General features: G+C 32.1%; 102 protein-coding genes and 1 tRNA gene (2 of these 103 only partly in view). 26 read left to right on the top strand and 77 right to left on the bottom strand.

Features of this window, described 5'->3' with window-relative positions:
- The 14 genes from HSX10_RS02120 to HSX10_RS02055 all read right to left on the bottom strand — a co-directional run.
- Nucleotides 1-151: the 5' portion of a GIY-YIG nuclease family protein gene (locus tag HSX10_RS02120; RefSeq protein ID WP_173586550.1), read on the bottom strand. 137 nt of this gene lie to the left of the window's left edge; the window shows 151 of its 288 coding nt (coding positions 1-151); it begins with the start codon at nt 149-151; its stop codon lies beyond the left edge, outside the window.
- Nucleotides 152-242: 91 nt separating this feature from the next.
- Nucleotides 243-2744 (bottom strand): phenylacetic acid degradation bifunctional protein PaaZ, encoded by a 2502-nt coding sequence (paaZ, locus tag HSX10_RS02115; protein ID WP_173586549.1) that lies wholly within the window; start codon nt 2742-2744, stop codon nt 243-245.
- 430 nt (nt 2745-3174) lie between these two features.
- On the bottom strand, nt 3175-4386 hold the full coding sequence (gene pcaF / locus HSX10_RS02110) for a 3-oxoadipyl-CoA thiolase (protein WP_173586548.1): 1212 nt from the start codon (nt 4384-4386) through the stop codon (nt 3175-3177).
- Between the two features lie 334 nt (nt 4387-4720).
- A complete protein-coding gene (gene ypfJ / locus HSX10_RS02105) occupies nt 4721-5584 on the bottom strand; it encodes a KPN_02809 family neutral zinc metallopeptidase (protein ID WP_173586547.1) in 864 nt (287 codons plus the stop codon).
- A 20-nt stretch (nt 5585-5604) separates the two neighbouring features.
- Nucleotides 5605-6009 (bottom strand): hotdog fold thioesterase, encoded by a 405-nt coding sequence (locus HSX10_RS02100; RefSeq protein ID WP_173586546.1) that lies wholly within the window; start codon nt 6007-6009, stop codon nt 5605-5607.
- Between the two features lie 118 nt (nt 6010-6127).
- The gene (locus HSX10_RS02095; protein WP_173586545.1) at nt 6128-7315 is read right to left on the bottom strand and encodes a 3-hydroxyacyl-CoA dehydrogenase NAD-binding domain-containing protein; all 1188 of its coding nucleotides are present in this window, start codon (nt 7313-7315) and stop codon (nt 6128-6130) included.
- Nucleotides 7316-7408: 93 nt separating this feature from the next.
- Complete coding sequence (locus HSX10_RS02090) at nt 7409-8344, bottom strand: pyridoxal-phosphate dependent enzyme (protein ID WP_173586544.1); 936 nt, start codon at nt 8342-8344, stop codon at nt 7409-7411.
- 54 nt (nt 8345-8398) lie between these two features.
- Entirely contained in the window at nt 8399-9181 is a 783-nt protein-coding gene (locus tag HSX10_RS02085) for an enoyl-CoA hydratase-related protein (protein ID WP_173586543.1), read from the bottom strand.
- A gap of 107 nt (nt 9182-9288) precedes the next feature.
- A complete protein-coding gene (gene paaD, locus HSX10_RS02080; protein ID WP_173586542.1) occupies nt 9289-9786 on the bottom strand; it encodes a 1,2-phenylacetyl-CoA epoxidase subunit PaaD in 498 nt (165 codons plus the stop codon).
- Nucleotides 9787-9960: 174 nt separating this feature from the next.
- A complete protein-coding gene (gene paaC / locus HSX10_RS02075; protein WP_173586541.1) occupies nt 9961-10713 on the bottom strand; it encodes a 1,2-phenylacetyl-CoA epoxidase subunit PaaC in 753 nt (250 codons plus the stop codon).
- A gap of 186 nt (nt 10714-10899) precedes the next feature.
- Nucleotides 10900-11190, bottom strand: coding sequence for a 1,2-phenylacetyl-CoA epoxidase subunit PaaB (paaB, locus tag HSX10_RS02070; protein WP_173586540.1), 291 nt, complete (start codon nt 11188-11190; stop codon nt 10900-10902).
- Between the two features lie 96 nt (nt 11191-11286).
- Nucleotides 11287-12243 carry a 1,2-phenylacetyl-CoA epoxidase subunit PaaA gene (gene paaA / locus HSX10_RS02065; protein ID WP_173586539.1) on the bottom strand — a complete coding sequence of 319 codons (957 nt, stop codon included), beginning with the start codon at nt 12241-12243 and terminating at the stop codon, nt 11287-11289.
- 96 nt (nt 12244-12339) lie between these two features.
- Nucleotides 12340-13413, bottom strand: a complete 1074-nt coding sequence (locus tag HSX10_RS02060) for a 2Fe-2S iron-sulfur cluster-binding protein (protein WP_173586538.1) — start codon at nt 13411-13413, stop codon at nt 12340-12342.
- A gap of 69 nt (nt 13414-13482) precedes the next feature.
- Nucleotides 13483-14052, bottom strand: a complete 570-nt coding sequence (locus HSX10_RS02055) for a TetR/AcrR family transcriptional regulator (RefSeq protein ID WP_173586537.1) — start codon at nt 14050-14052, stop codon at nt 13483-13485.
- Between the two features lie 113 nt (nt 14053-14165).
- On the opposite strand from HSX10_RS02055, the gene HSX10_RS02050 reads away from it, so the two are divergent.
- Complete coding sequence (locus HSX10_RS02050) at nt 14166-14474, top strand: rhodanese-like domain-containing protein (RefSeq protein WP_173586536.1); 309 nt, start codon at nt 14166-14168, stop codon at nt 14472-14474.
- A 3-nt stretch (nt 14475-14477) separates the two neighbouring features.
- On the opposite strand, the gene HSX10_RS02045 is transcribed toward HSX10_RS02050, so the two are convergent.
- The gene (locus HSX10_RS02045; protein WP_173586535.1) at nt 14478-15101 is read right to left on the bottom strand and encodes a DUF4230 domain-containing protein; all 624 of its coding nucleotides are present in this window, start codon (nt 15099-15101) and stop codon (nt 14478-14480) included.
- Nucleotides 15102-15328: 227 nt separating this feature from the next.
- On the opposite strand from HSX10_RS02045, the gene HSX10_RS02040 reads away from it, so the two are divergent.
- Nucleotides 15329-16090: a hypothetical protein gene (locus HSX10_RS02040; RefSeq protein ID WP_173586534.1), complete on the top strand. Its 762-nt coding sequence runs from the start codon at nt 15329-15331 to the stop codon at nt 16088-16090.
- A gap of 215 nt (nt 16091-16305) precedes the next feature.
- Entirely contained in the window at nt 16306-17178 is an 873-nt protein-coding gene (locus HSX10_RS02035; RefSeq protein WP_173586533.1) for a hypothetical protein, read from the top strand.
- Between the two features lie 15 nt (nt 17179-17193).
- Here the strand turns inward: HSX10_RS02035 and gldC are convergent, their stop codons facing one another.
- Nucleotides 17194-17529 (bottom strand): gliding motility protein GldC, encoded by a 336-nt coding sequence (gene gldC, locus HSX10_RS02030; protein WP_173586532.1) that lies wholly within the window; start codon nt 17527-17529, stop codon nt 17194-17196.
- The gene (gene gldB / locus HSX10_RS02025) at nt 17529-18488 is read right to left on the bottom strand and encodes a gliding motility lipoprotein GldB (protein ID WP_173586531.1); all 960 of its coding nucleotides are present in this window, start codon (nt 18486-18488) and stop codon (nt 17529-17531) included. Before gldB ends, gldC begins: the two co-directional genes overlap by 1 nt.
- A gap of 85 nt (nt 18489-18573) precedes the next feature.
- Here gldB and nadE point away from each other — a divergent pair, with 85 nt between their 5' ends.
- The gene (gene nadE, locus HSX10_RS02020) at nt 18574-19362 is read left to right on the top strand and encodes an NAD(+) synthase (protein WP_173586530.1); all 789 of its coding nucleotides are present in this window, start codon (nt 18574-18576) and stop codon (nt 19360-19362) included.
- 120 nt (nt 19363-19482) lie between these two features.
- On the top strand, nt 19483-20112 hold the full coding sequence (locus HSX10_RS02015; protein WP_173586529.1) for a response regulator: 630 nt from the start codon (nt 19483-19485) through the stop codon (nt 20110-20112).
- A gap of 4 nt (nt 20113-20116) precedes the next feature.
- Here HSX10_RS02015 and dnaG read toward each other — a convergent pair whose 3' ends face one another.
- Nucleotides 20117-22111, bottom strand: coding sequence for a DNA primase (gene dnaG / locus HSX10_RS02010; protein ID WP_173586528.1), 1995 nt, complete (start codon nt 22109-22111; stop codon nt 20117-20119).
- 214 nt (nt 22112-22325) lie between these two features.
- Between dnaG and HSX10_RS02005 the strand changes: the two genes are divergently transcribed.
- Nucleotides 22326-22652: a DMT family transporter gene (locus tag HSX10_RS02005; RefSeq protein ID WP_173586527.1), complete on the top strand. Its 327-nt coding sequence runs from the start codon at nt 22326-22328 to the stop codon at nt 22650-22652.
- A 107-nt stretch (nt 22653-22759) separates the two neighbouring features.
- Here the strand turns inward: HSX10_RS02005 and HSX10_RS02000 are convergent, their stop codons facing one another.
- From HSX10_RS02000 to HSX10_RS01980, 5 genes are all read right to left on the bottom strand, one after another.
- A complete protein-coding gene (locus tag HSX10_RS02000) occupies nt 22760-23860 on the bottom strand; it encodes a porin family protein (protein WP_173586526.1) in 1101 nt (366 codons plus the stop codon).
- A gap of 74 nt (nt 23861-23934) precedes the next feature.
- Entirely contained in the window at nt 23935-24687 is a 753-nt protein-coding gene (locus HSX10_RS01995; protein WP_173586525.1) for a hypothetical protein, read from the bottom strand.
- The gene (locus HSX10_RS01990) at nt 24674-25237 is read right to left on the bottom strand and encodes an RNA polymerase sigma factor (protein WP_173586524.1); all 564 of its coding nucleotides are present in this window, start codon (nt 25235-25237) and stop codon (nt 24674-24676) included. Before HSX10_RS01990 ends, HSX10_RS01995 begins: the two co-directional genes overlap by 14 nt.
- Nucleotides 25238-25354: 117 nt before the next feature.
- Complete coding sequence (locus tag HSX10_RS01985) at nt 25355-26143, bottom strand: hypothetical protein (protein ID WP_173586523.1); 789 nt, start codon at nt 26141-26143, stop codon at nt 25355-25357.
- Nucleotides 26144-26223: 80 nt separating this feature from the next.
- On the bottom strand, nt 26224-27201 hold the full coding sequence (locus tag HSX10_RS01980; protein WP_173586522.1) for a polyprenyl synthetase family protein: 978 nt from the start codon (nt 27199-27201) through the stop codon (nt 26224-26226).
- Nucleotides 27202-27561: 360 nt separating this feature from the next.
- On the opposite strand from HSX10_RS01980, the gene HSX10_RS01975 reads away from it, so the two are divergent.
- Nucleotides 27562-28887: a T9SS type A sorting domain-containing protein gene (locus HSX10_RS01975; protein WP_173586521.1), complete on the top strand. Its 1326-nt coding sequence runs from the start codon at nt 27562-27564 to the stop codon at nt 28885-28887.
- Nucleotides 28888-28970: 83 nt separating this feature from the next.
- On the opposite strand, the gene rlmN is transcribed toward HSX10_RS01975, so the two are convergent.
- The 13 genes from rlmN to HSX10_RS01910 all read right to left on the bottom strand — a co-directional run bounded on the left by rlmN (nt 28971) and on the right by HSX10_RS01910 (nt 44554).
- Nucleotides 28971-30011, bottom strand: coding sequence for a dual-specificity RNA methyltransferase RlmN (gene rlmN / locus HSX10_RS01970; RefSeq protein ID WP_173586520.1), 1041 nt, complete (start codon nt 30009-30011; stop codon nt 28971-28973).
- 412 nt (nt 30012-30423) lie between these two features.
- The gene (queA, locus tag HSX10_RS01965; protein WP_173586519.1) at nt 30424-31473 is read right to left on the bottom strand and encodes a tRNA preQ1(34) S-adenosylmethionine ribosyltransferase-isomerase QueA; all 1050 of its coding nucleotides are present in this window, start codon (nt 31471-31473) and stop codon (nt 30424-30426) included.
- A gap of 233 nt (nt 31474-31706) precedes the next feature.
- The gene (locus tag HSX10_RS01960; protein WP_173586518.1) at nt 31707-32936 is read right to left on the bottom strand and encodes a 3-phosphoshikimate 1-carboxyvinyltransferase; all 1230 of its coding nucleotides are present in this window, start codon (nt 32934-32936) and stop codon (nt 31707-31709) included.
- Nucleotides 32937-32969: 33 nt separating this feature from the next.
- Nucleotides 32970-33296 carry a nucleotide pyrophosphohydrolase gene (locus tag HSX10_RS01955; RefSeq protein WP_173586517.1) on the bottom strand — a complete coding sequence of 109 codons (327 nt, stop codon included), beginning with the start codon at nt 33294-33296 and terminating at the stop codon, nt 32970-32972.
- Nucleotide 33297: 1 nt separating this feature from the next.
- Nucleotides 33298-35253 carry a DUF3858 domain-containing protein gene (locus tag HSX10_RS01950; RefSeq protein ID WP_173586516.1) on the bottom strand — a complete coding sequence of 652 codons (1956 nt, stop codon included), beginning with the start codon at nt 35251-35253 and terminating at the stop codon, nt 33298-33300.
- Between the two features lie 63 nt (nt 35254-35316).
- A complete protein-coding gene (locus tag HSX10_RS01945; RefSeq protein WP_173586515.1) occupies nt 35317-37233 on the bottom strand; it encodes a DUF3858 domain-containing protein in 1917 nt (638 codons plus the stop codon).
- A 578-nt stretch (nt 37234-37811) separates the two neighbouring features.
- Nucleotides 37812-38786 (bottom strand): hypothetical protein, encoded by a 975-nt coding sequence (locus HSX10_RS01940; RefSeq protein WP_173586514.1) that lies wholly within the window; start codon nt 38784-38786, stop codon nt 37812-37814.
- A gap of 253 nt (nt 38787-39039) precedes the next feature.
- Nucleotides 39040-39492 carry a D-aminoacyl-tRNA deacylase gene (dtd, locus tag HSX10_RS01935; RefSeq protein ID WP_173586513.1) on the bottom strand — a complete coding sequence of 151 codons (453 nt, stop codon included), beginning with the start codon at nt 39490-39492 and terminating at the stop codon, nt 39040-39042.
- Between the two features lie 44 nt (nt 39493-39536).
- Nucleotides 39537-40490: a ribosome small subunit-dependent GTPase A gene (gene rsgA, locus HSX10_RS01930; protein ID WP_173586512.1), complete on the bottom strand. Its 954-nt coding sequence runs from the start codon at nt 40488-40490 to the stop codon at nt 39537-39539.
- 88 nt (nt 40491-40578) lie between these two features.
- Nucleotides 40579-41661: a bifunctional 3-deoxy-7-phosphoheptulonate synthase/chorismate mutase type II gene (locus HSX10_RS01925; RefSeq protein ID WP_173586511.1), complete on the bottom strand. Its 1083-nt coding sequence runs from the start codon at nt 41659-41661 to the stop codon at nt 40579-40581.
- A 24-nt stretch (nt 41662-41685) separates the two neighbouring features.
- Entirely contained in the window at nt 41686-42537 is an 852-nt protein-coding gene (locus tag HSX10_RS01920) for a prephenate dehydrogenase (RefSeq protein WP_173586510.1), read from the bottom strand.
- 50 nt (nt 42538-42587) lie between these two features.
- Nucleotides 42588-43730, bottom strand: a complete 1143-nt coding sequence (locus tag HSX10_RS01915) for a pyridoxal phosphate-dependent aminotransferase (RefSeq protein WP_173586509.1) — start codon at nt 43728-43730, stop codon at nt 42588-42590.
- Nucleotides 43727-44554, bottom strand: coding sequence for a prephenate dehydratase (locus HSX10_RS01910; protein WP_173586508.1), 828 nt, complete (start codon nt 44552-44554; stop codon nt 43727-43729). The genes HSX10_RS01915 and HSX10_RS01910 overlap by 4 nt, the downstream gene beginning before the upstream one ends.
- A gap of 327 nt (nt 44555-44881) precedes the next feature.
- Here HSX10_RS01910 and gldA point away from each other — a divergent pair, with 327 nt between their 5' ends.
- The 3 genes from gldA to HSX10_RS01895 all read left to right on the top strand — a co-directional run bounded on the left by gldA (nt 44882) and on the right by HSX10_RS01895 (nt 49243).
- A complete protein-coding gene (gldA, locus tag HSX10_RS01905) occupies nt 44882-45775 on the top strand; it encodes a gliding motility-associated ABC transporter ATP-binding subunit GldA (RefSeq protein ID WP_173586507.1) in 894 nt (297 codons plus the stop codon).
- A gap of 186 nt (nt 45776-45961) precedes the next feature.
- The gene (gene pta / locus HSX10_RS01900) at nt 45962-48052 is read left to right on the top strand and encodes a phosphate acetyltransferase (RefSeq protein WP_173586506.1); all 2091 of its coding nucleotides are present in this window, start codon (nt 45962-45964) and stop codon (nt 48050-48052) included.
- Between the two features lie 3 nt (nt 48053-48055).
- Nucleotides 48056-49243: an acetate/propionate family kinase gene (locus HSX10_RS01895; RefSeq protein WP_173586505.1), complete on the top strand. Its 1188-nt coding sequence runs from the start codon at nt 48056-48058 to the stop codon at nt 49241-49243.
- Here HSX10_RS01895 and HSX10_RS01890 read toward each other — a convergent pair.
- The 9 genes from HSX10_RS01890 to HSX10_RS01850 form a co-directional block, all read right to left on the bottom strand.
- Nucleotides 49229-49972 carry a head GIN domain-containing protein gene (locus HSX10_RS01890; RefSeq protein ID WP_173586504.1) on the bottom strand — a complete coding sequence of 248 codons (744 nt, stop codon included), beginning with the start codon at nt 49970-49972 and terminating at the stop codon, nt 49229-49231. The two genes, HSX10_RS01895 and HSX10_RS01890, sit on opposite strands and share 15 nt — an antisense overlap.
- Nucleotides 49969-51060, bottom strand: a complete 1092-nt coding sequence (locus HSX10_RS01885; RefSeq protein ID WP_173586503.1) for an acyloxyacyl hydrolase — start codon at nt 51058-51060, stop codon at nt 49969-49971. Before HSX10_RS01885 ends, HSX10_RS01890 begins: the two co-directional genes overlap by 4 nt.
- Nucleotides 51061-51424: 364 nt before the next feature.
- A complete protein-coding gene (locus HSX10_RS01880; RefSeq protein ID WP_173586502.1) occupies nt 51425-52474 on the bottom strand; it encodes an NAD(P)/FAD-dependent oxidoreductase in 1050 nt (349 codons plus the stop codon).
- A 3-nt stretch (nt 52475-52477) separates the two neighbouring features.
- The gene (locus tag HSX10_RS01875) at nt 52478-53056 is read right to left on the bottom strand and encodes a precorrin-2 dehydrogenase/sirohydrochlorin ferrochelatase family protein (RefSeq protein ID WP_173586501.1); all 579 of its coding nucleotides are present in this window, start codon (nt 53054-53056) and stop codon (nt 52478-52480) included.
- A 2-nt stretch (nt 53057-53058) separates the two neighbouring features.
- Nucleotides 53059-53826, bottom strand: a complete 768-nt coding sequence (gene cobA, locus HSX10_RS01870) for a uroporphyrinogen-III C-methyltransferase (protein ID WP_173586500.1) — start codon at nt 53824-53826, stop codon at nt 53059-53061.
- A gap of 4 nt (nt 53827-53830) precedes the next feature.
- Nucleotides 53831-55924, bottom strand: coding sequence for a ferredoxin-like domain-containing protein (locus HSX10_RS01865; protein WP_173586499.1), 2094 nt, complete (start codon nt 55922-55924; stop codon nt 53831-53833).
- A gap of 86 nt (nt 55925-56010) precedes the next feature.
- Nucleotides 56011-56631 (bottom strand): phosphoadenosine phosphosulfate reductase domain-containing protein, encoded by a 621-nt coding sequence (locus HSX10_RS01860; RefSeq protein ID WP_173586498.1) that lies wholly within the window; start codon nt 56629-56631, stop codon nt 56011-56013.
- Nucleotides 56628-56888 (bottom strand): DUF2061 domain-containing protein, encoded by a 261-nt coding sequence (locus tag HSX10_RS01855; RefSeq protein ID WP_173586497.1) that lies wholly within the window; start codon nt 56886-56888, stop codon nt 56628-56630. Before HSX10_RS01855 ends, HSX10_RS01860 begins: the two co-directional genes overlap by 4 nt.
- Nucleotides 56889-57050: 162 nt before the next feature.
- The gene (locus HSX10_RS01850; RefSeq protein ID WP_173586496.1) at nt 57051-57476 is read right to left on the bottom strand and encodes an RrF2 family transcriptional regulator; all 426 of its coding nucleotides are present in this window, start codon (nt 57474-57476) and stop codon (nt 57051-57053) included.
- Between the two features lie 315 nt (nt 57477-57791).
- On the opposite strand from HSX10_RS01850, the gene metK reads away from it, so the two are divergent.
- Nucleotides 57792-59045, top strand: a complete 1254-nt coding sequence (gene metK / locus HSX10_RS01845; RefSeq protein WP_173586495.1) for a methionine adenosyltransferase — start codon at nt 57792-57794, stop codon at nt 59043-59045.
- Nucleotides 59046-59130: 85 nt separating this feature from the next.
- Here metK and HSX10_RS01840 read toward each other — a convergent pair whose 3' ends face one another.
- Nucleotides 59131-60066 carry a dihydrofolate reductase gene (locus tag HSX10_RS01840; RefSeq protein WP_173586494.1) on the bottom strand — a complete coding sequence of 312 codons (936 nt, stop codon included), beginning with the start codon at nt 60064-60066 and terminating at the stop codon, nt 59131-59133.
- A gap of 291 nt (nt 60067-60357) precedes the next feature.
- Between HSX10_RS01840 and HSX10_RS01835 the strand changes: the two genes are divergently transcribed.
- On the top strand, nt 60358-60657 hold the full coding sequence (locus HSX10_RS01835) for an isoamylase early set domain-containing protein (protein WP_173586493.1): 300 nt from the start codon (nt 60358-60360) through the stop codon (nt 60655-60657).
- Nucleotides 60658-60713: 56 nt separating this feature from the next.
- On the opposite strand, the gene HSX10_RS01830 is transcribed toward HSX10_RS01835, so the two are convergent.
- The 6 genes from HSX10_RS01830 to HSX10_RS01805 form a co-directional block, all read right to left on the bottom strand.
- Nucleotides 60714-61559: an energy transducer TonB gene (locus HSX10_RS01830; RefSeq protein WP_173586492.1), complete on the bottom strand. Its 846-nt coding sequence runs from the start codon at nt 61557-61559 to the stop codon at nt 60714-60716.
- A 9-nt stretch (nt 61560-61568) separates the two neighbouring features.
- Complete coding sequence (locus HSX10_RS01825) at nt 61569-62393, bottom strand: thymidylate synthase (RefSeq protein ID WP_173586491.1); 825 nt, start codon at nt 62391-62393, stop codon at nt 61569-61571.
- A 166-nt stretch (nt 62394-62559) separates the two neighbouring features.
- Nucleotides 62560-64272, bottom strand: coding sequence for a NupC/NupG family nucleoside CNT transporter (locus tag HSX10_RS01820; protein WP_173586490.1), 1713 nt, complete (start codon nt 64270-64272; stop codon nt 62560-62562).
- A 17-nt stretch (nt 64273-64289) separates the two neighbouring features.
- The gene (locus tag HSX10_RS01815; RefSeq protein ID WP_173586489.1) at nt 64290-64907 is read right to left on the bottom strand and encodes a bifunctional nuclease family protein; all 618 of its coding nucleotides are present in this window, start codon (nt 64905-64907) and stop codon (nt 64290-64292) included.
- 184 nt (nt 64908-65091) lie between these two features.
- A complete protein-coding gene (locus HSX10_RS01810; protein WP_173586488.1) occupies nt 65092-66054 on the bottom strand; it encodes an electron transfer flavoprotein subunit alpha/FixB family protein in 963 nt (320 codons plus the stop codon).
- Between the two features lie 110 nt (nt 66055-66164).
- Complete coding sequence (locus tag HSX10_RS01805) at nt 66165-66911, bottom strand: electron transfer flavoprotein subunit beta/FixA family protein (RefSeq protein WP_173586487.1); 747 nt, start codon at nt 66909-66911, stop codon at nt 66165-66167.
- Nucleotides 66912-67583: 672 nt separating this feature from the next.
- Between HSX10_RS01805 and HSX10_RS01800 the strand changes: the two genes are divergently transcribed.
- Both HSX10_RS01800 and HSX10_RS01795 read left to right on the top strand, forming a co-directional pair.
- Complete coding sequence (locus tag HSX10_RS01800) at nt 67584-68561, top strand: pyruvate dehydrogenase complex E1 component subunit beta (protein ID WP_173586486.1); 978 nt, start codon at nt 67584-67586, stop codon at nt 68559-68561.
- Between the two features lie 88 nt (nt 68562-68649).
- Entirely contained in the window at nt 68650-71160 is a 2511-nt protein-coding gene (locus HSX10_RS01795) for a DUF5686 and carboxypeptidase-like regulatory domain-containing protein (protein ID WP_173586485.1), read from the top strand.
- A 57-nt stretch (nt 71161-71217) separates the two neighbouring features.
- On the opposite strand, the gene cysM is transcribed toward HSX10_RS01795, so the two are convergent.
- Complete coding sequence (gene cysM, locus HSX10_RS01790; protein WP_173586484.1) at nt 71218-72096, bottom strand: cysteine synthase CysM; 879 nt, start codon at nt 72094-72096, stop codon at nt 71218-71220.
- A 1-nt stretch (nt 72097) separates the two neighbouring features.
- The gene (gene epsC / locus HSX10_RS01785) at nt 72098-72886 is read right to left on the bottom strand and encodes a serine O-acetyltransferase EpsC (protein ID WP_173586483.1); all 789 of its coding nucleotides are present in this window, start codon (nt 72884-72886) and stop codon (nt 72098-72100) included.
- A gap of 349 nt (nt 72887-73235) precedes the next feature.
- On the opposite strand from epsC, the gene HSX10_RS01780 reads away from it, so the two are divergent.
- On the top strand, nt 73236-73766 hold the full coding sequence (locus HSX10_RS01780) for an inorganic diphosphatase (RefSeq protein WP_173586482.1): 531 nt from the start codon (nt 73236-73238) through the stop codon (nt 73764-73766).
- A gap of 153 nt (nt 73767-73919) precedes the next feature.
- Nucleotides 73920-76322 (top strand): sodium-translocating pyrophosphatase, encoded by a 2403-nt coding sequence (locus HSX10_RS01775; protein ID WP_173586481.1) that lies wholly within the window; start codon nt 73920-73922, stop codon nt 76320-76322.
- Nucleotides 76323-76484: 162 nt separating this feature from the next.
- Here the strand turns inward: HSX10_RS01775 and HSX10_RS01770 are convergent, their stop codons facing one another.
- From HSX10_RS01770 to HSX10_RS01745, 6 genes are all read right to left on the bottom strand, one after another.
- Entirely contained in the window at nt 76485-79625 is a 3141-nt protein-coding gene (locus tag HSX10_RS01770) for a T9SS type B sorting domain-containing protein (RefSeq protein ID WP_173586480.1), read from the bottom strand.
- 855 nt (nt 79626-80480) lie between these two features.
- Nucleotides 80481-83066 carry a T9SS type B sorting domain-containing protein gene (locus tag HSX10_RS01765; protein ID WP_173586479.1) on the bottom strand — a complete coding sequence of 862 codons (2586 nt, stop codon included), beginning with the start codon at nt 83064-83066 and terminating at the stop codon, nt 80481-80483.
- Nucleotides 83067-83580: 514 nt separating this feature from the next.
- Nucleotides 83581-86310 (bottom strand): TonB-dependent receptor, encoded by a 2730-nt coding sequence (locus HSX10_RS01760; protein ID WP_173586478.1) that lies wholly within the window; start codon nt 86308-86310, stop codon nt 83581-83583.
- Nucleotides 86311-86383: 73 nt separating this feature from the next.
- A complete protein-coding gene (locus tag HSX10_RS01755; protein ID WP_173586477.1) occupies nt 86384-87247 on the bottom strand; it encodes a GLPGLI family protein in 864 nt (287 codons plus the stop codon).
- 110 nt (nt 87248-87357) lie between these two features.
- On the bottom strand, nt 87358-88206 hold the full coding sequence (locus HSX10_RS01750) for a GLPGLI family protein (RefSeq protein ID WP_173586476.1): 849 nt from the start codon (nt 88204-88206) through the stop codon (nt 87358-87360).
- The gene (locus tag HSX10_RS01745) at nt 88206-88598 is read right to left on the bottom strand and encodes a hypothetical protein (protein ID WP_173586475.1); all 393 of its coding nucleotides are present in this window, start codon (nt 88596-88598) and stop codon (nt 88206-88208) included. The genes HSX10_RS01750 and HSX10_RS01745 overlap by 1 nt, the downstream gene beginning before the upstream one ends.
- Before the next feature lie 124 nt (nt 88599-88722).
- On the opposite strand from HSX10_RS01745, the gene HSX10_RS01740 reads away from it, so the two are divergent.
- The 4 genes from HSX10_RS01740 to HSX10_RS01725 all read left to right on the top strand — a co-directional run bounded on the left by HSX10_RS01740 (nt 88723) and on the right by HSX10_RS01725 (nt 92412).
- On the top strand, nt 88723-90261 hold the full coding sequence (locus tag HSX10_RS01740) for a sensor histidine kinase (RefSeq protein ID WP_173586474.1): 1539 nt from the start codon (nt 88723-88725) through the stop codon (nt 90259-90261).
- Nucleotides 90254-90937, top strand: coding sequence for a response regulator transcription factor (locus HSX10_RS01735; protein WP_173586473.1), 684 nt, complete (start codon nt 90254-90256; stop codon nt 90935-90937). Before HSX10_RS01740 ends, HSX10_RS01735 begins: the two co-directional genes overlap by 8 nt.
- A gap of 62 nt (nt 90938-90999) precedes the next feature.
- Complete coding sequence (locus tag HSX10_RS01730) at nt 91000-91794, top strand: hypothetical protein (RefSeq protein WP_173586472.1); 795 nt, start codon at nt 91000-91002, stop codon at nt 91792-91794.
- A gap of 3 nt (nt 91795-91797) precedes the next feature.
- Nucleotides 91798-92412 (top strand): deoxynucleoside kinase, encoded by a 615-nt coding sequence (locus HSX10_RS01725; protein WP_173586471.1) that lies wholly within the window; start codon nt 91798-91800, stop codon nt 92410-92412.
- Nucleotides 92413-92524: 112 nt separating this feature from the next.
- Here HSX10_RS01725 and HSX10_RS01720 read toward each other — a convergent pair whose 3' ends face one another.
- On the bottom strand, nt 92525-92965 hold the full coding sequence (locus tag HSX10_RS01720; RefSeq protein WP_173586470.1) for a PepSY-like domain-containing protein: 441 nt from the start codon (nt 92963-92965) through the stop codon (nt 92525-92527).
- 218 nt (nt 92966-93183) lie between these two features.
- On the opposite strand from HSX10_RS01720, the gene HSX10_RS01715 reads away from it, so the two are divergent.
- From HSX10_RS01715 to HSX10_RS01700, 4 genes are all read left to right on the top strand, one after another.
- Nucleotides 93184-93855, top strand: a complete 672-nt coding sequence (locus HSX10_RS01715) for a response regulator transcription factor (RefSeq protein WP_173586469.1) — start codon at nt 93184-93186, stop codon at nt 93853-93855.
- Entirely contained in the window at nt 93855-95117 is a 1263-nt protein-coding gene (locus HSX10_RS01710; protein WP_173586468.1) for a sensor histidine kinase, read from the top strand. The genes HSX10_RS01715 and HSX10_RS01710 overlap by 1 nt, the downstream gene beginning before the upstream one ends.
- Nucleotides 95118-95224: 107 nt before the next feature.
- Nucleotides 95225-95680, top strand: coding sequence for a PepSY-like domain-containing protein (locus tag HSX10_RS01705; RefSeq protein ID WP_173586467.1), 456 nt, complete (start codon nt 95225-95227; stop codon nt 95678-95680).
- A 50-nt stretch (nt 95681-95730) separates the two neighbouring features.
- Nucleotides 95731-96615, top strand: a complete 885-nt coding sequence (locus HSX10_RS01700) for an SdiA-regulated domain-containing protein (protein ID WP_173586466.1) — start codon at nt 95731-95733, stop codon at nt 96613-96615.
- Between the two features lie 138 nt (nt 96616-96753).
- Here the strand turns inward: HSX10_RS01700 and HSX10_RS01695 are convergent.
- From HSX10_RS01695 to mraZ, 15 genes are all read right to left on the bottom strand, one after another.
- Nucleotides 96754-96827 (bottom strand) — tRNA-Arg (locus tag HSX10_RS01695).
- 41 nt (nt 96828-96868) lie between these two features.
- Nucleotides 96869-97318, bottom strand: coding sequence for a GatB/YqeY domain-containing protein (locus HSX10_RS01690; RefSeq protein ID WP_173586465.1), 450 nt, complete (start codon nt 97316-97318; stop codon nt 96869-96871).
- A 152-nt stretch (nt 97319-97470) separates the two neighbouring features.
- Nucleotides 97471-99417 (bottom strand): cell division protein FtsZ, encoded by a 1947-nt coding sequence (gene ftsZ / locus HSX10_RS01685; RefSeq protein ID WP_173586464.1) that lies wholly within the window; start codon nt 99415-99417, stop codon nt 97471-97473.
- A gap of 110 nt (nt 99418-99527) precedes the next feature.
- Nucleotides 99528-100871 (bottom strand): cell division protein FtsA, encoded by a 1344-nt coding sequence (gene ftsA / locus HSX10_RS01680; protein ID WP_173586463.1) that lies wholly within the window; start codon nt 100869-100871, stop codon nt 99528-99530.
- A 3-nt stretch (nt 100872-100874) separates the two neighbouring features.
- Nucleotides 100875-101597, bottom strand: a complete 723-nt coding sequence (locus HSX10_RS01675; protein WP_173586462.1) for a cell division protein FtsQ/DivIB — start codon at nt 101595-101597, stop codon at nt 100875-100877.
- Nucleotides 101584-102936: a UDP-N-acetylmuramate--L-alanine ligase gene (gene murC, locus HSX10_RS01670; RefSeq protein ID WP_173586461.1), complete on the bottom strand. Its 1353-nt coding sequence runs from the start codon at nt 102934-102936 to the stop codon at nt 101584-101586. The genes HSX10_RS01675 and murC overlap by 14 nt, the downstream gene beginning before the upstream one ends.
- Entirely contained in the window at nt 102936-104039 is a 1104-nt protein-coding gene (gene murG, locus HSX10_RS01665; protein WP_173586460.1) for an undecaprenyldiphospho-muramoylpentapeptide beta-N-acetylglucosaminyltransferase, read from the bottom strand. The genes murC and murG overlap by 1 nt, the downstream gene beginning before the upstream one ends.
- Nucleotides 104040-104070: 31 nt before the next feature.
- On the bottom strand, nt 104071-105261 hold the full coding sequence (locus HSX10_RS01660; RefSeq protein ID WP_173586459.1) for an FtsW/RodA/SpoVE family cell cycle protein: 1191 nt from the start codon (nt 105259-105261) through the stop codon (nt 104071-104073).
- A gap of 84 nt (nt 105262-105345) precedes the next feature.
- Nucleotides 105346-106677: a UDP-N-acetylmuramoyl-L-alanine--D-glutamate ligase gene (gene murD, locus HSX10_RS01655; RefSeq protein WP_173586458.1), complete on the bottom strand. Its 1332-nt coding sequence runs from the start codon at nt 106675-106677 to the stop codon at nt 105346-105348.
- Nucleotides 106677-107918 carry a phospho-N-acetylmuramoyl-pentapeptide-transferase gene (gene mraY, locus HSX10_RS01650; protein ID WP_173586457.1) on the bottom strand — a complete coding sequence of 414 codons (1242 nt, stop codon included), beginning with the start codon at nt 107916-107918 and terminating at the stop codon, nt 106677-106679. The genes murD and mraY overlap by 1 nt, the downstream gene beginning before the upstream one ends.
- Before the next feature lie 21 nt (nt 107919-107939).
- Nucleotides 107940-109403: a UDP-N-acetylmuramoyl-L-alanyl-D-glutamate--2,6-diaminopimelate ligase gene (locus tag HSX10_RS01645; protein WP_173586456.1), complete on the bottom strand. Its 1464-nt coding sequence runs from the start codon at nt 109401-109403 to the stop codon at nt 107940-107942.
- Nucleotides 109400-111364 carry a penicillin-binding protein gene (locus HSX10_RS01640; protein WP_173586598.1) on the bottom strand — a complete coding sequence of 655 codons (1965 nt, stop codon included), beginning with the start codon at nt 111362-111364 and terminating at the stop codon, nt 109400-109402. Before HSX10_RS01640 ends, HSX10_RS01645 begins: the two co-directional genes overlap by 4 nt.
- Nucleotides 111365-111421: 57 nt before the next feature.
- Complete coding sequence (locus tag HSX10_RS01635) at nt 111422-111742, bottom strand: FtsL-like putative cell division protein (RefSeq protein WP_173586455.1); 321 nt, start codon at nt 111740-111742, stop codon at nt 111422-111424.
- Nucleotides 111739-112635 carry a 16S rRNA (cytosine(1402)-N(4))-methyltransferase RsmH gene (rsmH, locus tag HSX10_RS01630; protein WP_173586454.1) on the bottom strand — a complete coding sequence of 299 codons (897 nt, stop codon included), beginning with the start codon at nt 112633-112635 and terminating at the stop codon, nt 111739-111741. The genes HSX10_RS01635 and rsmH overlap by 4 nt, the downstream gene beginning before the upstream one ends.
- Complete coding sequence (gene mraZ / locus HSX10_RS01625; protein ID WP_173586453.1) at nt 112622-113092, bottom strand: division/cell wall cluster transcriptional repressor MraZ; 471 nt, start codon at nt 113090-113092, stop codon at nt 112622-112624. The genes rsmH and mraZ overlap by 14 nt, the downstream gene beginning before the upstream one ends.
- A 286-nt stretch (nt 113093-113378) precedes the next feature.
- Here mraZ and HSX10_RS01620 point away from each other — a divergent pair, with 286 nt between their 5' ends.
- Nucleotides 113379-114143, top strand: a complete 765-nt coding sequence (locus tag HSX10_RS01620; protein WP_173586452.1) for an alpha/beta fold hydrolase — start codon at nt 113379-113381, stop codon at nt 114141-114143.
- Between the two features lie 144 nt (nt 114144-114287).
- Complete coding sequence (yihA, locus tag HSX10_RS01615) at nt 114288-114905, top strand: ribosome biogenesis GTP-binding protein YihA/YsxC (protein WP_173586451.1); 618 nt, start codon at nt 114288-114290, stop codon at nt 114903-114905.
- Between the two features lie 2 nt (nt 114906-114907).
- Here yihA and HSX10_RS01610 read toward each other — a convergent pair whose 3' ends face one another.
- On the bottom strand, nt 114908-115343 hold the 3' portion of the coding sequence (locus HSX10_RS01610) for an ABC transporter permease (RefSeq protein WP_173586450.1). Its footprint extends 659 nt past the window's final position; the window shows 436 of its 1095 coding nt (coding positions 660-1095); its start codon lies off the right edge, out of view; its stop codon occupies nt 114908-114910.

The following is a 115343-nucleotide window of genomic DNA, read 5'->3' as shown; positions in this document are numbered from 1 at the left end:
AAACAAGTTTATCTAAATTATACCTTGCAGAAAATGTAGTTGGATGGACTTTATTTTTATGCTGATAAATTCTTTTCTTTAAATTTTTTGTCTCTCCAATATACAAAACACCATCCTTGTTATTTGTTATTATGTAGATGTAGTGTTTCATAGTTATTTGCTTTGAAAACTGGAATATTTCAACTTATTGCCTTTATTTACAAGACACCCGATTTCTCGGGTGCTTCGAGCAATTCAATTTGCTACAACAAATTGAATTGCTCGAAATGATGATTTAAATGTTTTCTTTCTAACAAATACGATTCGTATTTATTCAATTCTCCGAATACTAAATTCTTTAGTTTAGCTTCAGGATTTTCTTTAAAATACTCTAAATATTTTTCGCGTTGTGCTTTAAACTTATCTATAGCTGTAGCTAAATCGGAATGCTTTAATGTATCTAAAGTGTCTTTTTCTAACTGAGGAAATTGAGAGTTCTTTGGGAATTTATCAAAGTTCCATAAACTATTATGGACTTTATCTAAAATCTTTTCTGGTGTTGCTATTTCAAAATCTTGAATTTCACCTGAAGCGATTTTATAGGTATATTCTAAATGCTCGATCATGTGCTGTGGCGTCATAATTCCCCATTCTGGTTTCATATCTTCTTTTAATGCAGAAAGACATGCATTGATTTTATCTTCCGTCATTTCGGTTAAAACTTCTTGCTTTTTCTGAACCATAGTTAAAACTGTTGCGAATGCTACTTTCTCATCGGTATTAGCATCGAAAATTTCTGCATACCATTTTACAATTCCGCTTGGATGCTCTGCAGAAGCCACATCTCTATCTACTTTTTGTTTACACGTTAGGCGTACGTAAATGGTATCGTTGTGATATAATGGACGTAAGAATCTGCATTCTTCTAATCCGTAATTTGCTGAAACTGGTCCTTTATTTGGGTAGACGAATAATCCTGCCGCAGCTGAAATAATAAAATAACCATGCGCTGTTCTTTGTTCGAAAATACTTCCGTCTAAAGATGTAATATCTGTATGTGCATAGAAATGATCCCAAGTAACATTTGCAAAATTAATAATGTCTGTATCTGTAAATGTACGTCTGTGGGTTTTCATTGACATTCCTGGTTGAATATCTTCCCAATGGTATTTAAATGGATGTTGTGGAGCTTCCTTATATTTTGCGTTTTGCTGGTAAATACCAGTGATTTCTGTAATTGTTGTTGGTGAACCTTGAATTGCTGTACGCTGTAAGTAATGTTTAATACCTCGCATTCCTCCCATTTCTTCTCCTCCTCCAGCACGACCTGGACCTCCATGCACTAAGTATGGTAATGGTGAACCATGACCTGTACTTTCTTTAGCCATATCACGATTAACTACCATAATACGACCGTGATGAGATGCAGCATTAATTACATACTCTTTAGCAATCTTGTCATCATTAGTTGCAATTGAAGACACTAATGAACCTTTACCCATTTGTGCTAAAGTAATTGCTTCGTCTAGGTTTTTATATGGCATAATGGTACTTACTGGACCAAATGCTTCACGTTCGTGAATGATTGTATTTTCAAAAGGGTGATCAGAACGTAATAAAATAGGACTAATAAAAGCACCTTTTTTAGCATCTGCTCCAATGGTATTTATTTCATCTAAACTTCCATAAACAATTTGTGCTTCTTTAGATAAATCATTTACTGAATCTCTAACTGCTTGCACTTGTTGATGGCTTACCAAAGATCCCATTCTCACTTCTTTTAGCCTTGGATCTCCAATAGTGACTTTATCTAATTGTTTAGATAATGCAGTTTGCACATCTTCCACTAAATTTTGCGGAACAATAATTCTACGTATTGCAGTACATTTTTGTCCTGCTTTAACTGTCATTTCTTTTCTAACCTCTTTAATAAATAAGTCGAATTCTTGTGTTCCCGGAACTGCGTCTTCTCCTAAAATCGAAGCGTTTAAAGAATCGGCTTCCATCGTAAATGGCACAGATTCTTGAATTAATTGCGGATGCGCTTTTAATAAGCGTCCTACTTTTGCTGAACCTGTAAATGTCACGACATCCTGAGACTCTACAGTATCTAGAATTGTTTTTACGGTTCCGTTTATAATTTGTAATGCGCCTTCGGGTAAAATACCTGAAGCTATTATTTCTTTTGCTACAGCTTCGGCTAAATAAGAAGTTGAAGGTGCTGGTAAAACCACAGCAGGAACTCCTGCCATCCAGTTTACGGCACATTTCTCTAACATTCCCCAAACTGGGAAGTTGAATGCATTAATATGGACTGCAACTCCTTTTTTAGGTACCATAATATGATGCGCCATAAAACGTCCGCCACGAGATAAATCAATAGCATCCCCTTCTACGTGATATGGTTGGTTTGGAAACAGTTTTCTAAGGGAAGCATTAGCGAATAAGTTTCCGAAACCTCCTTCGATGTCAATCCAACTATCTACTTTAGTTGCTCCTGTTCTGTAACTTAAATCGTAAAACGAATTTTTTCTTTTAGTAAGGTATAATGCTAATTTTTTAAGCATGTTTCCACGTTCTTGGAAAGTCATTTTACGAAGAACTTCTCCTCCTTTGGTTCTTCCGTAGTTAAGAATTTCTGGAATGTCTAATCCTTCTATAGCAATGCTTGTAAAAGCTTCTCCTGTTACTGCATCTAGAATTGGTGTTCCTTCTTCTTTACCTGTTGTCCATTGACCTTGAACGTAGTGTTGAATTTTATTCATATCAAATGCCTGCGCAGGCAGGTATCTTATTAATTATTACTTTTTTTCTGGCGTTACCTACAAGTCAGGCTTTCCGTTATATCTTTTTTACTTGTTCTCGATACAAAATTGCAAAAAAGCAATTTCACTCGAACTGACGTAAAAAAGGATGCCACTTCAATTGTGAAACACTCACGAATTCCTATTTAATAAAATAGAATAAATGAGTAATCCTTAACGCACTTACTTGCTATGCTTTTTTCTTAACCAAAGTATATTTCCTTTTTGTTAAGAGATTCCTGCTTTCGCAGAAATGACAAATCTTTAATTAACCAATAACCTTAGTTGGTATGCGCGTTAGCGATTGAGGCATTTGTTGAAGCTCTTTTTTGTTCTTCTCAAAAAAAGCGACTGCCGAAAGCGCGACCCTTGTGGTAACGCCCAAATTATTTTACAAATTCACATTTTCGATAATTGCAGCATACCCTTGTCCGACGCCAATACACATGGTAATTAACGCATATTTTTTGTTCTGTTCCTGCAACTCTAAAGCTGCTGAATACGCAACTCTCGCGCCTGTTACACCAAGCGGATGACCAATGGCAATAGCACCACCATTTGGATTTATTCTTGGGTCGTTATCTGCCAATCCCCAAGCACGAATACAAGCCAAAGCCTGTGCAGCAAAGGCTTCGTTAAGCTCGATAATATCCATATCGTCCATGGTCAATCCTGCTTTTGCTAAGGCTTTATTGGAAGCTTGCACAGGACCAATGCCCATAATTCTAGGTTCGACACCAACCACTGCAGAACTCACGATTCTTGCTAATGGTTTTAAATTGTATTTTTTTACTGCGTCTTCTGATGCAATAATGGTTGCCGCTGCTCCGTCGTTTAATCCTGAAGAGTTTCCTGCGGTTACGCTTCCGCCTTCTTTTTTAAAGGCTGCTCTTAGTTTTCCTAAAACTTCTAAAGATGATGTTGGTTTTATGAACTCATCTTTTGAAAATTGTATAGGATCTTTTTTACGTTGTGGAATTTCTACAGTAACTATTTCTTTTGCTAGTCGACCATTTTCTTGTGCTTTGGTTGCTTTTTGCTGGCTCCAAAGCGCGAATTTATCTTGGTCTTCGCGAGAGATATTATATTTCTCGACTAGGTTTTCGGCAGTCATTCCCATGCCATCTGTACCGTATAATTTTTGCATTTTAGGGTTGATAAAACGCCATCCGAAAGTGGAATCGTACATTTTAGAATCACCTCCAAATGCGGTTGATGGTTTTGCCATTACGTATGGTCCTCGCGTCATGTTCTCGACGCCTCCTGAAATAAAAACGTCTCCATCTCCTGCTTTTATAGCTCTGTTTGCGTGAATGATTGCGGATAATCCTGAGCTACATAAACGGTTTACGGTTTCACCAGGAACTGTGAATGGTAATCCTGCTAAAAGTGATGACATACGCGCTACATTACGATTGTCTTCTCCTGCTTGATTGGCGCATCCCATGATAACATCGTCGTAAGCTTCCTTAGGAATGTTTGGATTACGTTTTACGATTTCTGAAATTACAATTGCTCCTAAATCGTCTGTTCTCACAGCAGATAATGTGCCTTTGTAATTTCCTATTGGTGTTCTGATTCCGTCTATTATGTATGCTTCCATGTTTGAAATTGAAATTGAAATTGAAGTCGAAAATAGAAGCTTCTATTTCAAATTAATATTATTTTTTTGGCGTTCCCTAAAGGTCGGGCTTTCCGTTATATCTTTTTTTCTTGTTCTCGATACAAAATTGCAGAAAAAGCAATTTCACTCGAACTGACGTAAAAAAGGATGCCACTTCAATTGTGAAACACTCACGAATTCCTATTTAATAAAATAGAATAAATGAGTAATCCCTAACGCACTTACTTGTTACTTTTATTACTAATCAAATTTTATTTTTTATTTGCTAAGAAATTCGCTTCGGTAGACCTAAAGGTTTGTGCTATTCATGTATTTAATTTATAAGTGCAGCAAACGTATCTCCGTTTCTAATATCGCCTGTATTATAACCTTTCATAAACCACTCCATACGCTGTTCTGATGTCCCATGAGTGAAACTATCTGTGTTTACACTTCCTGTACTTCTTTTTTGTATAGCATCGTCTCCTACAGCATTGGCAGCACTCATCGCTTCCTCAATGTCTCCCGCTTGTAAATATTGTTTATTATGATGCGTCCAAACCCCTGCATAAAAATCGGCTTGCAACTCTTGTGCTACAGATAATTTATTAGCTCCGGTTTGATTGGTTTGACTTTGCAGTTGTCTTACTTTGTTAGAAGTTCCTAATAAAGTCTGAATGTGATGTCCTACTTCATGTGCTGTTACATAAGCAATTGCAAAATCACCTCCTTTAGCTCCGAAACGTGTTTTTAGTTCATCGAAGAAAGCTAAATCCATATATAATTTTTGATCTCCAGGACAATAAAACGGACCAGAAGCAGAAGTTGCACTTCCACATGCAGTATTAACAGCATCTGTGAATAATACCATTTTTGGCTCTTTATAATTACCGAGATTGTATTCTGAAAAAATTTGATTCCAAACATCTTCCGTATCTGCTAAAACGGTAGCCATAAAATTACCCATTTCAACTTCTTGACTCGTTAGATCTCTTTGTTCCACTTGCTGTGTTGAGGTTTGACTATTTGCTACCTGCTCTATAATTGGCGCTAATTGTTGCCCTGTTTCACCTCCAAAAAGTTGCAATAAAATTACAACTACGGCAATAACTCCACCACCAGCTGCTACTTTACCTTTAGTTCCCATGCCGCGTTTGTCTTCAAGATTCCCGCTTTGTCGTCTACCTTTCCATTTCATAATTTTATATTTTTACTATTTTACTCCCAATCTTTTTGTGTTCTGTAAGCAACACCTTTAAAAAGTGCTACTAACTCATTTCCTCTTTTGACTTCGATAATATTAAAACCTAATCTATTTTTCACATTTTCAATAACAGATTCTGCGGTAATATAATCGCCTTCTTCTAATGCTTCAATATGATTAATACTGGTTTCTATAGAAACTGCATATTTACCATGTGTGTTTGCTGCAAATCCGAAAGCTGTATCTGCTAAAGAATAACTAATTCCTCCATGCGCTTTACCCATACTGTTTAGCATTTCTTTTCTAATAGTCATTGCTACTTTGCAACGTCCTAGTTCACTTTCAAGGATTTCTATTCCTAGCCACGTGCTGTAGGCATCTTGTGATAGCATTTTATGTGGAATTTGTTCTGGTTTCATATTTATTATTTCGTCACTTCGAATGATTCCGATTTTTCATCGGAATTGTATCGAGAAGCCTCACTTGTTCTCGATATAAAATTGCAGAAAAAGCAATTTCACTCGAACTGACGTTATATTAAAAAAACGTTTTATTTTCTTTATTCATGTTACGTAATAATGGACTACAACGGTATCTATCTTCGTGATATTCGTTATATAATTCGTCCATTTTTTGCACACACCAATCGATTCCTTTTTCGTCTGCCCAGGCTAATAATCCTTTTGGATAATTAACTCCTTTTGTCATGGCAATATCTATATCTTCTGCCGATGCGATGTTTAAAAATAAGGCATCTGCGGCTTCGTTGATTAGCATAACTAAAACACGATTAAAAATTTGATTTTTCAAAGACTCTTCGTCTTCATAAGTTTCAAAAGTCTTTGTGTTTGCGTGATTTGCCTCAATTATTTTGCCGCTTTTATCATAATCATAAAAACCTTTTCCAGATTTACGTCCTAAGTAACCTGCTTCAGCAAAACGTTTTTGAGTAAATGAAGGCTTATATCTTGGGTCGAAATAGAAGGCGGTAAATACGGTTTCGGTTACGGTGTAATTGACATCGTTTCCTATGAAATCCATTAATTCAAATGGTCCCATTCTGAAATCACCTAAAGATTTTAGACTATGATCAATGGTTGCAAAGTCTGCTAACCCTTCTTCGTATATTCTTAAGGCTTCACCATAAAATGGTCTTGCGACTCTGTTGACTATAAACCCTGGCGTGTCTTTGGCAACTGCTACTATTTTTTTCCAATCGGAAATTGTTTGAATCGCTTTTTCAAGTACTGCTTTAGATGTTTGAATGGCTGGAATGACCTCAACCAACTTCATTAAAGGTGCTGGATTGAAAAAGTGAATACCTACACAACGCTCTGGTTTATTAAGTGATGCTGCAATTGATGCTATTGATAAACTTGACGTATTTGATGCAATAATACAATCGTCAGACACATAAGTTTCTAATTCTGAAAATACTTTTTTCTTAATATCTAGGTTTTCAATAATCGCTTCGATAGTTAGATTAGAATCTGCTAAATCTATTAATGTATCTACATAAGAAATATTAGATTCTATTCTCTTTTTTTCAGCAGTATCTATTCTTCCTTTTTCAATTAAACGATTCAATATTTTTTCTAATGAAGCTTTTGCTTTATCTAAAGCTCCTTGATTGGTGTCGTACAATTTTACTTGACAACCAGAAGTTGCTGCTACTTGTGCGATGCCGCTTCCCATGGTTCCTGAACCTATAATTCCTATGTTCATGTTTTTACTTTTATTGTGGATTCCTGCCTACGCAGGAATGACAAATTATTTTTTTTATTGATACCCTTCGACTGCGCTCAGGGTGACAGTTATCTAAAATGGCAGATTTTTCACATCTACATTACCACCAGAAATAATAATTCCGATGTTTTTAGTTGCAAATTCTTCTTTGTTATTTAATACAGCTGCAAAAGCTACTGCACTTGATGGTTCTACAATAATCTTCATACGTTCCCAAATCAACTGCATGGCATTGATAATTTCCTCTTCCTCTACACATATTATTTTCTCTACATGTTTTTGAATAATTGGAAAATTACGATCGCCTAAATTTGTTCGAAGTCCATCTGCAATGGTATTAAAACTTAGATTCGTTTCTATTTGACCCGAAATTAATGATCGATATGCATCATCAACAGCTTTAGGCTCGGCACCAATTACATTACATTTTTCAGAGAAATAATGTGTTGCCAAAGCAGTTCCTGCAATAAGACCTCCTCCACCAACAGGTGCTAGGATAATATCTAAATCTGGTTGCTCTTCTAATAATTCAATTGCTGCTGTACTATTACCATAAATAACCTCATCTTGATTAGATGGGTGTAAAAATGATGTTCCCTTTTCCTCTTTAACTTTATTAGCTGTTGCTTCTCTTGCTTGAGGTGTCGATTCACATTCTATGATTTCACCCTCATAAGTTTTAACTGCATCTTTTTTGACTTGTGGTGCATTTTCTGGCATTACAATGTATGCCTTCACATGTAACTTTTGAGCTGCTAATGAAACTGCTTGGGCAAAATTACCTGAGGAATGTGTTACCACACCACGTTCTCTTTCCGCATCAGAAAGTGAAAGAATTGCATTTGCTGCTCCTCGCATTTTAAAGGCTCCCATTTTTTGAAAGTTCTCACATTTGAAAAATAGATTACAGCCTGCCTCTTTATTTAGCAATTCTGAGGTTAGCACTGGTGTTTGGTGAATAAAAGGTTTTATTCGGTTGTGCGCTTCTATGAGTGTTTGTTTGTTCATATTGTTCTCGATACAAAATTGCAAAAAAAGCAATTTCACTCGAACTGACGTTAATTAATTTCCTTTAAAATTTGGTTTTCTCTTTTCAATAAATGCTGCGACTCCTTCTTTATAATCTTCACTTTGTGCGGCTTCAATTTGTAACTTAGACTCCAACGCTAATTGAGATTCTAAATCATTGGTCATCGATTTATTGAATAATTCTTTAATCATACCCAATGCTTTTGTAGGCATGTTTGCCAGTTTCAAAGCTAACTTATTGACATCTTCTTCAAAACTTTCTAATGGAATCATTTTATAAATCATTCCCATTTTCTCTGCTTCTTCTGCTGAAATTTTATCGCCTAACATGGCTAATGCTAATGCTTTTTGAAATCCGATTAATCTTGGTAAAAAGAATGTTCCGGCACTATCTGGAACCAGACCTATTAAACTAAACGCTTGAATGAAACTTACTTTTTCATGTGCAACAACAATATCACAAGCTAAAGCAATATTTGCTCCTGCTCCTGCTGCAACTCCGTTTACAGCTGCAATTACTGGTTTTTTAATATTTCTAATTCTAGTAATTATTGGATTATAATGCTCTTCTAATATTTTTTTGAATCCAGGATTTAAATCTGGATCCGTAACTTCTTTTAAATCTTGTCCTGCACAAAATGCTTTTCCATTTCCAGTAAGAACAATTGCTCTAACCTCATCATTTGTTTCACAAGCATCTAAAGTATCGTGAAGCAAAAATGCCATTTCACGGTTAAAACTGTTGAACACTTCTGGTCTGTTTAGCGTGATGTACGCTATTTTATTTTCTATTTTTAAAAGAATGCTTTTATTCATATGTTTTTCTTTTATTGTGGATTCCTGCCTTCGCAGGAATGACAAAACTTTTATATATTCTCAATACAAAATTGCTAAAAAACAATTTTACTCGAATTGAAGTTCCTTTACTTTAGACATTTAAAATAATCAAATGGTTCTTGGCAATCGTCACATTGAAACTGTGCTTTACATGCTGTGGAACCAAACTGACTTACTAATCTTGTGTTTTGTGAACCACAATTGGTGCACTTCACTATCCTTTTATCATTAAGCAATACATCTTTATCTGCTTCTGCGTTTAAAGGTGCTGCTATGCCATAATCTTCTAATGCTTTTCTTCCTCTTGGTGTAATCCAATCGGTGGTCCAAGCTGGTGCAAGAATTAATTCTATCTCAGAGTGGTATCCTGCCACTTTTAATGCGGCTTTAATATCGTCTCCAATAACATCCATCGCTGGACAACCACTATACGTTGGTGTAATTTCTACTTTTACAATATTATTTTCTATGACTGCAGTACGTACCACTCCCATATCCATGATAGATAATACTGGGATTTCAGGATCTGAAACCTGTTCCAGAATTGGAATTAAGATTTGGTCTATGTTTTGTTCTGTTGTCATATTCATTTCCCGTGAAAACGGGAATTTTGCTTTATTACTTCTCGATACCATTCCGATAAAAAAATCGGAATCACTCGAAGTGACGTCATGTTTAACCGACTAACTTTTACTTTTTCGATTATGAGATTAGCTTTGCTGAACCTAAAGGTTTATCTGCCTTCTGAGGAATTTGTGTTACCATTCCATATTAGGATACGCACGTTGCATATATTGAAGCTCTGCTAATAAATACCCTAAATGTTCGGTGTGAACGCCTTCTTTTCCACCTTTTTGAAACCATTTTGATTCCGGGATTTCGAGTGTTGCTTCTTCTAAAATTTCATTTACCTTTTTATAATAGGTCTCTTTAAGTTTTGTTACATCAACACCAATTCCTTCTGCAACCATTGCTTTATCTGCTTCGGTTTGATGAAATAACTCATCAGTATAGGTCCACAAACCATCAATAGCATCTTGCATTTTTGTTTTACTTTCCTCTGTACCATCTCCTAAACGTTTTATCCAGTCTCCTGAAAAACGTTCATGATAACTCACTTCTTTAATTGATTTTGTTGCAATAGCAGATAAAGTTAAATCTTTACTTTTTTCTAATTTCTGTAAAAATAATAAATGATATATATCGAATAAGAACTGACGTGCCATGGTATATGCAAAATCTCTATTGGGTTGTTCTACCAACAATACATTTACATATTCTCGTTCTTTACGAAGCATTGCTATATCATCTTCAGTTCTGTTATCTCCTGCAATTTTTGCTGCGTATTGAAAATAGCTTCGTACTTGTCCGAATAAATCTAATGAGATATTGGTGCAAGCGATATCTGTTTCTAGGCTTGGTCCATGTCCTGTGAGCTCTCCTAGTCTTTGTCCTAGGATTAGACTGTTGTCTGCGATTCCTAATATATAGTTGTATAGGTTTTGTTTCATTTTAAGTGCCCATAAAAATGGGTATCTATTTAATTACTTCTCGATACGATTTGCTCGTTCCTCACAAATCACTCGAAGTGACGTTCTTATTAATAATGAGATTCTTCACTTTGCTCTGAATGAGATTTAGATTCAATTGATCAGTTTCCCACTTTCGTGGGAATTGTAATTCGAGCTTTGCTCCAATTACATATGTTTTACTTCGTCCGGTAAATCATAAAATGTTGGGTGACGATAGACTTTATCTTGAGCAGGCTCAAACATTTCACCATTGTGTTCTGGATTTGATGCTGTGATATTTTTAGATTCTACGACCCAAATACTCACTCCTTCATTTCGTCTTGTGTACACATCTCTTGCATTTTCTAATGCCATTTCTGCATCTGCTGCATGAAGACTTCCAAAATGACGATGTTCTAATCCATTTTTACTTCTTACAAAGATTTCCCAAAGTGGCCAGTTTTTTTTATCAGACATAATTATATGTTTTGTTTCATCTTATTCTCGATATAATTTTCTTTGATTTCGACTGCGCATAAACTGACAGAAAATCTCTCGAATTGACGATAAAATTTAAATTGCTTGTTTTTGTTTTCTTGCTTGCTTCTTTTCGGCATGTGCCATAGCCGCATCTCTAACCCATTCTCCTTCTTCCCATGCACCAACTCTAGCTTTCATGCGTTCTTTATTCATTGGTCCATGGCCTTTTACGACTTGCCAGAACTCGTCCCAATTAATTTCACCGAAATCATAGCTTTGGCGTTCCTCGTTCCATTTTAAATCTGGATCAGGAATTGTAAGTCCGATTAATTCGGCTTGAGGAACCGTTTGATCTATAAATTGCTGACGTAAATCGTCATTAGATTTTCGTTTTAACTTCCATTTCATGGATTGTTCCGTGTGAATAGATTCTGCATCTGTAGGACCTAACATCATTAAACTTGGCCACCACCAACGATTTAAAGCATCTTGTGCTAATTCTTTTTGCTCAGGTGCTCCGTTTGCCAACTTCATCATGATTTCGTAACCTTGACGTTGGTGAAAACTTTCCTCCTTACATACACGAACCATTGCTCTTGCGTATGGTCCATAAGAAGTGTTACATAATGGCACTTGATTGATAATTGCAGCGCCATCGACTAACCAACCTACAGCTCCCATATCTGCCCAAGTTACTGTTGGGTAATTAAAGATGGAAGAGTATTTTGCTTTACCTGAATGCAATTGATCGTATAACTCATCGCGAGAAATCCCTAAGGTTTCACATGCCGAATAGAGATATAAACCGTGACCAGCTTCGTCTTGAACTTTTGCTAAAAGTGCTACTTTACGTCGCAAAGAAGGTGCTCTTGTAATCCAATTTCCTTCGGGAAGCATCCCTACAATTTCGGAATGTGCGTGTTGCGACATTTGCCTAATATGCGTTTTACGGTATTTTTCTGGCATCCAATCTTTTGGTTCGATTTTCTCGTCTCTTGCGATACGTGCTTCGAATTGTACTTCTAGATTTTTTATTTGTTCTTCACTCATCTTGTTTGTTGTTAGTGAATTGTTATTAGTTTATAGTGGATTCCTATTTACACAGGAATGACAAATTATAGAGATATTTTTCTACAAAAGGATTTATTATACATCAAAATCTACAATTACCTTTTCTGTTGTTGGTACTGCTTGGCAACTTAAGACTAGGTTTTGTGAGACTTCTTTATCGCTTAATGCGTAATTTATTTTCATTTCGACTGCGCCTTCTTTCACTTCGCATTTGCAGGTGCTACAAACACCACCTTTGCAGGCGAATGGCAAATCTGCTCCTGCGCCTAAGGCTGCGTCGAGGATATTATCGTATTCTTTAGTCATGGTGAAGGTGAATTCTTTTCCCCCATCGACGATAACCACTTCGGTTCCTTCTACATTTTGTTTTGCTAGACGTTCTGCTCGCTTAATGTCTTCATCTGAAAGTCCGGTTACAAACAACTCAGAATGTATCAGTTCTTTTGGTAATCCTTTATTTATTAAATACGCGCTTACGTAGTTTACCATTTTTTCTGGACCACATAAAAATACTTCACTTGTATCTGGAATATCGATAAACGTATTGGTAAGAATCTTCATCTTTTCATCATCGAATCTTCCGTTTAATAATTCAATATCTCTACGTTCTTTGGTTAAGAAATAATAAATTTCAAATCTTCCGAAATAAGTGTTTCTTAATTGTTCTAGTTCTTCTTTAAAGATAATGGATTTTGCGGTTTTATTAACGTAAAATAATTTACATGTAGAATTTGGTTCTGCTTGCAAATGTGCTTTAACCATAGACAAAACTGGTGTAATGCCACTTCCTGCTGCGAAAAACAAGTAGTTTTTGGGATTTGATGCGTTGACTTCTACACCAAATGTACCGCTTGGTGCCATCACTTCTAATTGGTCACCCGTTTTTAGCGTTTCGTTTATATAAGTTGAGAATTTCCCACCAGGAATGAGCTTTACAGCAACTTTCCATTGACTATCTAATGGACTTGAACAAAGTGAATACGAACGACGCACATCTTCTCCGTTAATGTCTGCTTTTAGAGTTAAATGCTGACCTTGACGAAATTTGAATGTATTTTGTAATTCTATAGGAACATAAAAGGTTATAACAGAAGTATCTTCGTTTTCCTTGTATATATCTTGAATTTTAAGCTTATAAAACTGTGCCATATGTATTTTTAAAAACACTTAACTAACACTTGTTAGTTTGTTTGACAAAGTTAGTAAATAAATTTAAATCTATTTTATGACTCCTTTTATAAGAATTTCATTGAGGTTACTAGATAGTTCTTGAAGATTTACATCTTCCTTTTTCGGTATCCATAAATAAAGCGAACGTAAGGTTGTTAAGATTGAAAACATCATTACATCTGGTTTTATGTCTGAAATTTCACCAGCTTTTATACCTTCAATAAGAATATTTCTGAAATCATTTTCGTAATCGCTACGCAACTTTTTGTAGTAATTTAATCGAGCTTCTAAATGCATCCAATCGTGATTTAAAGCAGCCATACCATAAATATTGGTACTAGATACTTCTACATGCAACGCTATAATTTCTTTTAACTTTTCGATGCAAGTAGCATTGCTTTCTCTTACAGAAGACATGCCTTCTGTAAACTGTTCTGCAATAGAAATGATAATACTTTCTAATATATCTTGTTTAGAATTGATGTGATTGTAAAGACTTGCTGCTTTTATATTCATAGCCGTTGCCAAATCTCGCATGGTGACCGCACTGTAACCTTTTTCTTTGAAGAGTTTAGCAGCTACTCTAATAATTTCTTGTTGACGTGTCTCTGGTTTCATAGTGAGGTAAAATACTAAATTTACAAGATTTTTAAGTAGAACGCAATTATAATGTAACTTTGGTTACGAATGGTTTTCTAAACTTTTCGGAAATTTGTTCAAAAATAAATACAATGGGAATATTTAATGCTTTATTTGGAAAATCGACTAACAACGTTGCAGAATACTTAGAAAAAGGAGCTGTTATTTTAGATGTTAGAACACCTAGTGAATACCAAGGCGGACATATCAAAAATGCGATTCACATTCCAGTTCAAGAACTAGGAAACAGAATTAACGAGATTAAAAGACTAAACAAACCTGTAATTGCCCATTGTGCTAGTGGCATGCGCTCTGCAAATGCTGCAAGTATTTTAAAATCTAATGGAATTGATGCCATAAATGGTGGCGGAATGGCAAGCTTACAACGAAAATTGGCTTAAATTTTAATCTAATATATTTTTAAGGTTATTAAGCTCTCTTAATTCTAAAATTGGACTTTGGTTGTATTCTAAAGTCCAACCAAGAGAATTAGTTAACATAAAGAATTTAGACAATTCGCTAATCAATCGGTTTTGCGCATTAGATTTTAGCTCTGATGCTTCAACTTTTTTCATTAGCGACTTTTTTACGGTCGTTTTTATACTATTGTAATCTTTGGCTTCAAATGGATTGAGGTAATCTGCTTGCATATCGTAATATTCAAAATCTGGACTGATTTTAATCTCTTCTTTCGGAATGCTTAAGATTTTAAGTGTTTTTGTTTCTTCATCTATTTGATATTCAATTTTACTTAAATCGTACCCTATAGTTACATCTGCATTGACAATAACTATGGCTTTTTTTTCAGCAGAAATTAAATCTCCAAAAACATCTTTAGAATTTTTATAAGTGAACACTTCACTAAAATGCCCTTCGGTAACAACGAGTTTACCAACGTTTTTAATTTGTTCTTGAATTAAAGCTGTACTCTCTTTAAGTACAATTTTATCTTCTTGTTTATCACTACAATATTTAAAGGTGAATAGTACAACTAATGTAATTATGACACCAAATAAGATTTTTCGCATAAGCTAATTTAAAAAATTAGAAGCTAAAACAACTTTAATCTTCAATATTTAAATCTTCTTTATTTGCTATACATCGTATCTTAGAGTAAATCAGCTAGAAAAAGGGTTACTTATCCTAAAAACAAGGAAATTAATTATCAATTTCATAAATTATACTATAAACTAATAAACAATAATGTTTTAAAACAACATTCTCTAAGAAATCTCTAATCTTAAAAGTGAATATTATGACTAAAAACATAAGCACACTACTCGTCCTACTTCTTACTTTATTTAGCCACAGTCAGAATACAATTTTAATTCAAAACAAAAATCCAAAAGCTAAAGAACTAAAACACCGTTTAAATTCTACAAAAGATAGTTTATTACTTTATTCTGAATCCAAAATCTTACAAATTGAAATATTTAACGAAGATTTTGAAAAAAAAGTTAATATTGAAGCTTTTGAAACTCTAATTTCATTAGAAGATGTTCCTATTGGTAACTTTGTTGTTGAAGTAAAACTAACCGATAAAATTATACTTATAGATTTAATAAAGAACAATAAATTTAATTATAATATTTCATCAGACATAAAAGAGACCTTAGGAGGAAAAGGTATGATGCTAGACGAAAACTTGAATATCGTTAATAGCGTTCCAAACGAAAGTATAGAATTCATACTAACTAGAGTAAACACTAAAAAACAACTTTCTAATAATCAAAAATATTTTTGGACAGAAAGTAAAATTATTAATAAAAGTGGATCTTGTAAAACTATGCGATTAGCGAATAAAGAGATCGTAGATAAAATGATTTTAAAACATCAGTTAGAAATAGAAAGCAATGCTGGAAAATCTAATAAACTGACTATTTGGGAAGTTTACAACACTAAAAAATTCATGGAAAATCAGCTCGCAAACCCAGATTTTGTCTATTCAATATCAGCCGAAATATTTAATAGTAACCCATATTATTCAACTCAAGTTAACACTCAAAATTTACAATAAAATTAATAGTATATAATCACTTGTATGTTCAAAAAAATAGCTCGTCACACGATATAACAGACATTTAAGACACATCAACAAAAAAATACGCTATACACCTATAATATAACAGCTTAGTATGTAAAAAGAGTAACTTTGAAGCAAATAACAATCACATCACTCAAAATGAAGCGATTGATGTTAAAAATTGTTTCCCAAAGACAAGAAACCTACTTATGAGACCACTATACATCATCGTATTCATGCTCTTGACCTCATTAGTTTATGGTCAAAAATCTGTACTACTTAAAAACAGAAATTTAAGAGCAAAAGAACTTAAGCATTATTTAAATGAATCTCAAGATAGTATCATTTTTAAAGGTGAACGTACTATTTATGAAATCATGATTTACAATAGTGATTTTGAACGTGTAGTAAAAGTTAAAACACCTGAGGCTAAAATTATAATTTCAGATATCCCAATTGGGAGATATGCTGTTGAAGCTGTATTAAGAGATAAGTTAATTATTGTTACTTTATTAAGAACAGAAAATTTCAATTTAATACAATCATCATATATTGTAGATAATGATAGGCCAGAAAGAAAATCGCTAGAAGATCTAAATATACCCCTTGTAAGTAAAGCTAAAACAATAGAGACTCCTAATGAAGAACTTATCAATACTTTAGTAACTCAAAAAAGTGAGTCATTAAATTCTGAAAACACATTGTATCAAACAAATTTAGGACTATCTGGAAAAAGGGTTTCACCTGCTAAAAAAGAAGTCAAAGTAAAAAGCATAACAAAAAAAGCAAGTACTACATCCAAGACTACAACATCTAAATATTGGGTATCTTACAAAATAAATAGTGGTACAAGTTCTGAAAAGACATTAAAAATGGCTGATCAAGCAACTGTAGATCGTATAATTCGAAAAATAAAAATTGATATGCGCACTACAACAGGTCGGTTAAATGAGCTTACTGTATGGGAAGTCTTTAACCCTAGTGATTTTGCAAAGCATAAAAGAAAACATAAAAAAAACTATATGAATATAGATTCAAATAGTTTTAATAAAGTTCCCTATTTTAAAGTAGACCATGAATAAACGCTAATAAAGTGCTTATTTTTTTAGCTCTAATTTTTCTGCAAAATAATCACAAAAATCTTTCATAGTATCTGTCATTTTTTGATCTTGAGTTGCTCTAAAAAATGAATCACTCATAGTTACCAAGGTTTGATGAAAAAAGAGTTTCATTTCATCTACAGGCATATCTTTAGTCCACAAGTCTATTTTTAAAGTTTCTTGTTCCTTACTGTCCCAAACAGATAACAATACAGCTTTAGCTTCTTTATTATCAATACCACCATCTTGAGCTGACCAATTTAATTTTTCTGGCACTCTATTCTCATCAAGTTCTACGTTTAGTACTATTTTAGATTTTATAACTTTAGACATTATTTTTTTGGTTTAAATTTAGATTTATTAAATATTTCTTCAGGCTCTAATTGCATAATTTTCAAAACATCATCACCTGTTGTACCTGCGTAAGCTTTTACAATTTGCCATCCTAGGTATTGACCTAAACGCCCTGGAGATTGATTGTCTAATTCTAGATAAAATTTAGAAAACGGAGCTTCTGCAATAAAGCGACCTGGTAATTTAGAATCCGTACTGTATAATAATTCTTTTTCAATAAAGTAACTCCAAATCTGACTTTCATTAGCTTCAGCCCACTTTATCTGCGCTTCAGTATAACCAATCTTCTCGGCATCTGTTTTAAACGGAATCATAACATCTTTAAAGTATAACAACTTTCCGTAGTATATCATTTCATCTAGCAACCTTTTTCTACTTGTCTGAAATAAGTATTTTGTTGCATAACCGTTTGCTACATCAGGAACAATTTGGTTTTCTTGCATGTTAGCAGCAATATACATGGGTATATTTTGATAAAATCTATGATCTTCACCTAAATAATTATCTAATGCAATAAGTACAAGAGAATCATTTACAAACGTTTTATCTCTGTATGCCACATCATTAGTTAGTGTAATTACTCTCGGTACAGAAAAAGATTTATCATAATATTTTAAGTGTTGAAATAAGCTTTTTAAATCTTTTTTTGAAGTATCGAAATCAGGGTATTTATCTTGTACATCATTTAATAATTCAGACTGCAAGGTATCTCCCATTTTTTCAATCCAAAAAGCATCTGGATCACTAGAAAAGAAAAACGGGTAGTCTTTTTTTAACCTTGGTAAATCTTCTGGTTTTGATTCAAAAAAGGCTTTATCAAAACGCTCAACGTTAAAATTCACCTCTATTTTTGCGATTTCTTGCTCTACTTTAGATTCTTCATCACAAGACATAAAAGTAAAGCTGATACATAAAATAATGAAAATTCTTATTTTCATTTGGTAAAACATTTTTAAACTTAACACGTTTCTGCTATTTTTGTTACGCAAAGGTACACTTCTTTGTTTTAAAAATTAAAAAATTATGAATACAGAAAAGGTTGTAGAACATATAGTAGGTTGGCTAAAAGAATATGCAAATAAAGCCAATATGAATGGATTTGTAATTGGTGTCTCTGGAGGTATAGACTCTGCCGTAACATCAACTTTATGTGCTATGACAGGACTAGATTTACTTTGTCTAGAAATGCCTATTCACCAAGCACCTAACCAGGTAAGCAGAGCTCTTAACCACATTAATTGGTTAAAAGGCAATTACGAAAAAGTAAGTACAAAACAAGTTAATCTTACAACTGTATTTGATCAATTAATAGCTGAATTACCTGCTGTAGATGATGAAGAAAGTCGTTTTATGGCTTTAGCAAATACAAGAGCGAGATTAAGAATGACTTCTTTATATTATTTTGCTGCTTTAGAAAAATACCTGGTTGCAGGCACAGGAAATAAAGTTGAAGATTTTGGCGTTGGCTTCTATACTAAATATGGTGATGGCGGGGTAGATCTTAGCCCTATTGCAGACTTACTAAAAAGTGAAGTTTACGAAATAGCCAAATATTTAGGGGTTAATGAAGAAATAATAGCAGCAGCACCAACAGATGGTTTATGGGGAGACGACAGAACTGATGAAGATCAAATTGGAGCTTCATACCCAGAATTAGAATGGGCAATGCAAATGAAGGAAGAAGGAAAAAATGAAACGGACTTTGAAGGAAGACAACGTACTGTTTTTGAGATTTTCAAAAACTATAATACAGCAAATAAACATAAAATGGTTGCTATACCCGTTTGCGAAATCCCTAATAATTTGAAATAAATTTTTAAATTACATAAATAAAAGGTTAATTTTATTCGATTTTTTCACTATTTTTATACTTATCCCCTAGGTTGTATTTAGTTTACAAACTCTAAGCATTAAAAATAAAATACAATTACCATGATAAACATTTTGATCGTTGATAGCCACCCCATTGTCAGAACAGGATTAGAGCTTTTTTTAAACAATAAACCCGACTTAAAAGTTATCGGCAGTTTAACTAGTGGAATTGAAATATTTGAATTTGTACGCCGTAATAATGTCGATATTATAATATCTGAAATCGATTTACCAGAGCTTAATGGGATTACAGCACTTAGAGCTATTAAAAAAGAAAACAAAGCTGTAAAAGTTTTAATGTTTAGTCATCAACCCGAAGAAATATATGCCATAAGCACTATAAAAGCAGGCGCTTCGGGTTACTTAAACAAAGGTGTAGATATCGAGGAGATAGAAACTGCTATTAGAAAAATTAATACTGGTGAAATTTCACTTAGCGAAAAAATGGATAAACATTTTCGTTATGAAGATACTAGAAAAAGCAGAAGCCGTATGTTTAAAAAACTTTCTACTAGAGAAGTCGAAGTTTTAAAACTACTTTCTATTGGTCGTAAAAATAAAGAAATAGCTGAAGAATTAGATATTAATGAAAAAACAGTCAGCACGTACAAATCTAGATTGTTTAAGAAATTAAATGTAACAAATATTGTAGATTTAATTCACCAAGCTAAGCACCACAACCTTACATAACTCACTAACTCACAACCTTACCTAGTTTTCTAGATAATAACATTTTAAGACCAACATAATCTTTTACATCCTCTATTATAGAACGTGTATCTGCATTTTCTTTTAAGGTTTCATTTTTATATTCAATAACCTTTTTGTCAATTAAATGACATCTTAAACTTAATATGGTCTGACTCACTAATAGAGCAACAGAGTCTTTTTTCTCTTTTGGGATAATTAAATTCCGCTCCCAATCATGAAGATTATAACGTTCATCTTCCATTAAAATACTTGTAACGGTACCTGCCGTTTCTTGATCTAATTGATTGATGAAATTCTTTGTAGAAAAATTTTCATCTTGATTTAATTTATCAATAAGAGAATAATAAAGTGTTTTAAACTGTGGATTAGAAAAATGCATTTCGTCTTCTTGTAAGTCTAAATATATTTTTTCGAACACGCGAGTTTCTTGCTTCATGGGTTTAGAAACTAAATCTCCTGTAGCTTCATCAACTTCTAAAACAACATCTTCAAACTCTTCAGTTTTATCACCATAAAGCATTAATATTTCAATAATCTTTCGTTCTAATTCATATTGAACATCGATTTTTGGCTTACTACTAGGAGGCTCTTCATTTCTATAAACTTCAAATGGTGGTTCATTTGGATCAGAAGAAGTAGGTGGCGCATAAGACTTGGGTTTACTATTACTCTGAGCTCCTTTATTATTAATTTGTGCTAAAGTTGTAAAAAGAACATTCTCGCTGATATCCATAATACGCGCACATTCTTGAATATAAATTTCGCGTTTTATCTGATCTGGAATTTTAGCTATACTATTTACAATCTCTCGGATTGTTTCTGCTTTTTTAATTGGATCATTATTTGCTTCTTTTACTAATAATGAAGCTTTAAACTGAATAAAATCTTTAGCATTATCATTAAGATATTCCTTTAGTTCTTCTAGAGTATTAGATTTTGAAAAACTATCTGGATCTTCACCATCAGGAAATGTACAAATCTTAACATTAACACCTTGTTCTAGAATTAAATCGATACCACGAATAGATGCTCTTATACCAGCTGCATCACCATCAAAAAGAACCGTAATATTATTTGTTAATCGGTTAATTAAGCGTATTTGATCTGGTGATAAAGCCGTACCAGAAGAAGACACAACATTTGTAATACCTGTTTGACATAACTGAATAACATCTGTATAACCTTCAACTAGGTAGCAATTATCTTCTTTTGCAATACTTTGCTTAGCATGATACAAACCATACAAAATTTTACTCTTGTGATAGATTTCGCTTTCAGGTGAATTTAAATATTTAGCCGCTTTCTTATCGTTAGTTAAAATACGTCCACCAAAACCAAGAACACGCCCACTCATACTATGAATAGGAAACATAACACGGCCTTTAAAACGATCAAAACGCTTTTCGCCTTTTACAATTGTTAAACCTGTTTGTTCTAAAAAATTAATTTTATAACCTTTACCTAAAGCATCGTCTGTAAAACCTTGCCATTCATCTAAAGAATACCCAAGATCAAATTTCTTAATGGTTTCTTCTGTAAATCCACGCTCTTTAAAATAACTTAAACCAATGGCTTTACCTGGATTTGTTTTATGCAGTACATTTTGAAAATAGCTACTCGCATATTCACTCACTAAATATAAACTTTCTCTATTGTCTGCCTGTGCTTTTTCTTCGTCTGTACGTTCTGTTTCTTCTATTTCAATATTATACTTTTTAGCTAAATACTTTATCGCTTCGGGATAAGTAAAATGCTCATGCTCCATTAAAAATGTTACAGCATTCCCTCCTTTTCCACTTGAAAAATCTTTCCAAATCTGCTTAACAGGAGACACTACAAAACTCGGTGAACGCTCTTCACTAAAAGGGCTTAAACCTTTGTAATTAGTACCCGCTTTTTTAAGCTGTACAAAATCGCCAATAACCTCTTCTACTCGAGCGGTTTCAAAAACTTTTGCAATGGAATTTTGTGAGATCATGCTTTAGATTATTCTTGTAAAAACAGAAATATTTTATATTAAAGATTATAGAGTTTCGAAGATTCTTGATGAAATAAGAATAACAAGTTGACAAATTTAAGACAAAGTAAGTATATTAAAAATTATAGTTTGATTAAACTTAAGTTTCTGATTTAAAAGAATGAATTTGGATAAATTACACCTTAACTTGATACCTTATAAATTTTAGTATTACATGAATTGGATTTTATTAATTATTGCTGGATTATTTGAAGTTGCTTTCGCGGCTTGCCTTGGAAAGGCTAAAGAAACCACAGGAATAGAAACAACCTATTGGTATATTGGTTTCCTTGCCTGCTTAACCATGAGCATGCTATTACTTATCAAAGCTACAGAGGAATTACCCATTGGCACTGCTTATGCTGTTTGGACAGGGATTGGTGCTGTAGGAACGGTACTTGTTGGTGTTTTTGTATTTAAAGAACCCGCTACATTTTGGCGCTTGTTTTTTATTTCAACATTAATCATCTCAATAGTAGGCTTAAAAGTGGTCTCTCATTAATACAAAATAAAAAACCTTAATCTAAAATAGACTAAGGCTTTTTAACACTCAAAAATTGATTGATTGATTGATTGATTGATTGATTGATTGATTGATTGATTGATGAATTAATCCATATCGAAACGTAATCCTACAGAAATATTGTTTTGATCTACAAGTTGATCTTTAAACAATGGATTAAGATCGTACTTAACATATAACGCAACATCTCCTAAAGAAACATAGCCACTTAGACCGTAAACAAACTCACTTACTTCAAACTCATCTCTTTGCTTGTCTTTCTCTCTATCTCCATCCAGTTTATACTTTATTTTTTGCATGTTACCTAAGTTAACACCTGCATATCCACCTAATCCTATTTTAAATTTCTTGTGAGTAGAATATCTAAAATAGTCCTCTTTTTCTATCTTTTTAGAAGGACCAAATTCTAGGTGCATAGGAAATACTAAATTAGTAGTTCTAAATTTCACTTTATTAACATCTGAAGGAAATTCTTGTAACGAAATAGCTCCATCAGTGTTTACTAAATATTGATTATTTTTAATATTTAATTTATTCCATTGAAAAGAGAAACCGTATTTTAGTCTCCAAAAATTAGTATTATCGAAGATTCTTGTTTTCCAAGCATACCCTAATTCTATAAAACCAGAACCTCCTATTTTATAAGGTGAATCGTCTATCTGTTCTCCTTCAATTAAAGCGTTATTAAACCCAAAAGCAAAAACGATATCTGTAGATGTACGTCTGTCGTATTTTCTTTTTTTATCACCAGATGATTTTCCTAAATAAATAAAACTATCACTAATCTCTTCATTCCCTCCAATACTTAATGTAAATCCCACTTCTGTATCACCTATTGACGTATCTGAACTGTAACCATTACGTTTTAATAATGCTATTTTTTTATCTAAGATATCTTTACGGTTTTCAATATTTAATACCGCTACTTTAGCTGCTTCTTTTTTTAATTCTTCTGCTTCTTCTGCTGTAATCTCTTTATTGTCTAATTGAGAATTTATTTTTGAGATTTTTGATTTTAAAAGACCTCTTTCTTCACTTTCAATTTCTGTCTTGCTCTTTTCTAAAAGGATAATTTTAGAATCTACCTCAACCTTTCTAATAGAATCTGATGCTTTTGTTTGTGCCTGTAAACTCGAAAAAATCGCAGTTAATACCAAGCAGACTACTAATCTTGTAATTGTGTTCATAATTGTTCGTTTTTTGATTGATGATTATTGATGATTTATTTTTGATTTGACATCCTTTTTTTCAAAGGAGTTTTTTAATTATTGCGATCTACAACAGCTGTTTTCACAGTATCATAACTATCCTTTAAAGCTTCAAAAACCTTAGTTCTAAAGGATTGTCCCATTTCGTCTTCTACACTTTCTAACAACTTTGTTGCATCTACAGTTTGAAATGTATCGTTTTCTAAATTTTCTTTAAAAATTTCTTTACTGGCAATATTTAATAAAGAATCTATTTCGTTATCTGCAACTGTTGTATTCTCTATTTTTAGAGTTTTCATAGCATCTGCAACTGCCAATTTTAATTGTGCTCCTCTTAAAAGTTCTTCTGCTTCATTATAAGCTAGCTCATCTTGAGTTAGAGAATCGTTATTTACAGTTGCTAATTCTGTTTTAGCTCCTTTTTTATAATCAATAATTTGAGAGTCCTTTGTTGTTGATAAAGACTTATTTTCTTCCTCTTCTTCATTTTCTTTTTCAACAAACTGAATAGTTTCTTTAGGTTTAGAATCTGATTTTTGATTCTCAATAGTCTCTTTAATTAAACCTTCTTCAACCACAATAGGTGAAACTTGATTTGAATCTTCTTGACTAAAAAACTGTACAGAAACGGCAACCATAACAAGTAAACCTGCAGCTATACTTAACCACCAAAACACTGATTTTTTAGACTTATTTTCTTCTGCATCTAAACGATCAGATAATTTAGACCAAGCTTCAGTTGAAGGACTCAATGTGCGTTCTTCGAGCTTATTTTTTATGTTTTCTTCAAACTTAATTGGTGCCATAACTACTGTTATTTAATTCTTTTAACTTTTTTTGAAGCATTTGTCTTGCTTTAAATAATTGCGATTTAGAAGTTCCTTCAGAAATCTTTAAAAGCTCTGCAATTTCTTGATGTTTATAGCCTTCTATCGCATACATTACAAAAACCATTCGGTAACCTTCTGGCAAACTATCTATGAGTTGTTGTATTTCTGCAACTTCAATATTTGTATTAATGTTATTAGATGAATCTCTATCTAAATATTCGTCTTCAACAGAAAACTCAATCTTCTTCTGTTGTCTTAAATATGAAATAGATTCTCTAACCATTATACGTCTTACCCAACCTTCAAAACTTCCTTCACTTTTAAATGATTTTAAGTTTTTAAAAACTTTAAAAAAGCCATTCAGCATCACTTCTTCTGCCTGATGTACATCTTTAATATAATAACGACAAACACTTAACATTTTTGGCGCATGCAATTCATACAACACATGCTGTGCTTCGCGATTATTCTTCGCTGCTCTTTGTATAAGTTTCGTTTCGTTTTTATGAAGTTGAATAACTTTCATTATAATCTTTACGGTTACGCTTCTATTTATAAAGACGCAATTATAGAAGTAATGGTTGCTTGATAAGTGCAAAAAAAATAAAATAAACAATAAAACACTGATTATCAGATGTAAATATTATTTTTTATTTTCCCAATCACCTGTCCATTTCCCAGGACTAACTTGTTTCATTTTAGGTTCTCCTTTTAAAAACATCATTTTAAGATAACCAAATGTTGCCAGTGTAAGCATAAACACAAAGAAGATTAACAACAGGGTTACCCAAAACGGAACTGTGTTACCAAAGAAGATTCCATAAATCAGTAATAGATTAAAACCAATCATTAAAAATGGAACAAAAAAATAAAAACCTATTTTAGAAACTAAGGCTGTATAAGCTTTCATATCTCTATTAAATGCATACATAATGATCCCTACAAATAGGAATGAAAAAATAAAACAGAAGATAAATGCTCCTACTAATTTTATTGCTAAAGTAAAGCCAAGAACTATTACCTTATCTGTTTCTGCATTATAATTAACCTTATAACTATCACCTACATCCATACTAGAAGTAGAAAAATCTAACTCTCGCACAATAATTCTATTATCCTTAGTTATAAACCTAACTGTTGGCGTGTACATTATATATGAACTACCATCATCTGAATCGTGGTGTACTTCTGAAGTAAAACTTATTACAGTTGAAGTATAATTTTCGCCAGAAGTTATTACCGAGTATATATCATGACTGGCGCTATACATAAAAAACATTGAACCTATAGCCATACTATTAATACAGACTATCAATAGAGCTACATAACCATACGTCATGCAACCGCTTTTCCCCATTCTTTTTATAATAAAATATGTGAGTACTAAGGATACCGCAAGACCAAATAATAAATAAATAGAATTAGCATTCATGCAGTTCATTTTTTTAACAGCCCTAACTCTAAGTACAAGTTTGAGCTATGTAGGTTATTTAAAGACTTAGGAACAAAGAATTATTTTTTTCTATCAATCACATAATCTACCATAAGATTAAGTGACGCTTTATATTCTGATTCTGGGTAAGGCTCTAAAATGGCTAATGCTTCTTCTTGAAAAGCTTTCATTTTAGAAACCGCATATTCTAATCCTCCTTTAGACTTTACGAAAGTAATGACCTCTTTTACGCGTTTCTTATCCATGTTATGGTTTTTAACAGAATTAATTAACCAAGACTTTTCTTTTTTTGAACAGTTATTAAGGACATAAATAAGTGGCAAGGTCATTTTTTGTTCTTTAATATCTATCCCTGTCGGTTTTCCGATAGCGTCATCTCCATAGTCAAACAAGTCATCCTTAATTTGAAATGCCATACCAATCAATTCGCCAAACTTTCTCATGGTTTCAACCTCGGGTGAGTTTGGTTTTACAGAAGCAGCACCCAAACTACAGCATGCAGCAATTAAAGTGGCTGTTTTTTGGCGAATAATTTCGTAATAAATAGCTTCTGTAATATCTAATTGCCTTGCTTTTTCAATTTGAAGTAATTCGCCTTCACTCATTTCGCGCACGGCAACAGAGATAATTTTTAATAAATCGAAATCATTATTATCTATAGAAAGCAATAAACCTTTTGATAATAAAAAATCACCGATAAGAACCGCAATTTTATTTTTCCAAAGTGCATTAATTGAAAAGAAACCACGTCTTCGGTTACTGTCATCAACCACATCATCATGAACCAAAGTTGCTGTATGAATAAGTTCAATAACCGAAGCTCCTCTATAAGTACGCTCGCACACTTCACCATTATTCATCATTTTAGCTACTAAAAACACAAACATTGGTCGCATTTGCTTTCCTTTTCGGTTTACGATATAATGTGTAATACGATTTAGTAACGCCACTTTACTAGCCATAGAAAGTTGAAACTTTTGTTCAAAAAGATCCATCTCGTAGGCTATGGGTTGTTTTATTTGTTCGGTTATTTTCATCTATGACTATATACACTCTTCATTTGCAATATTACAAATAATCATTTTTGTTTATTACTAATAAAAAAAATAATACAATTATAGTCTTAAATTCAAAAAAAATGTAACAAGCAAGAATTAAAACAAAAAAATCTAAATCTGCGAAACCTTTTAATTCAGAAATTATATTGATTTTATATCAGTAGAAGTTCAGCTACAAAAAACTCAGCTTTCCTATAAGTTGAAAATACGCTTACAAACACAACAAATCTTTATAAGATAGTTGTTCTTATTGTTAAAAAACGAATAATTTAATTTTAACATTTTTCTTCAAACTAATATTTGTAGCTTTATGGCTAACTAATTTAAAAATCAAAACACATGAAAAAAATTACTTTATTGGTATTAGCTTTAATAGCTTTTCAATTTAATTATGCTCAAGATACTTGTGAAACAGCTGTAGCTGTGAGCGCAGGTACGACAACTGTAGGAACTTTAAACGGGACTACCCCTGACGGTTCTTGTTTTACAGGTCTAGCAACTGTTGGTGAATGGTACAGCTATACACCCACTGCTAATTATGCAGTAACAATATCTTCAAATTTAACTGTAAATGACGGTGTTACGAATAGTGATGATACTAGACTTAGTATTTTTACAGGTAGCTGTGCAGCATTAACATGTTATGCAAGTGCAGATGATGTAGATAGTACAAACTATCTTTCTGAAGTATCATTTTTCGCTGAAAGCGGTCAAACTTACTATATCTTATGGGATGACTTTTGGAGTGCTCAAGGCTTTGATTTTGAATTAACAGAAACTGCATGTACAGCTACAGCTGCTCCAAATGCCGTAACATCTCCTACTCCTGCAGATACTGCAACGGATGTTGCTATTGAACTTGGTGATGGTGTTGCTTTTTCTTGGATAGAAGACACTACCGGAGATGCAGCCGATAGCTTTACTATAAGTATTGGTTTAACAGCTACTGGTGACGACATAGGGTCTTTAGCAGATGTTACTAACGGTGGTATTATTACTTTTGGTGCTACCAGTAATACAACCTATTATTGGAAAATTGATGCCGTAAACTGTTTTGGATCTACATCTAGTGCTGTTTGGAGTTTTACCACGGCAGAATGTTTAGAAACAACAGTACCAACTTCAACTGCAACCTCACCAATACCTGCTGATGGAGCTACAGCTGTTGCAGTACAATCACCTGATGGTGGTTTAGCTTTTGCCTGGACAGCACCAGACTTAGATGGTGAATCTTATAATTTAAATATAGGAACAGCGAATCCTCCGACACAAACACTAGAAGGTGTTGAGAGCAATGGAATAATTACTGGTTTAGCTGCAAGCACTACCTACTATTGGAGTATTGATGTTGTTAACTGTTTTGGAGCAACAACAACTACAACAGTATGGAGTTTTACTACTGATTCAACATTAGGTATAGAAGATAATTCTTTTACTGCTTTTAGTGTTTACCCTAACCCAACTAGTGATATCTTAAACATTAAATCAGCTCAAGATGTTGATAGTGTTACAGTATATAACTTGTTAGGTCAAAATGTAGCTAGTTTCACTAAAAATGAAATTACAAATTCTTCTATTAACTTATCTGAGTTATCTGAAGGTCTTTATTTAGTAAGAATTACTTCTGGTGATAAAACAGAAACTCTTAGAGTTACAAAAAAATAATATTCATTAAATATTATATACAAGAAAAGCGGCAATTGCCGCTTTTTTTTATGTCTTAAAACTTAAATACATTTTCTAAATACCTAACTTTTATTAGCCAACTGTCCACAAGCCGCATCAATATCTTTACCTCTACTGCGTCTAACAGTAACCGTAATATTATTAGCTTCTAAAATACTAACATACATATCTATTGCTTGAGATTGCGCTTGCTGAAATTCGCCATCATCAATAGGGTTGTATTCTATAATATTTACTTTACTGGGTGCAAATTTGCAGAACTCAACTAAAGCTTCTGCGTCTTTACGCTTATCATTAATACCATCCCATACCACATATTCGTAAGTAATTCTGTTACTAGTCGCTGCATACCAATATTGTAAAGCTTCTCTTAAATCACTTAAAGGAAATGTAGCATTAAAAGGCATAATAGACGTACGAATCTCATCTATAGCAGAATGTAATGAAACCGCTAATTTAAATTTTACGTTATCATCTGCCATCTTCTTAATCATTTTTGGCACTCCAGAGGTTGATACCACAATACGTTTTGGTGACATTCCTAAACCTTCTGGTGATGTAATTTTATCGATAGCTTTGAGTACATTGTTATAGTTCATTAAAGGCTCTCCCATACCCATAAACACAATATTACTTAAAGGTCTATTATGGTATAATCTACTTTCATTATCTATAGCAACAACTTGATCGTATATTTCATCTGGATTTAGATTTCGCATACGTTTTAATCGCGATGTGGCACAAAAACGACAATCTAAACTACAACCGACTTGAGACGACACGCAAGCCGTGGTTCTTGTATTCGTTGGAATAAGAACAGACTCTACAATTAAATCATCATGAAGCCTTACAGCGTTCTTTATAGTACCATCAGAGCTACGTTGCATCTGATCTACTTTAATATGATTAATTACAAAGTTAGCCTCTAACATTTGTCTTGTTTCTAGAGATACGTTTGTCATATCCTCAAAACTATAGGCCGCCTTTTGCCACAACCATTCGTAAACCTGATTTCCTCTAAAGGCTTTATCTCCTTGTTTTACAAAGAATTCTCTCAGCTGTTCTTTAGTTAAGGCTCGTATGTCTTTCTTTTTTGCTTCCATCTTTTGCAAAAGTAGTGAATTGTATTGTGATACTTAAATTGAAAATTATTTTACACACGAATTGAAGTAATCCTCACTCATATAGCTGTTCAAAATTTTAAATTATGCAATTATGCAAAGATACGCTGAGTTTACGCAGAAGATTCACAGAGAAAAAGCAAATATAGATTTTACTAATACAATCTATTCAAATTGGTCGTTAAGAGTTAGATTAACATTCTCGTCATTAATATAACTTAAAAATCGCGTTAAGGATGGCAGTGGAAAGCCCACAGTAATTTTGATTTTTTATCAAAATTGCGAGGACTTGTAACGGACAGCCTGACCCTAACTTTTTTTGTTAGGGTAACGCCCAAAAAGTCATAAAAAAAGCCTCAATGAAGAGGCTTTAAATTATATGTTGAAATCTTAATTAGATGATTAACATCGCATCACCATAAGAATAGAATTTATATTTTTCTTTAACTGCTTCTTCGTAAGCTTTCTTCATAAAATCATGACCTGCAAATGCTGATGTCATCATTAATAAAGTAGATTTTGGTGTATGAAAATTTGTAATCATACAATTTGCAATACTAAAATCGTAAGGAGGGAAAATAAATTTATTTGTCCAACCTTCAAATTCATTTAATCTACCATTAGAAGACACAGAACTTTCAATTGTACGCATAGATGTTGTACCTACAGCACACACACGCTTTTTCTTATTAATGGCATCATTAACAATATCTGCAGATTCTTTTTTAATGTTAATTTCTTCACTATCCATTTTGTGCTTAGATAAATCTTCAACCTCAACAGGGTTAAATGTACCTAAACCAACATGTAAAGTTACGGGAGCTGTTTTTACTCCTTTAATTTCTAAACGCTTTAATAAATGCTTAGAGAAGTGCATTCCTGCAGTTGGTGCGGCTACAGCTCCTTCGTTTTTAGCATATATAGTTTGGTAACGCTCTTCATCTTCTGGCTCAACCTCTCTATTAATGTATTTAGGTAAAGGTGTTTCACCTAATTCTGTTAATTTTGTTCTGAAATCGGTGTAAGAACCATCATACAAGAAACGTAAAGTTCTACCCCTAGAGGTTGTGTTATCAATAACCTCAGCAACTAATGTTTCGTCATCACCAAAATATAATTTATTTCCGATTCTTATTTTACGAGCCGGATCTACTAAAACATCCCAAAGGCGTTGTTCTTGATTTAATTCACGTAATAAAAATACTTCAATACGTGCTCCTGTTTTTTCTTTGTTACCAAATAAGCGTGCAGGAAACACTTTTGTATCGTTCATGATCATCACATCACCTTCATCAAAATAATCGATAATATCTTTAAATTGCTTATGCTCAATAGTCTGCTCAGCTCTATTTAATACCATCAATCTTGCTTCATCTCTATGTTCTGCAGGATGTTCTGCTAATAATTCGTCTGGAAGTTCAAAATTAAAATGTGATAATTTCATGTATGAGTTTTAGTTAATTATGTGAATAATGTGAAACTATTTTGTAGCCGCTTACTTAAAGTTAGTTTGCATGCTCTAAATGTCTCAGTCCTTTATTTTTATTCGAATTGCAAATATACAATCTCAACATAGGCCTTGTCAAGTAAATGAAGGTTTATTTTACTACAATCGTCTATAATACTATACATTTAGATGAATAATGCAAACTTAAAATGATAAAATATAATTCTATTCTATTTTGAAATATTAAAACCTATAGATTTAAAATCTTCCCAAAATTGAGGATAAGATTTACTTACTACATCTGCATCTTCAATAGTAATAGGTACTTTTAAGCCTAAAGGCGCAAAAGCCATTGCCATTCTGTGATCGTTGTACGTTGGTATTTTAATATGACTATTTATAGAATTTGAAGCTTTTAAATGTAAAGATTTATCAGTTATTATAACTTCAGTTCCTAACTTTTCTAATTCAGTTTTAAGAGCAACTAAACGATCAGTTTCTTTAATTTTAAGGGTATGTAACCCTATCATATTACATTCTAGACCTAAACCAAAGGCAGAAACAGCTATGGTTTGCGCTATATCTGGCGCATTTTTTAAATCGAGATCAATTATAGTTGTCGAATTGACTTTATCTGTTTTTTGAAGTGTTATTGCTTCGTCTTTAAATAATGTTGAAACACCAAAGCTTTTATAAATCTCCGCTAAAACAGAATCTCCTTGTAAGCTTTTTTGCTTATAAGATGCAATAGTAATCTCTGTACCAACTTCACTTAATGCAATAACGCTATAGAAATAAGAAGCAGAAGACCAATCAGACTCAACAGTTAAAATTTGTGGTATTAATACTGAAACACTTGGCTTAACGGTAATGGTTTGATCTATAAAACTCGTTTCTATCCCAATACTATTTAAAAGACTTAAAGTCATATTAATATAGGGAACTGATGTTATTTTACCTTCTAATGTTAATTCTAAACCATTTTCTAATTTTGAAGCAATTAGCATTAATGCAGAAATATACTGACTACTTACGTTAGCTTCTAAAGTCACTTTATTTTTAGTAAGCTCTTTGCCTTTAATTTTTAAAGGAGGAACACCTTCATTTTCTAAATATGTGATATCAGCACCTAAAGCAATTAAAGCATCAACCAATATTTTAATTGGTCGCTCTTTCATTCTTTGAGAACCGGTAATAATTGTTTCTCTCCCTTTTTGAATTGAAAAATAGGCTGTTAAAAAACGCATTGCCGTACCCGCATGATGGATATCAATTAACTCGTCTTCTGACCTCAAAGCTTTTTGCATAACTTCTGAATCATCTGAGTTAGATAAATTATCGATACTAATTTGAGGATACAACGCCTGTATTAATAACAAGCGGTTAGACTCGCTTTTAGATCCTGTAATTTGAACGGTTTGATGATTCTTAAGCTTTGATTTTTGGATATTGATCTCCATATAGAATTTATAAAATAAAATGAAGTTACAAAACTACTTTAATTTCTCATTATTATGATGTCTATTATGATCACGTTTGGTTTTTAAATCTAATTTTTTATCAAAAGCATCTTGTAAATCAATACCTGTTTGATTTGCTAAACAAATCACCACAAATAAAACATCAGATAATTCTTCACCCAAATCCTTATTTTTATCACTTTCTTTTTCGCTTTGCTCACCGTAACGCCTCGCTATAATTCTGGCAACTTCACCAACCTCTTCTGTTAATTGAGCCATATTGGTGAGTTCATTAAAGTATCTTACTCCATGTTCTTTAATCCAATTATCTACTTCTTTTTGTGCGTTTTTAATATCCATTTTAAGTCCTAGTTAATACAATTTGTTCTGTTTGCTTCTCTACTATTTTACTATAAAAAGCTTTAAATTCTTTATAGTCTGTCGGTAAAATTAAAGGATTCAAAATATCTAACTTCGCTTTTAACTGTAGATATTTTCCACCTCCTCTAATAATGTAAGAAAATGATACATTTTCATCTTTAAAATTTAAAATCTCTGATGCTGGTAAAGACTCTGCTTTATAACCTTCTGGCAACATAATATTAACTATATATTCATCAGAATAAGGAATTACAAAATCTATAGGATAATCTCTCTCTTCTAACTTAAATGGATTTTCTTTAGTCGCTAAAAACAATAGTGGTGAAAAATAAAGTTTATCTCCAACCTCATCAACTCCATCAGACAACTCATATTCGTAATTTAAATCAACAGGCAGAAAAGCATTCTTTATATTTTCTATACTAAGAGAGCTTATCTCTATATCTCCTTTATCTTTTTCAAGCGATTTAATATGATCTTCTGTTGTTACGCCAGCGTATTTATTTCTATAAAAATAAGCCGTATAATCTGTAAAATGTTTGGTTACTTTTCCAGACAATGAAAAATCATCATTGATAGTAACACTTAGTATTGAAGACTCTAATGATTTTTTATTTGGCTGAATAGAAATCCATCGTGATACTTTATTATCTATAATCAATCTCCCTTTCCAATTTAATACACGTTGCGGTAAAACATTATTAGTACTGTATTGTTCCGTTGCATCTATTAATAAATACATATCATCTTTTTCAACACTACAAATCACATAATTAAATCCTTCTCGTGTCGGAAAAAGAGGAATTCCATTATCCCTTGTACTCACTAAAACAGGATTTGCATTAACACCCTGAGAACGCAACATAGAAATTAGCATCAAATTAATATCAGCATCATTACCTTTACCCTCTTTATATGCCGATCTAATTCCGTTTTCGGCATATTTACCATATCTACCGTTCCACTTTACTTTAGATTTTACTAATCCTTCTACTACAAATGCTTTTTCAAAATCATCAGTAATACCATCTAATGCTGATTCTAGATCGTCTTTATAAATACTAAATGCTCTTAATTGCCCACCAAAATCTTCACTTTCATAGATTGTTTTTGAAACAACTTCCCAATTTGTAGAATAGGTCTTATCAACAAGTTTCATACTATTTAAAGTGGCAGTGAGCTCCATAGCCATTTTACTGATGTAATTGTTTATACTACCAGAATATGCTTCAGCCCGTATGGCTGGAATATTTTCTTCATTAACGCTAATTACATTAATTTTATAATTAAATGGAGTTGTAGTATTCTTAATTGTTTCGGTTATATTGGGTGAAAATTTCGCTTTAAAATTAGACTGCTTATTATAAACATAATACTCAGGGGTCTCAATACTAACATCTAGTTTGTTTACAGGAATACTGAATTGAAAAATAATGTCATCTATACTAACTCTAGCAGATGTAATTGTATATTGATATTCTATTACTGTTCCTTCTTTAACGCTTGGTAAGGTGAATGAATGGATTCTTGTGTACTCACTATAATCCTCATCAAATTTACCATCACTTTTTAGTTTATCCTTTTCTATTTTACCATCAACAAGATTGTATGAAAACCCCTTTAGACCACTAATTCTTTCTGCATACTTATTAAGTCCTTGATATAGGTAGATTTTTTTCGTTGCCCAATCAAAACCATCTTTATTATATATTTTTATGCGCTCATGTATTTTACGTCTTTGTACAAATCCTTTCTCAGAAGAATAAAAGAAACTTATATCCTCGTTACGATATAATATAGCTGCAGAAGTTGCAGAATCTTTTGGATGGTATTTTTCTTGAAGCTCTTCCTTTGATATTTTTCCGAACTTATAATTCTGACTACTTGAAAAACTAAAGCTTAAAATAAAAATGATGCTAAGTAATAATTGTTTCATTAAGTGATTGATTGATTGATTGATTGATTGATTAGATTCTTAATTTTCTGTTGATATTAATAATTACAAAGCTGTCGTTAAAACAATCTTGCTTTTATCGTGTTTTACAATTTGTTTTCTAAAATCTCTAAAGGCCTTATAGTCTTCTTTTTGATAATTACCCTTAAGCAATACGTAAGTCCTGGTATATTTAAGTTTATTATCTTCTAACTTTTCTAACTTAAAACTATAGGTTCCGAATTTTGTTTCTATTTTTTTAGATTCCGTCATAGCTTCAACCTTTAAGTCATTGGGAATTTGAATAATAAATTCATCAATATCTTTAAAAGAACGATCTATTTCAAATTCTAAATTTCGCTCTGAATATCTTGAAGGGATAGAAGTCACTTTGTTAAAAAAATTGGGCTGAAAAATAAGACGCTTTCCACTTCTTGAAGCATAATTTGCAGCGGATATTTTTATATTTTCATGATAAATAACATTTTCCTTATCATTTGTAATACTAATATTATCTATAGAAATATTATTAATATTATCCCAATATTCTTTATAGTAACTATTTTGGTCTCGGGTAGATTTCCCTCCAACACTTTCATGAAGACCATACTGATAACCTCTAGTTTCAATATTTACACTTGCGGTAAAACCACCATTAGGATCTAGACTAATATTAGCACTCGTTTTTTGAATACTTTCATCTGCGCTATAAATCTTAGTATGTACTATTTCACCCCCTTCAGGCTTTACTAGCAATACATCTCTATCATCTGTAAAACCGGCTGTAAATCCAAATGGATTAGTTTGATTTGTACATTCTAAAAATATATTATTGTCACCATCGGGAACGCAAAGAATAGCATGATTACCTTGTGCTGAAGAAAATTCACTATCTATATTTAAAATATTACGACCACCGAATACTAGAGTATAATAAGCCGGAACATCAACAGCTTCTAATAAAGCTTTAGTATAGTTTGTTAGTCCTTTACAATCCCCATACCCTAGCTCATTTACATCAGTTGCTATCATGGGTTTCCACCCCCCTATTCCAATTTGCACACTAATATATCGAGTTCGATCTTGCATGTATTTGTAAACTAATTTAGCACGCTCAATTTTATCTTCTACACCATTAGTTAAAGCTTTTACATCATTGATTGTTTCTTGTGGTAATTCTGCTGTACCAGTTAACAACTCTGCATAAACCCACTTCCCAAAATCTTTCCAATTATTATTTACACCTTCTACACCATTCATATTAAACTTAGTTAATGCTGGTTTTAAACCAGGAGTAAATGTGAACAAAGAAGGACTGTAAGCTTCGTAATCTATACCGGGTAAGTTTTCGATTTTAAAATGAAAATCAGAGATCTCGACTACTTTATTATTTTCTATATTATCTTTTTTTAATCTCAGTGGAATCCCTGAGTTATTCTCAATTTTATATTCGGCATATTCAATCCCTAAATAATAACCATTAACTGGTCTCCATTGCGGAATAAAAGCAGTAGAGTTATACTTAACTTCAGAAACATACTCAATAGTATAAGGATAATTCATTGGTGTATAATCATAATATTTAACGCGGCTATCTGAGTATAACGTCCCTCCACTTACAGCACTGTTATCTGTAAAATCTTTCTTTTTAATCTTTTTTATTTCCTCACCAAAACCATCATAAATTCTAGCTTCTATTGTTTTAATTGAAGAGTTATCGCTGTAGAATTCTACTGTATTTGCATGTTTGTCCCCATACTTATTAAAAACTGTAATAATACGCTTAGTGTGTACCACCATATCATTAATAGCATTAATTTCTATCCTTTGATTATCATACCTAACGATAGCGTTAACGTTAGATTGCAATTCTATTGGAGCAAGTATTGCATTATAGACATCTGAGGATTGTGAAAAGCTAAAAAAAGAAATAAAAAAAAGGAGTGTTGAAATTTGATTTTTATTAATGAAAAGTATTGACATTGAGTGATTTTGATTGATTTGGCACTAAATATAATAAGGAAAATATAAGTATCAAATAAATCTAAAAGTAATTTATAAAAACGCCACTTATCTAAAGAGAATCCAAATTATATCAATAGATGAGATAGAAACCTAATCGTTCGTTTTTTTTCTTATACCCTTTTTATTCAAAAAAATATAAGTATTAAAAACACCTATAACCCTTGAAATGATTACACACTATTTTTAAAATCTATAATTATGTTTACTGTCATTATTAACCAAATACACTTTCATATCTGTACCAAATTCTCTAGTTTAAAGTGTTTTTATAAAAGCTTCATATAAAGGGAATAGCAACACATGGTTTTACTCCTTTAATGCAACTTGTTAGATTCCCTTTTTTAATGTTAGCATTGGCTTGTTTAAGTTTTAAATATATAAAAACTGCAATTCTAGAATTAATTAGAAACCTGCTAATTTATTAAGAGCATTTTATGACTTGCTAATTTGGGTTAATTAATTGTAGAGCATGTGTTATAAAAAAAAGACCAGAAAAGTTTATTTCCTGGTCTTTTTATAAATCTTATTGAGATTTTTTAATCTAAAATAGATAAAGCATCAAGAATTTCTTGTGTTGATTTTAATTCAAAGTTTAGAGTTAACTCTTCTTCGTCCGAAATAATAACCTCTTCCATAGCTAAGTATTGTTGGTTGTTTTCTACTGTAATTGCAACATATGTTACGGTTAAACCCTCTGGAAGCATATCTATATAACTCTGTATCCCATTAGCATAAGGTGTTGTAAATTTTACAACAGCTGGTAAATTATTTTCTTCAAAGATTAAAAATATTGCTGTTTCAGCGGCATTAGGACTATTTATTAAATTAATATAGTTGGTTGTTTGTACTCCAGGATAATTGTAAAATTTATCGCAATTAGACCATCCAGTATTAAAAACATCGTAGATATAAGATGCGGGAGCGGTTACGTATTCCATTCCACTACCACCTACACCGACATCACCATTAGGAGTCCATACAATACCTTCTTCATCAGAAGTTGTTCCGCTAAAAGGAAGCATTTCATAGTCTAAACCACCAGCAGATGGCACAGAAACTTGGTAATTAATACCATTTGCGAGGTGTAAACTATTTCCGTTTTGAGAAATCCTCACCTCTGTTTCTCCTTCAGATAAAAGAAAAGTATTTTCATTCGAAAAACTTAAAGCGTTTGTTGGTTTGTTAGACAAAATCATTTCACTAGGTGTAAATATTTCTTTTAAAGCTACATCTACTATTCCGGTTATAGGATTGTCATTTTCGTCTACAAAAGCATTAGCAGGAAAAGTAACAATAGTGCCATTTTCACCAATTACACTTCCACCTGTAACAGCATTTAACGTATAATCTTGGTCTTGTATGCCATTAACCTCATAAAAACCCTGAATACTATTGTATTCTAAAACCTCTAAAATATCAATTGATTCACCGTCATCATCAGGATCACAACTTGTGAATAAGGTTAACGATGCGATAAATAAACTTGCAAATACTGTTTTTAAATTTCTCATAATTTCTGATGCTTTAATTGTTTATACATCTTTATATAAACCGACTCACAATTTTGTTACCTAGTATTTAAATATTTTATAAGACAAGTATTGGGCTAAACACATCTTTGGATTGTGAAAAGCTATAAAAAGAAAGAGTGCTAATATTTAATATTGATTAGTAAGAAGTATTGATATTAATTGATTTTGATTGACTTACCACCTAATACAAAAGAAAAATATAAGTATTCAACACCTATAACCCTAGAAACAATTACACTCTATTTTTAGAATCTATAATTATAGTTACAGGCCCGTCATTAACCAAATGCACTTTCATATCTGCACCAAACTCTCCTGTTTGAATCGGTTTTTCTAAGTTAATTTGAAGTGTTTCAATAAAAGCTTCATATAAAGGAATAGCAACATCGGGTTTTGCTGCTTTAATGTAGCTTGGTCGGTTCCCTTTTTTAGTACTAGCGTGAAGTGTGAACTGACTTACCAAAATCACCTCACCATTTGCGTCTTTTAAAGACGTGTTCATAACATCTTCCTGATCAGGAAAAATGCGAAGATTTGTTATTTTATTACACAACCAATTAATATCATCTTGGGTATCTTCATATTCAATACCTAATAAAATTAATAATCCTTTTTGTATGGCTGCTACTTCAGAACCTTCAATAACTACTGATGCTTCTAAAACTCTTTGTATAACTATTTTCATAAATGAAAAAACTTATTTAAATATTCAACCTACTTAAAGGTTAATTACTGAACCTCATCCCAATTATCTGTTCTGTAATGTTCATCTTCACCTTCTAAAATTTGAAGATAACTACGATATCTAGAATAAGAAACATCATCCGCTTCTAAGGCATCTTTTACAGCACATTTAGGTTCGTTAAGATGAATACAGTTGTTAAACTTACAGTCTTGTTTCAATGCAAAAAACTCAGGAAAATAATCACCGACTTCTTCTTTTTCCATATCTACAACTCCAAAACCTTTAATACCTGGTGTATCTATAATTTTAGCATCAAAACCTAAATCAAACATTTCTGCAAATGTTGTGGTGTGTTGCCCTTGCTTGTGTTGCTCTGAAATCGCTTTTGTTTTTAAATCTAAAGTAGGTTCTATAGCATTAACTAAAGTAGATTTACCAACACCAGAATGTCCCGCAAACATACTAACCTTACCTTCCATTAAGGTTTTTACTTTATCAATATTTACACCTGTTGCGGCAGAAATCTCAATACACTCATAGCCTATAGCACGATAAATACTTTCTAAATATTTCACGTCGAATATAGTCTCTTCAGAATAGGTATCTATTTTATTAAAAAGTAATACCGTTTTAATAGAATATGCTTCTGCGGTTACAAGAAAACGATCTATAAAACTCGTTGATGTCGGCGGACTATCTATTGTGATTAATAAAAATACTTGATCAATATTTGAAGCAATAATATGAGTTTGTTTAGAAAGATTAACCGATTTACGCACAATATAATTCTTACGTTCTTCTATACGGTTTATGACTCCTGTCTCAGTATTATTTTTTGCTTCTAACTCAAATTCTACTTTATCGCCAACAGCGATAGGGTTGGTACTTTTAATACCTGCCAATCTAAAACGGCCTTTAATTCTACATTCATAGAATTTACCATTTAGTGTTTTTACAGTGTACCAACTACCTGTAGATTTATATACTGTTCCTGTCATTAATACAAAGATGAATAATATTGCGTTAATATCGTAAAAAAAAGGTTCGCAAAATTCACGAACCTTTTTTTAATAATTTAACTTCTATCTATTTATTAACGATTTTCTCTTGATGATTAATCGATTCTTGATGAATAGCTTTAAACATACGTAAAACAAATTCTTCACTCAACCCTCTTGTTTCTCCTTCTAAAACCATATTCCCTAAGATTTCGTTCCATCGTCTGTTTTGTAAAACAGCAACATTCTTTTCCTTTTTAAGTTTGCCAATACCATCAGCAGCTTTCATACGTTTTCCTAATAAATCAATAATCTGATTATCTACAATATCGATGTTAGCTCTTAAGTTATTTAACTCTGAATTGTATTCTGCTTCCGGATCTGACTCTTTTCTAATTTTTAAGTCATTCATAATCTGCACTAATCGATCTGGAGTAACTTGTTGAGCGGCATCACTCCAAGCATTATCTGGATCGAAATGCGTTTCAATCATAAAACCGTCAAAATTAAGATCTAAAGCTGTTTGCGATACATCAAAAATCATATCTCTTTTTCCAGTAATATGTGATGGATCATTAATTAAAGGTAAATCTGGAAATTTATTCTGAAATTCAATAGCCAACTGCCATTCTGGAATATTTCTATATTTTGATTTTTCGTAAGTTGAAAAACCTCTATGGATTGCTCCTAAATTTTTAATACCAGCTGTATGTAATCTTTCAATACCGCCTAACCATAAGGCTAAATCTGGGTTTACTGGATTTTTAACCAATACAATTTTATCTGTTCCTTTTAAAGCATCAGCAATTTCTTGCATAATAAAAGGACTTACTGTAGAACGTGCACCAATCCATAATAAATCTACATCGTGTTCTAAAGCTAATTCTACATGGTTTCTATTCGCTACTTCCGTTGCTGTTTTTAAACCTGTTTCTGCCTTTACTTTTTGTAACCATTTTAAACCTAATGCACCAACACCTTCAAAGTTTCCTGGACGCGTTCTTGGCTTCCAAATACCTGCTCTATAGTAATTAACATCTGTATCTTTTAGCTGGTGTGCTATTTTTAATACTTGCTCTTCTGTTTCGGCACTGCATGGTCCTGCAATAACTAATGGATGGTCTAGTTTCATATCATCCAACCATGTTCTCATTTCTTTCGTGTTTTCCATTTTTGCTTTTTTTAATCTTAATTACTATTGAATTCCTTTTAATATCTCTTTTATATAATTTGTTTGCTCCATTTCATTGAAAACGGCATTAAAATCTTCGTCTTTCATAAGCTGTTTAAAATGCTTTAGATTTTCTATATATTCATCTAAAGCTTCTATGACATTTGCTTTATTGTGATTAAATATTGGCGTCCACATTGCTGGTGAACTTTTTGCTAAACGCACAGTACTTGCAAATCCACTGCCTGCCATATCAAAAATATCGCGCTCGTTACGCTCTTTATCTATTACTGTTTTACCTAACATAAATGCACTAATATGTGATAAATGTGATACGTAAGCAATATGTTTATCATGTGCTTTAGGATTCATATAACGAATACGCATCCCTAAATCGGCAAACAACTTTAACGCTTTTTCTTGAAGTTTGAAGGCTGTTTCTTCAACTTCACAAATAATATTAGTCTTGTTTTTATACAAACCTCTAATTGCAGCTTTAGGTCCTGAATGCTCTGTACCGGCAATAGGGTGTACAGCTAAATAATTACGACGTTTGGTATGGTTTTTTACAACCTCACAAATATTTTCTTTAGTTGACCCAGCATCAAACACAATAGCATCATCAGATATATAATCTAACACCTGTGGCAAAACTTTTAGAGTTGCATCTACAGGGATTGCTATAATAACCACATCTGCTTTACTTAAATCTTCTAAATTGGCTTTTTCATCAATGACTCCTAATTCTAAAGCTTCATCAAGATGTGCTTCAGTTGTATCAATACCAAAAACCTTACAGTCTGGATGTAATGCTTTTATATCTAAAGCAAAACTACCGCCTATTAATCCTGTTCCTATGATAAAAATATTATTCACTTTACTTTTTTTCTCTTTTAACAATCATTGCAAAATGCAAATAAGTATTCTTATACTCTTGCAATTGCTTCTTCTATAATTCCTTCTTCCGCACATAACGAAAATCTAACATAACCTTCTCCATTACTACCAAAAACAGTTCCTGGTGTTATAAAGATGGAATGTTCTTTTAATACTAAATCTGTAAATTCTTCAGATTTTATATGTGGTGGCAATTTTGCCCAAATAAACAATCCTGTGGCATCTTCATCGTAGGTACAATTAAGGGCTTCAGCTAATTTCCACACTAACGCTCTTCGTCTTTGATAAACACTATTTAAGCTTTTAAACCACATATCAGAACATTTTAAAGCTTCAATGGCTCCTTTTTGTATGCCATAAAACATACCCGAATCCATATTACTTTTCACACGTAAAACGGCCGAAACAAAATCGTAATTACCGACTAACATACCAACACGCCAGCCTGCCATATTAAAAGTTTTACTTAATGAATTTAACTCTAAACAGACATCTTTAGCATCCTTATATCTTAAAATACTATTAGGTTTATCGTTTAAAATGAAACTGTATGGATTATCATTTACAATTAATATATCGTGACGTTTACCAAAGGCAATCACATCATCATAAAACTTATTTGTTGCGTTAGCTCCCGTTGGCATGTGCGGATAATTGATCCACATAATTTTTACACGACTTAAATCTAAACGCTCTAAGGCACTAAAGTCTGGCTCCCAATTTGTATCCGCTTTTAAATCATAAAAAACAGGTTTAGCTTCTAAAAGTTTAGTTACAGCAGCATACGTAGGGTAACCTGGATTTGGTATTAAAACTTTATCACCTTTATTTAAAAAAGCCATAGAGATATGCATAATCCCCTCTTTGCTTCCCATTAATGGCAACACTTCTGTCTGCGAACTTAAATTAACTTGAAAGTGCGTTTTATAAAAATCAGCAATCCCTTCTCTTAACTCTGGCAAGCCTTGATAACTTTGATATTTATGTGCTTCTGGCTCTACTAAACAATCTTGAAGAGACATAGAAGCCTTAAAAGGCGGTTCTAAATCTGGACTCCCTATTCCTAAATTAATAATAGGTTTCCCCTGCGATTTTAAAAAAGCAACTTCTCTTAGTTTTTTTGAAAAATAATATTCTTCAACTTTTTGCAAACGTTTTGCAACCTCTATCATAATCTTGCATTTTTATATTCTCCTAATACTTTAAAATTCTCAGCCATAATAGCCATTATGGACTTCGCTTTTTTGTAATTCTCATACTTATCAAAAGTAACATCAACAAAAAACGCATATTTCCATGGGGTCTCTATTTTAGGTAAAGATTGAATCTTAGTTAAATTCAATTTACAATCACTCAACACATTTAAAATAGTCGCTAAACTTCCTCGTTTATGATCTAATTCGAACTTTAAAGAAGCTTTATTAATTTCATTTTCATCTGCATGATCCATTTCTCGCTTCACAAAAACAAAACGTGTTTCATTTTCTTTTATCGTTTGGATGCTTTCTGCTAAAATATTTAGACCGTATAATTGTGCAGCAGATTTACTAGCAATCGCTGCTATTCCTTTAATCTTTTGTTCTGAAATTTGCTTTGCAACATCTGCAGTATCTTTAGCTTCTACCAATTTTATATGCGGAAAATCTCTAAAAAACACTTTACACTGTAATAATGCCATAGGATGTGAATGCACCTCATTTATATCTGCTATAGACTGATTTTCTAAGGCCATTAATTGATGTTGTATATCTAAATAATACTCTCCAACAATGCTTAATTGATTATTATCTATCAGTGCATAATTTGGTATAATAGAACCTGCAATAGAATTTTCTAGCGCCATTACAATTTCATCTGTCTGCTCCTCTAATAAAGTATTTACTTCACTATCAAAAGTCATACACTCTACCACATCTATCTGATTATCAAAATAATTCAGAACAACTTCATGATGAAATGATCCTTTAATTCCTTGTATTGCAATTGGTTTTTTCACAATTTATTTTTCTAGTTGTAAATCCTTTAAACAAAAAAAAGTCTCGATTACATCGAGACTTTAAATACTATATTTTAAATAAAACATACTCAGTCTCGTTCCTTTAGCTAAAAAAGAAATAAAACCAGTTATAATATGCTCTAGATATGTTCATACTTGTTTTCCACATATGTGGATCATTTTAATATATAGCTAATGTAATTATTATTTTTACAAATCAAAATTGTTACATAGTTTTTTTTCATAAAAATTGAAAAAACTTAAAGAATTAACAATAAATGCAATACAATATTCGGAAATAACTATTTTTGAATAAATTCTACAAGTATGTCTATTGAAGTTAAAAACATCACTAAATTATATAAGGATCAAAAGGCACTTAACAACGTCTCTTTTAAGGTAAAAGATGCTGAAATTGTTGGATTCCTAGGCCCAAACGGTGCAGGAAAATCGACGATGATGAAAATCTTAACCACTTATATAAAAGCTGATGAAGGTTCTGCTAGTGTAAATAATTTTGATGTAGACACAGAAAAAAAAGGAGTTCAAACTAGTGTTGGGTATTTACCAGAACACAATCCACTATACACAGATTTATACGTAAAGGAATATTTAAACTTTAATGCGAACGTATATGGAACTCCTAAATCTCGTATAGAAGAAGTTATTGAGCTTACAGGTTTAAAACCTGAAGCTCATAAAAAAATAAGTCAACTTTCTAAAGGTTACAGACAACGTGTTGGTTTAGCCAATGCATTATTACACAACCCTGAAGTTTTAATTTTAGATGAACCTACAACCGGCTTAGACCCTAATCAGCTTATTGATATTAGAAATTTAATTAAGTCTATTGGTAAAGAAAAAACGGTTTTTCTTTCAACACATATTATGCAAGAAGTTGAAGCGATGTGCGACCGTGTTATTATTATTAATAAAGGAGAAGTTGTAGCCGATAAATATTTAAAAGATTTACGCGACGGACAAGAACAAATTGTTATTGTTGAGTTTGACTATAGAATTGAAAATGCCTTTTTATCAAAATTACCCAAAGTAAAATCTGTAAAAAACACTTATGGATTTGTTTACGAAATTACCTTTTCTACAAAAGAAGATATGCGCTCTCACGTGTTTGACTTCGCACACGATAATGAGTTAAAAATTCTACAATTAAATCAGAAAAACGCGAGTTTAGAAAGTTTATTTCAAGAATTAACAAAATAATTGACAATTATCATAATACCTTAAAATTGGTCAACCAATTTTACCATTTCTTTTAAACCATGATAAAAATCATCTTTAAAAGCGCATACCCATGTTAAATTTGTAAAAAAATTTAACTTAAAATTGAAGAACACATCCTATTTATAAATCCATAAATAAGTGTTTTTCAATACAAAAAAGGTATAAATGAGCAAAGGTATTTATGTAGCAACGATTGAGGCTAATAGTGGTAAGTCTATCGTTGTTTTGGGTTTAATGAGAATGCTATTAGGTAAGACTGCAAAAGTAGGATACTTTAGACCCATTATAGAAGACACTAAAAATGGTGAGCCAGATAACCACATCAACACTGTTTTATCACATTTTGAATTAGATATAAATTACAAAAATACATTTGCTTTTACCAGAAGTGAAATACTTGATTTATACAACAAAGGCAAATCTGGAAAAGTAATTGATGAGATTATAAAAAAGTATAAATATCTAGAAGAACGTTTTGATTTTATACTTGTTGAAGGGACCGATTTCTCTAACGAAAATACTAATTTAGAGTTAGATATTAATATTCTTATTTCTAAAAACCTTGGACTTCCTGTAATTATAGTAGCTAATGGCTATAAGAAGACACTTGAAAATATAGCAGAAAACATTCAATATGCTTACAACACTTTTAAAGAAGAAGTTGAAGTTCTTTCTATTATAACAAATAGAATTGACACAAAAGAAGTTGAAATATTAAAACCACTTCTAGAAGAGCGTATTAAAAGAGAAACCAATGTATCTGTTATACCTAATGTAAAAAGTTTATCGTCTCCAACAATTAAAGAAATTACAAAAGCTTTAAAAGGAAATATTCTTTTTGGAGAAGACATGATTAATAATCAAACGGATCACTTTGGGGTTGGTGCTATGCAATTAGCAAACTACTTAACCCATTTAAAGGAAAACACTTTAGTAATAACACCAGGAGATAGAGCAGATATTATTTTAGGTGCGCTACAAGCTAACATTTCAAAAAATTACCCTAAAATATCTGGTATAATTCTTACAGGTGGTTTAGTCCCAGAAGAACCAATATTAAAACTTATAGAAGGGCTATCGAGTATTACACCAATAGTTAGCGTAAAAGAAGGAACTTTTAGTGTTACAAATGCTATAGGTAAAATTAAATCTAAAATTTACGCTGAAAACATTGAGAAAATAGAAACCTCAATAGCGACTTTTGAAAAACATGTAGATACAGATAAACTTGCTGATGATTTAATTACGTTTAAATCTGATGGGTTTACACCAAGAATGTTTCAGTATAATTTATTACAAAAAGCATTAAAAGATAAAAAACACATTGTACTTCCTGAAGGTTCCGACGAGCGTGTATTAAGAGCAGCCGCTAGGTTAATTGATGCCCAAGTTGTTAATCTAACCTTAATTGGAGATGAAGACAAAATATTAGAACGTATTAAAACATTAGATATCCCTTTAGATACTAAACAACTTAATATCGTTTCACCTCAAAAATCTGAACATTTTGACGACTATGTAAACACTTTCTACGAATTACGTAAACATAAAAACATCAATTTAGACATGGCAAAAGACGCTATGTCTGATGTCTCTTACTTTGCTACAATGATGATCTACAAAGGTCATGCCGATGGTATGGTTTCAGGAGCTGCGCATACAACAGCACACACATTACGCCCTGCTTTACAATTTATAAAAACAAAACCAGGAGTAAATATTGTATCCTCTGTCTTTTTTATGTGCTTAGAAGATCGAATTTCCATATTTGGTGATTGTGCCATAAATCCTAATCCTAATGCAGAACAACTAGCAGAAATAGCAATATCCTCAGCAAAAACAGCTCAAGATTTTGGAATAACACCAAAAGTCGCTATGCTTTCTTATTCGTCTGGAGCTTCTGGAAAAGGAGAAGATGTAGATAAAGTTAGAAAGGCTACACAAATTGCAAAAGAAAAAGATCCTTCTATAAAAATTGAAGGTCCTATACAATACGATGCTGCTGTAGACATGCGTATTGGAAAAAGTAAATTACCTGATTCTGAAGTTGCAGGACAAGCAAGCGTTTTAATATTCCCTGATCTAAACACAGGAAACAACACTTACAAAGCAGTACAAAGAGAAACAGGCGCATTAGCCATTGGCCCAATGTTACAAGGGTTAAACAAACCAGTAAATGATTTAAGTAGAGGCTGTACAACAGATGACATTTATAGTACAGTAATTATAACCGCTATCCAAGCTCAAGAATTTTAGACTATGCAACAAATATTAGTATTAAACTCAGGAAGTTCTTCTTTAAAATTTCAATTATTCACTATGCCAGAGGAAACCGTTTTATGTTCTGGTTTAATTGAACGTATAGGCTCTGAAGATGCCAAATTTAAATATAAAACAAACAGAGAAAAAATTAGAGTTGTCACTCCTATTCCTAATCATAAAGTAGCATTAGAAATATTAGCTAAGCAATTATTAGATCCAGAAACAGGAAGTATAAAATCTCCAGAAGATATTGATGTCGTTGCACACAGAGTTGTACATGGTGGAAAAGAATTTAGTGAAACAATTGAAATCACTAAAAACGTTAAAGATAAAATTAAAGCTTTATCTCCTTTAGCACCATTACATAACCCAGCAAATTTAGAAGGGATTAATATTGCAGAAACTATTTTCAAAAAAGCAAAACAAGTTGCCGTTTTTGATACTGCTTTTCATCAAACAATACCAGAGCATGTTTATAAGTATGCCTTACCAAATAAATTTTCAGACAAAATAAGACTTTACGGATTTCATGGTACAAGTCATAAATATGTAAGTGAAAAAGCGATTGGTTTATTAGGTGAAAAAGAATCTAAAATAATTACCATTCACTTAGGAAATGGATGTAGTATGTCTGCAATAAAAAATGGAGTATGTATTGACCACTCATTAGGTTTTTCTCCAAATGCAGGATTAATTATGGGAACGCGTTCTGGTGATTTAGATCCGACAATAATTTTTTACTTAGCTGAAAAATTTAACTTAAACTTGAAAGAATTAAACACGCTGCTTCAAAAAGAAAGTGGTATGCTAGGATTAACTGGCCATGGAGATTTAAGAGAAATTGAAGAATTAGCTAAGGAAGGTGATAAAGCTTGCCAATTAGCAATTAAAATGAACACCTATCGTATAAAAAAATATATAGGAAGTTATACTGCTGCTTTAAACGGCTTAGATGCCATTGTATTTACTGCTGGTATTGGAGAAAACTCCACTATAATGAGAGAGTTAATTTGTGAAGATTTAGACTTTTTAGGAATTAAATTAGACATTGTTAAAAATAATGAAAGACTAAAAACCATTAGAACAATTAGCACCCCAGATTCTAAAATAAAAGTATTTGTAATACCAACTAATGAAGAATTAGAAATTGCAAAAGAGACTTATGATTTATTAGTTAAAGAATAATTGACCTGTATATAAACGTTCAATATCAACATCTGGTGGCTCATTAACTGAAAATAAATTCCCAGTACTTTTGAGCTCACCAGATAATGATTGTTGCGGATTTACAATCATATCATTACTACTTCGGTGAAAAACATTAACATTCTCTGCTATTAAGTTTTCACCTTCAAAACGGCCTGCTCCTGCATAAAAGCCAACAAACAAATCCTCTACATTACCATCTATATAAAAGAACGATAAGTTATTGGATGTTATATTTAATCTTTCTGAATTAATAGTAAGCCTAAAATCACCAATGGTAAAGTCATTATCCGTATTAAAACTCTCAGAATACAATGTTAAATTATCATAGTTTAAAACTCCATCTGATGAAATATCATATTGAGTAGATGTACTTATCTCTGTAAGATTTGGTGTTTCAACAAAAACTTTAGTAATGCCATAATCTCTAACAAAGTTGCAAGAATTATTATCTATAAGTATCAACTGATTACCTACAACCTCAACTATAACATCATTAATTAAGTTTTCACCAGACTCAACTACGACCTTATATTCTGCTGCTTCTTTTATTATTAATTCTACATCTCTGTTAACTAAAATACGTTCAAAACTAGATACTATAACTTCTTGTTGAATTAAATCTCCTGATGTTTGAAAACAATCATTTGCATCTTCACTATTACAAGAAAGAAACAATAAAACAAATAAGTACGTTAGTTTTTTCATAATCTTACTCCTATTCCTAATTCTACAGCTTCAGCTTTAGCTCCATGAGATTTTAAGGTTAATGCTCCAAAAAAGTTATCTCCAAAATAACGTTTTAAACCTATCCTTAAATAGGTTCGACCTTCAAAATCATAAGGATAATACACATAATAACCTACTTGAGTTTCTACAGATAGTTTATTAACAAACAATTCATGCCCTACAAAAAGTCCTACTCGTTTGTAATCTTCGTCTCCACTTATATTTTCTTCAGGAAATGAAACGGACTTGTAATAAATCAATTCTTTTAAAAATTTTGAAAAGAATACATCAGCTCCAAATTGAATTGCACTAACATGACTTAAGCGTTTATCTGCATAAGCTGATATAACATAAAATGGAAATTGACCACTACCAATAATGTCACTTTGATTAATACCTGATCTAAAGACTAGGTTGTATTTTATTTTTTCTGTGAATTTTTCATCACTTAAATTACTGATAAACTCAGAATCTTCTGTATCTAAATCATAGGTTAAACCTACATTAAGCGCAATTGTATTTACACTTGTATTTGGTGCTTTTACATTTGCATTTGAATAATGAATTAAAGACAACCCCGCCTGAAGACCAAAACGATTAAATAAGCGATCCTTCTTGTAATTAATCATCAGATAAGTAGAACTCAATATCTCAGAACCAAAAGCTATATTCTTAGGATTATCAATTTTATCATAAGGATTAGTATTGTATGCTAAACCTTGTGCAATACGCAACATAATATTACGCTTAAAGAAATAAAAATTATAGTGCGCATACAACCCGTAGCTATCACCTAATTTGCTATTCTTAAAATCTTGATACATGAAAGACGCCCCATAATCTGGATAATTATAGCGTTGTTGCCATGCTTTATCTCCAAAAGTTTTTTTGTTCCAACTGAAAAAAAAACCTTCAGGGTGACCTGTAATTAAATGTAGTATATCATTGTTGTGAAGTGCTATGTTTCCTCCAAAATAATTGAGGTCAACATAGGTATTATGTGCTTTATCTTGCCCATAAATAGTTATAGACATTATTACTAAAATTGTACATAATAGATTTCGCATTGGTAATTATTAAGCCGTAAAAATAGTCAATAATTACAATTTGCCTCTACCTAACGTACAAGAATGCTATATAAATAATGTAGCAATTAAAGATACTGCTGTTAACAACAATAGTTGTAATGCAAATCTAAAATCTGATTTATACTTATTTATTAATTTCATGATTTAAGGCTTTAACCAAATTGAACATTTACACTCAATATTGGTATTAATAAAGCGCAAATATCTGATTAAAAAAATATTCTTTTGTTAATTTAATTCTAATAAATAGTTATCTAATTAAATTTAAGTCGAAATCTTAAGTTTAATTCAATTTCGACTTAAATTTAAGCCTCATAAATAGACATGTGATAATATTATTAAATTACACTATTGCCTTTACTACTGCTTTTGGTGATTCTTTTCTTGTACCATCAAAGCCATTAATACCACTTACAGTTGTGTATTTTAAAACAAACTTTTTACCTGGATTTAATAGTTTATAAGCCGATTGACACATTAGTGTAGCTTCATGAAAACCACATAAAATTAATTTCAGTTTACCTTCGTATGTATTCACATCTCCAATAGCATAAATACCAGGGATATTGGTTTGGTAATCTAAAGTATCTACTTTTATAGCATTCTTTTCGATCTCTAATCCCCAATCTCCTATCGGTCCTAGTTTTGGAGATAACCCGAAAAGCGGAATAAAAGCATCTGCTTCTAAAATTTCAGTTTCACCATCTTTAGTCACAGATACACCTTCAATTTTAGTTTCGCCATGTAACGCTGTAATTTCAGCAGGTGTAATAATATTAATTTTGTTTAGAGATTTTAATTCTTGCGCTCGTTCTACAGAATCTAATGCCCCTCTAAATTCATTTCGTCTGTGAACAAGCGTTACCTCTGAAGCTACATCTGCTAAGAAAATACTCCAATCTAAAGCAGAATCTCCACCACCTGCAATCACCACTTTTTTATCGCGATACACTTCTGGATCTTTAATAAAGTAAGCTAAACCGTTATCTTCATATTTATCAATACCATCTAACGGTGGTTTTCTAGGTTCAAAACTTCCTAAACCTCCTGCAATCGCAATTATAGGTGCATGGTGTTGTGTGCCTTTATTTGTAGTTACAATAAAACTCCCGTCTTCTAATTTCTCAATGGTTTCTGCTCGTTCTCCTAAGGTAAAACCAGGCTGAAATTGCTTGCCTTGTTCTAATAGATTAGATGTTAAATCGTCTGCTAATATTTCGGGGAACCCTGGAATATCGTAAATCGGTTTTTTGGGATATAATTCTGAGCATTGCCCACCAGCTTGAGGTAAAGCATCTATTAAATGACATTTCATTTTTAACAATCCTGCTTCAAATACTGTAAATAATCCTGTTGGCCCTGCGCCTATGATAAGTATATCTGTTTTAATCATAATCTATAATTTCTCTACTAAACCTTTAGTAAATTCATTTAACTTTTCGACTTTCTGTTCAAAGTCACCTTTTATTGTTTTTCTGTAAACATTGAGATTCTTCACTAAATCATCAATATTTTCAGGGATAACGTCTTCAAAAAACTGACGTAATCGCTTTGCTGTAGTTGGCGATTTTCCATTGGTAGAAATCGCAACTTTCACATTACCTTTAGTAACAATCCCTCCCATATAAAAATCGCAATATGGTGGATTATCAGCCACGTTGACTAATTTATCTTGTGCTCGGCAATCTCTATATATTTCGACATTAATTTCAGGAAGATCCGTTGTTGCAATAACAATGTGATGTCCTTTTAAGTAATCTATATTATAATTATCGGTAATTCTATTAACGTTACCTGTATCTGCTATTGCAATGGTTCCTTCTCTAAACATTGGCGAAACCATAGTGACATTTGCATCTGGACTCGACTTTAATAAAAAGGTCAATTTTTCTTCTGCAACGTAACCACCACCAACGATTAAGACTTTAAGATTATTCGTTTTTAGAAAAATGGGATATAAATTATTTCTTTCCATTATTACGCGGTTTTTTTATGCGCCAAATCAGCTTCAACATACATATCTGAAAGATCTACACGCTGATTTACAACTTCGCCTATAATGATAATTGCAGGATTAGACAATTGCTTTTCTTCTACAATAGCTTCGATAGTAGACATTTTACCAATCCCTACTTTTTCATTTACTCGTGTACCATTTTGAATTATTGCAATCGCTGTTTCCGATTTTCCTTCTTTTGAAAAAATCTGAACAATTTCTGAAAGTTTACTCATCCCCATTAAAATCACAACTGTTGCCGTAGACTTTGCAGCTAAAGCAATATCACCTGAGATTTGATGCGATTTTGTGGTTCCTGTAATGACCCAAAAGCTTTCAGATGCATTTCGTTTTGTTAACGGAATACCTTGGTAAGCTGGTACTGCAGCAGATGAAGAAATACCGGGAACAACAGCGACTTCAATAGCATATGCTTTAGCATACTCTAATTCTTCTGCGCCACGACCAAATATAAATGGATCTCCACCTTTAAGACGCACTACATGCCCGCATCTCAAAGCACGTTCTATGATTAACTCATTAATTTGACTCTGTTGATATGCATAGCAACCTTTGCGTTTACCAACAAAAATTAATTCTGCATTTGGCGAAGCATACTCTAACAACTCGTTATTAACAAGCGCATCATACAAAATAACATCTGCAGATTTAATGGCTTTTATGGCCTTAACAGTAATTAAATCTACGTCTCCAGGTCCTGCGCCTACTATGGTTAATTTAGGTGTCATAATCTTATTTTTTTTCAGCAACCTGATTGTCTCTAAAAGCTCTTACACTTTTTAAAAATTGCTGTGCTGTATTTATATAATTACTTGCAAAATCTTCCGTTGGTGGAACCGTTTTTATTTGATAGATTATATCTGAAAAAGAAGCTCCTAATTCAATTTTATTTGTGTCTACAAAAAGTTCATCGAACTGTTTAATAATTCCGGCTTGCGTATTTGTGGTTATATTTTCTGAAAGTAAAATGGCTTTTGCCGAATTTACCATAGAACGATACGCTTCGTATATAGCACCAGAATACACTTTGTTTTTATAAGCTACTTGTGCTTCTTCAATCTTTTCATCACTTTCTAAAAACAATGTGGCAATTAAATCGATAACCACACCTGCACACTCACCAATTCCGATGGCTTTTACATATTCTTCTTCTGTTCCCCAATCAATAAAATCTTGTTGAGTAAGATTATCTACACTAGACAAATCTGTTAATAGTTGATAAAAATACTTTTCACCTTGTTCTTTATAGTAATCTACAAATAGTTTCCCTGCTGCATTTTCTTCAAAATCATTTAGAATTCTACGCAACGCTTCAGGTCCTCTTCGGCTTGGGATTTTAACGACTTTATCAGCAAAATAAGCCTTACCATTTCCTAAATTTCCACCACCCAAAAGCACTTGTAATGCGGGTGCCACTAATTTATCTTTGGTTCTGATAGACATCCCTTGAAAACCTATATTTGCCATATTGTGTTGCCCACAAGCATTCATACAACCACTAATTTTAATGACTAAATCATTGTTTTCTAAATACTGTGGATATTCTGCTTTAATAACACGTTCTAATTCTTCCGCAATTCCTGTACTACTTGCAATACCTAGGTTACAAGTATCTGTACCAGGACACGCTGTAATATCTACGGCTTTGTTATAGCCCGCTTCTACAAAACCAAGCTTCTCTAATTCGGTATAGAAAAAAGAAAGAGCTTCTTCTTTTACAAAAGGAATTAAAATATTCTGGCGTAAGCTTAATCTAATTTCACCTGCCGCATATTGTTCTACCAAATCAGCTAACAACCTTGCTTTATCGGTATAAAAATCACCTAAAAGTACTTTAATACCAATCGCCACATAGCCGTCTTGTTTTTGAGGAATTACATTCGTAGACTTCCATAGTTTGTAGGCTTCTTCATTTTTAATCGTAACTTTTGGAAAATTGACTTCAACTGGTTTTGAAGCCGTATAATTAGATTCATCAATTGTTACCGTTTTAAACTCTATAGCCGTTTTTTCTTCTTCAACTAGTACTTTAAAAGCCTCTACTCCAATATCTTTCAACAAGAATTTCATTCGGGCTTTGGCTCTACTTTTTCGTTCGCCATAGCGGTCAAAAACCCTAAGTACACCTTCCATTAAAGGAATAATTTTATCTGCGGGTAAAAATTCATAAAATAAATCGGCATGTCTTGGTTGTGATCCTAAACCACCAGCTAACATGACTTTAAAACCTTTAACACCGTTTTCAATTTTAGCAATAAAACCTAAATCGTGCATGTAAGACAAACCTGTATCTTCATCTGAAGCTGAAAATGACACCTTAAATTTTCGACCCATTTCTTGACAAATAGGGTTTCTTAAAAAGAATTTAAATAAAGCATCTGCATAAGGAGAAACATCAAATGGTTCATTGATATCGATGCCAGCAGTTTCACTAGCGGTAACGTTTCTTACGGTATTTCCACAAGCTTCTCTAAGCGTAACATTATCACGTTCTAATTCCGCCCAAAGTTCTGGTGTTCTGTTTAAATCTACATAGTGAATTTGAATATCTTGACGTGTAGTTATGTGCAATCGACTTCTAGAATATTCATCTGAAACCTCAGCAATACGACGCAACTGATGACTTAGAACTTTACCGTAAGGTAATTTAATTCTAATCATCTGCACACCCTCTTGGCGTTGCCCATAAACGCCTCTGGCTAAACGTAGACTACGGAATTTTTCTTCATCAATCTTACCCTTATAAAAAAGCTCAATCTTATTAGCTAACTCAAGGATATCCTTCTGTACAACAGGATTTTCTAATTCGGTTCTAAAACTTTGCATAATTTAAACTATATTATTCCTATAGATTTGATAGGATAATGAAACGTATTTTTTAAGCTACTGATAGCCTTTATTTTAAAATTGTATTACTGAAAATGTATGCCACATTCTCTATTGAGAAGTGCCTTAATAGGATCGAAATAATCAGCATTTTTAGCTAATTCATTATCCTGTATATATTGATCTAAATCTTTATCACTCCAATAATAAAAAGGACTCACCTTAAGTATTCCTTCTTTACTGTAGCTTAAAATATCTTTCTTATCTCTAAATTCTGTTTGTCTAATTCTAATATTTGTAAACCAGATATCAGGATTTTCTTCTTTTAACGCACGTCTAAAAGGTTCTAATTTTACGACTTCTGAAAATTCATCATGATTATCATCCTCTAAATTAGGAAGCCCAATAGTAGAATCAATTTCTGCTTTAGTCTGTAAACTTTTATATTTTCGAATATTAAGATCATACTCATCAATTAAATTTGCTGCATGCTCGTAAGTTGAAGGCTGATTATATAAAGTATCACACCACACAACTCTAATATCATTATCTAATTGAGACATTGTGCTTAGTAAAACTGAAGAATAGATACCAAAACTAGTGGTTACAATTCTATTTTCAGATAGCTCTAAAGCCCATTCTGCTATTTCAATAGGTGATTTATCTTTTAACTTTTTATTCCAAACATCAATATCTATATCTATCATTTTCCCCATTTTATATTGTTCCAAGTGCGCTCATGAAAAAAATAAAGCACCATTTTGGTTATTAATTCTACACCTCCAATAGCAGCTGCTAATGCCAATGTTCCTGTAATTAAGTACGAAATAATTACAGTATCTATAGTACCAACAATTCTCCAACTGATAGTCTTTGCTATACTTCTCTTAATATTTTCTTGAGTTGAATGCAATTCTAATTTCTCTTTTTCTAAACTAGAATCAGCTTGTAATACACGATTCATAATATGTTTTTAATTTACAATCTTTTACCCTATCGACTTACTAGAGTATGCAAACATAAATATTATTTTTGAAACTAAAAGTTAAATCTTTCGAAAAAAGAACAAACAGAACTTATAGCACACTAATTAACAGCATCATATAAAAACAATATTGAGCATTATTTATAAAGTTACATGAGTATCGGATAGATCTGCTAAAGTTGTATTGCGGAATATTTCAAGAGTATTATCGCGAACTTTAAGCATTATTTTGTTAACCGCACAAGTTGCTTCATCAGGACAATCAGCACATTTTTCATAAAAATTTAAACTTACACAAGGCACCATAGCAATAGGACCTTCAAGTAAGCGCATCACTGTAGTCATAGGAATTTCTTTTGGATCTCTTAAAAGATAATAGCCACCGCCTTTACCCTTTTTAGATCCTAACATTCCATTTTTTCGTAAGGTTAATAAGATACTTTCAAGAAATTTTTGAGAGATATTTTCAGTTTTAGAAATTGTAGAAATCTGCACGGGCTTACGATCTTCTTGTCTAGCCAAATGCACTAACGCCTTAATTCCGTATTTTGTTTTCTTTGAAAGCATAGTGTAAATCTAAGGATTTTTTAATCATCAAAAAAAACTAAAGAACTCACAATTAATAATTTTAAGATTTTCTTTAGACTATAAGATTTTTTGTGTTGATATTAATACGTACTTTTGCCGAGAATTATAAGAGGAAAAATTTGTCTGATTGCAACCTCTAGTGCTGAAACCATTTCAGTACCTGTTCATTAAGAACAGATTCTGAATTAAATTCAGAATAAAAAATGCTAAAGCAGTAAGTTTTCTACTTCTCTAGCGACCTTGTAATCGAAAAGTTTTTCTATAACTGAATTATTATTCTAAATAATAGAATTTATGCCATATTTATTTACTTCTGAAAGTGTTTCGGAAGGACACCCAGACAAAGTAGCGGACCAAATAAGCGATGCTCTAATAGACAATTTTTTAGCCTTTGATAAGGAAGCTAAAGTAGCATGTGAAACTTTAGTCACGACAGGTCAGGTTGTACTTGCGGGTGAAGTAAAGTCTAATACATATCTTGATGTACAAAAAATAGCAAGAGACACTATAAACAAAATAGGCTATACAAAAAGTGCTTATATGTTTGATGGAAATTCTTGTGGTGTTTTATCTGCAATCCACGAACAATCTGAAGAAATTAGCCAAGGTGTTGTTAGAGCATCAAAAGAAGAGCAAGGTGCAGGTGACCAAGGAATGATGTTTGGTTATGCAACTAATGAAACCGAAAATTTTATGCCTTTAGCATTGGATTTATCGCACCGAATTTTAAAAGAATTAGCTGAATTACGTCGTGAAAATAAAGATATCACGTACTTAAGACCAGATTCTAAAAGTCAGGTTACTATTGAGTATAGTGATGATAATGTACCACAACGTGTAGATGCTATTGTTGTTTCTACACAACATGATGATTTTGATGCTGATGAAGCTATGTTAGCTAAAATTAGAAAAGATATCATTGAGATATTAATCCCTAGAGTCATTGCTAAATTACCAGAACATATTCAAGAATTGTTTAATGATGATATTACTTATCACATTAATCCAACAGGTAAATTTGTAATTGGAGGACCTCATGGTGATACAGGATTAACAGGTCGTAAGATTATTGTTGATACTTACGGAGGAAAAGGTGCACATGGTGGTGGTGCTTTCTCTGGTAAAGATCCAAGTAAAGTAGATAGAAGTGCTGCATATGCAACAAGACATATTGCTAAAAATTTAGTTGCTGCTGGTTTGTGTGATCAAATTTTAGTACAAGTATCTTATGCAATTGGGGTTGCTGAACCAATGGGTATATTTATTGATACTTATGGAACTTGTCATTTTAATTTAACAGATGGTGAGATTGCTAAAACAGTTCAAACACTTTTTGACATGAAACCAGCTGCTATAGAAGCACGTTTAAAACTACGTCAGCCAATGTATAGTGAAACTGCTGCATACGGTCATATGGGAAGAAAAAACGAAACCGTGAGTAAAACTTTTTACTTACCGAATGCTGATTCTAAAACTTTAGAAGTAGAGTTATTTACTTGGGAAAAATTAGATTATGTTGATAAAGTAAAAGAAGCTTTCAATATTTAATAAAACTTAAATATTACAAATAATAAAAACACCCTAACTTTTTTAGTTAGGGTGTTTTTAGTTTTAATTAATATCGAATAGATTTCTAAGTCATTTTTAAATATGTAATAAATGAAAAAGAATACTTATGCTTATCATCTGCTTCATGAGTTGTTCTACTTACTTCCCTCCATCTAGTTTCGTCTATTTTAGGGAAAAATGTATCTGCATTTTCAAAAGTTGCATGTACTCTAGTAATTTCTAATTTATCTACAAAAGGTAAAGCTTGCTTATAAATTTCACCGCCACCAATTACAAAAGGTTGTTTATCAAATCTAGCAGCATCAATAGCATCATTTAATGAATTTACAACTATAACACCTGCAGGTACTTTATAATCTTTCTGTCTTGTTATTACAACATGCGTTCTATTAGGCAAAGGTTTAGGAAAGCTCTCAAAAGTCTTACGCCCCATAATAATATAATGACCATTAGTAATCGATTTAAAATGTTTTAAATCATCGCTTAAATGCCAAATTAAATCATTGTCTTTCCCTATTGCATTGTCTTCACCTTCTGCTACAATTATGGTTAACTCAGATGTTCTTTTTTTTTTTATAACTTGAGGTGTTTCTTTTGTTTCATTAGATACCTCAGGAATTACCTTCTTAGTATCTTCTTTAATAAGATTCTGCTTTAATTTATCAATACGCACTTCTTGCAGGTTTACTAATTTTTCTAGCTGATGCTTCTCCCAATCTTTACCCATAAATTTATGAGTAATAAATACACTTACAAAGTGATAGATAAATAAGAATAACCAAGCTAATATGGCATAAACAAACCAATCAATGCCAGCGATAGTAAAATCTTTTTTAATCCCTAAAACTGTATTAGCTATAATTAAAAAAACTGCACCTATTAAAAAAATAACAAAATGAATATAAAGACGTTTCTTTTGCTTGATACGCTTCTGAGCGTTTTCAATCAACTCTAATTGATCTTTATCTATTGTAGAAACTTGTTTTTTACTGCCAAACATAATTGTGATTTAATAAGATAAAGATACTTTTTTTTTGATAATATGTTTATATGATTTATATCCTTTTGATTTTATTTAGAAATCTATAATACAATAATGAAAATCAAAATAATAAGACAAATGATTATTACTAAGATTCTAAAATACACAACTAAATTTTACATAGTTAAAGATAAAATGGTTACAAAATTAATAAATCAATAAATGATTGTTTTTTAGACAATTAAATGTATTTCTATAATACAATCTTTCATCTTTTTGTTTTATATTTAATTGTTCAAACTTATTATTATGGCAATCAAAAAACAATTTTTAAAAACTAAGCCTGTTTGTAAAGTAACCTTTACGATTACTGCAAAAGAAGCTGAAAATGTAGCTGTAGTAGGAAACTTTAACGAGTGGAATACCGAAGCAAATCAATTAAAGAAATTAAAAAATGGCTCTTTTAAAGGGACTGTAGATCTGGCAAGTGATAATTCTTATGAATTTAGGTATCTTGTAGATGGAGAATCTTACATTAATGATGAGGAAGCTGATGAGTTTGCTTGGAATGAGTTTGCTGGTGCTGAAAATGGCATTATTAAATTATAAGACCTTTATCATAAAACAAAAAAGCATCTCTATAATTTAGAGATGCTTTTTTTTGTTTACTCAGTTACGCTAAAAACAATAGGCAAAGAGTAAGGAACTTTTACTGGTTTCTTTTTAAAATAACCTGGTCTCTTTAACTTAGGTATTTTGTTTATTACACGAATAGCTTCTGCTTCTAAATCGGGGTGTGGTCCTCTTGCTCTTATATCTGAAACCTTTCCTTTTTTATTGACATTAAATGTTACGTAAATACGTTTTAGCCCTTCAGAAAGACCTAATTTACTTGCTAGATTTATATTAAAATTATTTGAAATTAATTTATAGATCTCACTATTCATACATTTTAAAAGATCTTTATTATTTAATTTTCTATCACATCCTTTATAAACTGGTGCTTTTTCTATTATTGAAAATGGAATTATCTTTGGTTCATAGCCTACTAAAGGCATAATTGAATCTTTAGTTCTATCTAGAAAATAACCAAATATGCTACTTATATTTATTGCTACACCTTTATTATAGGTATCCAAAACGGGTTTCACCCTAGGAATTGAATCCAATAAGCCTTCATAACTCTGTTTAGATTCCGTGTTAGGATTTGTTACTAAGGAGTAATCTTTTACTATAACTCCAAATTCATCATAAAGAATATTTATAGGTACTGCAATTGTATCTCTTTTAGCTAAATAAAAAATAGAATCTTTAAAAAATTTATGATTCAATTGTTTTCCTATAAGTTCCTGAAGATTTATCTCATAGCATTTTTCTTTGTCTTCAGCTGTATCGCAACCATCAAAAATAACATAAGGTCTATTATAAACATTTTTAATAGGATCTGTTTGTGCCCAACTAAACTGCATTAATATTAAAAATATAATCGTAAATAATTCTGATAACTTCATAAATCAAATTTAAACAGCCACTTTACCCTTAATATGTGGATGAGGACTATAACCTTCAAGCGTAAAATCTTCAAATTTAAAATCGAAAATATTTTTTACCTCTGGATTTAAAATCATTTTTGGTAAAGGTCTAAGCTCTCTAGAGAGTTGTAATTCTAACTGCTCTTTGTGATTATTATAAATATGAGCATCTCCAAATGTATGAATAAAGTCTCCTGCTTCATAACCACAAACCTGTGCCATCATCATAGTGAACAATGCATAAGACGCAATATTAAACGGCACACCTAAAAATGTATCAGCACTACGCTGATAGAGTTGACAAGATAATTTACCATCAGCAACATAAAATTGAAAAAACGCATGACACGGCGGTAATGCTGCTTTTCCGTTAGCTACATTCTCTGAAAATGATTTTGAAGTATCTGGTAATACTGAAGGATTCCATGCTGAAACCAACATTCTTCTACTATTAGGATTATTCTTTAGAGTTTGAATAACTTCTTTAATCTGGTCAATATCTTCACTTGCCCAATTACGCCATTGATGACCATAAACAGGTCCCAAATCACCATTTTCATCAGCCCAATCGTTCCATATTTTTACTCCGTTCTCAGTAAGGTAATCAATATTAGTATCGCCTTTTAAGAACCAAAGTAATTCATAAATAATAGACTTTAAATGCAATTTCTTGGTTGTAACCATTGGAAAACCTTCACTTAAATCGAAGCGCATTTGATAACCAAATACACTTTTTGTACCTGTACCTGTACGATCTCCTTTTTCGTTTCCTTCAGCTAAAATATGTTTTACTAAGTCGTGATATTGTTTCATAAAATTTCCTGCAAAAACAGGAATCTCTTTTAATTAAACTTAAATTTAGGAATATATGCTGATTAATTTATCAGCAAGACTTGAAGCGAAAATAAAGAAAAAAAGCATCAAATGTAATATCTGATGCTTTAAGTATTTTTATAATCTAAAATTTATTCTTGTTGAATTACCCAATAATCATACCTGCAATAGTCGCAGAAATTAAAGAAGCAATAGTTCCTCCTATTAAAGCTTTCATTCCAAATTTAGATAACTGTGTACGTTGCCCTGGTGCTAAAGAACCAATTCCACCTATTTGAATTCCTATTGAAGCAAAATTAGCAAAACCACAAAGCATATAAGTTGCCATAATAATTGACTTCTCATATGTAAGATGTGTCGCATTCGCCACATTCTTTAAATCCGCTAATTGTATATAGCCTATAAATTCACTTGCAGCTAATTTTATTCCTAATAACTGTCCCATTAACGCCATATCTTCAGAAGCCACACCAATTAACCACATTAAAGGTGCAAATAAATAACCCAATATAAACTCTAAGGATAAACTTTCGTAAGGTGTGTTTGTTGCAATAATTTCATTAAGCGATGTAAAACTCCAATCAATATTTAAAGCAGCAATCTTAAAACCATCAAATCCAGCTACCCCCCCTAAAATTCCATTTATCATAGCAATAAAAGCTACAAAAACTAAGAGCATTGCTCCTACATTAACAGCTAATTTTAATCCCTCTGTAGTTCCGTTAGCTATAGCTTCTAAAATATTAGAACCAATTTTTTCTTGAGAAACTTCAACTTCAGTATTAATATCTTCGGTTTGAGGAAATAATATTTTTGAAATTACAATCGCTCCTGGTGCTGCCATAACTGAAGCGGCCAACAAATGTTTTGCATAAAACAACTGTAAAGCTTCATCTTCTCCTCCTAAAAATCCAATGTAAGCGGCTAAAACAGCACCTGCAACAGTTGCCATACCTCCTATCATTACGAGAAGAATCTCTGACTTATTCATTTTTTCTAAATACGCCTTAATAAGTAATGGCGCTTCGGTTTGACCTAAGAAGATATTACCAGCCACACTTAAACTTTCTGCACCAGAAATGCCTAAAAACTTAGAGAGTAACCACCCCATACCTTTTACAACTTTCTGAATCAATCCTAAATAGAATAAAACAGAGGTCAAGGCAGAAAAGAATATAATTGTTGGTAATACTTGGAAAGCGAAAATGAATCCGAAAGACTTAATATCTAGCATCCCTCCAAATAAAAACTCACTTCCTGCTTGTGTAAATCCTAGAATTGCAATAAATCCTTGTCCCACAACCTCGAAAGCGGTTTTAATAAAGTCTATTTTTAAAACACCAATGGCGATAACAAGTTGAAAAAGTAAGCCTATTCCAACCGTTTTCCAATTAATTGCTTTACGGTTGCTACTGAATAGAAAAGCGATAAAGATTAAAGAAACCATACCTAAAAGACCTCTCCATAAGCTTGTAAATGAAAATCCTTGATTTGGTATAATTTCTGTAAAAGTACCTTCTTGCTCTACAGTAATTTCTTCTGGTTTTGAAACCAAGTTGAAACTCATCTTCCTCCCTTTTAAAACCAAGGTAGAATCTGTTAGTTCTGTAATTTTATATCTTTTAATTGAATTAAGAGAATCATTATGATACAGTACCAATAAATCATTTTGAAACATGTAATTTCCATCAAGCGAATTATCGGTATCAGAAGAAAAATTGAATTCACCGTTTTGAAAATCTAAAGTATTGTAAATACTTTCAGAAGCATTTAGCTCCCATGTTTTTTCAAGTTCTTGTGCTGTTATTGATGAAAATCCAAGAAATATAGCAAAAATTGCCTTGAAAAAATAATTCATAAATAATAAGTATTTAGTTAGCGTTTAGAAATTTCATCTCTAATTTTGGCAGCCATTTCGTAATCCTCATTATTTACGGCTTCTTCTAAGAGAGTATTAAGATCTGAAAGAGATTTATTTTGATAACCACCTTGCTCTTCTGAAGAAGATTCAATTTCTTCAATAATAAGCTCATCCATTAGAATACTGTCTTGATCTTCTTCATCTTCCTTTTTAGGGTTGACTTTAAGATAGATACCTGCTTTATCTAAAATATTTTTGTAAGTAAAAATTGGAGATTGAAAACGTAAAGCCAAAGCGATAGCATCGCTAGTTCTGGCATCGATAATTTCTTCGATCTTATCGCGTTCGCAAATTAGGCTAGAGTAGAAAACGCCATCAACCAACTTATGGATAATGACTTGTTTAACCGTAATATCGAATCTGTCTGCAAAGTTTTTAAATAAATCGTGAGTAAGGGGACGCGGAGGTCGGATTTCCTTTTCTAAAGCAATAGCAATAGATTGCGCTTCAAAAGCACCTATAACTATTGGCAATTTTCGGTCACCATCTACCTCATTAAGTATTAAAGCGTAGGCACCATTTTGGGTTTGACTATACGATATGCCTTTGATATTTAAACGAACTAAACTCATAATTTATAAAACACAAAGAACTGTTTAAATTTGGACTTTACCAACTGCTTTAAGCAGATTTGATGAATTTCCCTGTTACTTCTGATAAAAAACGGATACAAAAGTAAGGTCTAAATTTAAACAGTCCTTATTAATATCTTTTAATTCTCACACATAAAATGCTGAATATTAAAAGGTCATAAAATTATGCATTTGCAGCTTTAAAAACTTTTAATTTTTCAATTAATTTAGGAACAACCTCAAATGCATCTCCAACAATTCCGTAATCAGCTGCCTTAAAGAAAGGTGCTTCTGGATCTGTATTAATTACCACTTTTACTTTTGAAGAGTTAATACCTGCTAAATGTTGAATTGCACCAGAAATCCCAATAGCAATATATAAGTTTGAAGCTACAGGTTTTCCTGTTTGCCCAACGTGTTCACTATGTGGTCTCCATCCTAAATCTGAAACCGGTTTAGAACATGCCGTTGCAGCTCCTAAAACCTCAGCTAATTCTTCAATCATTCCCCAGTTTTCTGGACCTTTAAGTCCTCTTCCTCCCGAAACAACAATTTCTGCATCAGCAATACTCACTTTATCTGTCGCTTTGTCTACCGACTCAACTGTAATCCCAGAATCTGGTATTGCAGGAGAAAAATCTTCAACAGATGCACTTCCTCCAGTTTCAACTAACCCGAATGAATTATTAGATAAACCAACAATTTTCACATCAGTATTGATTTCTGTGTTAGCAAATGCTTTATTTGTAAAAGCTGAACGCTTAACTGTAAAAGGAGAAACGCCAGAAGGAGCTTCTATAACATTAGAAACATAACCGGCTTCTAAAGCGACTGCTAACATAGGTGCTAGATATTTGCTATCAGCACTAGAGCTTAAAACAACAACTTTAGCATCTTCATTTTTAGCAGCACTCTCAACAATTGCTGTATATTTTTTAACATTAAAAGCTTTTAACGATTCATCTTTAATTAAAAGAACTTTAGAGGCTCCGTAATTACCTAATGCTTCTGTATTATCTGCATTTACAGCTATAGCAGTAACCGATGTTCCCATTTGGTCTGCAATAGCTTTTGCATATGAAACGACTTCTAAAGCCGCTTTTTTAAATTTTCCGTTTTCGGACTCTGTATATACTAGAATTGACATAAAATTTGATTTTTGTCATTCTTGCCAAAGCAAGAATCTATTTTGTTATTATTAATTTTTAAAATAGCATTCGTTAAATACTTAACCAATGCTGGTAGTGCAACTATAGATTAAATTACTTTAGCTTCGTTATGAAGTAAGTTTACCAACTCATCTATATTATCTGCATCTACTAATATCACTTCACTTTTAGCTATAGGCTTAATAAAACTTACAGCTTTAGTTTCTGCACTAACATCAATTGGTTCTACAACCGTTAATGGTTTTTTACGCGCCATCATAATCCCTCTCATATTAGGAATACGAAGATCACTTTCTTCAACCAAACCTTTTTGACCTCCTATAACTAAAGGTAACATTGTACTTACTGTTTCTTTTCCGCCATCAATTTCTCTAACCGCTTTTGCATTAGTTCCGTCAATTTCTAAACTGATACAATTACTCACAAAATTTGCATCGATTATTGCTGCTAACATTCCAGGAACCATAGCTCCGTTATAATCAATAGATTCTCTACCTGCTATAACTAAATCATAACCTCCGTCTTGAGCTACTTTTGCTAATTGTTTCGCTACAGCAAAACCATCAGTAGCTTCTGTATTAACTCTAATTGCAGAATCTGCTCCAATAGCTAAAGCTTTTCTTAATGTAGGTTCCGTTTCTGGACCACCAACATTAACAACATCTACACTTGCTCCTTGTTTTTCTTTAAACCACATAGCACGTGTTAAACCAAACTCATCATTAGGGTTAATTACAAATTGAACCCCTGTAGTATCAAATCTACTATCTCCTTCTGTGAAATTAATCTTTGATGTTGTATCAGGTACATGACTAATACATACTAATATCTTCATATAAAATAATTTTATTTTAAACGTCTTTTTCTCGATTACGAATATAAAAATAATAATTCGGATTTTTACTATGCGCGCATAATAAAATTTTCATAAAATCATTTTCAACTCAATAAAATGTTAAATTAATAAAAATTTAAGATTTTATTGTTAATTACATAGACTAAGATCCTAATAAAAGAATTTCAGTGTATAATCCCCTAGCATTTTAAGAACAAAAAAAATCATTCTCAAAATCTAGAATACCTTCAAAATCTAATAAGTTAAGATAAACAATAGTTATATTAAAGACTAGTACATTAATAATAATGTTTCAACCAAAGTTTATAAAAAGAAATAATATGATCAATAACCCTCAAAAAAAAATAAAAATATTGATCTGAAAGGTCCAAAATATTCACATATCAGGATTTTTGAGTCAATGTAAAAATATTTTTCAATATATAATTAGCAATTTGGCCACTTTACCCCAAAATAAACTTTGCTTAACAATAAAAAAACAAGACTATAAACATCTAATATGCAAACCATTACACTTTTAACACTCTCTTTATTATACAGCTATAAAACAATCACAATTCTAAAATGAAAATAAATTCATTTTTCACTCTACTTTTAATGGTATTTTATATCCATAATTATTATTTTTGCTAGACGTTTAAAAATAGAAAAATGAAGACAATTCAATTTAGAGAAGCAATTTGTGAAGCCATGAGCGAAGAAATGCGCAGAGATGAGAGTGTTTATCTTATGGGCGAAGAAGTAGCAGAATATAATGGTGCTTATAAAGCATCAAAAGGAATGTTAGACGAGTTTGGTGCAAAACGTGTAATTGATACACCAATTGCAGAGCTTGGTTTTGCAGGTATAGCAATCGGATCTACAATGACAGGTAATCGTCCTATTGTAGAATACATGACGTTTAACTTCTCTCTAGTTGGTATTGACCAAATTATAAATAATGCAGCAAAAATCAGACAAATGTCTGGTGGACAATTTAACTGTCCTATCGTATTTAGAGGCCCAACAGCTTCTGCTGGTCAATTAGGAGCAACACACTCACAAGCTTTAGAAAATTGGTTCGCAAACACACCAGGTTTAAAAGTAATAGTACCTTCTAATCCTTATGACGCAAAAGGTTTATTAAAATCTGCTATTAGAGATAATGATCCTGTTATCTTTATGGAAAGTGAACAAATGTATGGTGATAAAGGAGAAGTACCAGAAGGAGAATACACTTTACCTATTGGTGTTGCTGAAATTAAACGTGAAGGTACTGATGTAACTATCGTATCTTTTGGTAAAATTATCAAAGAAGCTTATAAAGCTGCAGATGAATTAGCTAAAGAAGGAATTTCTTGCGAGATCATAGATTTACGTACAGTACGTCCATTAGATAAAGAAGCTGTTTTAAAGTCTGTTAAGAAAACAAATCGTCTTGTTATTTTAGAAGAAGCTTGGCCTTTTGGAAATGTTTCGACAGAAATTACATATATTGTGCAATCTGAAGCTTTTGATTACTTAGATGCTCCAATTGTAAAAATAAATACAGCAGATACACCTGCGCCTTATTCACCTGTATTATTAGCAGAATGGTTACCTAACAGTGACAGTGTTGTTAAAGCAGTAAAAAAGGTTATGTACAAATAAATTGCAGTTTTCTGCGTTTAATAAACTTCATTGGCGACCCTCAAGCTTAGTTTAGCATGGTTGTTGATGAAGTTTATTTTTTTTTAATATGAAATTAAAACTATTTATATCTTTTTTCGTTTTTGGATTTTTATCTGCATTGGCACAGACCAAAGTAAGCGGTCACGTCTACGATGAAAACAACTCACCTATTCCTTTTGCTAATGTTTTATTTTCTGGCTCAACGGAAGGTACAATTACAAATGAAGATGGTAAATTCTATTTAGAATCTGAAGATAACTGGAATACTTTAACCGTTTCATTCGTTGGCTTTGAAGTCTTAGAAATTCCATTAACCAAACGTGTTAATTACGACTTAAATTTTATACTTAAAGAAGAAACATCTACACTAGACGAAGTACTTATTGTTACCGGAAAACAATCTAAAAAAGCTTCCGAAAATCCTGCCATTAGAATTCTAAAAAAGATTTGGGAACGTAAAAGAAAAAATGGGTTAAACCAATTTAATCAATATGAATACGACCAATACGAAAAAGTAGAATTTGACCTAAACACAATTGACAGCGCTCTGATAAAAAGTAAACTTTTTAAAGGAATGGAATTTGTATTTGAAGAAGTTGATACTTCTAATGTTACAGGAAAAACCTATTTACCTATATTTCTAAATGAATCTGTAAAGAAAATATCAGGAGATAATAATCTTAATAAAAATCACGAAGAATTAATTGGTAATAAAAACTCTGGTTTTAGTAACAATCAAATGATTATTGATTTTATAGACGATTTATACTCAGAATACAACGTTTATGATAATTACCTAAAGTTCTTCGACAAAAGTTTTGTTAGCCCTTTGAGTAGAACAGGCATTCAAACTTACAACTACGTTTTATCTGATAGCGCGTACATAGGAGATAAATGGTGTTATAATATTATTTATTACCCAAGACGAAAAAATGAATTAACCTTTAAAGGTGATTTTTGGGTTAACGACTCTACTTATGCTATAAAAGAAATTAATCTTCAAGCTTCAAAAAGCGCAAATATAAACTGGGTTAAAGAAATTTATATTGAACAAGAATTTGAAGTTTTAAACGATTCTGTATTTCTAATTAAACGCGACTATTTTCTTTCAGACTTCTCTGTGAATAAAAAAGAAGAATCTAGAGGTCTATATGGAAAACGAACCACCATTTATGATAATTATAAGTTTAACCAACCCAAAGACCCAAAGTCTTATGACAAGGTTGTATATAATTATGATGAAGACGTATACAACAGAGAAGATAATTTTTGGCAAACCAATAGACTTGAAGCTTTAAGCAAAGACGAAAAAGGTATTTATAAGATGTTGGACACCCTAAAAACGGTTAAGAAATTTAAACGTTTATACAACCTTGGTAGCATCCTTGCTTCAGGTTATGTTGAGTTTACTAGTGCGAACTTAGACTATGGTCCTATTTTTTCAACATTTGGTTATAATGAAGTTGAAGGCGTTAGATTAAGAGGAGGAGGAAGAACTTATTTTGGACCAAACGATTTATGGAGAATCGAAGGCTTTTTAGCATACGGTTTTAAAGATGATAAGTTTAAATATGGTGTTTCTGGTAAATGGTTATTAGATAAACGCAGTAGACTTACCGTATTTGGAGGTAACAGGAGAGATGTAGAGCAGATAGGAGCTAGCTTAACAAGCTCTTCAGATGTTTTAGGTCGTAGTTTAGCTTCTTCTGCTGTTATTGGCACCGGGACTAATGACAAGCTTTCAAATATTACTCTTACAAATTTTGGCGCCTCAATAGAACCTCTACGTAATTTTGAAGTCCGTGTAGATGGTAGCTTTAGAACTTTAAGTTCTGCCTCACAAACATTTAGTTTAGATTACAACGACCCTGAATCTTCTACTGGAATAGCTACCGAAGTTAATCAATTTGAAACCCGATTTTCTTTAGGTTATTTCCCTAAACGTCAAATGACTGGTTTTGGTGTAGAACGTCAAAATAAAAATGATGATTTTGCAAGACTATTTACTCAAGTGAGCTATGGTAATCAAGATTGGTTTAATAGTGATTTTGATTATACTAAATTACAGTTTTCTTATATACAGCCTTGGCAAGTAGGTGGATTTGGAAGATTAGTAACCTCTGTAGAATTGGGTAAAACTTTTGGAGAAGTACCTCTTGGATTGCTAAGTATTGTTCCTGGTAACCAATCGTATTTTTCAATATACAATACGTTTACACAATTAGATTATTACGAATTTGTTACCGATACTTATAGTTCGGTACATTTAGAGCACAATTTTAACGGACGTATTTTCTCTCGTATTCCGTTCTTAAAGAAATATAACTTAAGAGCTATTTTAGGCTTAAGAGGAGTTTGGGGAGAGCTTTCTGATGAAAACATTGCTTTAAACAGCACAGGTAATCCAATGGAAATTCCATTAGTTTCACCAAATACACGTATGTATTACGAATATAGCTTTGGTGTTGCTAATATTTTTAAAATATTAAGATTAGACTTCAACTTTAAAGGTAACTATTTAGACCGACCAGACGCAAGAGCTTTTGGTGTTACTGGTAGTTTTGGCTTTTATTTTTAACAAAAAAACGATTTACAATTAAGTAAATCGTTTTTTTTGCATAATACTTTTAATGGCTTATTCAAATAAGTCTGAAGACAAATAGCGATCTCCACGGTCGCAAATAATACAAACTACAATTCCGCTTTCTAATTCATTAACCAATTTTAAAGCTGCAGCTGTAGCTCCTCCACTACTCATCCCTGCTAATATACCTTCTTCTTTAGCTAATCTTCTAGTCATTTGCATAGCTTCATCTTTACTGACTTCTATGGTTTGATCTACTTTTGAGGCATCAAATATTTTAGGCAAATATTCTAAAGGCCATTTTCTAATACCTGGTATTTTTGAACCTTCTGTTGGTTGCACTCCTACTATTTTTATTTCTGAATTTTGTTCTTTCAAATAAGTTGAAGTCCCCATTATGGTTCCTGTTGTACCCATAGAAGATACAAAATGAGTTATAGTTCCTTCAGTATCTCTCCATATTTCAGGACCTGTTGTTTTATAATGCGCTTTCCAATTGTCATCATTAGCAAACTGATTAAATGAAAAATAACCTTCCTTTTCAACTTTATTAGCCGCATAATCTCTAGCACCTTCAATTCCATTGGGATCTAAAGTAACAGTAGCTCCATAAGCACGCATCGTTTGCACACGCTCTTTTGTTGCTGTTTCAGGCATAACAAGTTCTATATTCAACTTAAAAAGACTAGCAATCATCGCTAGAGCAATCCCTGTATTACCACTTGTAGCTTCAATTAATTTTGAAGATCTATCAATTTTATTTGAATCAAGAGCACTTTTAATCATATTGTAAGCTGCTCTATCTTTAACACTACCTCCAGGGTTATTTCCTTCAAGTTTAAAATACAAACTAACATTAGGATTCGTATTTAAAGCTATTGACTTAACAATCGGTGTATTTCCTATTTGATCTATTAAGGTCTTATTCATGTTATTTCTTTGTTTTTGAAAAAATTTCAACCTGATGATTATGTGTTACAATAGAATTCTCAGGAACAGATTCTGTTAACCAAGTATTACCACCAATCACACTATTTTCACCAATAACGGTATCACCACCTAAAATGGTTGCATTAGCATAGATAGTAACATTTTGTTTAATTGTGGGATGACGTTTTGTGTCTTGATATTCTTTTTTCACCGTTAAAGCTCCCAAAGTAACCCCTTGGTATACCTTAACATTATTATAAATTTCTGTTGTTTCACCAATAACCACTCCCGTACCGTGATCTATAAAAAATGAAGCACCTATGTCGGCTCCTGGATGTATGTCTATACCCGTAATTGAATGTGCATATTCTGTCATTAACCTAGGGATTAAGGGTAAATTCAGTTTATAAAACACTCTCGCCATTCTATAAATTGAAATTGCAAAAAAGCCTGGATAAGCAAGGTATATTTCTTCAATTGATTGTGATGCCGGATCATTATTAAATATAGCTTCTGCATCCTTCTTTAAACTAGAATATAAATCAGGAATTTTGTCTTTAAAATCACCCCAAAGTTTACAAGGCAAATCTTTAATTTCAGGACATGCATTATTTCTAATTGTAATAAACAAAGATTCTAATTCTATTAATGCTTCTTCGGCATTAGTATCACAATCATAAAAGGCCTTAAAAAGTAGTTTTGTAAAGCGTTGTGAGTCCTCTTTTAAAGTCATAGAAACTTTAATTGTTTCTTTATGCTGATTGATGACTTTTATTAAATCCGAATTCATACTTAAATAGCTATTTTTAGTTAAATACAATTTGAATCATCATATTGTACACCATAGGTAAAACGAAATTAGTGAAACTATTTCAACAAGAAAAGCACACTATAGTTAATTAGGATATTAACATAATGAGCAATTAAATTAGTTTCAACTTAACGTTATTTATTTCTTAAGTCGACATTTTTATACAAACCTAAATCATAAAAGAAAAAAACATTAAATTTTCACTTAAGTAAACTCAAATAAATTAATTGTCTAACTCGTACAATATATTATCTTTGTTATACTTTTGTTTAATTAAGAATATAATAAGAGTTCTATGCATAATAGAATTCTAAATCCAATATAAAACATGTCAGAATTAGAAGAAGATTTAACTTTCGATGTATTAATTGAAATACCTAAAGGAAGCCGTAATAAATATGAATACGATTTTACTTTACACAAAATTAGGTTTGACCGTATGCTTTTTTCATCTATGATGTATCCTGGTGATTATGGTTTTATACCTGAAACATTAGCCTTAGATAGTGACCCTTTAGATGTCTTGGTTTTAGGTCACCAACCAACATACCCAATGGTTGTTATGGAAGTTAGACCTATTGGTGTTTTCCATATGACTGATGAAAAAGGCCCAGATGAAAAAATTATTTGTGTACCAGTTTCAGATCCAATTTGGAGCAATAACAGGGACATTAGTGATTTAAACCCACATAGATTAAAAGAAATTGAACACTTTTTCCGTGTATACAAAGACTTAGAAAAAAAGAAAGTTGATGTAGGTGGTTGGGGAGATGCTGTAGAAGCTGTTAAAATTTATCATGAATGTATAGAACGTTATGATGAAAGCGAACATAAAAAGAAACGCACTTTCACAATTTAATCTAAGATCCTAAATTTAGGAATTCAGATTATATCATTATTTAAATATTAAAAAAGCAATATTAAGCAATTGATATTGCTTTTTTCGTAAAAAATATTTTCATTTTCATTATATTTACTATGCTAAAAATTAATTAATACTAAATAATTTAACATGGGATCAATGATGATTTATATGCCAATTACTTTGGCTATTATAGGTTTAATTTACATGCTTGTAAAAAAAACCTGGGTAATGAAACAAGACGCAGGAGATGGTAAAATGAAAGAAATTTCAGATCACATCTACGAAGGTGCATTAGCGTTCTTAAATGCTGAGTACAAATTACTCGCTGTATTTGTTTTAATAGTCTCTATACTATTAGCAATCGTTTCTTTTATAGTACCAACAACACATTGGTTAATTATAGTTGCTTTTATTTTCGGTGCTGTATTCTCTGCTTTCGCCGGAAACATAGGAATGAAGATTGCCACAAAAACAAATGTAAGAACAACACAAGCTGCACGTACAAGCTTACCAAATGCGCTTAAAATCTCTTTTGGAGGAGGAACTGTTATGGGACTTGGTGTTGCAGGTTTAGCCGTACTTGGTTTAACTGCTTTCTTTATTTTCTTCTTCTGGTTTTTTATGGGAAGTGAATGGACAAACACTATGGACATGACTATTGTGTTAGAAACCTTAGCTGGATTCTCTTTAGGAGCTGAATCCATTGCTTTATTTGCAAGAGTTGGTGGTGGAATTTATACTAAAGCAGCCGATGTAGGAGCCGATTTAGTTGGTAAAGTTGAAGCAGGAATCCCTGAAGATGATCCTCGTAATCCTGCAACTATAGCAGATAATGTGGGTGACAATGTGGGAGATGTCGCTGGTATGGGTGCTGATTTATTTGGCTCTTACGTTGCAACGGTTTTAGCTGCAATGGTTCTTGGTAATTACATTATTAAAGATATGGGAGGATCAATTTCTGATGCTTTTGGAGGTATTGGACCAATTCTATTACCAATGTCTATTGCAGGTGTCGGAATCATTATTTCTATCATTGGAACTATGCTAGTGAAAATAAAAAATAATGATGCTAAAGAAGACCAAGTTATGGGTGCTTTAAATATTGGTAACTGGACCTCAATAGTTTTAGTTGCAATTTCTAGTTTTGTCTTAGTAAATTGGATGTTACCAGAAACAATGCAAATGCATTTCTTTGGTGAAGGCTTAGTTGAAATATCTGCAATGCGTGTGTTCTATGCTACACTAGTTGGTTTAGTTGTAGGTGCCGTTATTTCTTCAGTTACTGAATATTATACAGGATTAGGGAAAAATCCAATTTTAAAAATAGTACATCAATCATCTACTGGAGCAGGGACAAATATTATAGCAGGTTTGGCAACTGGTATGATTTCTACATTTCCTTCTGTATTATTATTTGCTGCTGCCATTTGGGCATCATATGAGTTTGCTGGTTTTTATGGAGTAGCATTAGCTGCTTCTGCAATGATGGCAACAACCGCTATGCAATTAGCCATTGATGCTTTTGGACCAATATCTGATAATGCAGGTGGTATTGCAGAAATGAGTGAACAAGAACCTATTGTAAGAGAACGAACTGATATTTTAGACACAGTTGGTAATACAACAGCAGCAACAGGAAAAGGTTTTGCTATCGCTTCTGCTGCACTAACATCATTAGCTTTATTTGCGGCTTATGTAACGTTTACAGGTATCGATGGAATTAACATCTTTAAAGCACCTGTACTATCCATGTTATTTGTTGGAGGAATGGTGCCGGTAGTATTCTCTGCCCTAGCAATGAACGCTGTTGGTAAAGCTGCAATGGAAATGGTACATGAAGTCCGTCGTCAGTTTAGAGACATTCCAGGAATTATGGAAGGAACAGGAAAACCTGAATATGATAAATGTGTTGCTATCTCAACAAAAGCATCTTTAAAAGAAATGATGTTACCTGGATTATTAACTATTGGATTCCCTTTAGTCATTGCTTTTGTTCCTATGCTTTTTGGTATGAATACATTATTAATAGCAGAAATGTTAGGAGGTTATATGGCAGGTGTTACAGTATCTGGTGTGCTTTGGGCTATTTTCCAAAACAATGCTGGTGGAGCTTGGGATAATGCTAAAAAATCTTTTGAAGCAGGTGTAGAAATTAATGGAGAAATGACTTTTAAAGGTTCTGAAGCACATAAAGCGGCAGTAACAGGAGATACGGTTGGAGATCCTTTTAAAGACACTTCTGGTCCGTCAATGAATATTTTAATTAAGCTAACTTGTTTAATTGGTTTAGTAATTGCTCCTATACTAGGTGGTCATAGCGAAGAAAGTGCTTTAGGTCTAACAAGTAATGAAGTTGAAGTTATGAGATCTATAACTGTAGAAACAAATGATGATGGCACAATAAATGAAAATGCTTCTGCAAAAGTAACAACGACTTACAAGGAAAATGGGCAAACCGTTATTCTTGAAAAATCTTTTGAAGGCACTTTAGAAAAAGTAACAAAAGACGCTAGTGCCTATGCTAAAGCACAAAAGAAAAACAAAAAATAATAATTTTATTTCTTGTTATAAAACCTTAAAAGCAATATCAATTATTTGATATTGCTTTTTTATGATTTAGATTTCATTCAGAACTAGAATAAAGCACTAAAAAAAGCTTCAAATTCTTATTGTAGAAGATGAAGCTTTTTTATTTTATAATGTATTTATATATTATCGCTTTAAAGAAAAATGAGCTTTAAATATTCTGATTTTTTGATTTTCCACAAACTCTACTTTAAACCAATAATCCGAAGTTGGTAATGCTTTTGAATTATAAGTCCCATCCCATCCTACTTCTGTTGGAGTCAGGAATTTTATAAATTTACCGTATCTATTATAAATATAAATTTTAGCATTGGGTTGATCTCTTAACGAATAAATATTCCAAAAATCATTATCGCCATCCATATTGGGGGTAAAAAACACAGGGTAATCTATGACCAATACTTCTTTCATTAAATAAGTACAGCCCTCTTCATCGATCACTGTTACATCATGGAAACCTGGACTTACATTTGTAAACGTATTGGATGATTGATAATCTAAATCATCTAATTGATATAAAAAGGTACCGTCTCCGTCAACAACAGTAACAACTATTGTAGGGTTATCAGAAAAGGCATTAGACACTGTATATGTAAAATCTGTTGCTTCATCGATTTCGTCAACACTTACCGTATTAGAAGTTTTATCGCAATTTACTACCGTATTAAAAACAGAAACATAATAATCTCCTATCTCATCAGCATTATATGTACTACTTGTAGCTCCTGGAATTAAACTATTATTAAAATACCAGCTAAAATCATAATTTGATAAGTCTCCCTGCATACCAGAATCTAATAAAACACTTTGGGTTAATAACCCTGTATCTGGGTCTGCACAATTAGAACCACCTTCTATTACAATTTCTGGAATAGAGATAACTGTCACTGTTTGTATTTCACTAAGTGATGTTATACAGTCAAAGGTTGAAGATGCTGAAATATCGATAAGTTCAATAACCTGATCTTCAAAAACACCTGTTAATATTACTGTACCATTTCCTGTAGCATCTAATAATGCTGTTTGAACAGCTCCTCCATTAATAGTATAAGTAACTGTAGAATTTGGTGTTCCATTTAAAGTAAAAATAGCATCTTCATTTTCACATATTGCACCACTATTAGTTAAACTGGTTAGTGTAGGTATTGGTCTGACGCTGATTGTTTGAGTTTCGGTAAGCACAACAAAACATCCTGATGATGTAATTTCTATTTGCGATACTTCTATTGTTTGATCAAAAGTTACAGCATCTAGATTAATAATAGCATTACCCGAACTATCTAAAAGAATAGTTTCATTAGCTCCTGAATTTATACTATAAGTAACTAAAGCATCTGGAGTCCCTTCTAAATTAAAAATTGCATCTTCATTTTCGCATATTGAAACCTCACTCGTAATCGCTGTTAACTCAGGCACGTCATTTATTACAATTGTTTCAACTTCATTAAGTTCAGTAGCACATATTGATGATGAAAGTGCAATTTCAGATAATGTTATGACTTGCTCTGTAGCTGCAGCTCCTAAGTTAATAGTTGCATTTCCTGTAGCATCTAAATTAACGGTTTCAACAGCACCATTATTTATACTGTAGCTAACAATCCCTTCTGGAGTTCCTTCTAGAGTAAAAATAGCATCTACACCAAAACATATTGGACCATTACCTTCTACACTAGTTAGTATAGGAACAGAAAGAGGATCTACATGAACAAAAATTACAGTATCACCACAACTTTGAGAAAAAGTATACGTATAGACACCTGTAGCATCTAAACTGGCATCGAAAACATCTGTTCCACTAGCTAAAACAGGACTCCAAGTCCCTCCTGCAAGAACATCATCTCCTATAATAGCATTAAATAGATTAACGGTATCTTCAGGACAAACCTCTACTGGGTTTACAATCGGTTGATCTTTAAAACCAGAATAATGACCTGCATATCCTATTGTTCCCGTAGACCCAAATACACCTATAGACATTGGACCTGTTGCTTCTGCTTTAACATCTCCAGTGTATCCTGTAATTCTGTAGGTCACCCAATTAGGATTTCCTAAAACAGGCTCTGGGAGAGCTGTTGTAAGCCCTCCATTTATATAGATATAAGAATCAACTGTAGTTAGCACAAATAAATCAGTTGGATAAGTCGCACTTGAAGTCGGATTGAGTTTATTTACGCTCGGTATTAAATCTACCACTGATGGAAAAGAGCAACTTATAGGTGGTATAAAATTAAGCCCTGTACTTCTATCTGCTGTCACTCCTGCTAAAATCTGATAGGCATAAACTGGCTTATCTGTTAAAACACGCATATTTTCATTCTCTGTTCCTTGATAAAAGGTAGGAGGAATGGTTACATAATCACCCGCATTTGCTAAAGTAGTATATGGTGTTGTAGACTCATTTATATAAACCTCTGTATTATCTTGTGTTGCTATAATTAAAGGTAATTCTGAATTCCCTGAACCATTACCTTTTATAAAAATATATTCATTTCCAATTTGTTCTACAGATACAATTTGATCTAAATTTATATCGCTAAAAGCATCTGAAACACCCCCTAAAATATTACCAGTATTAACTGCAATAGGTTTATTAGATAATAAGCGTGCTCCTATAAATCCGGTTAAATTTTCAGGGACATCAGAATAACCAGATAACACAACAGATTCACCCGCATCTAAACTAAAGGTTTGTGAAGAAACATCAGTAGTCCCTGTAGCTGTAGTAAAAGTAACCCCTGTGTCATAGTCTGAAACAGTTACCGTAGTGCCATTTTCTGTTGCCATAAAACTAGAAACAAAATTTCTACGAGCAAAAGTATCATCTGCCGTTTGCGGCACACTTCCCAATCTAAAATCGGTTCCGATACCTCCCCTCCCCTTTGAAACTATAATTTCACCATGGTTAGCATTAACAATTTTGAATGTAACGTAAAACTCATTTGGCCCTTCAAAAATAAGCCCACTATCTCCTGAAGGAGCATTTAAATCAACTCTCTCAACTAACATGAGCGATGGTTGAGCATTTCCTACTAAAAAATAAACAGGATTATTTTGAGATATTGTAAATGGTGAACCTGGCACTGCCACACCATTTCCGTTAGTAACAACAACCTGAAAAGGTACTGGTTCTGGAGTAGAAAGATAAACATAATGATCTAAAGATGTCGTTATTCCTCTTGAGTGCAGAGGAGGAAACCAATGTTTATTACTAAGTTGTCCATAGGTTAATGTTGAGAACAGGGTAAAAACTACTAACAAATAACGCATTAAATATAATTTAAAAGATTTAGTCTTTTACAAAAAATAATATCAAGAAACCAACAAAATCTCATGTATTATTTAATTTTTTAACTTTTTTAACATAAAATTTCGATAAATATATCAAAATTTAAGCTCTTTATATAAATTTTTAAAGCTAAAAAAAATAAAAAAACCCACAAAAAACCTAAACAACTCAATAATAACAATCTATAATAAAAACATAGGGGTAATGTTTTTTTTCAATCGTATGTTAATTATATAATTAACAAGTTATTATTTAAAATACATCAACTAATTTTTAAAGTGAGAGCATTAAAGTCTAAATCATACTAATATGCAACTGTTGGCCATTTTACCTTTATCCGTTTGACTCTACCATTCATCTTCTTAATTTAACTTAATACAAACTCAACTCTATAACGGCTAAAAACATTGACTTTCTTCACATTAAATAATAATGAAACCATCTAAATCATCATACTAACTATCATTTTCAGTCTGTTCACTTATTTATATTTAATAAAACACTACATTTTTTCTTGTTTAGACATGACTAAAAAAAAAGCTTCAAATTCTAATTATAGAAGATGACGCTTTTTTATCTTATAACGTATTTACATATTATCGCTTTAAGGTAAAATGAGTTACAAATATTCAGCTTTTTTGATTTTCCATGAACTCTACTTTAAACTAATAATTTAAAGCTGATAATCATAAGCCTATATGGAGGATTACATAAAAATCATTAATAAATAATGCTTTGATCTATTTTTATTTCCTTGTTATAAAAAAATTTAGGCTAACAAACAAAAGATATAGTTTGTTAGCCTAAACAGTAAAGCCTTTTATCGATATAAATTATCATCTATTTACATACACCCAACCAATTTTAGAATCAATATTATCATTAAAATCTATAATATAATAGTATGTTCCTGTAGGTAATTTATCACCTTTATTAGACTGACCATGCCATTCATCCTCATAACCTAATTTTGTATAAACCTCAACTCCATAGCGATTAAAAATCTTTATTTTCTTCACATTAAATGATGACAAATCTAAATTATCATTTATATCGTCATTATTAGGTGATATCCCTTCTGGAATAAAACAAGTTGATACATTTATTTCAAAACTGGTTGTAATTGCACAGAATTCAGAATCTGGTGTAAACGTATATGTATAAATCCCTAGAGTACTTGTATCAACAGTTGACGGATACCATGTTCCTGTATACCCCTCTAAAGAGCTACTTGGCAATTCTATATCTGAAGCGTTTAAACAAAAATCTTGAATATTAAATGAAACTGTATTACTTGCTTCAATAACGACATCAAATTCATCAAACCCATCATTTATACAATCAGTTTCATCTGCTACATAAGTATATGTTACGGTATGATTCCCCAGGTCACTACTTAAAATATCAATTTCACCAGTTGAAGAATCAATTACCAACCCTGCTGTAGATGAATAAGTTCCTCCTGAATTAAATTCTGAAGATACCGTAGGCAATGCATAATCTTCATTTGGACAGATTGGAGTTGCATAAGAAAATGACAAATTAGGATCTAATAAACCATCTATAACTATTGTTTCAGACACAGTTACAGTAGTAATATTGCTACAAAAAGCATCACTAATACCAGTAACAGACACCGTTAAATCACCAGCTTCAAGATCTGAAATAGTAATTATCCCTGTACCCGTGGCGTCAATATCCAAAATCATTACAGCACCTCCATTAACTGTATATTCTACACTACTATTAGGAGAGGCTGTTACGTTAAAAATTGCTTCTTCATTTTCGCATACAGAACCATTACCTGTTATACTTGTAAATACGGGTATAGGTAGTGGACTTACAGTTATATCTAAAACAAGATCTCCACATGTTTGAGAAACTGTATATGTATAAACACCTGTAGAATCTAGCGTTGCATCAAAAATATCTGTTCCACTCGCTAAAGCAGGACTCCAAGTTCCTCCTTCAGGAATATCTCCACTCACAATAGCATCAAATAAGCTAACAGTTTCTTCTGGACAAACCTCTACAAGTTCTACTTCAGGATCCACACCAAAACCAGAATAATAACCAGCATACCCTACCGTTCCACTAGATCCAAACACTCCAACTGACATTGGTCCCGTAGACTCTACTTTTACATTATCTGTATACCCTGTAACTCTATAAGTTACCCAATTAGAATTCCCTATGACAGTTGCAGGCAAAGCTGTAGTAAGTGTACCATTTACAGAAACTTCAGCATCTACTGTCGTTAATACAAATAAATCTGTAGGATATGTTTTATTTGATGTTGGGTCAAGCATATTAAGACTAGGTATTAAATCTACAGACCGAGGAAAAGAACAACTTAAAGGCGGTATAAAATTAAGACCTGTATTTCTATCTGCTACATTGCTTACAATATTCCCTGCTAAAATCTGGTAAGCATAAACAGGTTTATCTGTTAAAACACGCATATTTTGATTAGAAACTCCTGAGTAATAAGATGTTGGAATCAACACATAATCACCCGCATTTGCTAAAGTGATATACGGTGAAGGTATACCTCCTACAAAAACCTGAGTATTATCTTCTGTTGCAATAATTAAAGGTCGTTCCGAATTATCAGAACCATTACCCTTAATAAAAACATATTCTGTTCCAACTTCTTCCACAGGTACAATTTGATCTAAATTTATATCATTAAAACCATCAATAACACCACCTATAATATTACCTGTATTAACCGCAATAGGTTTATTAGACTCTAATCTCGCACCTATAAACCCAGTAAGATTTGCAGAAGTATCGGTATAACCAGATAACACAACAGATTCACCGGCTTCTAAATTAAAAGTCTGTAAAGCATCACTAATTGTCCCTGTAGCTGTTGTAAAAGTAACTCCTGCGTCATAATCTGAAACAGTGACTGTTGTTCCATCTTCTGTTGCCATAAAACTCGAAACAAAATTCCTGTTCCCGTTATTATCATCTGAAATTTGCGGCAAGCCTCCCAATCTAAAATCTGTTCCTATACCTGCCTTTCCTTTCGATACTATAATCTCACCGTGATTAGCATTAACAATTTTAAATGTAACATAAAACTCACTTGAACCTTCAAAAACAAGCCCATTATCTCCTGAGGACATATTTAACCCACTTTGCTCAACTAGCATAAGTGATGGTTGCTCATCTCCTACATAAAAAGAAACAGGGTTATTTTGAGATATCGTAAATGGAGAACCTGCAATAGGAACACCATTACCATTTGTAACAACCACTCCAAAAGGAATAGGTTCTGGAGTAGAAAGATAAACATAATGATCTAAAGAACTCGTTATACCTCTTGAGTGTAAAGGAGGAAGCCAGTGTTTGTCACTAAGTTGCCCATAGGCAAATGTTGAGAATAAGGTAAAAACTAATAACAAAGAACGCATTGAATATATTTTAAAAGATTAAGATTTACACAGCAAAAAATTAAGAAAAACAACTGAATTAACATGATACACACAATTTTTTAACTTATTTTTAGATTAAATTTTTGTTAAATATATTAAAGCTGAAGCTCATTTCCCTATTTTTTTAGATAAAAATAAACACAAAACTCACACAAAAAACATAATCAACTAATCAGCAACTATATAACGCAAAAAACACTATGATTTCCAAAAACTCTCAATGTACCTAAAAAAACCACCAAAGCCACTAAAACAAAGACTATTAAGTGAAATAAACTATTTAAATCACCTTCTTTTATTAAAGAATTAACGCGCTAATTCTAATACTATATTCACAATAAAACTAAAGTCAATATTATTGTAAATGCAATAGATTCCATATAGAAATAAAAAGATAAAGCCTTATATTCATAATTTGAACATAAGGCTTTGTCTAAAAAACAATTAAAGCTTAAAATAATTAATTATCAAAATTATATTTAAGCTTCTTTTTTTACAGTGTATAAGTCAACCTAAAAGTAATAAACCTAGGCAAAATAAACGTCTCTGAACTGTATACAGAAATATTACTCGAACCATTACTAACTTCAGAATCTATATTTAATAAGTTGGTTGCTTTAAGTTCATACTCCCATTTTGCGTCTTGATCCTTTCTATATGCTAAACTAGCATTCCATGTTTGATAAGACTGAGTATCACTTACATTACTACTTTGGCTTGTGTATGAATAATCTGTTCTTAACGTTAAAGACTTCCATATATAAGCATCAAAATCTATAGATGGAGCACTTGTGATAAATTGCGTATCATTATCAGCACCCTGCTTTGTATCTGACACACTGTATCTATAGCTTAAACTTACATTTGGTGCTTCTCTAAAATTAGTACTTAATCCCGGTGTATAAGTTTGAGAAAACGTTTCATTTATAGATCTTACATCTTGTATAAATTGATTACTCTTACTATAATTATAACCTACACGCATGCTTGCTTTAAACTTACCATAGGTACGCTGTATACGACCACTAGCTGTTACACTTTCATCTGCAAAATTAGAATTGAAATATGTATTGGTTCTAATAACATTATCAAAATTAGTATATGATCTTATTTGATCAATATTTTTATTATAATTAAGAAAGGCAAATACATTGGTGTAATTAAATAAATTAAAGCTAAAATAACGTAGGTTTAAGTTATGTGATAAAGAGTTTTGCAATTGCGACTCACCATACTGCAGACTATTATAATTATTTAAAACTAAACCTTCTGCTAAACTTGTTACATCTGTAAAAGAGTTTTGCATATTATAACGGAACGTTAAACTTTCACTCTTTTTAAATTGAATTTGAGTTTCAAAATCTGGCAACACTCTAAAGAAATTATCTTTATATGTTTCTCCAAATTGCGTGTTTTTATTTCCATAAGCATGAACAGTAAAACCTGGAGTAATTGTAAATTTTCCTGTTTTTAATCTGTAATGAAAACCTAAATAAACATCACTAAAATTATATTCTACGTCATTTTCGTTTCGTAATAATTCACCATCAGCATTTACCAAACTTGAAGTTGGATCAAAATATGAACCATCATCTAAAAATTGAAAGATATTAGAATTGAATTTCTGATGACTTAAAATAGTACCTAAAGTTAAGTTGATATTACTTTTTGAATTTAAAATATTATAATAATCTAATTTAGCATCTAGCTGATTAGATTTAATACGTCTTTCTTGGTTAATATCGTAAGTGGATTGAAGCCTGTTTAAACCTAAAGAATCTGCTGTTACCTCGAAAGCATCTTCATCTTTTAAACCTGTTACATTATAAAAAGGATCTTCATCTTTTAGTAAATGTTGTGCTTCAAAAGCAAAAATATTATTCTCGTTTAACGTATAGTAATAATTTACATTTTGATTGATACTAAAAGGTTTTGCTTCATCTATTTGATTTGTATTTCCTACGACTGAAGAAAATTCGTTTTGAATTTCAGAATCATCAGAAATTCTACCTAAAACATCATAATTTAACTGATGATTAGCATTTGGCTTATAGCTTGCACTTAATTTAGCTAAACCTTGATTCGTTGCTTCTCTACCTGTTTGTACAGTTTCTTCATCTGGAATTCCCAATTCAGGATTTGTATAACGCACAAAACTTTCTTCTCTAGTTTTTAAACGATTTGCATTATAAATTAAAAAACCACTTAAGTCTAATGCTTTATTTGGTGCATAACTAAAATTAACTGCGGCCAATTTAGATTCTACAGATTGAGAATCATCTACATTAGTTAAACCACTCAATCCATTATCTCCAAGATCAATACTTGTTCCACTACCAGAGCTTGGGCTTCTAAACCCACCTCCAAAGTTTCTAATATCTCGACCTGTTAATGCCACTTCACCTGTATTATTTAAATCTCCAATAACATTGATACTATACTTTGGACTGTAATAAAATAATTTTGGCTGAACTAAATACAAATTATCATTTGGTGATGGAGCAACACCTCCACCTGCTGTAATATTTCCAAACCAAAAGTTTTCTTTACCTTCTTTTAGCTTAATGTTTATAGCTACGTTATCTTGATTATTTTGAACACCACTTAACTGACCTACTTCTGCATAATTACGTAAAACTTGAATTTTATCTACGGCATTTGAAGGTATATTTTGAGTTGCTAATTTAGAATCCCCATCAAAGAAATCTTTACCATTAACCATAAGTTTGGTCACTTCTTTTCCTTCAACTTCTATCTTTCCATCTGCTGTTATCTCAACTCCTGGTAATTTTTTAAGTACATCTTCTAGCTTTCGTTCTGTACCACTCTTAAAAGAATCTGCATTATATATTATAGTATCACCTTTAACAGTTACAGGCATTTCATACGTTAACTCAACAGCATCAAGCATATTGTCTGATCGCAAATCAAAATTCTTTATTATATCTACCTCTTTAGATTCTACAATAGCATCAACAGATTTTAAACCTATATAACTTACTTGAATATTATAATTTCCGTTTTTCCCTAATGAAATAACGTATTTTCCATTAGCATCAGTAATAGCATAAGATTCTAATGCATTAGACTCTTTATTAATCGCAATAATATTGGCCAATTCTAAAGGCTCACCAATACTATCTCTTACAACTCCTTGCATTTTAATTTGAGCATAAGAACTCATAACTACTAAAGTAAATAGTAGCGTTAAAATATTTTTCATATAAACAATTTCTTTGGTTGGTAATTTAGAGTGGGGTTAAATTTCACTCTTCACTAGTGTATGTATTCTATTTTTAATTTCTACCGCGTCCACCTCCACGGCCACCACGTCCTCCGAAATTTTCCCGCATCTCTTCCAACTTCTTAGTCGTAATTTCAGTGTATTCCGTCTGTGTTACCTCTTCACCTTTTTTAGGCTTTTCTATAGTTTCCTTTTCAGTAGGATTTAAAACAATTTTAGTACAAAGAATTGTTGTACGATCTGCATTAACTTCTAAAATTAAGCCTGGTAAACCCCAATAATCATCTGGACCTTGGTTAACAGGAATTTGTGGCGTGTACCAAGCAACTACCTCTATTGTTTTAGGTTCAACTGGCTCTTTAGAATTTGTAGAATCTTTTGATTTATCATCATTTCTTCCTCTTGGACCTCTAAAACTACTAATATCTAATCCACTAGGAACTACAGTCGCAGTAGCTTTAAAACAGGTATATTGACCAATTTGTTTTGTTTCCGTACCCATTGTCCACTTTAAATCCTTCAACTCGTCTTTAATTAAAAACTGTTTTCCAAAAAACTCTTGATCTTGAATAACTTCTTTAGTCTGAACATTTTTATACTTAGGACCTCCTGATAAACTAGCACCAAAACCTCTTCTTCCACCTCCAGAACCAGGAGCTTCTAATTTTTCTTCTTCTTTATAAATAGATTCTGATTTAGAAAAAATTAAAGTATATTCTTTTTCTAAAAAGCTTTTCATTCGTTCTTGAAGTTGCTTTTTTCGTTCTGGAGTCATGTCTTGTCCTCCAAATTGGTCCATATCCATAGTCGTTTTAGATATGTAATATGCTTTTCCTTGAAAATCTTGTGCAAATAAATTAGAACTTGCAAAAAGTACAGTTAGCAACAATGCTATTTTTAGCGGTAATTTCTTCATTTTTAGTATTCTAGTTAAATTCAATAACGAATTAAGTTAATCTTACCTCCATAAGACTCCCTAAATGAAGAAAAGTAAAGCCTCAACTTGTTAAACTTGTGTTAAGAAAATTAACCACCTATTGATATATGAATTGCTCCATCTTTCGATCCTCTGCTTGGTGCATACCGCTCCATCATTTCTTTAGTTTTCTTCTCCATAATATCATTGTACTCTTTTTGATTAACTTCTTTACCTTTCGTTGGTTCTTCAATCTCTACTTTTTCTTTTGGATTGATAACAATTTGACTACAGATAATAGTTAATTTTCCATCATGTACTTCTAAAATTAATCCTGGCAATCCTTGGTATTTTGCTGGACCATTACTCACTGGAATTTGAGGGGTGTACCAAGCTGTAATAGTACGATCTTCCATTTCAGGTTTCTTTTCTTCATCATCTTCATTATCTATTGTTGAATTACTATTAAAGTTTAAATTTACTTTAGGAACTTGTTTTGTAAAGGTGGCTTTAAAACACATGTACTCACCAATATGTTTAGTATCGGATTCTAATTGCCATTCAATTGGAGATATAGAATCTTTGATTAAGAAATTTTTCCCCATAGTTTCTTTTTGATCAACATAAGTTTTATTCTTGACGTTTTTATAAAACACATCAGACCCACTACTACCAAAAGACATCTGAAAACCGCCTCCTACTTGTGGTTTATCTAACTCCGCTTCTTGCTGGTATAAAGATGAAGATTTATCAAAAGTTAATGTATAGGTTTTTTGGAATTGCTTCTTCATCATTTCCATCATTTGCTTCTGCATAGCATCATTCATTTTGGTGCTATCCATCTTAATATCAATTTTTCGTTGGGTTTTGTATGTCGCTACACCTTGAAAATCTTGAGCGTTAACAGATGAAACGACTCCTATTAATATAAAAATTAGAATTCTAGTAATTGTTGTCATTATTTTCTGTTTTTTAAATTATAAAATTTCAATACTGTAGCTTTCATTTTTTCAATATTCTTTAGAAATTTTGATTTTTCATTTGTACTTCCTACAACAGTATAAGTCATGCTACCTTTTAAATTATCCTTATCCTCTGAAAAGCTACAGTTTAAAGTAAAACTTAATTCTTCATTTCCATCCATCATTTTAAATAACCCATCTAAATCTTCCGCTTTAAAAGTAGATTCTAATTCTTCAAAGGAATCAATTGTAACCTCAATACTAATCGCATCAATTTTTACTGATTTGTCTTCAACTTTAGACTGACTATATCCAACAATAGAAATTAATAATACGAAACAAGTGAATACTTTTTTTAGACTAAAACAGTCACGAATCTTTGATTTCATTTTTTATGGTTTTATAATTAATACCCTACAAATATCTCAACACCAATTCTATTTTTAGGTTAACTAGTGTTAACGTGTGTTAACCAATAACTTTTACTAAATAATAACTTTATACATTTGAAATATGAATAATAAAAGATACAGGTGGATTTTATATACCATTATTGTCGTAATTGCTGCCACGATTAGCATACAAGTCTATTGGAACTACAAAAATTACCAAACCAATAAACAGCAATTAATAAACGATGTACAAGTCAGCTTAGATAAAGCGGTAGATGATTATTACGCAGCTTTAGCAGAGCGCACCACTTTTGGTTTTATTCTTGAAGGCGACCAACAAAAAAATGCTTTCGAAGAAGGTAGTGAGCTGGAAAAATTTTTTAAAACCATTGATGAATCTAAAAATGAGTTTACAAACCTTGATTCTTTAGATAAAAATACTATTGAAGGAATAACTGTGTTTAGAGGATTCAAGGCAGATTCCATGTCAGAAGCACATAATAAAAAACATAATCCCTTATCAGCAGAGCAATTTAAATTAAAAATAGATAGTCTAAAAAACAACAATAAAGATGTCAATTTAAAAAATGCCGAATTTCTCACCTCTAAAGTGATGATTTCGATAAAAAATGACACACTCGATGTTAAGGCTGTTGAAGAATTAATAGCTAAAGAATTAGAACGAAAAAGCATTAATGTCGACTTTTATTTAGATTATAAAGACATTGAACGTGACGTTAACTATTTTAAGGTAAACGGATCCTTACCAGAATTGGACCCTAACCATATGTCTGATGATTATTTGCAAACAGACACAAAATCTAGATTCCTTCCAAAAGGTACTTTTTTAACCATTCTATTTACTAACACCACTAAAACTATTTTATATCGCATTCTTGGAGGCATCCTAATTTCAACGTTATTAGTTTTGGCCGTAATTAGCAGTTTATTCTACCTCCTAAAAATCATAAAACATCAGAAGCAACTCGCCGAAGTAAAAAATGACCTTATCAGTAATATTACACATGAGTTTAAAACGCCAATTGCTACGATTAGTGCAGCTATTGAAAGCATTAGTAACTTTAACGGCATTGATGATAAAGAAAAAACCAAAAAGTATCTCAATATGTCTTCCACTCAATTAGGAAAGTTAAATGTTATGGTCGAAAAACTACTTGAAACTGCAACACTAGACAGCAACAATTTAGACTTGAATAAAGAAAATTTTGATATCACTAGTTTACTTGATGCTTTGGTTAGTAAGTATAAGATTCAATTTCCTAAAAAGACATTTAACAGTAATATTCAACTTAAAAGTTTAATTGTAAATGCAGATATCTTTCATGTTGAAAATGCCTTAAATAACATTTTAGATAATGCCGTAAAATATGGAGGTGCAATAATAACCACAGAATTAAAGACGAAGAAAAACAGCTTCGATATTTTAATTTCAGATAACGGAAATAGCCTGAACAACGAAAATAAAAATCAAATATTTGATAAATTCTACCGTGTACCAAAAGGAAACACGCATGATGTAAAAGGTTTTGGTATTGGCTTATATTACACCAAAACTATTATTGAAAAACACAACGGTTCTATCGCACTCGATTTAAATAAAAATTTAACCACATTTAAAATCACACTCCCTAATGACTAATAAAATTAAATTATTATTAGCGGAAGATGAAGCCGCTTTAGGACAAATTATAAAAGAGAGTCTTGAAACCCGTGATTTTGAAGTTATACTCTGCGAAAATGGAGAAATAGCTTATAATAAATATCTATCGGATGTACCAGAAATTCTGGTTTTAGATATTATGATGCCTAAGAAAGATGGCTTTACTTTAGCTAAAGAAATTAGAACTATAGATGATACTATTCCTATTATATTTTTAACTGCAAAATCGCAAACAGCAGATGTGGTTGAAGGATTTTCTATCGGTGCTAATGATTACCTTAAAAAACCATTTAGCATGGAAGAGCTTATTGTAAGAGTTCGTAATTTGGTAGGCAGAACAAAAGTTCAGAAAACTTCAGAAATTACAACACTTGGTGCATTTACGTTTGATTTCCCTAAGCAGCAATTAAAATTTAAAAGCGAAGCACCTGTTCAACTCACACATAGAGAAGCTCATTTATTGTTTCATTTAGTAAAAAATAAAAATCAAGTTTTAGACCGTTCACTTATTCTAAATAAACTTTGGGGAACAGATGATTTTTTCTCTGCAAGAAGTATGGATGTCTTTATTAGTAAACTCCGTAAGAAACTGAGTAAGGATGAAAGTATTCAGATTATAAATGTACGTGGATTTGGATATAAGTTAACGGATTAGGATTTAACACATCTAAAATGCTACAATTTTCGTATTTTTCATAACTTATTGCACCAAGAACTATGAACAAGCTATTTTATGTATGCGTTTTATTTAGCTTTTTCAGCTTCTCTCAGCAGAAATCTAAAAAACAGATTACTGCTATCTTAAAAGATTCTATAAAAATTGAAGCTAAATCTATTTTTGGAGTCGATAATTTTGGAACACTTTATTATACTAGCAAAAACAATTCATTTCATAAAAAAACTAAGGATACAATAATTACCTATGCTAATTTTCAGCTAGGTGAAATAACCTCTGCAAATACCTTTAATCCACTAAAAATAAATCTATTTTATGAAGATTTTAATACCGTTGTCGTTTTAGATAATCGTTTGGCTGAAATTGCAAAAATTGACTTTAATACAACACAACCTTATAAAAACATCTCTTTTGTTTCTTCTGCTTACAACAATTCATTTTGGATTTTTAATGAAGATTATAAATATTTAGAATTATATGATTTTCAAAACAAAAAAATCAAATTAAAAACAATGCCTATTCAGTCTAGAGTTCTAGACCTAAAAAGTGACTATAACTATTGTTATTTATTGACCGAAAATTTTCTTTACGTTTATAACTACTTCGGCAGCTTGATACAAAAAATAAAAAACGAGAATTACGAGAGTTTAGCTTTTAGTGAGGCACATTTATTTTTAAAGTCTAACAACAAGTTATATTTCTTAGAAAAAAATGAATCTACAATTCAACCGATAAAGCATTCCTTTTTTTTAATAAAACAGTTTTTGGTAACGAATGAAAGCTTGTATCTTTACCACAAAAATTCACTACGTCATTACCAATTAAAAATAGAATAGATTATGCATGTTGCTATTGCTGGAAATATAGGAGCCGGAAAAACAACGCTCACAAAGTTACTCGCCAAACACTTTAAATGGGAAGCGCAGTTGGAAGACGTGGTTGACAACCCTTATTTAGATGATTTTTACAATCAGATGGAACGTTGGAGTTTTAACTTACAGGTGTATTTCTTAAATAGTAGATTTCGCCAAGTCAACCAAATTCACGATAGCGGGAAAGAAATCATTCAAGATAGAACTATCTATGAAGATGCACATATTTTCGCACCCAACTTACATGCTATGGGATTGATGACAAATCGTGATTTTGAGAATTACTCATCTCTTTTTCAATTGATGGAATCTTACGTAAAAGGGCCCGATTTACTTATTTATTTACGCAGTTCTATCCCTAACTTAGTGAAACAGATTCACAAACGTGGTCGTGATTACGAAAACACAATTAGTATCGATTATTTAAGCCGATTAAATGAACGTTATGAGGCTTGGATTTCTAAATATGATAAAGGAAATTTACTGATTATCGATGTAGATAATCTTGATTTTGTTGATAATCCCGAAGATTTAGGAGATATTATCAATAGAATTGATGCTGAAATTAATGGTTTATTTTAAGTAGCTGATTAAATATAAATTATAGTCTTGCATTAGAATATTACAAGTTAATACCATAACTATAAAAAAGGGTTAGACTCACATCTAACCCTTTTTTATATTAAAACCTAATTTAGTCTTTTATAGAACTTATTACATTTCCTTTTTCATCAAAAACAACCTTTAATTCTTCTTCCCAACCTTTATCTAACTCAACCTCATACCTTTTATTTTTATTTAGTTCAGTCACCTTAGCTTCATCAACTTTATATCCTGAATATTTACTTTTAATTACAGATAAAATTGCTGACGGTAAATCTCTCTCTGTAATTTCCTTTTTAGATTTTACAACTTCACTAGACTTAGTGTACCAAATTTCATAATCCAGCTTTCCTTCATCAAATTCCACTTTATAATTATCACCTTCCATTTCCCACTCTACATCCAAAGCTGTTTTGTGATTTTTCTGAAAATCAGTTATTAAATTTGCTGGAACTTCATCCATTCTTAAATCTTGTGCACTAACTGTTAGCGTAACTAAAGTTGCAAAAACAATCATTCTTAAATTTTTCATTATATCTTTTTAAGTTAAATTATTCAACAAAATAAAGTAACAAATCTGCAATCAATTAGGAATACAATGCCCTTAATAGGTTTATTAAAAAAGATCAATTCATATTTTAAAATACAAGATCAATCATTGTTAATACAATGATTGAGTTTGTGCTTTATTTTCTATTATTCCTAATTGTTTTTAGATTTGGGTTATATTGTTGTTGAAAGCCATTTATAATGAAAATTTTAATCATAGAAGACGAACCCGAAATGCTAGAAAATATGCGTTTAACATTAGAACGCGAGCATTACCAAATAGAAACAGCTACAGATTATAAAACAGCCAGCTCTAAGCTTAACGTATATGATTATAGCTGTATTTTATTAGATATCAATCTACCAGATGGTAATGGACTAAATTTGTTAGAACAAATAAAGGCACAAAGCAAACCACATGGTGTTATTATTGTTTCTGCAAAAAACTCTCTGGACGACCGTTTAAAAGGACTTAATTTGGGCGCTGATGATTACTTACCTAAACCATTTCATAATGCAGAATTAAACGCTCGTGTAAAAGCTATTTTAAGACGCTTAAATTTTGATGGACAAAAGCTAATAAACATAGGAAATGTAAGTATCTCACCAGAAAATCGTGAAGTAAAAATTAAAGATCAGGTTATTGATCTAAACAGAAAAGAGTACGACATTTTAATGTATTTAATAACGAACAAAAACAGACTTGTTACAAAATCTGCTTTAGCAGAACACGTTTGGGGAGACCACATAGACCAATCGGATAGTTTTGATTTTATCTACTCACAGATTAAAAACCTTAGAAAAAAAATAGAACAAGCAACAATCAACGTAGAAGCTGTTTATGGCGTAGGTTATAAATTGAACATTAACTAATGAAACTACTTAACCATACAACTAAATATTTATCACTCCTACTTCTTCCTCTAATTACAATTTGGGCCATTGCGTTTTATTATGCCATGTTAGAAGAAATTTATGACAGTTTAGATGATGGACTAGAAAATCATAAAATATTACTCACAAAACGCGCTAATGAAGATCCTTCAATACTAAATAATACAGACTTAAATAAACACGTCTACACCTTTAAACCCATTTCAGAAAACCAATATAGAGCATTTAAAGATAGTTATAGAGATACATTAATGTATATGTATAACGAAAATGATTTTGAACCTGTACGTATTTTTGAAAGTAAATTAAAACACGATCATGGATTTTATAAAGTAAAAATCATAACCTCTATGATTGAAGAAGACGACCTGATCTCTGATATGTTTACGTATCTTATTTCTTTATACTTTATACTACTTATCAGTATCCTTTTATTAAACAATATTCTCTTAAAAAAAATATGGAAACCTTTCTATTATTCTATTTCTCAATTAAAAAATTTCAAGATTGAGAAAGAAAATAAAATCATTACAAAACCTAGTTCTATAGATGAGTTTCAATTATTAAATGACACCATTACAAAACTGATAAAAAAATCTAGCGATAGCTACATTGAACAAAAGCACTTTATTGAAAATGCCTCTCATGAGCTGCAAACCCCTTTAGCTATTAGCATCAATAAACTGGAGTTATTTTTAGAAAAACATCGTTTAGATGAAGACCAAACGAAATCATTAGCTTCTGTTTTAGATAATTTAAATCGATTAACACGCCTCAATAAATCTTTACTTCTATTATCTAAAATTGAAAATAAAGAATTTTTAGATGAAGAAAACATTGATTTCTTAAACTTAACAAAAAAAATAACTGAAGATTTTGAAGACTTACTTAACCATAGAAATATGTCTATTATTATAGATCATAAATCTACTCCAAGTATTAAAATGAATAAAGATCTAGCGACAATACTACTGACCAATTTTATGAAAAACGCCATTATTCATGGTAATACAAATCAGCAAATCAACATTAAGCTTAATCATAATACTTGGTCTATTTCTAATACCGGTATTACTGAAGCACTAAGAAAAGAAGATTTATTTACTAGATTTAAAAAAGTTAGTTATAGTGAAAAATCATCAGGATTAGGGCTGGCCATCAATATAGCTATTGCTTCTAAATACGATTTAGAAGTTTCTTACAACTTTAAAAACACACATGTTTTTTATATTCATTTCTAAAAAACGTTAATTTAATTATAAATACGACTCTATTAATCCCTATTACCAATTGTTTTCAGTTTTCAGTATCATATTTGGGTCATTAATAACTTAAAAAAAATATAATAATGAAAAGATTCCCTTTAATTGTAATGATAGCAGTAACTTTAGGTTTTACATCATGTAGTGATGACGATGATGATTTAAGTATTTCTCAAGTTCCAAGTGAAATCAATGTTGCATTTGATGCAGAATTTCCAAATGCAACGGATGTAGAATACGAAACCTATGGCGACCAATATATTGTTGAATTTGAAATTGGAAATGTAGATTACGAAGCTCTTTATAATAACGATGGTAGCTTAGTAAAATACAAGTACGACATCCTTATATCTGAAGTTCCCGAATCTATAACAACAACAATTGCTACAGATTACAATAACAGAACTATTGATGATGCTGAAATACTAGTTATCGACGATGTTAACTACTATTTAATTGAGCTAAACAACACTCCAACTGATGATCACATTGTATTTAATGAAGATGGTACGGTAAATACAACAGTATTATTTTGGGATTAATTAAATTTACCCAATATTAATATAGAATTTAGGTAAATAATAAGGCTTTTATGAATTTTTTAAAATCTCACATAACCATTTTTATCACTATCCTTTTTGGCATTATATTACTAGCATTACAAAAACCCATAACGGACTCTCTAGTAAATAAAAGCAATAAAACTGATTTGATATTTTCTAAAATTTACGAGATAAAAAACACTTATTATTTACCTGAAATTTTAAATGAAATTAGCGGTATTGTTTGGATCAGCGAGAATGTTTTTGCTGGTATACAAGATGAAGACGGCTATATTTATATTTATGATATTGAACAAAAAGCGTTACTAGAAAAAATAAAATTCGCTAATTCTGGTGATTACGAAGGCTTAGCTATTAATAACGACAACGCTTATGTAATGCGAAGTGATGGAGTGATCTATGAAGTGAAAAATTACAGATCTACAAACAGAGAAGTTTCAAAATTCAAAACTCTTTTCACAGAGCATAATAATATTGAAAGTCTAACTTTTGATAAAGACCACAACCAATTACTCTTAATCCCAAAAGATGAAGGTCTTATTGCTAAAGACTTAAAATGCATCTATAAAATCCCGATAAACACCAAACAAATGGACAGTTTACCTTTGTTTAAAATTGACTTAAAAGCTGACGTATTTAAACTTTATCGCGGTAAAAAAATCCACAAAACACTTAATCCATCCGACATTGCTATTCACCCTAAAACTAAAGATATTTATGTTTTAGAAGGTAAAAAGCCAAAACTCGTAATTCTCAATAGCAAAGGAGAAATATTAAAAGTTCTCCCATTAGATGAGCGTAAATTCACCCAAGCAGAAGGTATTACCTTTAGTGAAGATGGACGCCTATTTATTTCTAATGAATTTAAAAAGAAGAGCAGAAGCGCTAATATTTTAGAGGTTGAGCTGAAGTAATCAATCCAAAAAAATTACTCAAGAAAAACGAAGCTTTACAAGATTGCTACGCATCCCTTAAAGCTCCGCTTTGAAAATAGTTTCAACGAAAAAACGCTCAAGCGAGCTTAGCGTTTTTTCGTTGAAACTATTTATTAGTGACCGCGAAGGGATTCGAACCCCCAACCCTCAGAGCCGAAATCTGATATTCTATCCAGTTGAACTACGCAGCCATAAACACCTGTAAAAACAGGTGCATTATTTATATTTATACCTAAGACAATTTAGCCTTAACAATATTAGAAATGGTTTTTCCATCAGCTTTACCAGCTAATTCTTTACTTACCATTCCCATAACTTTACCCATATCTTTCATACCTTCTGCTCCAGTTGTAGCAATAGTTTTTATTACTACTACAGTAATTTCCTCTTCAGATAGTTGTGCTGGTAAAAATTTACTAATAATTTCTGCTTGTGCTAATTCTGGCTCAGCTAAATCGTTACGATCTTGTTCTAAAAATATAGCGGCGCTATCTTTACGCTGCTTAACCATTTTAGATAATATTTTTATTTCCTCTTCTGCAGAAATTTCTTCTTTAGATCCAGTAGCTGTTTGTGCTAATAATATTTCTGATTTTACAGCTCTTAAAGCAGCTAAAGCTGTTTGATCTTTTCCTTTCATCGCTGCCTTCATTGCAGTCATAATATCAACTTGTAAACTCATAATTTTGTTCTTTATTTAAGAAGCCCAAAGATACTAAAAGTTTCCATGAGGACACATAAGATAAGTTCTAATAAACACCTATTATAAACAAAAAATCCAAAAAGAGAATATCTCTTTTTGGATTTAATTATGTTATAGATTAGAGTCTATTATTAATCTACATTATCATGTAAAAATGAATTATTACTTCTTAATTGAATATCATCATTTTCATCTGTACCAACAGACATTCTAGAGGCTTTAGTTTGAGAAGAATGCTGAGCATCTTCTAAATTAACACCTTGTCTCTTGTAAGCAGGTACTTTTTCTATTTCATTAATCTTAGCAGTATTAAACTTATAGTTGAAATCTTTCATCTTTCTTCTACGTTCATCTGCACGAGAAATCAACAAATCAGAAATAGGACTGTTCATCGGATCAATCTCTTCATCAGCTACGACTTTAGATTCCTCTGTAGTAATTGTTTTCTGTACAAAAACAACTTCTTCTTTAACTTCTACTTTTTCTTTCTTTGTATTTACAGAAGAAGGAGTTGTTTCAAAATCACCTAACTGATAACGCTTTTCACCTTCTTCATTAATTTTCGCTACTGATTTCACCTCTACAGGTTCATTAACTTTTATCTCGTTAATATCTTCATCAAGGCTAAAAAACATTTTCTCTTCTTTCTTCTCCTCTTCTACTTCCTTTGGAATATTGTTAGATATTGGTAAATCGAAAGTTAAAGTTATTTGTTCTTCTGGCTCAGGCTCAATCGTCTCCGCTTTATTTACAATTGGAGTTGTAATTATAAAATCTTCTGGCTCAGTTATAGCTTGTGGTTTAGAATCTAAAACCTCATCATAAACAACATTCATATTCTTTAAAAAGTCTGTTGTCTTAATTAAATTTGTTTCGTGAGTTGTTTCTACTTTAGATTGGATTTTCACCTCTTCTACTTCTTCTTCAACTAATAACGTATGACGAACAACAGGATCTGGTTTTTTTTCTTCTAAAACAATATCTGGAGTGATAATAGCAGGTGTTTTTTCTTGAGTACTTACATCGGCTTCAGAAGCTTCCTCTAAAGCATGAACTACTTTTTTTGTTTCAGTATTAGAAATTTCATTCTGTTGATCAAGATCAAAACCTGTTGCGATAATCGTTACAGAAATTGATTCTTGTAGTTCTTCATCATCACCAACACCCATAATAATATTGGCACCATATCCTGCTTCTGATTGAATATGATCGTTAATTTCACCGATTTCATCAATAGTAATTTCTTGTGAACCAGAAACGATTAGCAACAATACGTTTTTGGCACCAGTAATTTTATTATCGTTAAGTAAAGGTGAATCTAAAGCATTCATAATAGCTTCTTGTGCTCTAGTTTGACCTGAAGCAGTAGCCGATCCCATAATCGCTGTTCCACTATTACTTAATACTGTTTTAGCATCACGTAAATCAATATTCTGAGTATAGTGATGTGTAATTACTTCTGCAATACCACGTGAAGCGGTAGCTAATACTTCATCTGCTTTTGAAAAACCAGCTTTAAAACCAAGATTTCCATAAACCTCACGAAGTTTATTATTATTAATAACAACCAATGAATCTACTTGCTGACGTAATTTTTCAATACCACGCTGTGCTTGTTCATTTCGCATTTTACCTTCAAATCCAAAAGGCATGGTAACAATACCAACCGTTAAGATCTCTAGTTCTCTTGCCATTTTCGCAATAACAGGAGCTGCACCAGTACCAGTACCACCACCCATTCCGGCTGTGATAAATACCATTTTAGTATTGGTATCTAACATTCTACGAATGTCTTCTGAACTTTCTATTGCTGCTTGTTCTCCTACATCTGGATTTGCACCTGCTCCTAGACCTTCGGTTAAATTGACACCTAATTGTATTTTATTAGGCACACCGCTATTGTGTAGGGCTTGAGAATCTGTATTACAGATTACAAAATCTACACCTTTTATGCCTTGTTGAAACATGTGGTTTATAGCGTTACTACCACCACCACCTACACCGACAACCTTAATCACATTTGATTTGTGCTTAGGTAAATCGAATGAGATATTTCCAAATTCGTTGCTATTACTCATAATTATTATGGGTTTACTATTTATTCTATTCTTTTTCAATACAGACAATTTTTAAGTTGTCCTACTCTTTAATATAATTACTTAGATAACTTAACAGTCATCACTACGTATTATTCTGTTTTATCTAAAAAATCTTTTATGCCTTCAGTTAATTTATCTAAAAACGAACGGCGCTCTTTTATTGGCTTTGGCTCAACTACTACTTCCTCTTCTTCATCTACAACGTCATCTTCAATTATAGGTTCTTCAATAACCTGCTCTTGTTCTTCAATAGCTTCAGCTTTTTTTCGTTCTTGACGTTTTAAACCATCCATCACTAAACCTACTGCGGTAGCAAATAATGGACTAGCAATATCTTCATCACTTTCACCTGCTAAATGCTCATTTGGATATCCAATTCTGGTATCCATACCGGTGATATATTCAACTAATTGCTTTAAATGCTTTAATTGTGCTCCACCACCTGTTAATACAATTCCGCCGATTAGTTTTTTCTTCTGCTCGTCGTGACCGTAATTTTTTATTTCAACATAAACTTGTTCTATAATTTCCACAACTCTAGCGTGAATAATTTTAGACAAATTCTTTAATGTTATTTCTTTTGGCTCTCTTCCCCTTAATCCAGGAATAGATACAATTTCATTATCTTTATTTTCACCTGGCCATGCCGATCCAAACCTTACTTTTAAAAGCTCTGCTTGTTTTTCTATAATTGAGCAACCTTCTTTTATATCTTCAGTAATTACATTACCACCGAAAGGGATTACAGCTGTATGACGAATTATACCATCTTTAAAAATAGCTAAATCTGTTGTTCCTCCTCCTATATCAATTAGCGCAATTCCTGCTTCTTTTTCTTCTCTGCTTAAAACTGCATTTGCAGATGCTAATGGCTCTAATGTAATACCATCTAAAGTTAGACCTGCACTTTTAATACAACGTCCAACATTTCTAATAGAAGAGACCTGACCAACGACTACATGAAAATTAGCTTCTAAACGTCCTCCATACATACCGATAGGCTCTGTAATTTCAGCCTGACCATCAATCTTATATTCTTGAGGTAAAACATGAATAATCTCTTCACCAGGAAGCATAACCAATTTATGTACTTGGTTAATTAAACGATCTATATCTTCTTCATCAATAACATCATCAGAGTTTGGCCTTGTGATATAATCACTATGTTGCAAACTTCGAATATGTTGACCTGCAATACCTACAGTTACATCTACAATTTTTTCGTTTGCAGCAGCCTCAGCTTCTTGCACAGCTTGTTGTATAGATTGGATCGTTTGCATTATATTATTAACAACACCACGATGCACCCCCATACTTTTAGCCCTACCTAAACCTAAAATCTCAACTTTATCGTACTCGTTTTTGCGACCAATCATGGCCACAATCTTTGTGGTTCCTATATCTAGACCTACTGAAATATGATGTTTGTCCATAGCTTACTTTTTGGTGCAAATAACTTGTTTATCAAACTTTAAATTCACTACAGCATAGTGGTCTAAAATTTGGTCTTTAAATGCTTTTTGGTAAAAAGCCTTAAAATTGTTTATCTTTTTTTTGAGATTTTTTAAAGTTCCTATATGAACCGTAAAATCACTTTTTCGAATTTTGAAATCGATGGTGTCATCATTATTCTGACGAATCTCAATGACATGTTTTTTTAAGAAATCATCTCCGTCTGCAAATTTCGCAAATTGATAGACAGTATCAAGCTTATTTTTCTTAATATTTCCAGTGACGAGTGGAACTCTTGCAGCATAATTATAAGACAAAGGCATAAAACCACCTTCTTCATCTATATAATATGATGCATTTGTGTTAACTCTTGCTATAGGTTTTTTTTGTTTAATTTCGGCTGAAAGCCCACCGTTTACTGACATAAACACTTCGGCTTGCCTGATCATAGGATTATAATTTAGGGCCAATTCTAATTGGTCCAAATCTATAATATCTTTAGATAGCTCTGATACAGGTTCTTGATTTTGTATTAACAATTTACTAACATTAGCTTCTGTAATAAACATTGTATTTTCACCCAAAAACGTAATGCTTGGCTTACCGACTTTTCTTACCTTATTTCTTTGATTAGAAAATGCAAACAAAAAGCCAACTACAATAATTAACCCAATGACTTTTATATAATTAAAATTAATTTTCGACATAGAACGCTTCTTTTATAAGTTTCACTTCCTGCCCTATATCTCCTGCCCCAATAGTTAATACCACTTGAGCATTTGATGCCTTAATTTCATCTATTATATTTGCTTTCTCAACTAATTTTTTATTCGTGTTTTTAATCTTATCTAAAAGCCATTTAGAGGTTACACCTTCAATTGGTAATTCTCTTGCAGGATAGATATCTAAAAGTAATAATTCGTCGAATTTTGAAAGGCTCTCAGCAAATTCATCTATAAAATCTTTTGTTCTACTAAATAAATGAGGCTGAAAAACAGCTAACACTTTCTTTCCTGGATACATCTCTCTAACGGCGTGATGCACTGCTTTTATCTCTTCAGGATGATGTGCATAATCATCTATAAACACAAAATCTTCAGTCTTTATCTGATAAGTAAATCTACGCTTCACACCTTTATACGATTCTAAAGCAACTTTAAGATCCTCATAAGAACAACCGTATTCTGCAGCCATAGCCAATGCAATTGTTGCATTAGATAAATTATGTCTCCCTGGTAAATTAAACTTAAAACCTTTATGTAAACCTTTAGGCGTTTTTAAATCGAAAATATAGCTTCCGTTTTCTATAGAGATATTTTGAGCACAGTAATCTGCATCATCCTCTATACCGTAAGTAATTCCGCTTAAAGGCAAACCTTTTTTTACAAATAGTTTTCCACCTGGCTTTATACATTCTGAAAAATCCTTAAAACTCTTTACTAACTCTTCAGCACTTCCATAAATATCCAAATGATCAGCATCCATAGATGTAATACAGGCTAGGTCTGGCGATAAAGTTAGAAACGAACGATCAAACTCATCTGCTTCAACCACCGTAACTTCGGTTCCGTTTAAGATTAAGTTTGAATTGTAATTCTCACTTATTCCACCTAAAAAAGCAGTTACAGGACTATTACAAGCATTAAGCAAATGCCCCAAAATACTTGTTGTTGTGGTTTTACCATGGGTTCCAGCTACAGCTAAACAAAAAGTTTGTCTTGTAATCTCTCCTAAAATCGCTGAGCGTTTTAAAATATTAAAATTATTAGCTTTAAAATATTCAAATTCCGAATGGCCTTTTGGAATTGCCGGTGTATAAATCACTAAAGTAGATTCTGCATTTAAAAATGGAGTATCAATTTCCGAAACATCATCATTAAAATGAATGGCAACACCCAAATCCTGAAGCGCATTTGTAATGTCCGTAGGTGTTTTATCATAACCACCTACTTGTTTGCCATTAGCTACAAAATAGCGCGCAATTGCACTCATTCCGATTCCTCCGACACCAATAAAATAGACGTTATTTATATTTTCGAAATTCATTACTTACTTAACATTTTCTCAACTTCATCAACAATATCCTTTGTTGCATTTACCAATGATAAAGCTTCAATATTTTTACTTAATTCTTTTGTTTTATTTTCGTTTGAGATCAATTCTGAAAATTCATTTTGAAAATCAGTATCTAAATCTTTTTCCCTTATTAAAATCGCTGCATTTTTATCTGCAACCGATTTTGCATTTTTAGTTTGATGATCTTCTGACACATTTGGTGACGGAATAAAAACAACAGGCTTTCCTACAATACACAATTCTGAAACTGAAATCGCTCCTGCTCTAGAGATAATAATATCTGAAGCCGCATAAGCCAAATCCATTTGATTTAAAAAAGCATGAACCTGAATATTTTTATGATCATCATATTTTTTATACTGATCATAATACAGTTTTCCGCATTGCCAAATCACTTGAATATTTTGAGTTTCAAAAAAATCGATATTTGCCTCGATAAGTTGGTTAATTCGTCTTGCTCCTAAACTTCCCCCTAACACTAAAAGGGTTTGTTTTCCTTCTTCTAATTTAAAAGCGACTTTACCTTCAGCAGTCTTATTTTTGACTTGCAATAAATCTTTTCGGATTGGGTTTCCTGTTAATTTAATTTTCTCTTTTGGAAAAAATCGCTCCAATCCATCATAAGCCACACAGATTGTATTTACTTTTTTTGCTAACAACTTATTGGTAATTCCTGGAAACGAATTTTGTTCTTGAATTAAACTCGGTATTCCTTTTGACGCTGCCACTTGTAACAATGGACCACTTGCAAAACCACCTGTACCAACAACGGCATCAGGCTTAAATGATTTTATAATCTTACGAGAATTCCACAAACTACTGATCAGTTTAAAAGGAAATGCTAAGTTTTTCAACGTTAACTTTCGTTGAATTCCAGAAATCCATAACCCTTCAATCTTATATCCCGCTTGCGGTACTTTTTCCATTTCCATACGATCGGAAGCTCCTACAAAAAGGAATTCGGCATCAGGATAGCGTGACTTTAATTCATCTGCAATCGCAATTGCAGGATAAATATGTCCTCCTGTACCTCCTCCTGAAAGGATAAATCGATATGTTTTATTATTTTTCAATCTGTATTATAATTTCTTTTTATTCTCTTTATTAAATCGCTTCACTTAAAATAGATAAAGGATTATCTTCAGCATCCTCTTGTTCCTTTAACTCTTCGCGCTTAGCACTAACACTTAATATAATTCCGATGGATAAACACGTCATCCAAATCGATGTTCCTCCACTACTTATTAAAGGTAATGTTTGACCCGTAACAGGAAATAACTCTACAGCAACCCCCATATTTAACAAGGCCTGAAACACAATAGGCAAACCAACTGCCAAAACTAATAATCGACCAAAAATGGTATCTGATTTATGACTGACAACAATGATTCTTAATAACAACCACAAGTATAAACCCAATAGAAAAACACCTCCAAATAAGCCATATTCTTCAATAATAATTGCAAAAATAAAATCGGAAGAAGATTGTGGTAAAAAGTTCTTTTGAATACTTTTCCCTGGACCTAATGGTGTAATCCCCGTTGCAATCGCAATTTTAGCTTTCTCTATTTGATAATCTGCTTCTGTATCTTCTCCATTTGAAAAATTCTCAATTCTACTTATCCAAGTATCAACACGGTTGGGCATAACACCAGGAAATGCTTTTGCTACTAATATAAATATGGTTAAAGCCACAACACCGGTCAAAACCATTAACAGCAAATATTTAATTGGATACCCACCCACAAACGACAACATCATAATCATAGTAAACACGATTGCTGTTGTAGAAAAGTTAGCAGGGAGAATGAGTATTAAAATTAAAAATATAGGTGCCCATAAAGGCAAAATAGATTCTGTAAACTTAACTTCCCTATCTTTTATTTTTGACAGATATCTTGCCACATAAACCATTAAAACTACGGCTGCCAAAGTCGATGTTTGAAAAGACATACCAACAATAGGAATCTGTATCCAACGACTCGCATTTGCACCATCAATAGTGGTTCCTTGCAACATGGTAATTAACAATAACACAAATACAATAGGAATCATTACAATTGATAACCCACGGAAGTATTTATAAGGTACTTTGTGTACACCAAACATGATAACAAAGCCCAAAAACAAATGCATAAAATGCTTTATGAAGAACGAAAATGTACTCGTATTCCCTCCATGATAAGCCAAATTACTAGCCGCACTATAAACAGGTAAAAAAGAAAATATAGCCAACAATGTGACTATAGCCCAAATGGCTCTATCTCCTTTTATTTGTTTAATTAAGTTTTGCATTTACTTTTTTGTTATTCCTGTAAAACAGAAATCTAATTACTCATATCCTTTTTAAATTCCCGTTTCCACAGGAATGACAATCTATTATAAATTTCTTACTGCATTTTTAAATTGACGTCCTCTATCTTCGTAATTCTCAAATAAATCGAAACTAGCACAAGCAGGTGACAACAATACATTATCTCCAGCATCAGCTAATTTGTACGCCATCTTCACAGCCTCAGTCATAGATTGTGTTTCTACAATCACATCAACCATTTTACCGAAAGAATCCATAAGCTTAGCGTTATCAACACCTAAGCAGATGATTGCTTTTACTTTTTCGTTAATGAATTGAAATAGCTCTCTATACTCATTTCCTTTATCAACACCTCCAACGATCCAAACTGTAGGTGCAGACATACTTTCTAAAGCAAAGTACGTTGCGTTTACATTTGTAGCCTTCGAGTCATTTATATATTGAACCTTATTAATCTTTAATACGCTTTCTAAACGGTGCTCTACACCTTGAAAGTTCTCTAAACTCTCACGGATAGTTTGTTTTCTTATTTTAAGTAAATACGCAACAGTAGAAGCTGCCATTGCATTCTTTACATTGTGTTTTCCTTCTAATGCTAAATTATTTGTTGGCATAATGATTTTATTATTATCTATTGTTATTATTATCTTGTTGTTTTCTAAATACGCGCCTTGCTCAATAACTTTTGTTAATGAAAAAGGCAGTTTTTTTGATTGAATTTGATGCGTTTTCATATACTCTAAAATGACATCATCATCTGAATCGTATATAAAATAATCATCTTCTGTTTGATTCTCTACAACTCTAAATTTTGAAGCGATATAGTTTTCAAACTTATAATCGTAACGATCTAAATGATCTGGCGAAATATTAGTTATAACTGCAATTTTAGGTTTGAAATCTTTAATATCATCCAATTGAAAACTGCTGATTTCTAAAACATAGTTATCATAGTTTTTTTCTAAAATTTGCTTCGCGAAACTATCACCAATATTTCCAGCTAACCCAACATCTAATTCTTGTTTTAGAATATAATCTGTAAGTGTTGCTGTTGTTGTTTTACCATTACTACCAGTAATAGCAACTAAAGTCGCCTCAGTAAATTTTGATGCGAATTCAATTTCTGAAACTATAGTAACTCCTGCTTCACGAATTTGTTTCACCAAAGCCACTTTATCTGGAATACCAGGACTTTTCATGATGATGTCTGCATTCAAAATTTTTGATTCCGTATGCTTTTCATCTTCAAATTCAATCTCATTATTTAAAAGAACGTTTTTATATTTTTCTTTAATCTCTCCTTTGTCTGATACAAATACATCGTATCCTTTTGCTTTTCCTAAAAGCGCTGTACCTACACCACTTTCTCCTCCACCAAGAATGACTAACCTTTTCATTATCTAATTTTCAAGGTTACCATTGTTATAATAGCAAGTAAAATTCCAACAATCCAAAAGCGAGTTACAATCTTACTTTCGTGATAACCCGATTTCTGATAGTGATGATGCAATGGCGACATTTTAAAAATACGCCTACCGACACCAAACTTTTTTCTTGTATACTTAAAATAACTCACTTGCAAAACAACTGACAGATTCTCTGCTAAGAAAATTCCGCATAACACAGGAATCAACCATTCTTTACGAATTGCAATTGCGATAACTGCGATAATCCCACCAATTGTTAAACTTCCTGTATCTCCCATAAAAACCTGAGCAGGAAACGTATTATACCACAAGAAACCGATTAACGCTCCCACAAAGGCAGCGATGTAAATTGTTATTTCTTCCGCCCTTGGGATATACATGATATCTAAGTAATCTGAAAAAACGATATTACTAGAAACCCACGCAAAAATCCCTAATGTCAATACAATAATGGCTGACGTTCCTGCGGCGAGTCCATCGATTCCATCCGTAAGATTAGCACCATTAGATACAGCCGTGATAATAAAAATGGTAACTAGAATAAAAACTACCCAAGCATATTTTTCTAAACCTGGATGAATCCAAGTAATCAAATCTGAATAATCAAATTCATTATCCTTTAAAAATGGAATTGTTGTTTTGGTTGATTTCTCTTCCGGCTTAAATAACTTAGCTCCTTGCACTCCTGGGTTCGCTATTCTTAATTCATTTTGCTGTTGAATTGGCAACTTCTCCTTAATAGTAACATCATTATTAAAAAATAATGTTGCACCCACTATAATCCCTAGTCCAACTTGCCCAAGCACTTTAAACTTTCCTTTTAAACCTTCCTTATCGTTTTTGAATTTCTTGATATAATCATCTAAAAACCCAATAGCACCCATCCATAATGTCGTTACAATTAAAAGGATGATATAAATATTTTCTAGCTTAGCTAATAACAAAACAGGAATAAGCGTTGCCAGTATAATGATGATTCCCCCCATTGTTGGAGTCCCAGCTTTTTCTACTTGACCTTTTAAACCTAAATCCCTAATCGTTTCTCCAACTTGTTGCTTTTGCAAAAATCGAATAATGCGTTTACCATAAATCGTAGAAATTAACAACGATAATATCATAGCCACAGCAGCCCTAAAGGTTATAAACCCAAAAAGTGATGCTCCCGGTAATTGGAACTGTTTTTCTAGATATTCAAATAAGTAATACAACATTCTTTGTTATTGTTTTTCGTTTTATTTCTGCAATTGTTTTAAATAATCTTGAACAATTTTATAATCATCAAAATCAAAACGTTCACCTTTAATTTCTTGATAACTCTCATGCCCTTTTCCTGCAATAAGAATAATATCTTTTTCTCCTGCCATTTGGCAAGCCGCTTTTATAGCTTGCTTTCTATCTGTAATTGATAACGTCTTTTTAAAATTCTGTGGCTCAACACCCGCTTCCATTTCTTCTATTATAGTTTCAGGAACCTCATTTCTTGGATTATCGCTTGTTAATATCACTTTAGTACTTAAAGCAGAAGCGATATGCGCCATTTCTGGTCGTTTTGTTTTATCACGATTACCACCACAACCAACAACCGTAATTAGCTCTTCGTTTTTAGTTCTAATATTATTGATTGTTTCTAATACATTTTTTAACGCATCTGGCGTATGTGCATAATCAACAATCGCTGTAATTTTTCCTTCTGAAATGAAATACTGAAAACGTCCTGAGACATTTTCAAGCTCACTTATCAATCTTAATATTTCGTCTCTATCTAATCCTAATAATTCAGCTGTTCCATAAATAGCTAGAATATTATAAGCATTAAAACTTCCTATTAATCGCGTCCATAATTCACTATCATTTACTTTTAACAGTAAACCACTAAATTCATTTTCTAATATCTGCGCTCTATAATCTGCATAACTCTTTAAAGCGTAAGTATGTTTTTTCGCTTTTGTGTTCTGCAACATAACAAGGCCATTTTTATCATCGCTATTCGTTAAAGCAAATGCTTCTTTTGGCAACTGATCGAAAAATGCTTTTTTAACATCTCTATACTCAGCAAACGTTGCGTGATAATCTAAATGATCGTGAGAAAGATTCGTAAAAATTCCACCTTCAAACTTTAAACCTTCAGTTCGTTTTTGATGAATACCATGAGAACTCACTTCCATAAAGCAAAACTCTACACCTTCATCATTCATTAACTGTAAATATTTATTAATAGTCAATGAATCTGGTGTTGTATGTGTTGCTTTATATTCGTTATCACCAACCATAATTTTCACGGTAGATAGCAACCCAACTTTATAACCTGCTTTTTTAAACAACTGATATAATAAACTAGAAACTGTTGTTTTACCATTAGTACCAGTTACACCAACCAATTTTAGATTCTCAGAAGGATGTTCATAAAAATTAGCAGCCATATAAGCCAAAGCTTGATGAGAATTCTCAACTTTAATATATGTGATTCCCTTTTCTAAATTCTCAGGAAGTATTTCGCATACAATAGCTACCGCACCATCTTTAATCGCTTTTTCAATATAATTATGACCATCAGTTATAGACCCCGAAATTGCTACAAAAACATCACTAACCTCAACTAAACGTGAATCGAATTCTATTTTACCCACAGCTGCGCTTGTATCACCAATAACAGTATCTATAGTAACTTTATATAATATGTCCTTTAACACCATCATGACGCTTCTAAAACAATAGTTTGATTCGTTTGTAATTTTTCATGCTTTTTCACAGATTGCTTTTTCACAACTCCACTTCCTGTTAATCTCACTCTCACATCAATATGTAAATTCTCTAATAATGCAATTGCATCCATCGCAGGCATACCCACAACACTTGGCATTAATTCTTTATACTTTCGTGCGTTTTCGTAATAGCTTTCATAATCTTTATTCACCAAATCATCTTTAAAATCTAGCATTTTAACCTCATCTATAATTGGCGTGTCTGTATATATTTTCTGAGCAATTCTTTTAAATACTGGACCCGAAACATCTGCACCATAAAACCCTACTTTTGTACTTGGCTGATGAATAACCACGATACATGAATACTTAGGATTGTCTGCCGGAAAATAACCCGCAAAAGACGACACATATTTTCTGTCTTTTCTCCACTTTTCATAATCAGCATAATCCGTTCTTGCCGTACCTGTCTTACCAGCCATAGAAAATGTTTCTGAATACATACGTCTTCCTGTACCACGGATAACAACATTCTTCAGCATATCTTGAACTTCAGCTAAGGTTTCATCTGAACATATTTCCTCTACTATCACTTCTTTTTTAAAGACTTCGATATCCTTATCAAAAGATTTTACCGATTTTAAAAATCGAGGTTTTATTAATTCACCACCATTAGCAATAGCATTATAAAATGCCAAAGTTTGAAGCGGCGTCATTCTAAGATTATAACCATAAGCCATAGAAGGCAATGCATTTCTACTCCAGTTTGAAGCTCCAGGTTTTGGAATATCTGGTTTTCCTTCTCCAATGATAGCAACACCTAAAGGCTGATCTAATTTCCAAGAACTTAACCGATCTAAAAACTTCTCTGGCTGTTTTGCATAATTTTCATCAATAATCGTTGCTAAACCAATATTAGAAGACACCTCTAAAGCTCTTGCAGCAGAAATTTTACCAAAACCTTTACCCGAATCCGTAATTACACGCCCATGAAAAGATTTCCTTCCTTTTTTAGTATCTATAACCGTAGATGTATCAATAACCTTATCTTCTAAAGCTGCCATCATAGCCATTACTTTAAAAGTAGATCCAGGCTCATGACTCTCTCCTACAGCATAATTTAAGCGCTCATAATAACCACCTTTTTTATTTCTCCCAAGGTTTGAAATCGCCTTTATTTCACCTGTTTTCACATCCATTACAACTACACAACCGTGGTCAGCTTTGTAATACTCTAATTGTTTTAACAAAGAATGATGTGCTATATCTTGAATATTAACATCTATCGTTGTATAAACATCATAACCATCTTGAGGTTCTACTTGATCAAAATCAGCAATAGGTTTCCATTGTCCGTTACCTATTTTCTGCTTTAAACGCTTTCCGTTTGTACCTTGTAAATATTTAACACCAAAAGCACCATCGATTCCTGGTCTCGTAAAATTCCCATTTTCATCCTCTCTTTCGTAACCAATTGTACGCTCCGCTATTCCACCCATCGGATGTTCACGTTTTGTAGTTTGCTCTACAATTAAACCTCCCTTAATAGCACCAAGACTCAATAAAGGAAAATTGCGCATTCTTATATAATCTGAATAACTCAAATTTCGAGCTAATAAGAAATATCTATTTTTATTTTTTCGAGCTTTACGAATTATATTTTTATAATATGATACTGGCTTTTGCTTTTTTCTAAATAGATAAAGTGAATCTGCCAAAGCACCAATATATTTCTCGAACGTTGCATCTTTAGCCTGAACAGCATCAATTCTAATATCATATTTAGGAATAGAAGTCGCTAGCAAACTACCGTCTGCAGAATACACATTACCACGGTTTGCAGGAATATCAAAATTCTCTAACGTACGCTTATCAGCGAGTGCCCTATATTTATCACCTTGAACAAACTGAATAGTCACTAATTTAAACACCACAGCCATAGCGAATACAAACATGCAGCCTGTAACGAAATATAATCTGTGTAATATGTTTTTCTCAGTTATTGCCAAAACTTACTCTTCTTGTGATTTTACTATGATTTTTGTTGGTGGGTTTAAGGAAATCCCAATTCCTTTTTTTACGACTACCGCTTCTACAAACGATTCTTTTTTAAGCTGCATTAACTTCCCTCTTTTATCAACAAAAGCTGAACGCAATTCTTTTACTTCATTTGTTAACTTAGCTATTTGATAAACTTTTTGATCCGCACTATGCGAACTTGCTATCATAACAATTGCCAGAATAGAAATAAAAATGATGATACGCCAATTTTTAAACGAATCATCACTGACTAGAAACTTCCCTTTTAATATGCTGTATATGCCTTTTCTCATATTTTTTTAGCAATCCTAAGTTTCGCGCTCCTGGCCCTATTATTTATTTTTATTTCTTCTTTTGAAGGAACAATCAATCCACCTACTTTTTTTAAGGGAACTTCAAAATTCCCAAAAACATCTCGCTCCGGTTCTCCTTCAAACAATCCATTCCTTATAAATCGTTTTACCAATCGATCCTCTAAAGAGTGATAAGAGATAAAACTCAACCTTCCTTCTTTTTTTAAGACTTCTGGCATCTGAAGTAATAATTCTTTTAAAACTTCAATTTCTTGATTTACCTCAATTCTAATCGCCTGATAAATCTGAGCCAAAACTTTATTCTCCTTTTGATGATTTAAAAAAGGTTTTAAAACCGCCTTTAATTGCTCACTTGTTTTAATCTCTGCATTTTTCCTTTCCTCAACAATCACTTTAGCCATTGCAGGTGCATTTCGTAATTCACCATATTGAAACAAGACCGCCCTTATATCTTCTTCTTCATAATTATTAATAACCTCAAAAGCAGATAACTTACTCCCCTGATTCATTCGCATATCTAAATCCGCTTCAAATCGAGTTGAAAAACCACGTTCTGCAACATCAAATTGATGAGAAGAAACTCCGAAATCAGCCAAAACACCATCAACCTCTTTCACGCCATAAAACCTTAAAAATCTTTTTACAAATCTGAAGTTCTCATTAATAAGCACAAACCTTTCGTCATCGATAGCATTTTCTAAAGCATCTTTATCCTGATCAAAAGCATATAATTTTCCGTTAGGACCTAATCTAGATAAGATTTCACGACTATGACCACCACCTCCAAAAGTGACATCTACATAAACACCATCTGGCTTAATAGCTAAACCATCTACTGTTTCTTTTAGTAATACTGCATTATGATAATCCATTATCGTCTTCATCTTGTCCCATGACATCCTCGGCCAAATCTGCAAAATCTGAAGCCGCATCATCAATAGCTTGTTCGTATTTATTTTTATCCCAAATCTCAAGAATATTAACCGCAGACGCCAAAACCACTTCTTTAGAAATCCCAGAAAAACTAATTAAGTCTTTCGGAATCAATAAACGGCCAGCACTATCTACCTCTACAATTTTAACACCCGCTGTAAAACGTCTTATAAAATCATTATTCTTTTTCTTAAAGCGATTAAGTTTATTTAATTTTTCCATCATTTTATTCCACTCAGACATCGGATACAATTCTAAACAAGGCTGAAAAACAGCTCGCTTTAAAACAAATCCATCTTGCAAAGCTGATGAAAGCTGTTTTTTAAGCACAGCAGGTATCATTAGCCTTCCTTTAGCATCCGCTTTACATTCGTATGTCCCTATAAATGAATTCAAAAGATTTCTTTTACCACTTTAACGATTCAAATTCAAAGATATTGAAAAAAACACCACTTTTTACCACTTACTACCACATTTGTTGATAAGTTTTATATCAAATCCCATGAGATATTACTCAATGTCAATAAATTCGTCTTGTGAGCACAGTTTCTTTTGGTGGGAATTATTAACACCATCAATATCTTGTATCATTAGATAAAAAACATTGATATTTCCCACATATTATTTATATTCTGATGGAAATAGTTATATTTGTTACTAACACATAAGTACGTATTTGCAAATGGCACACCTTTTAAAAAAAGAAAAGGAATTTAGATATATTGAAGTAGGCGAAGGCAAACCAATTATTGTGTTGCATGGCTTAATGGGAGGCCTCAGTAATTTTGACGGAGTAACTAAATTCTTTAGCTCAAAAGGCTATAAAGTCATTATACCAGAGCTACCGATCTACAGCATGACACTTTTAAAAACTAACGTAAAAAGCTTTGCTAATTACCTTAGAGACTTTATTGAATTTAAAGGTCTTGAAGATGTTATCTTATTAGGAAATTCTCTTGGTGGACACATTGGTCTATACCACACAAAATTATACCCAGAAAAAATAAAAGCACTTATTATTACTGGAAGTTCTGGACTTTATGAAAGCGCCATGGGAGGCGGTTACACAAAGCGAAGTGATTACGAAGTTATGAAAAAGAAAGCTCAGGAAGTTTTTTACGATCCTGCTGTAGCAACTAAAGAAATTGTAGATGAAGTTTACGAAACCGTAAACGACAGAAACAAACTAATTAAAACTTTAGCTATTGCCAAAAGTGCTATTAGACATAATATGGCTAAGGATTTACCTAACATGGATATTCCAATCTGTATTATTTGGGGTAAAAATGATCACGTAACACCACCTGAAGTCGCTGAAGAGTTTCATGAATTATTACCAGACTCAGAATTATATTGGATTGATAAATGTGGACATGCTGCAATGATGGAGCATCCAGATGAGTTTAATAAAATTTTGTTTAGCTGGCTTGAAAAACGTGGATTCTAAAATCCCATCATAATCCTTCCTCAAAAGAAGGATATATTGTTAAGATAAAAAATTAAAAATATTCTTATCTAATATCTTCATCTTCGAAAAACATCGAAATGAATAGATAAGATTTAAAAAATTTCTGTTTTCGCAGGAAGTACCATGAAAATAAAATCAGCTGAATTTATAGTTAGTAATTCTGAAGTCTCAAAATGTCCTAAAAATAATATGCCAGAATATGCATTTATAGGACGAAGTAATGTTGGAAAATCATCATTAATCAATATGATTACTGATCGTAAAAGTCTAGCAAAAACTTCTGGACGACCAGGAAAAACACAATTAATCAATCATTTTGCTATAAATGACAGTTGGTATTTAGTTGATTTACCAGGATATGGATATGCTCGTGTTTCAAAATCTTCAAAGCAAAAATTTCAAAAATTTATTACAGATTATTTTGAGAAACGTACACAATTAGTTTCTGCTTTTGTTTTAGTAGATATTAGACATAAGCCACAACCTATAGATTTAGAGTTTATGCAATATTTAGGTGAAAGCGAAATCCCGTTTGGAATTATATTCACTAAAGCTGACAAACTGAAACCTATGGCTATTGAACGCCATGTTGAAGACTATTGTAAAGAGCTTTTAAATTTCTGGGAAGAATTACCTCAATATTTCGTAACATCTTCATCTAAAAGCATAGGAAAAGATAGCGTATTAGATTTTATAGAAGCTACTAATGAAGAAATTGAACAGCTACGTGCTAATCAATAATTCTAAGACTTTACATCTAAAGCATCACGCAAAGCATTACCCACTAACATAAAAGCCATTACCAGCAACATAATACACAATCCTGGTATTAAGGCTAAATAGGGTTTACCTAAAATAATATAGTTGTAATGATCTTTTATCATAGCTCCCCAACTTGCCATTGGTGGCTGAGCTCCAATACCTAAAAAACTCAATCCACTCTCTATTAAAATAGCTGCTGCAAAATTAGCCGCAGAAATAACAATTAAAGGCCCAAAAATATTGGGCAATATGTGTTTAGTGATTATTCTATAATCATTATAACCTAGAGCTCTTGCTGCAGTTACGTACTGCATTTCTTTAGCACTGATAATTTGCCCTCTTACAACTCTTGCCACTTCTACCCACATCGTTAAACCAACAGCAATAAAAACTTGCCAAAATCCCTTTCCTAAAGCT

The sequence above is a fragment of the Winogradskyella undariae genome (genome assembly GCF_013285155.1).
Lineage (GTDB): Bacteria > Bacteroidota > Bacteroidia > Flavobacteriales > Flavobacteriaceae > Winogradskyella > Winogradskyella undariae.
The sequence above is the reverse complement of the archived record's forward strand: the minus strand, read 5'-3'. Positions and strand labels throughout refer to the sequence as shown.

Bases quoted from the DNA above. Each gene is read 5' to 3' on its own strand.
- paaZ (WP_173586549.1), bottom strand. From the start codon at position 2,744: ATGAATAAAATTCAACACTACGTTCAAGGTCAATGGACAACAGGTAAA.
- pcaF (WP_173586548.1), bottom strand. From the start codon at position 4,386: ATGGAAGCATACATAATAGACGGAATCAGAACACCAATAGGAAATTAC.
- ypfJ (WP_173586547.1), bottom strand. From the start codon at position 5,584: ATGAAATGGAAAGGTAGACGACAAAGCGGGAATCTTGAAGACAAACGC.
- HSX10_RS02100 (WP_173586546.1), bottom strand. From the start codon at position 6,009: ATGAAACCAGAACAAATTCCACATAAAATGCTATCACAAGATGCCTAC.
- HSX10_RS02095 (WP_173586545.1), bottom strand. From the start codon at position 7,315: ATGAACATAGGAATTATAGGTTCAGGAACCATGGGAAGCGGCATCGCA.
- HSX10_RS02090 (WP_173586544.1), bottom strand. From the start codon at position 8,344: ATGAACAAACAAACACTCATAGAAGCGCACAACCGAATAAAACCTTTT.
- HSX10_RS02085 (WP_173586543.1), bottom strand. From the start codon at position 9,181: ATGAATAAAAGCATTCTTTTAAAAATAGAAAATAAAATAGCGTACATC.
- paaD (WP_173586542.1), bottom strand. From the start codon at position 9,786: ATGACAACAGAACAAAACATAGACCAAATCTTAATTCCAATTCTGGAA.
- paaC (WP_173586541.1), bottom strand. From the start codon at position 10,713: ATGAAACAAAACCTATACAACTATATATTAGGAATCGCAGACAACAGT.
- paaB (WP_173586540.1), bottom strand. From the start codon at position 11,190: ATGTCTGATAAAAAAAACTGGCCACTTTGGGAAATCTTTGTAAGAAGT.
- paaA (WP_173586539.1), bottom strand. From the start codon at position 12,243: ATGAGTGAAGAACAAATAAAAAATCTAGAAGTACAATTCGAAGCACGT.
- HSX10_RS02060 (WP_173586538.1), bottom strand. From the start codon at position 13,413: ATGGCACAGTTTTATAAGCTTAAAATTCAAGATATATACAAGGAAAAC.
- HSX10_RS02055 (WP_173586537.1), bottom strand. From the start codon at position 14,052: ATGAAACCAGAGACACGTCAACAAGAAATTATTAGAGTAGCTGCTAAA.
- HSX10_RS02050 (WP_173586536.1), top strand. From the start codon at position 14,166: ATGGGAATATTTAATGCTTTATTTGGAAAATCGACTAACAACGTTGCA.
- HSX10_RS02045 (WP_173586535.1), bottom strand. From the start codon at position 15,101: ATGCGAAAAATCTTATTTGGTGTCATAATTACATTAGTTGTACTATTC.
- HSX10_RS02040 (WP_173586534.1), top strand. From the start codon at position 15,329: ATGACTAAAAACATAAGCACACTACTCGTCCTACTTCTTACTTTATTT.
- HSX10_RS02035 (WP_173586533.1), top strand. From the start codon at position 16,306: ATGAGACCACTATACATCATCGTATTCATGCTCTTGACCTCATTAGTT.
- gldC (WP_173586532.1), bottom strand. From the start codon at position 17,529: ATGTCTAAAGTTATAAAATCTAAAATAGTACTAAACGTAGAACTTGAT.
- gldB (WP_173586531.1), bottom strand. From the start codon at position 18,488: ATGAAAATAAGAATTTTCATTATTTTATGTATCAGCTTTACTTTTATG.
- nadE (WP_173586530.1), top strand. From the start codon at position 18,574: ATGAATACAGAAAAGGTTGTAGAACATATAGTAGGTTGGCTAAAAGAA.
- HSX10_RS02015 (WP_173586529.1), top strand. From the start codon at position 19,483: ATGATAAACATTTTGATCGTTGATAGCCACCCCATTGTCAGAACAGGA.
- dnaG (WP_173586528.1), bottom strand. From the start codon at position 22,111: ATGATCTCACAAAATTCCATTGCAAAAGTTTTTGAAACCGCTCGAGTA.
- HSX10_RS02005 (WP_173586527.1), top strand. From the start codon at position 22,326: ATGAATTGGATTTTATTAATTATTGCTGGATTATTTGAAGTTGCTTTC.
- HSX10_RS02000 (WP_173586526.1), bottom strand. From the start codon at position 23,860: ATGAACACAATTACAAGATTAGTAGTCTGCTTGGTATTAACTGCGATT.
- HSX10_RS01995 (WP_173586525.1), bottom strand. From the start codon at position 24,687: ATGGCACCAATTAAGTTTGAAGAAAACATAAAAAATAAGCTCGAAGAA.
- HSX10_RS01990 (WP_173586524.1), bottom strand. From the start codon at position 25,237: ATGAAAGTTATTCAACTTCATAAAAACGAAACGAAACTTATACAAAGA.
- HSX10_RS01985 (WP_173586523.1), bottom strand. From the start codon at position 26,143: ATGAATGCTAATTCTATTTATTTATTATTTGGTCTTGCGGTATCCTTA.
- HSX10_RS01980 (WP_173586522.1), bottom strand. From the start codon at position 27,201: ATGAAAATAACCGAACAAATAAAACAACCCATAGCCTACGAGATGGAT.
- HSX10_RS01975 (WP_173586521.1), top strand. From the start codon at position 27,562: ATGAAAAAAATTACTTTATTGGTATTAGCTTTAATAGCTTTTCAATTT.
- rlmN (WP_173586520.1), bottom strand. From the start codon at position 30,011: ATGGAAGCAAAAAAGAAAGACATACGAGCCTTAACTAAAGAACAGCTG.
- queA (WP_173586519.1), bottom strand. From the start codon at position 31,473: ATGAAATTATCACATTTTAATTTTGAACTTCCAGACGAATTATTAGCA.
- HSX10_RS01960 (WP_173586518.1), bottom strand. From the start codon at position 32,936: ATGGAGATCAATATCCAAAAATCAAAGCTTAAGAATCATCAAACCGTT.
- HSX10_RS01955 (WP_173586517.1), bottom strand. From the start codon at position 33,296: ATGGATATTAAAAACGCACAAAAAGAAGTAGATAATTGGATTAAAGAA.
- HSX10_RS01950 (WP_173586516.1), bottom strand. From the start codon at position 35,253: ATGAAACAATTATTACTTAGCATCATTTTTATTTTAAGCTTTAGTTTT.
- HSX10_RS01945 (WP_173586515.1), bottom strand. From the start codon at position 37,233: ATGTCAATACTTTTCATTAATAAAAATCAAATTTCAACACTCCTTTTT.
- HSX10_RS01940 (WP_173586514.1), bottom strand. From the start codon at position 38,786: ATGAGAAATTTAAAAACAGTATTTGCAAGTTTATTTATCGCATCGTTA.
- dtd (WP_173586513.1), bottom strand. From the start codon at position 39,492: ATGAAAATAGTTATACAAAGAGTTTTAGAAGCATCAGTAGTTATTGAA.
- rsgA (WP_173586512.1), bottom strand. From the start codon at position 40,490: ATGACAGGAACAGTATATAAATCTACAGGTAGTTGGTACACTGTAAAA.
- HSX10_RS01925 (WP_173586511.1), bottom strand. From the start codon at position 41,661: ATGGAAAACACGAAAGAAATGAGAACATGGTTGGATGATATGAAACTA.
- HSX10_RS01915 (WP_173586509.1), bottom strand. From the start codon at position 43,730: ATGATAGAGGTTGCAAAACGTTTGCAAAAAGTTGAAGAATATTATTTT.
- gldA (WP_173586507.1), top strand. From the start codon at position 44,882: ATGTCTATTGAAGTTAAAAACATCACTAAATTATATAAGGATCAAAAG.
- pta (WP_173586506.1), top strand. From the start codon at position 45,962: ATGAGCAAAGGTATTTATGTAGCAACGATTGAGGCTAATAGTGGTAAG.
- HSX10_RS01895 (WP_173586505.1), top strand. From the start codon at position 48,056: ATGCAACAAATATTAGTATTAAACTCAGGAAGTTCTTCTTTAAAATTT.
- HSX10_RS01890 (WP_173586504.1), bottom strand. From the start codon at position 49,972: ATGAAAAAACTAACGTACTTATTTGTTTTATTGTTTCTTTCTTGTAAT.
- HSX10_RS01885 (WP_173586503.1), bottom strand. From the start codon at position 51,060: ATGCGAAATCTATTATGTACAATTTTAGTAATAATGTCTATAACTATT.
- HSX10_RS01880 (WP_173586502.1), bottom strand. From the start codon at position 52,474: ATGATTAAAACAGATATACTTATCATAGGCGCAGGGCCAACAGGATTA.
- HSX10_RS01875 (WP_173586501.1), bottom strand. From the start codon at position 53,056: ATGGAAAGAAATAATTTATATCCCATTTTTCTAAAAACGAATAATCTT.
- cobA (WP_173586500.1), bottom strand. From the start codon at position 53,826: ATGACACCTAAATTAACCATAGTAGGCGCAGGACCTGGAGACGTAGAT.
- HSX10_RS01865 (WP_173586499.1), bottom strand. From the start codon at position 55,924: ATGCAAAGTTTTAGAACCGAATTAGAAAATCCTGTTGTACAGAAGGAT.
- HSX10_RS01860 (WP_173586498.1), bottom strand. From the start codon at position 56,631: ATGATAGATATAGATATTGATGTTTGGAATAAAAAGTTAAAAGATAAA.
- HSX10_RS01855 (WP_173586497.1), bottom strand. From the start codon at position 56,888: ATGAATCGTGTATTACAAGCTGATTCTAGTTTAGAAAAAGAGAAATTA.
- HSX10_RS01850 (WP_173586496.1), bottom strand. From the start codon at position 57,476: ATGCTTTCAAAGAAAACAAAATACGGAATTAAGGCGTTAGTGCATTTG.
- metK (WP_173586495.1), top strand. From the start codon at position 57,792: ATGCCATATTTATTTACTTCTGAAAGTGTTTCGGAAGGACACCCAGAC.
- HSX10_RS01840 (WP_173586494.1), bottom strand. From the start codon at position 60,066: ATGTTTGGCAGTAAAAAACAAGTTTCTACAATAGATAAAGATCAATTA.
- HSX10_RS01835 (WP_173586493.1), top strand. From the start codon at position 60,358: ATGGCAATCAAAAAACAATTTTTAAAAACTAAGCCTGTTTGTAAAGTA.
- HSX10_RS01830 (WP_173586492.1), bottom strand. From the start codon at position 61,559: ATGAAGTTATCAGAATTATTTACGATTATATTTTTAATATTAATGCAG.
- HSX10_RS01825 (WP_173586491.1), bottom strand. From the start codon at position 62,393: ATGAAACAATATCACGACTTAGTAAAACATATTTTAGCTGAAGGAAAC.
- HSX10_RS01820 (WP_173586490.1), bottom strand. From the start codon at position 64,272: ATGAATTATTTTTTCAAGGCAATTTTTGCTATATTTCTTGGATTTTCA.
- HSX10_RS01815 (WP_173586489.1), bottom strand. From the start codon at position 64,907: ATGAGTTTAGTTCGTTTAAATATCAAAGGCATATCGTATAGTCAAACC.
- HSX10_RS01810 (WP_173586488.1), bottom strand. From the start codon at position 66,054: ATGTCAATTCTAGTATATACAGAGTCCGAAAACGGAAAATTTAAAAAA.
- HSX10_RS01805 (WP_173586487.1), bottom strand. From the start codon at position 66,911: ATGAAGATATTAGTATGTATTAGTCATGTACCTGATACAACATCAAAG.
- HSX10_RS01800 (WP_173586486.1), top strand. From the start codon at position 67,584: ATGAAGACAATTCAATTTAGAGAAGCAATTTGTGAAGCCATGAGCGAA.
- HSX10_RS01795 (WP_173586485.1), top strand. From the start codon at position 68,650: ATGAAATTAAAACTATTTATATCTTTTTTCGTTTTTGGATTTTTATCT.
- cysM (WP_173586484.1), bottom strand. From the start codon at position 72,096: ATGAATAAGACCTTAATAGATCAAATAGGAAATACACCGATTGTTAAG.
- epsC (WP_173586483.1), bottom strand. From the start codon at position 72,886: ATGAATTCGGATTTAATAAAAGTCATCAATCAGCATAAAGAAACAATT.
- HSX10_RS01780 (WP_173586482.1), top strand. From the start codon at position 73,236: ATGTCAGAATTAGAAGAAGATTTAACTTTCGATGTATTAATTGAAATA.
- HSX10_RS01775 (WP_173586481.1), top strand. From the start codon at position 73,920: ATGGGATCAATGATGATTTATATGCCAATTACTTTGGCTATTATAGGT.
- HSX10_RS01770 (WP_173586480.1), bottom strand. From the start codon at position 79,625: ATGCGTTATTTGTTAGTAGTTTTTACCCTGTTCTCAACATTAACCTAT.
- HSX10_RS01765 (WP_173586479.1), bottom strand. From the start codon at position 83,066: ATGCGTTCTTTGTTATTAGTTTTTACCTTATTCTCAACATTTGCCTAT.
- HSX10_RS01760 (WP_173586478.1), bottom strand. From the start codon at position 86,310: ATGAAAAATATTTTAACGCTACTATTTACTTTAGTAGTTATGAGTTCT.
- HSX10_RS01755 (WP_173586477.1), bottom strand. From the start codon at position 87,247: ATGAAGAAATTACCGCTAAAAATAGCATTGTTGCTAACTGTACTTTTT.
- HSX10_RS01750 (WP_173586476.1), bottom strand. From the start codon at position 88,206: ATGACAACAATTACTAGAATTCTAATTTTTATATTAATAGGAGTCGTT.
- HSX10_RS01745 (WP_173586475.1), bottom strand. From the start codon at position 88,598: ATGAAATCAAAGATTCGTGACTGTTTTAGTCTAAAAAAAGTATTCACT.
- HSX10_RS01740 (WP_173586474.1), top strand. From the start codon at position 88,723: ATGAATAATAAAAGATACAGGTGGATTTTATATACCATTATTGTCGTA.
- HSX10_RS01735 (WP_173586473.1), top strand. From the start codon at position 90,254: ATGACTAATAAAATTAAATTATTATTAGCGGAAGATGAAGCCGCTTTA.
- HSX10_RS01730 (WP_173586472.1), top strand. From the start codon at position 91,000: ATGAACAAGCTATTTTATGTATGCGTTTTATTTAGCTTTTTCAGCTTC.
- HSX10_RS01725 (WP_173586471.1), top strand. From the start codon at position 91,798: ATGCATGTTGCTATTGCTGGAAATATAGGAGCCGGAAAAACAACGCTC.
- HSX10_RS01720 (WP_173586470.1), bottom strand. From the start codon at position 92,965: ATGAAAAATTTAAGAATGATTGTTTTTGCAACTTTAGTTACGCTAACA.
- HSX10_RS01715 (WP_173586469.1), top strand. From the start codon at position 93,184: ATGAAAATTTTAATCATAGAAGACGAACCCGAAATGCTAGAAAATATG.
- HSX10_RS01710 (WP_173586468.1), top strand. From the start codon at position 93,855: ATGAAACTACTTAACCATACAACTAAATATTTATCACTCCTACTTCTT.
- HSX10_RS01705 (WP_173586467.1), top strand. From the start codon at position 95,225: ATGAAAAGATTCCCTTTAATTGTAATGATAGCAGTAACTTTAGGTTTT.
- HSX10_RS01700 (WP_173586466.1), top strand. From the start codon at position 95,731: ATGAATTTTTTAAAATCTCACATAACCATTTTTATCACTATCCTTTTT.
- HSX10_RS01690 (WP_173586465.1), bottom strand. From the start codon at position 97,318: ATGAGTTTACAAGTTGATATTATGACTGCAATGAAGGCAGCGATGAAA.
- ftsZ (WP_173586464.1), bottom strand. From the start codon at position 99,417: ATGAGTAATAGCAACGAATTTGGAAATATCTCATTCGATTTACCTAAG.
- ftsA (WP_173586463.1), bottom strand. From the start codon at position 100,871: ATGGACAAACATCATATTTCAGTAGGTCTAGATATAGGAACCACAAAG.
- HSX10_RS01675 (WP_173586462.1), bottom strand. From the start codon at position 101,597: ATGTCGAAAATTAATTTTAATTATATAAAAGTCATTGGGTTAATTATT.
- murC (WP_173586461.1), bottom strand. From the start codon at position 102,936: ATGAATTTCGAAAATATAAATAACGTCTATTTTATTGGTGTCGGAGGA.
- HSX10_RS01660 (WP_173586459.1), bottom strand. From the start codon at position 105,261: ATGCAAAACTTAATTAAACAAATAAAAGGAGATAGAGCCATTTGGGCT.
- murD (WP_173586458.1), bottom strand. From the start codon at position 106,677: ATGAAAAGGTTAGTCATTCTTGGTGGAGGAGAAAGTGGTGTAGGTACA.
- mraY (WP_173586457.1), bottom strand. From the start codon at position 107,918: ATGTTGTATTACTTATTTGAATATCTAGAAAAACAGTTCCAATTACCG.
- HSX10_RS01645 (WP_173586456.1), bottom strand. From the start codon at position 109,403: ATGATGGTGTTAAAGGACATATTATATAAAGTTACTATAGATACTGTT.
- HSX10_RS01640 (WP_173586598.1), bottom strand. From the start codon at position 111,364: ATGTTTGTATTCGCTATGGCTGTGGTGTTTAAATTAGTGACTATTCAG.
- HSX10_RS01635 (WP_173586455.1), bottom strand. From the start codon at position 111,742: ATGAGAAAAGGCATATACAGCATATTAAAAGGGAAGTTTCTAGTCAGT.
- rsmH (WP_173586454.1), bottom strand. From the start codon at position 112,635: ATGGATTATCATAATGCAGTATTACTAAAAGAAACAGTAGATGGTTTA.
- HSX10_RS01620 (WP_173586452.1), top strand. From the start codon at position 113,379: ATGGCACACCTTTTAAAAAAAGAAAAGGAATTTAGATATATTGAAGTA.
- yihA (WP_173586451.1), top strand. From the start codon at position 114,288: ATGAAAATAAAATCAGCTGAATTTATAGTTAGTAATTCTGAAGTCTCA.